Origin of the sequence: Streptomyces sp. NPDC087215, assembly GCF_044744885.1 — a bacterium.
Lineage (GTDB): Bacteria > Actinomycetota > Actinomycetes > Streptomycetales > Streptomycetaceae > Streptomyces.
In genome coordinates, this window is sequence record NZ_JBIUZD010000007.1 from 173,015 (window position 1) to 288,357 (window position 115,343).

General features: G+C 72.7%; 96 protein-coding genes and 2 pseudogenes (2 of these 98 running past the window's edge). 70 read left to right on the plus strand and 28 right to left on the minus strand.

The genetic code is table 11. The annotated features are described in order from the left end of the window. From ACIO92_RS20270 to ACIO92_RS20280, 3 genes are all read left to right on the plus strand, one after another. Window positions 1–520, plus strand: partial view of an ATP-binding protein gene (locus ACIO92_RS20270; RefSeq protein WP_366445653.1) — the 3' portion only. The gene continues 722 nt to the left of window position 1, outside the view; the window shows 520 of its 1,242 coding nt (coding positions 723–1,242); the start codon falls outside the window, past its left edge; the stop codon is at window positions 518–520. A 395-nt stretch (window positions 521–915) separates the two neighbouring features. After that, window positions 916–1,212 carry a DUF4193 domain-containing protein gene (locus ACIO92_RS20275; RefSeq protein ID WP_003955561.1) on the plus strand — a complete coding sequence of 99 codons (297 nt, stop codon included), beginning with the start codon at window positions 916–918 and terminating at the stop codon, window positions 1,210–1,212. Between the two features lie 11 nt (window positions 1,213–1,223). Further along, entirely contained in the window at window positions 1,224–2,300 is a 1,077-nt protein-coding gene (locus ACIO92_RS20280; RefSeq protein WP_402282600.1) for a hypothetical protein, read from the plus strand. 204 nt (window positions 2,301–2,504) lie between these two features. Here ACIO92_RS20280 and ACIO92_RS20285 read toward each other — a convergent pair whose 3' ends face one another. After that, window positions 2,505–3,020 (minus strand): DUF3093 domain-containing protein, encoded by a 516-nt coding sequence (locus tag ACIO92_RS20285; protein ID WP_366445651.1) that lies wholly within the window; start codon window positions 3,018–3,020, stop codon window positions 2,505–2,507. 58 nt (window positions 3,021–3,078) lie between these two features. On the opposite strand from ACIO92_RS20285, the gene ACIO92_RS20290 reads away from it, so the two are divergent. From ACIO92_RS20290 to ACIO92_RS20325, 8 genes are all read left to right on the plus strand, one after another. Next, on the plus strand, window positions 3,079–3,663 hold the full coding sequence (locus ACIO92_RS20290) for a PaaI family thioesterase (RefSeq protein ID WP_366445650.1): 585 nt from the start codon (window positions 3,079–3,081) through the stop codon (window positions 3,661–3,663). Then, on the plus strand, window positions 3,663–4,175 hold the full coding sequence (dut, locus tag ACIO92_RS20295; RefSeq protein ID WP_351781190.1) for a dUTP diphosphatase: 513 nt from the start codon (window positions 3,663–3,665) through the stop codon (window positions 4,173–4,175). Before ACIO92_RS20290 ends, dut begins: the two co-directional genes overlap by 1 nt. A 1-nt stretch (window position 4,176) precedes the next feature. Continuing rightward, a complete protein-coding gene (locus ACIO92_RS20300) occupies window positions 4,177–4,941 on the plus strand; it encodes a DUF3710 domain-containing protein (protein ID WP_366445648.1) in 765 nt (254 codons plus the stop codon). 200 nt (window positions 4,942–5,141) lie between these two features. Next, entirely contained in the window at window positions 5,142–5,894 is a 753-nt protein-coding gene (locus ACIO92_RS20305) for an ABC transporter ATP-binding protein (protein WP_366445647.1), read from the plus strand. Window positions 5,895–6,037: 143 nt separating this feature from the next. Then, entirely contained in the window at window positions 6,038–8,584 is a 2,547-nt protein-coding gene (locus tag ACIO92_RS20310; protein ID WP_366445646.1) for a sensor histidine kinase KdpD, read from the plus strand. Between the two features lie 140 nt (window positions 8,585–8,724). Continuing rightward, the gene (locus ACIO92_RS20315) at window positions 8,725–9,411 is read left to right on the plus strand and encodes a response regulator (RefSeq protein WP_366445645.1); all 687 of its coding nucleotides are present in this window, start codon (window positions 8,725–8,727) and stop codon (window positions 9,409–9,411) included. Between the two features lie 68 nt (window positions 9,412–9,479). Next, a complete protein-coding gene (locus tag ACIO92_RS20320; protein WP_351781200.1) occupies window positions 9,480–9,878 on the plus strand; it encodes an OB-fold nucleic acid binding domain-containing protein in 399 nt (132 codons plus the stop codon). Between the two features lie 3 nt (window positions 9,879–9,881). After that, window positions 9,882–10,676, plus strand: coding sequence for a DUF3159 domain-containing protein (locus ACIO92_RS20325; protein WP_366445644.1), 795 nt, complete (start codon window positions 9,882–9,884; stop codon window positions 10,674–10,676). A 149-nt stretch (window positions 10,677–10,825) separates the two neighbouring features. Here ACIO92_RS20325 and ACIO92_RS20330 read toward each other — a convergent pair whose 3' ends face one another. Together ACIO92_RS20330 and ACIO92_RS20335 are read right to left on the minus strand one after the other, a co-directional pair. Beyond that, window positions 10,826–11,497, minus strand: coding sequence for a TrkA family potassium uptake protein (locus ACIO92_RS20330; RefSeq protein WP_366445643.1), 672 nt, complete (start codon window positions 11,495–11,497; stop codon window positions 10,826–10,828). Then, window positions 11,497–12,165: a TrkA family potassium uptake protein gene (locus tag ACIO92_RS20335; protein WP_189832557.1), complete on the minus strand. Its 669-nt coding sequence runs from the start codon at window positions 12,163–12,165 to the stop codon at window positions 11,497–11,499. The genes ACIO92_RS20330 and ACIO92_RS20335 overlap by 1 nt, the downstream gene beginning before the upstream one ends. A gap of 234 nt (window positions 12,166–12,399) precedes the next feature. Between ACIO92_RS20335 and ACIO92_RS20340 the strand changes: the two genes are divergently transcribed. From ACIO92_RS20340 to ACIO92_RS20350, 3 genes are all read left to right on the plus strand, one after another. Beyond that, window positions 12,400–14,451, plus strand: coding sequence for an APC family permease (locus ACIO92_RS20340; protein ID WP_366445642.1), 2,052 nt, complete (start codon window positions 12,400–12,402; stop codon window positions 14,449–14,451). 60 nt (window positions 14,452–14,511) lie between these two features. Continuing rightward, on the plus strand, window positions 14,512–15,840 hold the full coding sequence (locus tag ACIO92_RS20345; protein ID WP_402282595.1) for a class I SAM-dependent RNA methyltransferase: 1,329 nt from the start codon (window positions 14,512–14,514) through the stop codon (window positions 15,838–15,840). Between the two features lie 1,194 nt (window positions 15,841–17,034). Beyond that, window positions 17,035–20,061, plus strand: a complete 3,027-nt coding sequence (locus ACIO92_RS20350) for a BTAD domain-containing putative transcriptional regulator (RefSeq protein ID WP_366441202.1) — start codon at window positions 17,035–17,037, stop codon at window positions 20,059–20,061. Between the two features lie 41 nt (window positions 20,062–20,102). On the opposite strand, the gene ACIO92_RS20355 is transcribed toward ACIO92_RS20350, so the two are convergent. Continuing rightward, window positions 20,103–20,300 (minus strand): hypothetical protein, encoded by a 198-nt coding sequence (locus ACIO92_RS20355; protein ID WP_402058061.1) that lies wholly within the window; start codon window positions 20,298–20,300, stop codon window positions 20,103–20,105. A gap of 205 nt (window positions 20,301–20,505) precedes the next feature. Here ACIO92_RS20355 and ACIO92_RS20360 point away from each other — a divergent pair, with 205 nt between their 5' ends. The 21 genes and pseudogenes from ACIO92_RS20360 to ACIO92_RS20460 all read left to right on the plus strand — a co-directional run. Beyond that, window positions 20,506–21,516 carry a ParB/RepB/Spo0J family partition protein gene (locus ACIO92_RS20360; protein ID WP_402282593.1) on the plus strand — a complete coding sequence of 337 codons (1,011 nt, stop codon included), beginning with the start codon at window positions 20,506–20,508 and terminating at the stop codon, window positions 21,514–21,516. Window positions 21,517–21,614: 98 nt separating this feature from the next. After that, entirely contained in the window at window positions 21,615–22,235 is a 621-nt protein-coding gene (locus ACIO92_RS20365; RefSeq protein ID WP_402282591.1) for a hypothetical protein, read from the plus strand. 280 nt (window positions 22,236–22,515) lie between these two features. Further along, window positions 22,516–23,535, plus strand: coding sequence for a ketoacyl-ACP synthase III (locus tag ACIO92_RS20370; protein ID WP_366441206.1), 1,020 nt, complete (start codon window positions 22,516–22,518; stop codon window positions 23,533–23,535). Further along, window positions 23,532–23,771, plus strand: a complete 240-nt coding sequence (locus ACIO92_RS20375; RefSeq protein WP_402058057.1) for a hypothetical protein — start codon at window positions 23,532–23,534, stop codon at window positions 23,769–23,771. Before ACIO92_RS20370 ends, ACIO92_RS20375 begins: the two co-directional genes overlap by 4 nt. A gap of 9 nt (window positions 23,772–23,780) precedes the next feature. Continuing rightward, a complete protein-coding gene (locus ACIO92_RS20380) occupies window positions 23,781–24,410 on the plus strand; it encodes a GNAT family N-acetyltransferase (protein ID WP_402058055.1) in 630 nt (209 codons plus the stop codon). Continuing rightward, entirely contained in the window at window positions 24,410–25,168 is a 759-nt protein-coding gene (locus ACIO92_RS20385) for an SDR family oxidoreductase (RefSeq protein ID WP_366441209.1), read from the plus strand. The genes ACIO92_RS20380 and ACIO92_RS20385 overlap by 1 nt, the downstream gene beginning before the upstream one ends. A 38-nt stretch (window positions 25,169–25,206) precedes the next feature. Further along, window positions 25,207–26,076: a hypothetical protein gene (locus ACIO92_RS20390; protein WP_366441210.1), complete on the plus strand. Its 870-nt coding sequence runs from the start codon at window positions 25,207–25,209 to the stop codon at window positions 26,074–26,076. Continuing rightward, a complete protein-coding gene (locus ACIO92_RS20395) occupies window positions 26,066–27,004 on the plus strand; it encodes a hypothetical protein (RefSeq protein WP_402058051.1) in 939 nt (312 codons plus the stop codon). Before ACIO92_RS20390 ends, ACIO92_RS20395 begins: the two co-directional genes overlap by 11 nt. Then, window positions 26,988–28,133: a glycine amidinotransferase gene (locus tag ACIO92_RS20400; RefSeq protein ID WP_366441212.1), complete on the plus strand. Its 1,146-nt coding sequence runs from the start codon at window positions 26,988–26,990 to the stop codon at window positions 28,131–28,133. Before ACIO92_RS20395 ends, ACIO92_RS20400 begins: the two co-directional genes overlap by 17 nt. Before the next feature lie 50 nt (window positions 28,134–28,183). After that, on the plus strand, window positions 28,184–35,383 hold the full coding sequence (locus tag ACIO92_RS20405) for an amino acid adenylation domain-containing protein (protein ID WP_402282587.1): 7,200 nt from the start codon (window positions 28,184–28,186) through the stop codon (window positions 35,381–35,383). Beyond that, window positions 35,380–36,102, plus strand: a complete 723-nt coding sequence (locus ACIO92_RS20410) for a thioesterase domain-containing protein (protein WP_366441214.1) — start codon at window positions 35,380–35,382, stop codon at window positions 36,100–36,102. Before ACIO92_RS20405 ends, ACIO92_RS20410 begins: the two co-directional genes overlap by 4 nt. A gap of 66 nt (window positions 36,103–36,168) precedes the next feature. Beyond that, window positions 36,169–36,648: a hypothetical protein gene (locus ACIO92_RS20415; RefSeq protein ID WP_366441215.1), complete on the plus strand. Its 480-nt coding sequence runs from the start codon at window positions 36,169–36,171 to the stop codon at window positions 36,646–36,648. Between the two features lie 36 nt (window positions 36,649–36,684). Next, a complete protein-coding gene (locus ACIO92_RS20420) occupies window positions 36,685–37,338 on the plus strand; it encodes a flavoprotein (protein WP_366441420.1) in 654 nt (217 codons plus the stop codon). Between the two features lie 11 nt (window positions 37,339–37,349). Further along, complete coding sequence (lanKC, locus tag ACIO92_RS20425) at window positions 37,350–39,947, plus strand: class III lanthionine synthetase LanKC (RefSeq protein ID WP_366441216.1); 2,598 nt, start codon at window positions 37,350–37,352, stop codon at window positions 39,945–39,947. Then, window positions 39,947–40,654, plus strand: coding sequence for a GAP family protein (locus ACIO92_RS20430; RefSeq protein ID WP_402282584.1), 708 nt, complete (start codon window positions 39,947–39,949; stop codon window positions 40,652–40,654). Before lanKC ends, ACIO92_RS20430 begins: the two co-directional genes overlap by 1 nt. 124 nt (window positions 40,655–40,778) lie before the next feature. Beyond that, window positions 40,779–41,834, plus strand: coding sequence for a beta-ketoacyl-ACP synthase 3 (locus tag ACIO92_RS20435; RefSeq protein ID WP_366441218.1), 1,056 nt, complete (start codon window positions 40,779–40,781; stop codon window positions 41,832–41,834). Beyond that, window positions 41,831–42,076 carry an acyl carrier protein gene (locus ACIO92_RS20440; protein ID WP_366441219.1) on the plus strand — a complete coding sequence of 82 codons (246 nt, stop codon included), beginning with the start codon at window positions 41,831–41,833 and terminating at the stop codon, window positions 42,074–42,076. Before ACIO92_RS20435 ends, ACIO92_RS20440 begins: the two co-directional genes overlap by 4 nt. 17 nt (window positions 42,077–42,093) lie before the next feature. Next, window positions 42,094–43,089, plus strand: coding sequence for an ATP-binding cassette domain-containing protein (locus ACIO92_RS20445; RefSeq protein ID WP_366441220.1), 996 nt, complete (start codon window positions 42,094–42,096; stop codon window positions 43,087–43,089). Further along, window positions 43,086–43,880 (plus strand): ABC transporter permease, encoded by a 795-nt coding sequence (locus ACIO92_RS20450; protein ID WP_402058044.1) that lies wholly within the window; start codon window positions 43,086–43,088, stop codon window positions 43,878–43,880. Before ACIO92_RS20445 ends, ACIO92_RS20450 begins: the two co-directional genes overlap by 4 nt. A gap of 554 nt (window positions 43,881–44,434) precedes the next feature. Then, window positions 44,435–47,131 (plus strand): FAD/NAD(P)-binding protein, encoded by a 2,697-nt coding sequence (locus tag ACIO92_RS20455; RefSeq protein WP_402596755.1) that lies wholly within the window; start codon window positions 44,435–44,437, stop codon window positions 47,129–47,131. Between the two features lie 182 nt (window positions 47,132–47,313). Further along, a pseudogene (locus ACIO92_RS20460) lies at window positions 47,314–47,722 on the plus strand (IS5/IS1182 family transposase); the annotation flags it as partial. Window positions 47,723–47,775: 53 nt separating this feature from the next. Here ACIO92_RS20460 and ACIO92_RS20465 read toward each other — a convergent pair. Continuing rightward, window positions 47,776–48,711: an oxidoreductase gene (locus ACIO92_RS20465; RefSeq protein WP_366441222.1), complete on the minus strand. Its 936-nt coding sequence runs from the start codon at window positions 48,709–48,711 to the stop codon at window positions 47,776–47,778. Between the two features lie 104 nt (window positions 48,712–48,815). Between ACIO92_RS20465 and ACIO92_RS20470 the strand changes: the two genes are divergently transcribed. From ACIO92_RS20470 to ACIO92_RS20525, 12 genes are all read left to right on the plus strand, one after another. Continuing rightward, a complete protein-coding gene (locus ACIO92_RS20470) occupies window positions 48,816–49,400 on the plus strand; it encodes a TetR family transcriptional regulator (protein WP_366441422.1) in 585 nt (194 codons plus the stop codon). A 666-nt stretch (window positions 49,401–50,066) separates the two neighbouring features. Next, window positions 50,067–51,413, plus strand: coding sequence for a salicylate synthase (locus ACIO92_RS20475; RefSeq protein ID WP_366441223.1), 1,347 nt, complete (start codon window positions 50,067–50,069; stop codon window positions 51,411–51,413). Continuing rightward, complete coding sequence (locus tag ACIO92_RS20480) at window positions 51,410–52,480, plus strand: ketoacyl-ACP synthase III family protein (RefSeq protein WP_366441224.1); 1,071 nt, start codon at window positions 51,410–51,412, stop codon at window positions 52,478–52,480. The genes ACIO92_RS20475 and ACIO92_RS20480 overlap by 4 nt, the downstream gene beginning before the upstream one ends. Continuing rightward, window positions 52,480–54,426, plus strand: a complete 1,947-nt coding sequence (locus tag ACIO92_RS20485; protein WP_402282699.1) for an AMP-binding protein — start codon at window positions 52,480–52,482, stop codon at window positions 54,424–54,426. The genes ACIO92_RS20480 and ACIO92_RS20485 overlap by 1 nt, the downstream gene beginning before the upstream one ends. A gap of 6 nt (window positions 54,427–54,432) precedes the next feature. Continuing rightward, window positions 54,433–54,723, plus strand: a complete 291-nt coding sequence (locus ACIO92_RS20490) for a phosphopantetheine-binding protein (protein ID WP_366441226.1) — start codon at window positions 54,433–54,435, stop codon at window positions 54,721–54,723. Next, window positions 54,723–56,267, plus strand: a complete 1,545-nt coding sequence (locus ACIO92_RS20495) for an amidohydrolase family protein (protein WP_366441227.1) — start codon at window positions 54,723–54,725, stop codon at window positions 56,265–56,267. Before ACIO92_RS20490 ends, ACIO92_RS20495 begins: the two co-directional genes overlap by 1 nt. Continuing rightward, the gene (locus ACIO92_RS20500; protein WP_402282578.1) at window positions 56,264–57,034 is read left to right on the plus strand and encodes a 2,3-dihydro-2,3-dihydroxybenzoate dehydrogenase; all 771 of its coding nucleotides are present in this window, start codon (window positions 56,264–56,266) and stop codon (window positions 57,032–57,034) included. The genes ACIO92_RS20495 and ACIO92_RS20500 overlap by 4 nt, the downstream gene beginning before the upstream one ends. Window positions 57,035–57,135: 101 nt before the next feature. Next, a complete protein-coding gene (locus ACIO92_RS20505; protein WP_351781287.1) occupies window positions 57,136–57,798 on the plus strand; it encodes an isochorismatase family protein in 663 nt (220 codons plus the stop codon). Beyond that, entirely contained in the window at window positions 57,795–59,747 is a 1,953-nt protein-coding gene (locus ACIO92_RS20510) for an anthranilate synthase family protein (protein WP_401239092.1), read from the plus strand. Before ACIO92_RS20505 ends, ACIO92_RS20510 begins: the two co-directional genes overlap by 4 nt. Window positions 59,748–59,833: 86 nt before the next feature. After that, entirely contained in the window at window positions 59,834–60,856 is a 1,023-nt protein-coding gene (locus tag ACIO92_RS20515; protein ID WP_366441230.1) for a ketoacyl-ACP synthase III family protein, read from the plus strand. A gap of 571 nt (window positions 60,857–61,427) precedes the next feature. Further along, the gene (locus ACIO92_RS20520; RefSeq protein WP_366441231.1) at window positions 61,428–62,519 is read left to right on the plus strand and encodes a 3-deoxy-7-phosphoheptulonate synthase; all 1,092 of its coding nucleotides are present in this window, start codon (window positions 61,428–61,430) and stop codon (window positions 62,517–62,519) included. 93 nt (window positions 62,520–62,612) lie between these two features. Further along, complete coding sequence (locus ACIO92_RS20525; protein ID WP_366441232.1) at window positions 62,613–64,967, plus strand: amino acid adenylation domain-containing protein; 2,355 nt, start codon at window positions 62,613–62,615, stop codon at window positions 64,965–64,967. Window positions 64,968–65,034: 67 nt separating this feature from the next. On the opposite strand, the gene ACIO92_RS20530 is transcribed toward ACIO92_RS20525, so the two are convergent. Continuing rightward, entirely contained in the window at window positions 65,035–65,445 is a 411-nt protein-coding gene (locus ACIO92_RS20530) for a VOC family protein (protein WP_366441233.1), read from the minus strand. Window positions 65,446–65,538: 93 nt separating this feature from the next. Here ACIO92_RS20530 and ACIO92_RS20535 point away from each other — a divergent pair, with 93 nt between their 5' ends. Further along, window positions 65,539–66,492, plus strand: a complete 954-nt coding sequence (locus tag ACIO92_RS20535) for a WYL domain-containing protein (protein WP_366441234.1) — start codon at window positions 65,539–65,541, stop codon at window positions 66,490–66,492. A gap of 113 nt (window positions 66,493–66,605) precedes the next feature. Here the strand turns inward: ACIO92_RS20535 and ACIO92_RS20540 are convergent, their stop codons facing one another. Further along, the gene (locus ACIO92_RS20540) at window positions 66,606–67,817 is read right to left on the minus strand and encodes an FAD-dependent monooxygenase (RefSeq protein WP_366441235.1); all 1,212 of its coding nucleotides are present in this window, start codon (window positions 67,815–67,817) and stop codon (window positions 66,606–66,608) included. A 191-nt stretch (window positions 67,818–68,008) separates the two neighbouring features. Next, window positions 68,009–69,457, minus strand: coding sequence for an MFS transporter (locus tag ACIO92_RS20545; protein ID WP_402058032.1), 1,449 nt, complete (start codon window positions 69,455–69,457; stop codon window positions 68,009–68,011). 74 nt (window positions 69,458–69,531) lie between these two features. Between ACIO92_RS20545 and ACIO92_RS20550 the strand changes: the two genes are divergently transcribed. Continuing rightward, window positions 69,532–70,122 (plus strand): CGNR zinc finger domain-containing protein, encoded by a 591-nt coding sequence (locus tag ACIO92_RS20550; protein WP_366441237.1) that lies wholly within the window; start codon window positions 69,532–69,534, stop codon window positions 70,120–70,122. A gap of 92 nt (window positions 70,123–70,214) precedes the next feature. On the opposite strand, the gene ACIO92_RS20555 is transcribed toward ACIO92_RS20550, so the two are convergent. The 8 genes from ACIO92_RS20555 to ACIO92_RS20590 form a co-directional block, all read right to left on the minus strand. Beyond that, on the minus strand, window positions 70,215–71,360 hold the full coding sequence (locus tag ACIO92_RS20555; protein ID WP_401239103.1) for an acyl-CoA dehydrogenase family protein: 1,146 nt from the start codon (window positions 71,358–71,360) through the stop codon (window positions 70,215–70,217). Next, complete coding sequence (locus tag ACIO92_RS20560; protein ID WP_366441239.1) at window positions 71,357–72,991, minus strand: AMP-binding protein; 1,635 nt, start codon at window positions 72,989–72,991, stop codon at window positions 71,357–71,359. Before ACIO92_RS20560 ends, ACIO92_RS20555 begins: the two co-directional genes overlap by 4 nt. Then, complete coding sequence (locus tag ACIO92_RS20565) at window positions 72,988–73,956, minus strand: transketolase C-terminal domain-containing protein (RefSeq protein WP_351781310.1); 969 nt, start codon at window positions 73,954–73,956, stop codon at window positions 72,988–72,990. Before ACIO92_RS20565 ends, ACIO92_RS20560 begins: the two co-directional genes overlap by 4 nt. Next, a complete protein-coding gene (locus ACIO92_RS20570; RefSeq protein WP_366441240.1) occupies window positions 73,953–74,888 on the minus strand; it encodes a transketolase in 936 nt (311 codons plus the stop codon). Before ACIO92_RS20570 ends, ACIO92_RS20565 begins: the two co-directional genes overlap by 4 nt. Before the next feature lie 42 nt (window positions 74,889–74,930). Continuing rightward, on the minus strand, window positions 74,931–75,956 hold the full coding sequence (gene argC, locus ACIO92_RS20575; RefSeq protein ID WP_401239109.1) for an N-acetyl-gamma-glutamyl-phosphate reductase: 1,026 nt from the start codon (window positions 75,954–75,956) through the stop codon (window positions 74,931–74,933). Then, window positions 75,953–76,816: a RimK family alpha-L-glutamate ligase gene (locus tag ACIO92_RS20580; protein WP_366441242.1), complete on the minus strand. Its 864-nt coding sequence runs from the start codon at window positions 76,814–76,816 to the stop codon at window positions 75,953–75,955. The genes argC and ACIO92_RS20580 overlap by 4 nt, the downstream gene beginning before the upstream one ends. Before the next feature lie 38 nt (window positions 76,817–76,854). Further along, entirely contained in the window at window positions 76,855–77,037 is a 183-nt protein-coding gene (lysW, locus tag ACIO92_RS20585; RefSeq protein ID WP_351781317.1) for a lysine biosynthesis protein LysW, read from the minus strand. A 189-nt stretch (window positions 77,038–77,226) separates the two neighbouring features. Next, on the minus strand, window positions 77,227–78,243 hold the full coding sequence (locus tag ACIO92_RS20590; protein ID WP_402058027.1) for a LysR family transcriptional regulator: 1,017 nt from the start codon (window positions 78,241–78,243) through the stop codon (window positions 77,227–77,229). Between the two features lie 302 nt (window positions 78,244–78,545). Between ACIO92_RS20590 and ACIO92_RS20595 the strand changes: the two genes are divergently transcribed. The 12 genes and pseudogenes from ACIO92_RS20595 to ACIO92_RS20650 all read left to right on the plus strand — a co-directional run. Further along, the gene (locus ACIO92_RS20595; RefSeq protein ID WP_366441244.1) at window positions 78,546–79,439 is read left to right on the plus strand and encodes a family 3 encapsulin nanocompartment shell protein; all 894 of its coding nucleotides are present in this window, start codon (window positions 78,546–78,548) and stop codon (window positions 79,437–79,439) included. A 90-nt stretch (window positions 79,440–79,529) separates the two neighbouring features. Next, window positions 79,530–80,489 (plus strand): sulfotransferase, encoded by a 960-nt coding sequence (locus ACIO92_RS20600; RefSeq protein WP_366441245.1) that lies wholly within the window; start codon window positions 79,530–79,532, stop codon window positions 80,487–80,489. A gap of 5 nt (window positions 80,490–80,494) precedes the next feature. Beyond that, window positions 80,495–81,265 carry an SDR family oxidoreductase gene (locus ACIO92_RS20605; protein ID WP_366441246.1) on the plus strand — a complete coding sequence of 257 codons (771 nt, stop codon included), beginning with the start codon at window positions 80,495–80,497 and terminating at the stop codon, window positions 81,263–81,265. A gap of 397 nt (window positions 81,266–81,662) precedes the next feature. Beyond that, on the plus strand, window positions 81,663–83,522 hold the full coding sequence (locus ACIO92_RS20610; RefSeq protein WP_366441247.1) for a M20/M25/M40 family metallo-hydrolase: 1,860 nt from the start codon (window positions 81,663–81,665) through the stop codon (window positions 83,520–83,522). Beyond that, window positions 83,519–84,118 carry an adenylyl-sulfate kinase gene (gene cysC, locus ACIO92_RS20615; protein WP_366441248.1) on the plus strand — a complete coding sequence of 200 codons (600 nt, stop codon included), beginning with the start codon at window positions 83,519–83,521 and terminating at the stop codon, window positions 84,116–84,118. The genes ACIO92_RS20610 and cysC overlap by 4 nt, the downstream gene beginning before the upstream one ends. Continuing rightward, complete coding sequence (cysD, locus tag ACIO92_RS20620) at window positions 84,115–85,080, plus strand: sulfate adenylyltransferase subunit CysD (RefSeq protein ID WP_366441249.1); 966 nt, start codon at window positions 84,115–84,117, stop codon at window positions 85,078–85,080. The genes cysC and cysD overlap by 4 nt, the downstream gene beginning before the upstream one ends. A gap of 20 nt (window positions 85,081–85,100) precedes the next feature. After that, window positions 85,101–86,414, plus strand: a complete 1,314-nt coding sequence (locus tag ACIO92_RS20625; RefSeq protein ID WP_401239306.1) for a sulfate adenylyltransferase subunit 1 — start codon at window positions 85,101–85,103, stop codon at window positions 86,412–86,414. Window positions 86,415–86,537: 123 nt separating this feature from the next. Further along, the gene (locus ACIO92_RS20630) at window positions 86,538–86,675 is read left to right on the plus strand and encodes a hypothetical protein (protein WP_366441250.1); all 138 of its coding nucleotides are present in this window, start codon (window positions 86,538–86,540) and stop codon (window positions 86,673–86,675) included. Window positions 86,676–86,866: 191 nt separating this feature from the next. Continuing rightward, window positions 86,867–89,140: a TOMM precursor leader peptide-binding protein gene (locus ACIO92_RS20635; protein WP_366441251.1), complete on the plus strand. Its 2,274-nt coding sequence runs from the start codon at window positions 86,867–86,869 to the stop codon at window positions 89,138–89,140. Window positions 89,141–89,173: 33 nt separating this feature from the next. Further along, entirely contained in the window at window positions 89,174–90,655 is a 1,482-nt protein-coding gene (locus ACIO92_RS20640) for a SagB family peptide dehydrogenase (RefSeq protein WP_366441252.1), read from the plus strand. 81 nt (window positions 90,656–90,736) lie between these two features. After that, on the plus strand, window positions 90,737–91,954 hold the full coding sequence (locus ACIO92_RS20645) for a histidine kinase (protein ID WP_401239120.1): 1,218 nt from the start codon (window positions 90,737–90,739) through the stop codon (window positions 91,952–91,954). Between the two features lie 146 nt (window positions 91,955–92,100). Further along, window positions 92,101–92,649, plus strand: a pseudogene (locus ACIO92_RS20650) (MerR family transcriptional regulator); the annotation flags it as partial. A 9-nt stretch (window positions 92,650–92,658) separates the two neighbouring features. Here the strand turns inward: ACIO92_RS20650 and ACIO92_RS20655 are convergent. The 9 genes from ACIO92_RS20655 to ACIO92_RS20695 all read right to left on the minus strand — a co-directional run bounded on the left by ACIO92_RS20655 (window position 92,659) and on the right by ACIO92_RS20695 (window position 103,135). Next, window positions 92,659–93,264, minus strand: a complete 606-nt coding sequence (locus ACIO92_RS20655) for a response regulator transcription factor (protein ID WP_366441254.1) — start codon at window positions 93,262–93,264, stop codon at window positions 92,659–92,661. Between the two features lie 51 nt (window positions 93,265–93,315). Beyond that, a complete protein-coding gene (locus ACIO92_RS20660) occupies window positions 93,316–94,062 on the minus strand; it encodes a 4'-phosphopantetheinyl transferase family protein (protein WP_401239124.1) in 747 nt (248 codons plus the stop codon). Beyond that, window positions 94,059–94,667 carry a YdeI family protein gene (locus ACIO92_RS20665; protein WP_401239126.1) on the minus strand — a complete coding sequence of 203 codons (609 nt, stop codon included), beginning with the start codon at window positions 94,665–94,667 and terminating at the stop codon, window positions 94,059–94,061. The genes ACIO92_RS20660 and ACIO92_RS20665 overlap by 4 nt, the downstream gene beginning before the upstream one ends. Further along, the gene (locus ACIO92_RS20670; protein ID WP_366441257.1) at window positions 94,664–96,571 is read right to left on the minus strand and encodes an NAD(P)-binding domain-containing protein; all 1,908 of its coding nucleotides are present in this window, start codon (window positions 96,569–96,571) and stop codon (window positions 94,664–94,666) included. Before ACIO92_RS20670 ends, ACIO92_RS20665 begins: the two co-directional genes overlap by 4 nt. Before the next feature lie 25 nt (window positions 96,572–96,596). Beyond that, window positions 96,597–97,082 carry a type II toxin-antitoxin system RatA family toxin gene (locus ACIO92_RS20675; protein WP_401239130.1) on the minus strand — a complete coding sequence of 162 codons (486 nt, stop codon included), beginning with the start codon at window positions 97,080–97,082 and terminating at the stop codon, window positions 96,597–96,599. Beyond that, complete coding sequence (locus ACIO92_RS20680; RefSeq protein ID WP_366441259.1) at window positions 97,079–98,668, minus strand: aldehyde dehydrogenase; 1,590 nt, start codon at window positions 98,666–98,668, stop codon at window positions 97,079–97,081. Before ACIO92_RS20680 ends, ACIO92_RS20675 begins: the two co-directional genes overlap by 4 nt. Window positions 98,669–99,416: 748 nt before the next feature. Beyond that, window positions 99,417–101,432, minus strand: coding sequence for a hypothetical protein (locus ACIO92_RS20685; protein ID WP_402058019.1), 2,016 nt, complete (start codon window positions 101,430–101,432; stop codon window positions 99,417–99,419). A 93-nt stretch (window positions 101,433–101,525) separates the two neighbouring features. Continuing rightward, window positions 101,526–102,188: a response regulator transcription factor gene (locus tag ACIO92_RS20690; RefSeq protein ID WP_366441261.1), complete on the minus strand. Its 663-nt coding sequence runs from the start codon at window positions 102,186–102,188 to the stop codon at window positions 101,526–101,528. Then, window positions 102,185–103,135: a HAMP domain-containing sensor histidine kinase gene (locus tag ACIO92_RS20695; protein ID WP_401239137.1), complete on the minus strand. Its 951-nt coding sequence runs from the start codon at window positions 103,133–103,135 to the stop codon at window positions 102,185–102,187. The genes ACIO92_RS20690 and ACIO92_RS20695 overlap by 4 nt, the downstream gene beginning before the upstream one ends. A gap of 222 nt (window positions 103,136–103,357) precedes the next feature. Between ACIO92_RS20695 and ACIO92_RS20700 the strand changes: the two genes are divergently transcribed. Then, window positions 103,358–103,828 carry a TrkA C-terminal domain-containing protein gene (locus ACIO92_RS20700; RefSeq protein WP_366441263.1) on the plus strand — a complete coding sequence of 157 codons (471 nt, stop codon included), beginning with the start codon at window positions 103,358–103,360 and terminating at the stop codon, window positions 103,826–103,828. Window positions 103,829–103,835: 7 nt separating this feature from the next. Continuing rightward, window positions 103,836–105,266, plus strand: coding sequence for a cation:proton antiporter (locus ACIO92_RS20705; protein ID WP_366441264.1), 1,431 nt, complete (start codon window positions 103,836–103,838; stop codon window positions 105,264–105,266). Window positions 105,267–105,695: 429 nt separating this feature from the next. Here the strand turns inward: ACIO92_RS20705 and ACIO92_RS20710 are convergent, their stop codons facing one another. After that, window positions 105,696–107,126 carry an SPFH domain-containing protein gene (locus tag ACIO92_RS20710; RefSeq protein ID WP_366441265.1) on the minus strand — a complete coding sequence of 477 codons (1,431 nt, stop codon included), beginning with the start codon at window positions 107,124–107,126 and terminating at the stop codon, window positions 105,696–105,698. A gap of 142 nt (window positions 107,127–107,268) precedes the next feature. Continuing rightward, window positions 107,269–107,763, minus strand: a complete 495-nt coding sequence (locus ACIO92_RS20715) for a hypothetical protein (RefSeq protein WP_402282564.1) — start codon at window positions 107,761–107,763, stop codon at window positions 107,269–107,271. Between the two features lie 180 nt (window positions 107,764–107,943). Between ACIO92_RS20715 and ACIO92_RS20720 the strand changes: the two genes are divergently transcribed. After that, window positions 107,944–108,348: a BlaI/MecI/CopY family transcriptional regulator gene (locus tag ACIO92_RS20720; RefSeq protein ID WP_366441267.1), complete on the plus strand. Its 405-nt coding sequence runs from the start codon at window positions 107,944–107,946 to the stop codon at window positions 108,346–108,348. Window positions 108,349–108,353: 5 nt separating this feature from the next. After that, window positions 108,354–109,286 (plus strand): M56 family metallopeptidase, encoded by a 933-nt coding sequence (locus ACIO92_RS20725; RefSeq protein WP_366441268.1) that lies wholly within the window; start codon window positions 108,354–108,356, stop codon window positions 109,284–109,286. A 128-nt stretch (window positions 109,287–109,414) separates the two neighbouring features. Here the strand turns inward: ACIO92_RS20725 and ACIO92_RS20730 are convergent, their stop codons facing one another. Continuing rightward, window positions 109,415–110,662 carry an SLC13 family permease gene (locus ACIO92_RS20730; RefSeq protein ID WP_402282562.1) on the minus strand — a complete coding sequence of 416 codons (1,248 nt, stop codon included), beginning with the start codon at window positions 110,660–110,662 and terminating at the stop codon, window positions 109,415–109,417. A gap of 240 nt (window positions 110,663–110,902) precedes the next feature. Between ACIO92_RS20730 and ACIO92_RS20735 the strand changes: the two genes are divergently transcribed. The 5 genes from ACIO92_RS20735 to ACIO92_RS20755 all read left to right on the plus strand — a co-directional run. After that, entirely contained in the window at window positions 110,903–111,712 is an 810-nt protein-coding gene (locus tag ACIO92_RS20735) for a GntR family transcriptional regulator (RefSeq protein WP_366441270.1), read from the plus strand. Between the two features lie 337 nt (window positions 111,713–112,049). Beyond that, on the plus strand, window positions 112,050–113,276 hold the full coding sequence (locus tag ACIO92_RS20740) for a PLP-dependent aminotransferase family protein (RefSeq protein ID WP_402282559.1): 1,227 nt from the start codon (window positions 112,050–112,052) through the stop codon (window positions 113,274–113,276). 48 nt (window positions 113,277–113,324) lie between these two features. Continuing rightward, window positions 113,325–113,888: a DUF1707 domain-containing protein gene (locus ACIO92_RS20745; protein WP_401239156.1), complete on the plus strand. Its 564-nt coding sequence runs from the start codon at window positions 113,325–113,327 to the stop codon at window positions 113,886–113,888. 177 nt (window positions 113,889–114,065) lie between these two features. Beyond that, the gene (locus ACIO92_RS20750; RefSeq protein ID WP_366441273.1) at window positions 114,066–114,497 is read left to right on the plus strand and encodes a cell division protein SepF; all 432 of its coding nucleotides are present in this window, start codon (window positions 114,066–114,068) and stop codon (window positions 114,495–114,497) included. A 55-nt stretch (window positions 114,498–114,552) separates the two neighbouring features. Further along, a protein-coding gene (locus ACIO92_RS20755) for an ATP-binding protein (protein ID WP_402282557.1) crosses the window boundary here: on the plus strand, window positions 114,553–115,343 show its 5' portion. 589 nt of this gene lie beyond the right edge of the window; 791 of the gene's 1,380 nt are visible here — the first part of the coding sequence; its start codon is at window positions 114,553–114,555; its stop codon lies beyond the right edge, outside the window.

Here is a 115,343-nt window from a genome sequence, read left to right on the forward strand (position 1 = left end):
CGAGCGCAGCGAACAGCTCGTCGAGGGCCTGCTGCTGCTGGCCCGCAGCGACAACCAGATCGTCGAACGCAAACCCGTCGACCTCGCCGAGGTCGCCGAGCGCGCGGTGGACCAGGTGCACGCCGAGGCGGAGACCAAGGGCGTCGAGATCCGGGGCGTGCGCGCCCCGGCGGTCGTCCAGGGCAACGGCGTCCTCCTCGAACGGATCGCCCTGAACCTGCTGCAGAACGCCGTCCGGTACAACGTGCCGGAGGGCGGCTGGGTGGAGGTCACCACCGAGACCCGGCCCGGCCGGGCGGTCCTGGTCGTCTCGAACACGGGACCCGTGGTCCCGGCGTACGAGATCGACAACCTCTTCGAACCGTTCCGGCGGCTCCGGCAGGAGCGCACCGGGAGCGACAAGGGCGTCGGACTCGGCCTGTCGATCGCCAGATCCGTGGCCCGCGCCCACGGCGGCCGTATCATCGCGGAGCCCCGCGAGGGCGGCGGTCTCGTGATGCGTGTCACTCTGCCGATCTGACACACTGCACAGGCCGACCGGTTCCGTTCGCTTTGGGCGGAATTCCGGAGCCCTGATCCTGAGACGCTCATGTGTGATCGATCACAGGGGAGGGGGCCCGGCCCCCCACTCTCCGTGACCGGGAAATCCCTCGGAAAACCTGGAAAAGTCCGGGTTTCCGGGGCCTGTGATGACGGGAAGTACACGGGGTGGTGTGCGTGAGGCGCACTCCGCGGACCGTGTACGGTCCGGTTCGCCACCCCAAGCCCGCCTCTCGTGAGAGGGCGGGACGGGTGTCGATTGAGTAACAGACCTTGATGTGAGGCAAAATCTCCGCCTCAGGTCGGGCACAAGTCCGACCTCTCACGCGTTACGTGCGCTGAGACACCCGCAACGACCCAGAGGGGGAGAGCGACATGGCAACGGATTACGACACCCCACGCAAGACCGACGACGACGTCGACTCGGACAGCCTTGAAGAACTGAAGGCCCGCCGGAACGACAAGTCCACCTCGACCGTCGATGTCGACGAGTTCGAGGCCGCCGAGGGCCTGGAGCTGCCCGGCGCCGACCTCTCGAACGAGGAGCTGGCCGTCCGGGTCCTGCCCAAGCAGGCCGACGAGTTCACCTGCATGAGCTGCTTCCTCGTGCACCACCGCAGCCAGCTGGCCAGGGAGAAGAACGGCCAGCCGATCTGCCGCGACTGCGACTGAGGTCGTCGGCCGTGACAGGCGACACACCGCCCCGGAAGCGACGTCTACGGCTCCCCGGGAGCCCCAAGGCGAACAAGGGCGGCTCGGGCCCGGCGGAGGGCGCCCACGGGGCTCCCGAGGCCGAGCAGAGCGCCGCCCCGTCCTCCCGCGGCGCACGTGACGACGAGCGGGGCCACCCGGCCTCGCTCGCGGTGGCCGCCGAGCCGGACCCGGCCCGCCTCCCGGCGGAGCGGGGCACCGGACGGAGCGACGCGCTCGACACGACGGACCCCGACCGGTCCCCGCGCGAGGAGGCAGGGCGGGACGGACGCTTCGGCGCCGTCAAGCGCCTCGCCAACCCCGCGCGCGCCCAGCTCGACAAGATCAAGATCGACTCCGGCCGGATCGACACCGTCCGGCGCGGCGTCGCGCAGGGCGTCCGCCAGGGCGTGAAGCGCGGCGGCGACAGCGCCAGGGCGGGCATCGCCCACCTGGCCGACCGGCTGATCGACCTCGCCCCGCGGATCCCGGTCCGCGATCTGGCGACCCTGCGCGGACAGTTTCCCGGGCTCGGCCCGGAGGAACTCGCCGACAAGCTCGTCGCGGGCGCGGCGAACGCGAGCTCGACCGTGGGCGCGAGCGTCGGCGCCGCCGCCATGCTCCCGGTGCCCCCGGCCATGCCCGCGGAACTCGCCGCCGAGATCACCGGCGTCGCCGCCGTGGAGCTCAAGCTCATCGCCGAGCTGCACGAGGTCTACGGGCTGCGCCCCCCGGGCAAGCTCACCCAGCGGTCGGCCGCCTACCTGGCCTCCTGGGCCGAGGAGCGGGGCATCGACCCCACCAGACCCACTACGGTCAACGCGGCCCTCGGCGGGCAGCTCAAGCGCGAACTGCGCCAGCAGATCATGAAGCGCATGGTCCGCAACCTGCCGAACCTCATGCCCTTCATGGTCGGCGCGGCCGTCGGCGCGGTCATGAACCGCCGCGACACCAAGAAGCTCGCGGCGCACATCCGCAAGGACCTGCGCGAGCGCCGCGTCCCCTGGGATTCCCTCCGGGAGCTGCCCCCGCTGGAACAGCCGGAGAACCCCGAGGAACTGGGCCTCTAGCCGGGCGGACGCGGTTGTACGAGCCCGTGCCCCGGAAACCCCGGGACGGACGGGCTCGTCCGGCCCGCGAGCGGCGACACCCCGGACGGGCCCATCGGGCCCGGGGACCCGCTGCCGGCGGCCGGAGTCCCGGCCGCCGCTCCCACGGGGACCGGCACACCGCCCGTCTCCAGGGCCCTGGACGGCCCCGTACGTCCGTACGGGTCAGCTCCCGGCATCCGTACGGGCCCCGGCACGCTCGGCGTCCAGCGCCGCCACCAGGGCCTCCGGCTCACGGCTGGAGAGGTACGCGTACGGGGTCGGGTCCGCCGGATCCGTGATCTCGACCCGCACCGCGCACGGCACGTAGCTGCGCATCAGCAGGAAGGCGCGCGGATCGGCCTTGTACGTACGCCAGGCGCGCGCCTCCTCGGGGTCCAGCACCTCGGCCGTCCCCAGGGCCGTCACCGGGATGCGCGCGTCGCCCGCCACGAGCGACCCCGCCACCACGCGCACGCGCGCGGAGCCGTACGAGGAGACCGCCGCACCGGCCAGCACCGTGGCCACGATCAGACCGCCCAGCATCGGGACCGTACCCAGCGGGAACATGACCAGACCGCCGGACAGGCCGAGCAGCCCGACGATCACCCACCACGAGCGGGGCGCCGTCAGCCGCTCGTCGAAGCGCGGCACGGCGGACGGCGTGGACGAGGAGGCCGGAGACGGTGCGGAAGGCTGCATGGGCCCAAGCTTGGCACGGCGCGACCCGCGCCCACCCGCGCGGGTAAGGTCTGCGCCTGTGACTGCAACATCTGCCGCCCTCACCCCGCCGCCCGACGCCATACCGCCGGTGCGCCACCCCGACGCGCCGGCCCCCGGCGAGCTGCTCGGTTCGCACTACGAGTACTGCTTCGGGTGCGGCGAGGGGCAGCCCCACGGCCTCCACCTGGCGGCGCGCGCGGGCGAGGGCGTGACCGTCACCGCCGAGTTCACCGTGACCTCCGACCACCAGGGCGCCCCCGGTCTCGCGCACGGCGGCGTCCTCGCCACCGCGCTCGACGAGACCCTCGGCTCCCTGAACTGGCTCCTCCGGGTCATCGCCGTGACCGGCAGGCTGGAGACCGACTTCGTGCGGCCCGTCCCGGTGGGCACCGTGCTCCACCTCCGGGCCGAGGTCACCGCCGTGGACGGCCGCAAGATCTTCTCGACCGGGGTCGGCCGGATCGGCGGACCCGAGGGCCCCGTCGCCGTCCGCGCCGACGCCCTCTTCGTCGAGGTCAAGGTCGACCACTTCATCGACAACGGCCGGCCGGAGGAGATCCAGGCCGCCATGTCCGATCCCGACCAGGTCAGGCGCGCCCGCGCCTTCGAGGTGAACCCCTGATGCGCAACCCCGTCGACGTACTCATCCGGCGTCTGGACCCGGACGTGCCGATCCCCTCCTACGGGCACCCCGGTGACGCCGGGGCCGACCTCGTGACCACCGAGGCCGCCGAGCTGGCACCCGGGGAGCGCGCCGTGCTGCCCACCGGGGTCTCGATCGCGCTGCCCGACGGGTACGCGGCCTTCGTCCACCCCCGCTCGGGACTCGCGGCCCGCTGTGGAGTGGCGCTCGTGAATGCCCCGGGGACGGTGGATGCCGGGTACCGTGGAGAGATCAAGGTGATCGTGGTCAATCTCGACCCGCGCGAGACCGTGCGGTTCGAACGGTTCGACAGGATTGCCCAGATTGTCGTCCAGCAGGTCGAGAAGGTGCGCTTCCACGAGGTGGCGGAGCTTCCCGGTTCGGCGCGGGCCGAGGGGGGCTTCGGTTCCACCGGCGGTCATGCCGCCGTGGACGGCACAACGGGTGGGAATCGATACGCTTCGGTCGTATCCGACCGGGAAGGACAGTGACGTGTTCGGACGTCGCAAGAAGAGCGGTGCCGCCGAGGACGCGGCGGGCGAGGCCGAGCAGGTCGTCGACGCGGTGGACGGCGAGGACGCGGACGCCGCGCCCCGACGCCGGGTGAACCTTCCGCCGGCGCCCAGGCCCGACGGACCCTGGGACATCTCCGAGGTCGCCAAGCCCGAGGAGGGCCGCGTGGACCTCGGCGGGGTCTTCGTGCCCGGGGTCGAGGGCATGGAACTGCGGGTGGAGGTGGCGGGCGACGCGATCGTCGCGGCCACCGTCGTCCTGCGGGACAGCGCCGTGCAGCTCCAGGCTTTCGCCGCCCCCAAGAACGAGGGCATCTGGGGCGAGGTCCGCGACGAGATCGCGACCGGCATCGTCCAGCAGGGCGGTGTCATCGACGAGGTCGAGGGCCCCCTCGGCTGGGAGCTGCGGGCCCAGGTGCCGGTGCAGCTGCCGGACGGCAACCGCGGTGTGCAGCTGGTCCGCTTCGTGGGCGTCGACGGACCCCGCTGGTTCCTGCGCGGAGTGATCTCCGGGCAGGGCGCGGTCCAGCCCGAGGCCGCGGGGCTGCTGGAGCAGATCGTCCGGGACAGCGTGGTCGTCCGCGGCGAGGGCCCGATGGCCCCGCGCGACCCGATCGTCCTCAAGCTGCCGAACGACGCGCAGATGGTGCCGGACGGCGTGCAGCAGGAGGAGCAGGAGAACTCCCGCTTCTCCGGCGGCATGGGCCAGCTCCAGCGCGGTCCGGAGATCTCCGAGATCCGCTGAGCCGCCTCTCCCCAGGGCCTTCCCCGGAGAGCCTCCGGGTCCTGCCCGGGGGGAGTCTCCGGGCTCAGCCGAGCGGGTGAACCTTCTGGTGGGCCGCTTCCCGTACATCGGTACGGGAAGCGGCCCACCGGCCGTTTTCCACAGGTTTCTCCCTGCGGCTCTGGCCCTCGGGCCCGGCGGCGGACCATACTGGCGGGCACATGTTCGAGGAGGGGGAGCACAGCGTGAGTGAGAGCAGCACGAGGTCCGCGACGGCCGTCGCCGAGGATCCGGCGGGCCCGCCGATGGTCCGGGTGGAGAACCTGCGCCGTTCGTACGGCACCGGAGAGGCCGCCGTCCACGCGCTGCGGGGGGTCTCCTTCGACATCCCGCGCGGTGAGCTGGTCGCGCTCAAGGGACGCTCCGGCTCCGGCAAGACGACGCTGCTGAACCTGATCGGCGGCCTCGACAGCGCCGACGGCGGCTCCATCGTCATCGACGGCATCGACCTCTCCACGCTCGGCGAGAGCGGGCTCCTGGAACTGCGCCGGGACCGGATCGGCTTCATCTTCCAGTCCTTCGGCCTGCTCCCCATCCTCTCCGCCGCCGAGAACGTGGGCGTGCCCATGCGACTGCGGAAGACGGACCCGAAGGAGCGCGAGGAGCGGGTCTCCCTCCTCCTCGGTCTGGTCGGCCTCGCGGACCACGCCGCGCAGCGGCCCGGTGAGCTCTCCGGCGGCCAGCAGCAGCGGGTGGCCATAGCGCGGGCGCTGGCCAACAAGCCCGCCCTGCTCATCGCCGACGAGCCGACCGGGCAGCTGGACCAGGAGACCGGGCTCGCCGTCATGCAGCTGCTGCGCGCGGTGGTGCGCAGCGAGGGCTGTACGGCCCTGGTCGCCACCCACGACCCGCAGCTCCTCGGCCTGGCCGACCGGGTCCTGGAACTGAGCGACGGCGAGATCACCGAGCACTGAGGACGGCTTCCCCGGGGGCTCCCGCCACAGGGCCCCCGGGCCGGGCCCGGGGGCGTGTTCCCGACATCAGAATCACGTCAAGACCACACCGGCCCCTTCCCCCACGTGCGGAATGTCCGATTGGCTGGACGTATGGTCGTCCCATGGGACGCGGCAAGCTTCGGATCTACCTCGGCGCTGCGCCGGGCGTCGGCAAGACCTACGCGATGCTCTCCGAGGGGCACCGGCGCGTGGAGCGCGGCACGGACTGCGTGGTCGCGTTCGTCGAGCACCACGGACGGCCGCGCACGGAGGTCATGCTGCACGGCCTGGAGCAGGTGCCGCGCCGCACCCTGGAGTACCGGGGCGCCACCTTCACCGAGATGGACATCGACGCGGTCCTGGCCCGCCGCCCGGCCGTCGCCCTCGTCGACGAGCTGGCCCACACCAACGTCCCCGGCTCCCGCAACCCCAAGCGGTGGCAGGACGTCGCCGAACTGCTCGCGGCGGGCATCGACGTCGTCTCGACCGTCAACATCCAGCACCTGGAGTCGCTCGGCGACGTGGTCGAGGCGATCACCGGCGTACGGCAGCGGGAGACCGTTCCCGACGAGGTGGTGCGCCGGGCCGACCAGATAGAGCTGGTCGACATGTCCCCGGAGGCGCTGCGCCGCCGGATGGCCCACGGCAACATCTACACCTCGGACAAGGTCGACGCGGCCCTCTCCAACTACTTCCGCCCCGGCAACCTCACCGCCCTGCGCGAGCTGGCCCTGCTGTGGACCGCCGACCGGGTCGACGAGTACCTCCAGCGCTACCGGGGCGAGCACAACATCCGCTCGACGTGGCAGGCCCGTGAGCGGATCGTCGTCGGACTGACCGGCGGACCCGAGGGCCGCACCCTCATACGCAGGGCCACCCGGCTCGCGGAGAAGGGCGCGGGCGGCGAGGTCCTCGCCGTCTACATCGCCCGCAGCGACGGGCTCACCGCCGCCTCGCCCAAGGAGCTGGCCGTCCAGCGCACCCTCGTCGAGGACCTGGGCGGAACGTTCCATCACGTCATCGGCGACGACGTCCCCATGGCGCTCCTGGAGTTCGCCCGGGGGGTCAACGCCACCCAGATCGTCCTGGGCTCCAGCCGCCGCCGCTCCTGGCAGTACATCCTCGGCCCCGGCGTCGGCCAGACCGTGGCCCGCGACTCCGGGCCCGACCTCGACGTGCACATCGTCACCCACGGCGAGGTCGCCAAGGGGCGCGGCCTGCCCGTCACCCGGGGGGCCAGGCTCGGCCGCTCGCGGATCATGGCCGGCTGGCTGGTCGGCGTCGCGGGACCGGTCGCCCTCGCCCTGCTCCTCACCCATGTCGACGCCGACCTCGGCCTCGCCAACGACATGCTGCTCTTCCTGGCCCTCACGGTCGCCTCCGCGCTGCTCGGCGGCTTCCTGCCCGCGCTGGGCTCGGCCGCCGCCGGTTCCCTCCTGCTCAACTGGTTCTTCACCCCGCCCGTACACCGGCTCACCGTCTCCGACCCGAAGAACATCGTGGCCATCGCGGTCTTCTTCGGGGTCGCCATGGCCGTCGCCTCCGTGGTGGACCTGGCCGCCCGCCGCACCCACCAGGCGGCCCGGCTGCGCGCCGAGTCCGAGGTGCTCTCCTACCTCGCGGGCAGTGTGCTGCGCGGCGACACCAGTCTCGAAGCGCTTCTCGAACGGGTCCGGGAGACCTTCTCCATGGAGTCCGTCGCCCTCCTGGAACGGGTGGACGAGGTCGAGCCGTGGACCCGCGCGGGCAGCGTGGGCCCCGCGCCGGCCGCCCGGCCCGAGGAGGCCGACGTGGACATGCCCGTCGGCGACCACCTCGCGCTGGCCCTGACCGGCCGGGTCCTGCCCGCCGAGGACCGCCGGGTGCTGGGTGCCTTCGCCGCCCAGGCGGTCGTCGTCCTCGACCGGCAGCGGCTCGTCGACGAGGCCGGGGAGGCCCGTAAGCTCGCCGAGGGCAACAAGATCCGCACGTCCCTGCTGGCCGCCGTCAGCCACGACCTGCGCACCCCGCTCGCGGGCATCAAGGCGTCGGTGACCTCGCTCCGCTCCGACGACGTCGAGTGGTCCGAGGAGGACCGGGCCGAACTCCTGGAGGGCATCGAGGCGGGCGCCGACCGCCTCGACCACCTCGTCGGCAACCTCCTCGACATGTCCCGGCTCCAGACCGGCACCGTCACCCCCCTCATCCGGGTGGTCGACCTCGACGAGGTCGTCCCCATGGCCCTCGGGGGAGTGCCCGACGGCAGCGCGGAGCTCGACATACCCGAGACGCTGCCGATGGTCGAGGTCGACAAGGGCCTGCTCGAACGGGCCGTCGCCAACATCGTCGAGAACGCCGTCAAGTACAGCCCTGAGGGGATGCCCGTCGCCGTCGCCGCCAGCACGCTCGGCGAACGCGTCGAGCTGAGGGTCGTGGACCGGGGCCCCGGCGTGCCCGACGAGGCCAAGGACGGCATCTTCGAGCCCTTCCAGCGCTTCGGCGACGCCCCGCGCGGCTCCGGGGTCGGCCTGGGCCTCGCGGTCGCCCGGGGCTTCGTGGAGGCCATGGGCGGCACCCTCGGCGCGGAGGACACCCCCGGCGGCGGCCTGACGATGGTGCTCACGCTCCGTGCCGCGCGGGGCGGGCCCCCGGTCCCCGCCGCCGACCTCCCGGCCCACGCGGTGACCTGACCCCGGGGCCCGGCGCCGCGAGACCCGGCCCCGTCCCTCCCGTACCCTCTTGCTCCTCCGCCCCCGCCCCACGCCCCCATCCCCTGCCCCGCCCCATGCCTCCGCCCCTACGGGCGACCGAAGAAAGAAGGTCCCCCGACATGACCCGGGTCCTCGTGGTCGATGACGAGCCGCAGATCGTCCGCGCCCTGGTGATCAACCTCAAGGCGCGGAAGTACGAGGTCGATGCCGCGCCCGACGGTGCCACCGCCCTCCGGCTCGCCGCCGAACGCCACCCCGACGTCGTCGTCCTCGACCTCGGACTGCCCGACATGGACGGTGTCGAGGTGATTAAGGGCCTGCGCGGCTGGACCCGGGTGCCGATCCTCGTCCTGTCCGCCCGGCAGACCTCCGACGAGAAGGTCGAGGCGCTCGACGCGGGCGCCGACGACTACGTCACCAAGCCCTTCGGGATGGACGAGCTGCTCGCCCGGCTGCGCGCCGCCGTCCGCCGTGCCGAGCCGGTCGGCGGCGCCGAGGACGGGGTCGTGGTCGTCGAGACCGAGGGCTTCACCGTCGACCTCGCCGCGAAGAAGGTCCACCGCGACGGCAAGGACGTCCGGCTCACCCCCACGGAGTGGCACCTCCTGGAGGTCCTGGTCCGCAACAGCGGCCGTCTGGTCAGCCAGAAGCAACTGCTCCAGGAGGTCTGGGGACCCTCGTACGGCACCGAGACCAACTACCTGCGGGTCTACATGGCGCAACTGCGCCGCAAGCTGGAGGGCGATCCCTCGCACCCCCGCCACTTCGTCACCGAACCGGGCATGGGGTACCGCTTCGAACGCTGAAGCCAAGGCCGTACGGAGGGGATCCCCGACCAGCCCTCGGCGCGAGGAGCGGCCGGTACGCTTTCCGTATGAGCGCTGCACCACGAACAGAGAAGCCGGCCGGTAGGTTCCGCCGGATGCTCGACCGGCTCTCCTCCTCCGCCGAGGACCTGGAGTCGGAAGAGCTCCAGGAGGACGCCGAGGCATCGGGGTGCACACGCATCTGCGACTGCTCCGACCGCCAGATAGTCAAGGTGACTGGTACCTTGCGCACGGTCACGCTGCGTCCCCGGGCCGGTGTGCCCGCGCTGGAGGCCGAACTGTTCGACGGCACGGCACCGCTCGACGTCGTGTGGCTCGGCAGGCGCTCCATCGTGGGCATCGAACCGGGCCGCAGGCTGATCGCCTCCGGCAGGATCTCCATGAGCCAGGGCCGGCGGGTCCTCTTCAACCCCAAATACGAGCTCCGACCGCTCGGACAGGAGTAGCCGGTGACGTCCCTCGACAAGCCGACCCCCACGGACGCCCAGGCCGATCAGGACGCCCAGGCCTCGAAGGAGGTCACCGAGGCCGCGCTGTTCGAGGCCTTCGGCGGCCTGCGGGGCATGATCGAGACGGTCGTGCCCGGTCTGCTGTTCGTCACGATCTTCACGGTCAACAAGAACCTCCAGGTCTCGGCGATCGCCGCGCTGGCGGTCTCCCTGGTGCTCGTCGCCGTCCGGCTGATCCGCCGCGACACCGTCAAGCACGCCTTCAGCGGGGTCTTCGGCGTCGCCTTCGGCGTGGTCTTCGCGATGATGACCGGCAACGCCAAGGACTTCTACCTGCCGGGGATGCTCTACACGCTGGGCCTCGCCCTCGCGTACATCATCACCGCCCTCGCGGGCGTACCGCTGATCGGTCTGATCCTCGGCCCGGTCTTCAAGGAGAACCTCTCCTGGCGGACCCGCAACCCCGGCCGCAAGAAGGCCTACACCAAGGCCAGCTGGGCCTGGGGCCTGATCCTGCTCGGCAAGTGCGCGATCCTCTTCCCGATGTACTGGTGGGCCGACACGACCAAGTTCGGCTGGGTGCTCGTCGCGCTCAAGATCCCGCCGTTCCTGCTCGCGGTCTACCTCACCTGGGTCTTCCTCGCGAAGGCCCCGGCCCCGATCGACGTCTTCGCCGAGATGGAGGCCGAGGAGCGCGCCGAGAAGGAGCGGGCCGGGAAGGACCGTACGGACGAGGACCGCACCGACGAGGAGCGCGAGGCGGCCGCCGCCGCGCGGACCCACCCCGAGACCTGAGCCCCGGGGACGGAGACACGCGGAGGGGCCCGGACCTGTGACAGGTCCGGGCCCCTCCGCGTACGACGACCGCGGGAACGTCCGCGCGGGATCAGGAATCCGGCGAGGTCAGCCCCCCCGAGGTCACGACCGTCATGACCGCACCGGGATCAGGACTCCACGCGGCGGACCTGGAGCAGGTCCTCCAGCTGCTCCTCGCGGGCCTGCGCGGCCACGAACAGCAGCTCGTCACCGGCCTCCAGGGTCTCCTCGGGGTTCGGCGTCAGCACCCGCGAACCACGGATGATCGTCACCAGCGAGGTGTCCTGCGGCCAGTCCACGTCCCCGACCGAGGTACCGGCGACCGCCGACTCCGGCGGGAGCGTCAGCTCGACCAGGTTCGCGTCGCCGTGGCTGAAGCGGAGCAACCGCACCAGATCGCCGACGCTCACCGCCTCCTCCACGAGCGCCGACATCAGCCGCGGCGTCGAGACGGCCACGTCCACGCCCCACGACTCGTTGAACAGCCACTCGTTCTTCGGGTTGTTCACCCGGGCGACGACCCGGGGCACGCCGTACTCGGTCTTGGCGAGCAGCGAGACGACCAGGTTCACCTTGTCGTCACCGGTCGCCGCGATCACCACGTTGCAGCGCTGGAGCGCCGCCTCGTCGAGCGAGGTGATCTCACAGGCGTCGGCGAGCAGCCACTCCGCCTGCGGCACCCGCTCCACCGAGATGGCGGTCGGCGCCTTGTCGACGAGCAGGACCTCGTGCCCGTTCTCCAGGAGCTCGGCGGCGATGGAACGGCCCACCGCGCCCGCGCCCGCAATAGCGACACGCATCAGTGACCGCCCTCCTCGGGACCCTCGGCGAAGGCCTCCTCGACCTTCGCGATCTCGTCCGTACGCATCATCACGTGCACCAGATCCCCCTCCTGGAGCACCGTCTGCGAGGTCGGCAGAATCGCTTCGCCCAGTCGGGTGAGGAAGGCGACGCGGACCCCGGTCTCCTCCTGGAGACGGCTCACCTTGTGGCCGATCCACGCCGGGGTGGTGTGCACCTCCGCGAGCTGCACCCCACCGCTCGGGTCCCGCCACAGCGGCTCCGCGCCGGACGGCAGCAGCCGCCGCAGCATCTGGTCGGCGGTCCACCGGACCGTGGCGACCGTCGGGATGCCGAGGCGCTGGTAGACCTCGGCCCGGCGCGGGTCGTAGATCCGCGCCGCCACGTTCTCGATGCCGAACATCTCGCGCGCGACCCGCGCCGCGATGATGTTGGAGTTGTCGCCGCTGCTCACCGCGGCGAAGGCGCCGGCGTCCTCGATGCCCGCCTCGCGGAGCGTGTCCTGGTCGAAGCCCACGCCCGTGACGCGCCGACCGCCGAAACCGGAGCCCAGACGGCGGAAAGCCGTCGGGTCCTGGTCCACCACCGCGACGGTGTGCCCCTGCTGCTCCAAGGTCTGCGCGAGAGCGGCTCCCACTCGCCCGCAGCCCATGATGACGATGTGCACGTCCCCTTACCCCGCACTCCTGATCGCCTTGCTGACCTGCGAAAACACCCTGCTCACAACTTTCCTCACCCGAAGGGCCCGGGTCGCGGCGGGCGATGCCCCACCGGCTCACCCGATCCGAGCTTATGCGGCAACGCTGGCCGGGACCGCATCCGAGGTGGTACTGAGGAAGATTCGGTGCCGATCGGGGGTGCCGGTGAGCATGGCTCTTTTCGAACGCTTACGATCCTCTCCGTGTCCAAACTGACCGACGTGCCCAAACGGATCCTGATCGGGCGGGCCCTGCGCAGCGACAAGCTCGGCGAGACCCTTCTCCCCAAGCGGATCGCCCTCCCCGTCTTCGCCTCCGACCCGCTGTCCTCGGTGGCGTACGCACCCGGCGAGGTGCTGCTCGTCCTCTCCGTAGCCGGCCTGTCGGCCTACCACTTCAGCCCGTGGATCGCCCTCGCGGTCGTCGTCCTGATGTTCACGGTCGTCGCCTCCTACCGGCAGAACGTCCACGCGTACCCCAGCGGTGGCGGCGACTACGAGGTCGCCACCACCAACCTCGGGCCCAAGGCCGGACTCACCGTCGCGAGTGCCCTGCTCGTCGACTACGTCCTCACCGTCGCCGTGTCGATCTCCTCGGGCATCGAGAACCTCGGCTCGGCCGTCCCCTTCGTCGTCGAGCACAAGGTCGCCGCGGCCGTCGCCGTCATCGTGCTGCTCACGCTGATGAACCTGCGCGGAGTCAAGGAGTCGGGCAAGCTCTTCGCGATCCCGACGTACGTCTTCGTCGTGGGCGTCTTCCTCATGATCGTCTGGGGAGCCTACCGGGGCATCGTCCTCGACGAGACCATGAGGGCGCCCACCGCCGACCTGGAGATCAAGCCCGAGCACCAGGGCCTCGCGGGCTTCGCCCTGGTCTTCCTGCTGCTCCGCGCCTTCTCCTCCGGCTGCGCCGCCCTCACCGGCGTCGAGGCCATCTCCAACGGCGTCCCCGCCTTCCGCAAGCCCAAGTCGAAGAACGCCGCCAGCACGCTCGCCCTCATGGGCGGCCTGGCCGTCACCATGTTCTGCGGCATCATCTTCCTCGCCATGGCCACCGACGTGCGGATGGCCGAGAAACCCGCCCACGACCTGCTGCGCGACGGCGTCCCGGTCGGCGACGGCTACGTCCAGGACCCGGTCATCTCCCAGGTCGCGGCGGCCGTCTTCGGCGACGGAACGTTCTTCTTCATCGTCCTCGCCGCCGCCACCGCGCTCGTCCTCTTCCTGGCCGCGAACACCGCGTACAACGGCTTCCCGCTCCTCGGCTCGATCCTCGCCCAGGACCGCTACCTGCCGCGCCAGCTCCACACCCGCGGCGACCGCCTCGCCTTCTCCAACGGCATCGTGCTCCTCGCGGGCGCCGCCGCCCTCCTGGTGGTGATCTACGGAGCCGACTCCACCCGGCTGATCCAGCTCTACATCGTCGGCGTCTTCGTCTCCTTCACGCTCAGCCAGATCGGCATGGTCCGGCACTGGAACCGGCACCTGCGCACGGAGCGCGACCCCGCCAAGCGCCGCCACATGTTCCGCTCCCGCGCGATCAACACCTTCGGCGCCTTCTTCACCGGTCTCGTCCTCGTCGTCGTCCTCGCCACCAAGTTCACCCACGGCGCCTGGGTCGCCCTGCTCGGCATGGTGATCTTCTACGGCACGATGACCGCGATCCGCAGGCACTACGACTCCGTCGCCGCCGAGATCGCCACCGCCGAGGAACGCCCCGACGAGTACGTGCGCCCCTCCCGGGTGCGCTCCATCGTCCTCGTCTCCAAGCTCCACAAGCCCACGCTCCGCGCCCTCGCGTACGCCAAGCTCATGCACGCGAACGAGCTGGAGGCGCTGACCGTCAACGTCGACCCGGCCGAGACGAAGGCGCTCAAGGAGGAGTGGGAGCGGCGCGGCATCAACGTCCCGCTCAAGATCCTCGACTCGCCGTACCGCGAGGTCACCCGACCGGTGATCGAGCACGTGAAGAACCTTCGCCGGGAGAGCCCGCGCGACGCCGTCGCCGTCTACATCCCCGAGTACGTCGTCGGCCACTGGTACGAGCACCTGCTGCACAACCAGAGCGCCCTGCGGCTCAAGGGGCGGCTGCTCTTCACCCCGGGCGTCATGGTGACCTCGGTCCCGTACCAGCTCCGGTCCTCCGAAGCCGCGAAGAAGCGGGCCCGCAAGCGCCAGGACTGGAACGCGCCGGGCGCGGTCCGCCGCGGACCGGTCGAGAAGGGCCAGAAGGAAACGGCCGGAAAGAACAACTAGACTGGTGGGCTGCCGTCCCTGCGGCAGCCCCTGAAATCTTCCCCTTGGAGACCCCCCACCATGCAGAACAGCCCTGTTTCGTCGTTGGTCGGGGAGGAATACGAGGTCGAGGTCGGTCCGGTGGCGCACGGCGGCCACTGCATCGCCCGCACCGAGGAGGGCCGCGTCCTCTTCGTCCGTCACGCGCTGCCCGGCGAGAAGATCGTCGCCCGGGTCACCGAGGGCGAGGAGACCTCCCGCTTCCTGCGGGCCGACGCCGTCACCGTCCTGGAGGCGTCGAAGGACCGGGTCGAGGCGCCCTGCCCGTTCGCCGGGCCCGGCAAGTGCGGCGGCTGCGACTGGCAGCACGCCAAGCCGGGCGCCCAGCGCCGCCTCAAGGGCGAGGTCGTCGCGGAGCAGCTCCTGCGGCTGGCCGGGCTCACCCCCGAGGAGGCGGGCTGGGACGGCACCGTCATGCCCGCCGAGGGCGACAAGCTCCCCCCGGGCGAGGTGCCGAAGTGGCGCACCCGCGTCCAGTACACGATCGACGACGAGGGCCGCGCGGGCCTGCGCAGGCACCGCTCGCACGAGGTCGAGGTCGTCGACCACTGCATGATCGCCGCCGAGGGCGTCTCGGAGCTGGGCATCGAGAAGCGCGTCTGGGAGGGCATGGCCTCGGTCGAGGCCATCGCCGCCTCGGGCTCGAACGACCGCCAGGTCATCCTCACCCCCCGGCCGGGCGCCCGCCTCCCGCTGGTGGAGCTGGACAAGCCGGTCTCCGTGATGCGCGTCGACGAGAAGGACGGCGGAGTCCACCGCGTCCACGGGCGCCCCTTCGTGCGCGAGCGCGCCGACGAGCGCACCTACCGGGTCGGCAGCGGCGGCTTCTGGCAGGTCCACCCGAGGGCCGCGCAGACCCTGATGCTCGCCGTCATGCAGGGCCTGACGCCCCGCAAGGGCGAGACGGCCCTGGACCTCTACTGCGGCGTCGGCCTCTTCGCGGGCGCGCTCGCGGACCGGGTCGGCGACCAGGGCGCGGTCCTGGGCGTCGAGTCCGGCAAGCGCGCGGTGGAGGACGCCCGCCACAACCTGGCCGACTTCCCGCGCGTCCGCATCGAACAGGGCAAGGTCGAGCAGGTCCTCCCGCGCACGGGCATCACCGATGTCGACCTGATCGTCCTGGACCCCCCGCGCGCGGGCGCGGGCAAGCAGACGGTCCACCACCTCACCACCCTCGGCGCCCGCCGCATCGCCTACGTGGCCTGCGACCCGGCAGCCCTGGCCCGAGACCTCGCCTACTTCAAGGAGCGCGGCTACCGGGTCCGCACCCTGCGAGTCTTCGACCTGTTCCCGATGACGCACCACGTGGAGTGCGTGGCGATTCTGGAGCCGGTGAAGAAGGAGGCCTGAGCCAGCCGCCAGCCTGTCCCGCCGGTGCGTGTGCGGGGGAACGCCCCGTACACGCAGGCTCGTCTCCCGCTCACCGGCCGCCCGCGGGTCCCGGTGGGCGACCACCGACCGCTCTTTGAGTACGGTCTCGTCCAGCCGGTCACCGGAGTCGGCGACCGGCGAGTGCCTGGCGTGCGGGCGGGCGTCAGGTCCGGGCGTGGCGACGGCCCAATGCCGCGAGGGCGGGTCCGGCCTCGGTGCGGTTCACGACCAAGGCGGTCCGGAGCCGTCCGGTGCCTCGCGTGCCCGCCCCTCCGTCGTCCACCGGCCCGTCCGGCCGCCCCGCGCCGTCCGACCGGACGGCCTCGGCCGCGGTTTCGGAGGTTCAGCCCTGCTCCACCGCCTCACCGGCCGACGTGCTCCGGCTCATCGCGCGGGTGTCCCCGGGGCGGAGGGTCGGCCCCGATCCGAATCCGCCGAGCCGGACCCGCGAACGTGACGGGGGACGTTCACGCGTACGCGGCCGGGGAGCTCCGTCGTACGGCGCGGTGGCTCCCCGCGGAGAAGGCCGGTGGTTGCCGCCGGGCAGCAGCCCGCCGGGTCATGAACGCCGTCGGTGCGGGCGCTTCGTGGTGTCCGCACCGTGGCCCCGCGGTCGTTCGAGAGCGGGCGGGACCACCCACTGGAACGACTTCACCTCTCCTCCCACGTCACCCGCTTGATCGTGTCACCGCGCCACGCGGACCACTCGGCCCGCTCGATGAGAAGCCTTCCCCGTTACTTCATGGGGGAAAATGCGGTGCCGCCCTGGCGTGGTGTGGGTGAGGATGGTGAGGTGTGTGGGATCAGGCGGTGGTGTGAGCGACCGTCTGACCAAGGGGTTCGGGCCGAGAGTGCGTTTGCGAAGGGGCATCGCCGTGCAACATGGGGGGACCATGCGGAAGGTCGTTCGGCGGGCTTGGGGGCCGATGTGGTGGCGGGTGACCGGCGAGGGACGCGCCGCGGTCATGGCCGGTCCGGCGTGCCCCGTACCGGGTGACTTCGGAGCTCTGATGCCCGCCCGGGTCTGACAGGGCCCGATGACGTCGCCGCCGGGCCGGTTCGCCGGTTCCGGAAGTCACGGCGTCATCGAGCGTTTTCCCGAGACCGGTCGCCGCGCGGATCCGCGCGGCTCCGCGCCCGAGAGTCCTGTCTACCCTGGCAGAGGATTGATCCTTGCGAACTTTGTCGTTCAAGCTGTTGGGGCCGCTCACGGTCGAAGTGGACGGCGATCCCCTTCCACTCGGTGGCCCCCGGCAGCGCACCGTCCTCGCGACCTTGCTGCTGTTCGCGGGAGCACCCGTGCCCGTGGACGTCCTGATCGACACCGTCTGGGGTGGCAGGCGGCCTGTCACCGCCCGCAACCAGATCGCGGTGTGCATCAACGCGCTGCGCCGCATCTTCCGTGACGAAGCCGGTGACGAACGGCTCATCGTGACCGGCCACCGGAGCTACGCCCTCGTGCTCGGGAGGCACGGCGTCGACCTCGACGCGCTCGGCCGACTGGTCTCCCGGGCGCGGAAGTTCGTCGCCGATGAGGAGTACGGCGAGGGGGCGGAGTGCTTCCGGCAGGCCCTGGCCCTGTGGAACGGTACGGCCTTCGAGGGGCTGTCGGGCGGTGTGCTGGAAATCGAGCGGGCCCGGCTCACGGACCTGTGGCTCGATGTGAGCGAGGAGAACGCCGATCTCCTGCTCCGCCTGGGTCAGCACCGGTCGGTGGCATCCCAGATGGCGCCCCTGGTGGAGGAGTGGCCGCTCAGGGAGCAGGCGCGACTCCACTTGATGACGGCCCTGCGCAGATCCGGTCGCAGAGCGAGCGCGCTGGAGATCTACCGCGCCGGACGAAAGGTCTTCATCGAGGAGATCGGTGCCGAGCCCGGCCCCGCGCTGCAGGAACTGCACCAGTCCATACTGGCCGAACTGGCCGCGGCCGAGCAGCCCCGGAGCGGTGCCCCCGCGGCCCCGCCCGCCCCGCCCGCCCAACTTCCTGCGCCCGCAGCAGCCTTCACCGGTCGAGACGAGGAGATGGCGGCGCTCGACCGACTGCTCGACGCGGCCCGGGGTGACGTGCCCCTGGCCGTAGCGGCCATCTCCGGCACCAGCGGTGTGGGCAAGACGGCGCTGGCGGTCTTCTGGGGCAACCGGGTGGCCAGGTACTTCCCCGACGGACAGCTCTTCGTCGACATGCGCGGGCACGACGGGCACGAGTCCCCGGTCACGCCGATGCGGGCCCTTGACCGGTGCCTGCGGGCCCTGGGCGTCCGCAGCGAGGACATCCCCGACGACCTGGACGGGCGTTCGGCGCTGTACCGCAGCGTGCTCGACGGGAAGAGAATGCTGGTGCTGCTGGACGACGTCCGGTCCGTGGCACAGGCCCTTCCGCTCATTCCGGGCGAGGGCCGGTCCTGTGTCGTGCTGACCGGCCGCGATTCCTTCGAGCTCCTCGCGGGCGACTACGCAGCGATGAAGCTCGCCCTGCAGCCGCTCGGCGCCGAACAGTCCGGCCGGATGCTGGCCGCGGTCGCGGGACAGGTCTACACCGAGGCTTCGCCCGAACAAGCCGTGAAACTGGTGGAGTTGTGCGGTGGGCTGCCGTTGGCGCTGCGCATCGTCGGGGCTTCGCTGATCGCCAGACCGTACGGCTCCGTCGAGAGGGTGGTCAGCAGGCTGGAGGACAGGCGCCGCCGGCTGGACGTGCTCAGCCCGCACGAGGGCGGGGTGCGCGGCGGCATGTGGAACAGCTACCGGGAACTCTCCCCGGAGACGGCACGGTTGTTCCGGCTGCTGGGTCTGCTGCCCGTGGAGGACTTCGCGGTGTGGGCGGGCGCCGCCCTCCTGGACGTCTGCACGGAGCACGCCGAGGACCTGCTGGAGCGGCTTGTCGAGGCGCAACTGCTGGATGTGAGACCGGGCGAGCCCGGGACGCCGCCGCGCTTCGCCCTGCACAGCCTGCTGCGTCTGTTCGCCTGGGAACGCAGTGCGGCCGAGGAGGGACCGGAGGACCGACGGGCCGCGCTGGGAAGGGCGTTCAGGGCGTGGCTCGTTCTGGCGGACCGGGCGCACGAGCAGCTGCGCGGCCGGGGACATGCCGCGGCCCTCCGGGAGGAGCCGAGGTACCGCTCGCCCCGGTGGCTGCCGGTCCAGGAGCCCTGGTCCGATCCGATGGCGTGGCTGGAGTCGGAGCGACAGGCCGTGACGGACCTGATCGGGCACTGGCGGGAAGTGGGCCACGAGGGGCGGCCCTGGGAATTGGTGGTGAGGCTGGTCCCGTTGTTCGAGACGCACAGCCACCTCGACGCGTGGCGTGGCGTCGCGGGCACCGCCTTGGCGGCTGCGCGGGCGAGCGGCGACAACGAGGGCGTGGGGGCGATGCTCAGTTCCCTCGGCACGGTGGAGATCTACCAGCGGAATTTTCCGCAGGCGCGGGCGCTTCTGCTGGAGGCGGTGTTCGTGCTGGAGTCGGGGGGCGACGCCCGTACGCAGGCCACCGTTCTGCGGAATCTCGCACTGTGCGCCCGCTTCTCCGGCGATCTCGACGAGGCCGGGGTGCTGTGCCGGCAGGCGGTCGACTGTTTCAAGCAGGCCGAGGACGACACGGGGCGGTCCCACGCGCTCGGCCTGCTGGCACAGATCGAACTGGAGCGCGGAGAGAACCGGCTGGGGATCGCACTCATCAGGGAGGCCATCGCGGCGGGCGAGAGCAGCAGCTCGCCGCGCGTGGAGGCCCAGAACCTCTACCGGCTGGCGGAGGCACTGCTGGGCGAGGGCGAGGCGCAGGAGGCCGGTCAGCTCGGCCACGAGGTCGTCCTGCTGTCCCGGGCGGAGGCCGACCGGCTGGGGGAGGCCCATGGGCTGCGCGTGTGCGGGGAAGCGCAGTGGCGGCAGCGGCGACCGGGTGAGGCCGTCATGTCGTTGGAGCAGGCCCTGGAGGCGGCGACCGAGGTGGGTGACGCGTTCGTGCAGGCCCGTATCCGGCTGGACCTGGCCTGCGCGGCGGCGGTGCGGGGGGCTCGGGGGGAGGCGCGGGTGAACGCCGAGTCGGCGCTCCTCCTGCTGCGGGGCCTGTCCGGTCCGCACTGGGAGGAGCGGGCCGAGCGGCTGTACCGCTTCCTCGCGTGGATGAAACCCGGCGTGCCCGTCCTGCCGGCCGAGCTGGTACGGCTGCTCGACCGACGCGTCCTGCCCGACGGGGCCGTGGAGTAGCGGCACGGCACACCGGGCGGGGGGCGATGGGGGGAGGACGGTCACCTGGTCCAGGGCAGGTCGCCGAGGTCGGGGTGGTCGTCGGCCACCACGCCGAGCCCCCAGGAGGCGGCCGTCGGGGCCGGGGAGGCCAGGGTGGTCGGGGCCCCGGGCGCGTGCGGGGTGACGTATCCCCAGCCCACCGCGAGAGCCGCGCCGGTGACAAGGAATCTGACGGTCAGTCCTACGGGCATCCGCACGTAACTCTCCTCAGGTATTCGCACAACTGACTCCGATACTAGGTGGAGTGCGGTGTATCCGAGGTTCTGGAGTTGTTTCGGTGCCGTATCCGGCGAAAAAAGGAGCGAGAAGCGCCGGTCGTTACTCTGCCCGCAGATAGCCGTCCAGGACGTCTGCCGACTGATCCGCCTCGGGCGGCAGACGTCTCTGTCACCTGGGGGAGCCGTGCAGGACGACCTGACCGTGCTGGAGCAGAGACTTGAAAAGTGTCCGATAGAAGACGTTCCCATCGACGCTCTGAAGCTCGTCGATTCACCGCGAGTCGTCGGTGAGGTCGAGGTTCATATTCAGGCGCTCGCCGAATCGGGCGAGGAGTTCCCGCCGATCGTCGTGGACGCGGCCACGATGCGGGTGATAGACGGGGCACACCGGGTGCGCGCCGCCGCCCTGCGCGGACTGCGGGAGATCCGCGCCCGCCTCTACGAGGCCGCCGGCGAGGAGGCCTTCGTCCTGGCCGTGCTGCTGAACTCGCGGCACGGGCTGCCCCTCACGGCCGCCGACCGCAGGGCGGCGGCGAAAAGGATCATGACTGGCTCTCCCGGCTGGTCCGACCGGCGGATCGCCCGCCTCGCCGGACTGTCCCCCACCACCGTCGCGGCTCTCCGCCGCCGTTCGACCGTCCGGAATGAACAGTCGGACACCCGGGTCGGCGCCGATGGCCGGGCCCGGCCCGTCAGCGGCGTCGAGGGGCGGCTCCAAGCGCGTGAACTGCTGATCGGAAGGCCGGACCTGTCTTTGCGTGAGGTCGCGCGGGTGGCAGGCATTTCGCCGTCGACCGCGGCCGACGTGAAGGCCCGGCTCAAGGCGGGCGACGATCCGCTGCCGCCCCGCCAGCGGAGCGCCGCGCCCCGCGAGACCTCCGGCGTCCGCGCCGCCGCCCCCGCTTCCGCGGGGCATCCGCCGCCGCATGAGCGGGCGGTGCTGCTGCAGCGGCTGCGCAACGACCCCTCGCTCCGGTCCAACGAGAGCGGGCGCAGCCTGCTGCGCTGGCTCAGCCAGCATCCCGACCAGTCCGCCGACCCGGGCGGGATCGCCGAGCGCGTCCCCGCGCACTGCGCTTCGGTGGTGGCGGCGCTGATCCGGGCGAACCTCACCATGTGGTCCGAGTGCGCGGAGGTCCTTCAGCGGCGGGCGGATTCGGTCAGCGATTCCCCGGGTGCGCTGCGTGCGAGCTGAGTTCGCCGGACGTTGACTGCCCATCCGAACTGGCATACGTTCATGACGAATTCGAGAGCAGCGCAGAAAAAGCGCCGGAAGAAACGTCTGGAGGCGAAGTGAGTAACCAGCAGGAAAATGAATCGGAGTTCATTCCGGTGCTCACGGAAAGGGATGAGCGACTTCTTGACGAAGCGCTTTCCCAGGTGTTCTCCTACGTTTCGACGGACGGTCCTGTGTGGCGTACGGTGACAAAACGTCAGCGTATTGTCGGGGACGAGCGGAAATCGCATCTCGTGGTCCGCCGTTCCGGCCGTACGGTGGGCGCGGTGAGCTGGTGGCCCGGTCAGACCCCCGGTTTCTTCCAGCTGAGCATCTCCTCCGCCGACGACCGGGCCTGGACGGCCCGGCTGGTGGAGGAGGTCCTGCGGGAGGCGGTCGCCCTGCTGACCCGTTCGTCCGAGGTGAACCGTGTCGAACTGCTGGTGCCGACCTACAGCGACGTGCTGCTCGAATACCTCACGGAACACGATTTCTTCGAAGTCGAAGGTGTTCTAAGGAATCGTTTCTTCATCGATGGCGAGTACTGGCCGGCAGCGATCTGCTGTGCGAACCTCGCGGCGTTTCCCGCCTCGGACCGGAGGCACCCGGGCGACCGTGCGGAACTGCTCGCCGCGCTGCGGAAGAAGACGCTCAAGGACCTGACGACCGCCCATGACGGCACGTCGTGGAGTGCGTGAACCACGGTCCTCGCGTCACCCCTGAGCCCACCGCCGGTAACGGCGGTGTTCCCACCCGAGCCTCACCTCGAGAGGAGGAAAAACCATGGACCTCACCAACGTGATCGACCTGCAGGGCACCGAGATCGTCGCCGACGGCGTCGAGATGCCCGTCAGCACCAACAGCGACGGTTGCTGAATCGGTAGTGCGGGTCGGTTGCCCCGGATCTCCTCCTGGGCAGCCGGCCCGCCGGCCTCTTGCCTCATTTCCATCGGTCAGCCAACCTGAGAGGGGACCACTGTGCCCACGTGGGATCTCGCCCCGGTCAGCCTGCGGAGCTGCGGTCTCGCCCTGCCGGACAGGGTGGTCACCAACGCCGAGCTCTGCGAGACGCTGGACACCACTCCGGAGTGGATCGAGGAGAAGACCGGAATCCGCGAGCGCCGTTTCCTCGGCGCCGACGAGACCGTGACCGACCTCGCCGTCCAGGCCGCGGAGCGGGCGGTGCGGAGCGCCGGCATCGAAGCGCACGACGTCGACGTCCTCATCGTCACGAGCAGCTCCCCGGAATGGATCGTGCCGTCCCTGGGCGTCATCGTCGCGGAGCGGCTCGGTATCACGACACCCCGCATCCTGGACCTCGCCCAGCACGCCTGCGCCTCTGTCGTCTACGCCCTGCACACCGCCTCCTGCATGTTGCAGGAGCCGGGGATGCGCAACGCCCTGGTGGTGTGCGCGGAGGGCGCCTCCCGGCTCCCCGACCCGGACGACCGCACCGTACGCATCTTCTTCGGCGACGCGGCAGGCGCCACCGTGCTGTCCAGGACCGAGGGTCCGGGCGGTCTCCTCGCCTACGACCTGGGCAACGCCTACTCGCCCGCCGTCGCGCTGGCCGGACCGAGCATGTTGAACCACGCGCGGAACACACCCGGCCGGGCACCGGTGAACCCCCATCTGACGATGGACGGCCGCGTGGTGTGGCAGGAGGCCACCACCCGCGTCCCCAAGTCCGTCGCCGAGACGCTGTCGGCCGCAGGCGTCGAGGCGTCCGAGGTCGACGGGTTCGCCTTCCACCAGGCCAACGTCCGCCTGCTGCGCTACATCGCCCGCACCATGGGCGTCGACGCCGCGAAGGTGCCCGTCACGGCTGACGTCCTCGGCAACACCGGTGCGGCATCGGCGTTGACCGCGCTGTGGCGCCTCGCCGCGGACGGCAAGGCCAAGGCCGGGGACCTGATCGTCCTCGGAGCCATCGGAGCCGGATTCATGTGGGGCTCGATGTGCTTCCGGCTGCCGCACGACATCAGTACGGAGGAATGACCGTGGAAGAACTGCGCAAAGTATTCATGGACCTGTTCGCGGACCGGTTCGGCGGCGAAGCACCGGGCGACGAGGACGTCGTCTTCGGCTCGGGCAACACCTACGGACTGGAATCGCTGGACACCATGCGGTTCGCCTCGGCCCTCCTGCAGACCTTCGGGGACAAGGTGTACGACCTCAAGATCGAGAACTTCACCACGCTGCGCGGCATCCACGAGCAGCTGCGGAACGGATAGCGGCCTCCCGTGAAAGGCCTGATGTGCCACATCCTGCCCGTCTCGGAGGAAGCCCTCGGGGACGTCGCGCAATGGCTGAGCGCGACCGAGTGCGAAGCCCTGCTGCGCGGCACGTCGAGCCGGCTGGTCCGTGAGTCCCAGTACGCCTCGCTGGAGAACGACCACAACCGCGCGGCCCTGATCGCGGACAACCACGGCAAGGTCATCGGCCTGGCTCACTTCTGGCGACTGGGCGAGCGGGTCTACGAGGTCGGGGGCGCCGTCGGCGACGCGAAGCTGTGGCGCACCGGCATCGGTCTGGAGGCGGCGATGCTCCTGATCGACTACCTCTTCGAAGTGCGCGACTGCCAGCGGGTCCAGCTCACGACGGGGGTCCACAACGAGGCCACCGTCAGACTGGGGCTGGCGGACGACATGTCCTTCGAAGCGGTGTGCCGCGATTACCTCCAGACCCCCGAAGGCACCGTCCCGGCGCTCATGTCGTCGATCACCCGGGCCGAGTTCTACCGGCCCTATCCCCATTACCAGCCCCGCGTGGGGCGGCGCGCCGACCGGGAACGGCTGGCGGTGCTCCACAAGAACCTGGCCCGGCGCATCGACACGCGTGCGATCACGGATCGCCTGGGCGGAGAGCAGTGATGAGCGGAACCCACACGAAGACCTACCGGAACGTCCTGGTCATCGGCGGCACCGGCGGCCTGGGCCGGGCGGTGGCGGCCGAGTTCGCCCCCCACGCGAAAACGGTGCACCTGACCTACCACGGCCGTAGGGCCGCGGCGGAGGAGACGGCCGCGACGGTCGCCGAACGAGGTGGGACGGCCGAGATCCACCAGCTCACCCTGCCCGACCCCGACCCCAGGGGGCCGACGATCCGTGCGCTGCTCGCTCAGGTCGCGCCGTGCGACGTCGTGGTGAACTGCGCCGTGACCGGTGACCCGGCCGTGGCGACCGTGTCCAACGCCCTCGCGTTCAGATCGGTCATCGACGCCAATGTCTTCGGGGCCTACCAGGTCAACGCGATCAGCGCGCAGGCCATGGCGGGCACCGGTGGCGGCAGCGTCGTGAACGTGTCCTCGGTCATCACCCGGCGCTACATCGTCGGCGCGGTCGGATACGTGGCGGGCAAAGCGGCCGTCGAGGCCATGACCCGCGGCTTCGCCCGCGAATGGGGCGCGGTGGGAGTGCGCTTCAACACCGTCTCGCCCGGTCCGATCCGGGACACGCAGCTGCTGAGCATGGTGCCCGCGCAGGTGATGGACGGCATGACGGCACCGGGCTCCGAGGATCCCGCGGTGCCGGCGCAGAAGGTGGCCTCGGTGATCCGGCTCGTCACCGGTGCCGGATTCGAGGCCGTGAACGGTGAAGTGGTCGTGGTCGACGGAGGTTTCTCGCTGTGAGCAGGACCGGCGCATACATCTTCCCCTCCCAGGTGCACGTGGACGACGAGATTCGGCGGCGCGGTCTGTCGAAGCAGATGGACGTCCTCCTGGACCTGGCGAGCGACACCCTGGCGATGGACTTCAGAGCCATCCTGAAGAACGGCACCGAGGAGGAGGCCAACGACCCCCGCTTCCGGCGCCCGCTGATCAACATCATGGGCATCGCCGGCTGGCAGCAGGACCTGCGCGTCCGGGACGTCCAGCCGGTCGTGGTGGCCGGCATGAGCCTGGGCTACCTCACGGCCGCCGCTGCCGTCGGCTGGGTCTCGCTGGAGGACATGGTGCGCATGTCGCACACGATGGCGACCATCGAGACCGAGGTCTTCGCCGGGACCGACTACGTCAGCGTCTTCTTCTACAACTGCGACTCCGACAAGGTCTTCGACGAACTGCGCGCCCGAGGACTGGACCCGCTGCTGCACCTGGCCGCCACGGTGTCGAGCAACCAGTTCCTGGGTGCCTGCCGGCTGTCGGACCTGGAAGCCATGAAGCCCGCGCTGATGAAGGCCGGTGCCCTCTACCGGCCGATCCCCCACAGCTTCCCCGGGCACTGCGGCCTGATGGAGACCGTGCGTCGGCGCTACGCCGAGGAATGGGAGTTCCACGCCCCTCACGGCAACACCTCACTGCCCCTGATCAGCATCAACGACGGCCGCCCACACACCAGCGGTGAGATCGTCCGGCAGCACATGATCGACCAGTTCACCACCGTCCTCGACTGGCGCGGGATCATCCGCTACCTGGAGGACCTCCGGCTGGACACCTATGTCGTCCTGGAGCCTTCGGCCTTCGTGGTCAAGTCGATGGCCCTCGACCCGGAGTGCGGACTCGCTCCCGTCACGGGCGGCGTCACCGGTGACCTCTGACCGGGCCCTCGTCGTCCCCGGACTGCTCCCGCTGGCCGAGGACGAGCTGGCGGCGATCGTCCGGGTGCCGGACGAGCACCTCCGGCGCGCCGCGCGGATCTGCCGTTTCGACCCGGCCGAGGTCGACCCGGCAAAGGGCAGCGACGGACTCTCCTCCACGGTGCACGAGGCACTGCTGGCCGTCGCCCTCATCAGGCGGCTGGCCGAGGAACCCACCGGATGGAAGGCGTTCGGCGGTCTCAGCGCCGGCTGTCTGACGGCCCTGCTCTTCGCCGGTGCGATCAGCGAGGAGACCTGCTTCACCCTGATCCGGGAGACCAACACCCGGCAGATCGAGGCCAACGCGGCCCGCCGCAGCGGTACCTTCCTCGCCGTCCTGCCCTCGTCGGAGGGGGACGCCTACCGGCTCGTCGACGCGCTGCGCGCCCACGACCCGCAACCCTGGCTCTCCGTCGACCTGGGAGCCGGCGTGATCGCCATCAGCATCACCGGCACCGACACCGAGGCGATCAGGCGCGTCCTGACCAGGCTCGGCGTCTCCGTCCTTGACGTGCTCGAACGGGCCGAGCACTGCCCGTACGCGGCCCCCGGCCGGGCCGCCTTCGCGGAACTGCTGGCCGGGGTGGAGTTCCTGCCGACGACCGCGGCCGTCATCTCCCCGTCCACCGGCGAACGCGTGGACGACACCCCCGAGGCGTACCGGGAGATGGTGACGGAGCAGTGGTTCGACACGGCGAACCTGCCGCTGCTGATCGACGGCCTGCGTTCCGTCCCCGGGGTCACCGCCGTGGATCTGGTCGGCCCCGCCAGATCGTTCGTGGTGACCCGTGTGCGCGACCTGGTGGCCGGCCGCGTCGGCCACCGGCACCTGGCCGCCCCGAACCCCGTGGACAGAAACGGAAGGAACCTTCATGCGGACTCTCGCTGACACCCCCGTGGTGAACGCCTGGAACGAGTGGGACCCACTGCGCGAGATGGTCGTGGGCACCGCGGCAGGCGCCGCCTTCGAACCGACCGAGCCCGGTAACCGTCCGCAGGTCCGCGGCGGGGCCGGAGCACCCTTCCCGACCGGACCCAAGTCGGCCGAGGCGGTGGCACGCGCCGAGGAGGAGCTCGAAGGACTGGCCGCCCTCCTGCGGAGCCAGGGGGTGAAGGTCCGCCGCCCGGCCGTGCACGACTACTCCCGGCCGGTACGCACCCCCCATTTCGAGGTCGCCAACCAGTACTGCGCGGTCTGCCCGCGTGACGTGATGATCACGATCGGGAACGAGATCGTCGAGGCCACCATGTCCCGCCGGGCCCGCTACTTCGAGTACGAGCCGTACCGCAAGCTCGTGTACGAGTACTGGGAGGCCGACCCCAGGGTGTCGTGGACCGTCGCCCCCAAGCCGACCATGGCCGACAGCATGTACCGGCAGGACTTCTGGGAGTGGCCGATCGAGGAACGGCACGCCCGGATGCACGCCTCGGAGTTCTGCATCACCCAGGACGAGATCGTCTTCGACGCCGCCGACATGAGCCGGCTGGGGCGGGACATCCTGGTCCAGGAGTCCATGACCACCAACCGTGCCGGGATCCGCTGGCTGAAGCGGACCCTGGAACCCAAGGGCTTCCGGGTCCACCCCGTCCACTTCCCCCTGGACTACTTCCCCTCCCACATCGACTGCACCTTCGTCCCGCTGCGGCCCGGCCTGATCCTCACCAACCCGGACCGGCCCCTGCGCCACGACGAGCTGCCGATGTTCACCGAGAACGGCTGGAAGCTGATCGAGGCGCCCGAGCCCGTGCTGTCCAACGACGAGATGCCCGACTACTGCCAGTCGTCCAAGTGGCTCTCCATGAACGTGCTGAGCCTCTCCCCGGACAAGGTCATCTGCGAGGAGCAGGAGAAGCCCCTGCAGGACCTGCTCAGCGACCTGGGCTTCGAGGTCCTCACACTCCCCTTCCGCAACGTCTTCGAGTACGGCGGGTCCCTGCACTGCGCCACCTGGGACATCCACCGGGACGGAACCAGGGAGGACTACTTCCCCTCCGTCCCGTACCAGCCGCTGGGCTGAGGAGGGCGGCGGCAAGGGGCCAGGACGCGAGACGAGAGCGAAGAGGAACGATGCCGAACCACCTTCCCGAGGAACCGGTGACCGGAGTGCACCAGCTGGTCGCACGGCGCGGCCGGGGACCGCGGGCCGACGAGGCCGCCCTGGTCCACGGCACCCGCGAGGTCAGCTACCGCCTGCTCGACGCGATGACGGGGCACGTGGCCGCCGCGGTGCGCCGCGCCGGTGTGCGGCGGGGCGACTTCGTCGGTGTGCGCATGGCCCGGGGTCCCGGGACCGTGGCGGCGATGCTGGGCATCATGCGGGCGGGCGCGGCCTACGTTCCGATCGATCCGGCCGACCCCGCGGGGCGGGTCCGGCAAGTGGTGGAGACGGCCGGCATCACCCTGCTCGTCACCGACGGCACACCCCCGCCGCCCGGACTGCCGGTCGGCGTCCTCGTCCTCGACGACGACTACGGGCCGCTCCCCGACACCGACGGGCCGCTCCCGGACACCGACAGGGCCGCCGAGACGCCCCGGGACGAGGCGGACGACGTCGAGGCCGCCGCGTACGCCGTCTTCACCTCCGGCTCGACCGGTGTGCCCAAGGGCGCCGTGATGACCCACGCGGCCCTGCTCAACCTCCTGCACTGGCACCACCGCGCCCGGCCGGACAGCTGCAGCCGACGTACCGCCCAACTCTGCTCCCTGAGCTTCGACTTCGCCTTCCACGAGATCTTCTCCACCCTCTGCTTCGGCGGCACGCTCGTCGTCGCCGACGACGAGGTGCGGCGCAACCCGTACGCACTCGTCGACTTCCTCCGCGAGGAGCGCGTCGAGCGCCTCTTCCTGCCGGTCACGCTCCTGGAACACCTGGCGCGTGCGGCGGAGCAGACGGACTGGCCGCATCTGCGCGAGGTCGTCACGACCGGCGAACAACTGCGGATCGGCCCCCACATCCGGGGATTCTTCTCCCGCACGGGCGCGCGCCTGCACAACCACTACGGCGCGACCGAGTTCCAGGACGCCACCTCCCACACCCTGGACGGCGATCCCGGAGACTGGCCCGCGATCGCCCCGATCGGGCGGCCCATCGACGGAGTGCAGGTCCACATCCTCGACCAGGACCTCCGGAAGGTGCCCGACGGCGCGGAGGGAGAACTCTGCGTCGCCGGAGCGGGGGTCTCGCCGGGCTATCTCGGCCGGCCGGACCTCAACGCCCGCAAGTTCGTGGGCGATCCGTACGGCGGCGGCAGGCTCTACCGGACCGGTGACCTCGGCCGTCGCCTGCCGGACGGCACCGTCGAGCACCTCGGCCGGATCGACACCCAGCTCAAGGTCCACGGCGTACGCGTCGAGGCGGGTGAGATCGAGACGCTGCTCCTCGGGCATCCCGGCGTCGAGGAGGTGGTGGTCGCCGCCCACGAGATCGACGGCCACCGCCGTCTCGTCGCCCACGTGGTGCCCGGCTCGTCGCTCGACCCCGCCACCGCGGCCCGTGAGCTGCATGTCTTCCTGGTCCCCGAACTGTCCCCGCTCATGCTCCCGGAGGCGTACGTCCTGCTGCCGGAACTGCCCCTCACCACGAGCGGCAAGACCGACAGGGCCCTGCTGCAGCCGCCGGCCGTCTTCGAGCGGCTGGCTTCCGGGGCCTCCGTCAAGGCCCGTACCGGGACCGAGCGGCTCCTCGTCGACGTGTGGCGTACCGTGCTGCGGCTCGACGACGTGTCCGTCGGCGACCGGTTCTTCGACCTCGGCGGTACGTCCCTGATGCTCGTCGAGGTGCGGGCGGCCCTCGTGCGCGCCCTGGGCCGGGACGTGTCGATGACGGATCTGCTGCGCCACCCGACGATCAACGCCTTCGCGGCCCACCTCGACCGGAACGGCGACGACGCACCGGGCCCGGTGACGCCCCCCGCTACCCGGCGAGGCCGCCCGCACGGCGCCACCGGAGACATCGCGATCATCGGGATGTCCGGACGCTTTCCCGGCGCCCCCGATGTCGAGACCTTCTGGAACAACCTCCTCCGGGGCGTGGAGTCCGTGGGCGGGCCGCCCACGGCGGGCGAGGGGCAGCGTGACCCGGACATCGCCGGCCACCCCGACTTCGTGGCGGCCGGTGCGGTCCTGCCGGACATCGAGCGGTTCGACGCGTCCTTCTTCGGCATCGGGGCCCGGGAGGCCGAACTCCTCGACCCGCAGCAGCGGCTGTTCCTGGAGTGCGCCTGGGAGTCGCTGGAGGACGCAGGGCACGCCCCGGGCGACGCCCGGGACGGACAGGTCGGGGTCTTCGCCGGTGGCGGCATGAGCACGTACCTGCTCAACAACCTGCTGCCGCACTTCGGTTACGGGCGTTCCAAGGCGCTGACCGAGTCGGACATGGAGCAGTTCCAGCTCCAACTGGGCAACGACGGCGGATACCTCGCCACCAGGGTGTCGTACGCACTGGACCTGCGCGGCCCGAGCCTGGGCGTGCAGACGGCGTGCTCGACATCGCTGGTCGCCGTTCACCTGGCCTGCCGGAGCCTCCTGGAGGGGGAGAGCGACCTCGCCCTCGCCGGAGGCGTGCACATCGTCGTGCCGCAGGGTGCCGGACACCTCCACGAAGAGGGCATGATCCTGTCCCCCGACGGCCGCACGAGGACCTTCGACGCCGGTGCCGCGGGGACCCTGTTCGGCGACGGCTGCGGGGTCGTCGTCCTGAAGCGGCTCGACGAGGCGGTCGAGGACAACGACCGGATCATCGCCGTCGTCAAGGGCTCCGCCGTCAACAACGACGGCGCGGCTAAGGCCGGCTTCACCGCCCCGAGCCCGGCGCGGCAGGCCGATGTCGTCCGTGAGGCACTGGCCGTCGCCGGGGTCGCCCCCCGGGACGTCGGCTACGTCGAAGCGCACGGCACCGGCACGGCCCTGGGCGACCCGATCGAACTGGCCGCCCTCACCGAGGTGTTCGGGACCGGGCCCGAGGCGGGCGACCGTGTCATCGGCTCGGTGAAGACCAACATAGGACACCTGGACGAGGCGGCCGGAATCGCCGGGCTCATCAAGGCGGCACTCTGCGTCGAGCGCGGCACGCTCGTACCCAGCCTGCACTTCTCCGCTCCCAACCCGGAGATCGACTTCGGCCGTTCCTCCTTCCGCGTCGGCACCCGCACCGCGCCGTGGACCACCGGCGGACGTCCGCGTACCGCCGGAGTCACCTCGCTCGGCGTGGGCGGGACCAACGCCCACGTGGTGCTCCAGGAAGCTCCCCGACGGGCGGCGCCCACCCCCCGGCCGGTCACCGGGACCTCCGAGCCCCGGGTCCTCGCGCTCAGCGCCCGCGACGGACGGGCCCTGGACGAGCTGATCCGTCGCTACGCCGACGTCCTCGGCACGATCGAGGACCCGGCCCGCTTCGCCGATGCCTGCTTCACGGCCGGTACCGGCCGACGGCACTTCCCGTACCGGCGCGCGGTGGTCGCCGCGAGCGCGCGGGAGGCCCGGGAGGAACTCCTGGCGGCGCGGCACGACACGACGGCCGGCGGCGGGCCCGCCCTGCCCGGCGGAGTGGCGTTCCTCTTCGCCGGGCAGGGCTCGCAGTACGCGGGCATGGGCCGGGAGCTGTACCGGCGGCAGCCCGTGTTCAGGGATGCCGTGGACCGGTGTGCCGAACTGCTCGGTGACCGTTCGGGCACGCCGCTGCTGTCCGTGCTCTTCCCGGAGCCGGGCGAGCCGTCCCCCATCGACGAGACCAGCCAGGCCCAGCCCGCGCTGTTCGCCTTCGAGTACGCCCTGGCGAAGCTCTGGGAGTCGTGGGGCGTGCGCCCCGACGTCATGGTCGGACACAGCCTCGGTGAGTACGTCGCGGCCTGCCTCGCCGGGGTGTTCTCCCTGGAGGACGCGCTGACGCTGGTGTGCACCCGCAGCCGCCTCATGCGGGACCGCACCGAACCGGGGACGATGGTCACGGTGGCCGCCGACGAGGCGACCGTCCGCCCGCTGCTCCGCCCGGACACCTCCGTGGCCGCCGCCAACAGCCCCACCTCCACGGTGATCTCGGGCCGCACCGGCGAGATCGAGAAGATCTGCGCTCGGCTGACCGCCATGGGCGTCCGGCACCGGAGGCTCGAGATCTCCGTCGCCTGCCACTCGCCCCTGATGCGACCGACCCTGGCCGAGTTCGAGGCCGTCGCCCGGACCGTCACCTACCACCCGCCCCGCACACCGGTCGTCTCCTCGGTGACGGGCAAGGACATCGGAGCCGAACTCGCCGACTGGCGCTACTGGGTCGAGCAGACGATCCTGCCCGTCCGGTTCCACGACGCGGCCACGTCCCTGCGCGGGCTCGGTGTCCGCACCCTGCTGGAGATCGCCCCCCGCCCGACCCTGCTGCAACTCGTCGAGGAGCTCTTCGACGAACCGGGTACGGCGCTCGTCCCCAGCATCCGGCCGGACCGGCCGTGGAGCCGGCTCCTGGACGCGGTCGGCCGGGTGTACGAGAACGGCGTCGACCTCGACTGGCACGCGGTCACCGGGGGACCGGACCGGCACCGCGTCCCGCTTCCCACCTATCCGTGGCAGCGGGAACGCCACTGGATCGACGCCCCCGGCACCGAGGAACCGGTCGCCGACCCGCGCACGGCCCCCCTCCTGGGCCGCCGCCTCGACCTCGCGGACGCCGAAGGGGGCGTGCGCTTCGACGCGGTCGCCGGTGTGAAGACCCTGCCGTGGCTGAGCGACCACCGGGTCTTCGGCTCGCTGGTCCTCCCCGGTGTCGCCTACCTGGAGATGGCGTTCGCCGCAGCCCGCGAGGTCTTCGGACCGGTGCCCGCGGAGCTGCGGGACTTCCACATCCACCACGCGATGGCCTTCCCCGACGGGGACGCCCCGCGCCAGACCCAGATCGCCCTCACACCGGAGGAGGACGGCAGCCACACCTTCGAGGTCCACTCCCGTCCCCTGGCCACCGGCGACCGGACCCGGCGCCCCGGAGGCTGGACCCTGCACGCCTCCGGCAACCTCGCCGCCGCCGCGGGCGACGCCCCGCCGTACACCCCCGCACGGCTGGAGACGGAGCGGAAGGCACTGGAGGGCCACGAGCTGCGGCCGGACGAGATCTACCAGCGTGAGCGCGAACGGCAGATCGACCTGGGGCCGCTGTTCCAAGTCACCGAACGGCTCTGGCAGCACGGCCCGAACGCCTTGTCGAAGGTGCGCCTCGGTCCCGAGCTGCGCGCCGGTGCCTCTCTCCACCGGGCCCACCCGGTTCTCATCGAGGCGTGTTTCCTCGCGCTGACGGTGACCTACCCGGAGAAACTGGGCCGACGGACGTACGTGCCGCTGGGCGCCGACCGGGTGCGCGTCGAGAGCGCCTCCGCGGGGACCGAGGCGTGGTGCCACGCCCGGCTGCGCCCCACCCACGAGGAGGACCCGGAGGTCCTGCGCGCCGACATCGACCTGATCGCGTCCGACGGCACCCTCGTCCTGGCCCTGGAAGGCGTCCTGCTCAAGCGGGCCGCGCGGGAGACGATGATCCCGGCACGGCGTGAGACCTGGCGGGAGTGGCTCTACACGACGCTGTGGAACCCGGTCGCGCCGCCGCAGCCGTCCGCCGTGCCCGAGCAGCGGTGGCTGGTGACCGGCGACGCCGGGCTGGGCCGGGAGGTCGCCGCCTTCGCCCGGACCCACGGGGTCGGCTGTGACGTCCTCGACGGCTGGGCGGAGGACGCGGACCTCGGTCCGTACGACCTGGTCGCCGTCTGCCGCGGTGACCGGGACGGCACCGGCGACGCGGGCGCCGACGCCGTGGCGGACGGCGGTCGTATGCTGCGGCTCACCCAACGGCTCGCCGTGCTCGACGCGGCCGCGCCCCGTCTGTGCCTGGTGACCGCCGGTGCCCAGGCCGTGGCCGGCCGCCCCGTCACCCGCCCCGCCGACGCGGCGCTGTGGGGCCTCGGACGGGTCACCGCGGCGGAACTCCCCGAGCTCCGCATCACCCAGATCGACCTCGACCCCCGCACCGACCTCCGCAGCCGCGCCGCCCTGCTGTACGCCGAGCTCGCCCTGCTGAGCGTCACGACGGAGCAGCCCGAGCGGCACCGGGTCGGTTACGACGGCCACCGCAGGCACCTGGAGGTCCTCCTCCGAGGGGAACAGGCCGGTCCGCCGGGGACCGGGCCGTGGGCCGGTGCGGGGCCGCGGCCCGACGCCACCTACCTGGTCACCGGTGGGCTCGGCGGGCTCGGTCTGGAGGCGGCGCGGATGCTGTGCGACGCCGGAGCGCGCCACCTCGTGCTGCTCGGCCGTACCCCGCCGGGGGAGGCCGCGCGCGAGCGGATCGAGCGACTGCGCGCCGATGGTGCCACGGTGGTGACGTACGCCGTGGACGTCGCGGACCGCGAGGCGCTGGCGGACGTGCTCGGCCGGATCGACGCCGACCCGGCCCTTCCCGCGCTCGCCGGGGTGCTGCACCTGGCCGGCGTCCTGGACGACGGGGTGCTGCTGCTGCAGTCGCCCGAACGCCTGGCCGGGGTCATGGCCCCCAAGGCGCGGGGGGCGTGGAACCTGCACCGGCTGACGGCAGGCCGGCCGCTGGACTTCTTCGTCATGTTCTCCTCCGCCTCGTCGCTGCTCGGCACCCCGGGCCAGGCTCCGTACGCGGCGGCCAACGCGTTCCTCGACGGGCTGGCGTCCCACCGGCGCGGCCTGGGACTGCCCGGACTCGCCATTCAGTGGGGTTCATGGGGCGAGACGGGCATGAGCGCACGGGCGGGGCTCAACACCGTCCTCGTGGGCAAGGGCGAACACGTCATTCCGACGGCCGACGGTCTGGCCGTCCTGGAGCGTCTGCTGTCCGCGGAGGGCCCCGATCCCGTCGTCGCCGTGCTGCCGGCCGACTGGACCCGGTTCGAGGACCGCGACGATCCCGCTCTGCGCGGCCTCCTGGCCGACATGCCGGGAGGCAGACGCGCCGAGGCGCGTCGGGAGGGCGTACGGGCCGCGCTCGACGGGGCCGGGCCGGAAGCCCGCCGGGAGCTGCTGGTCGACCACGTACGGGAACTGGTGCGGCGGGTGCTCGGGGAGGGCGCCCGGGGCGGCGGCGCCCTGACGGACGACCAGGACCTCTTCGCCCACGGTCTCGATTCGCTCCGGGCCATCGAGCTGAGAAGCCATCTGCAGCGCGGTCTGGAGTGCAAGGTGCCGCCCTCGATGATTTTCGACCATCCGACCGTCACCGCCCTGTCTGAACGACTGTTCGACATGATGGGCAGTGGGGGAGGAGCGCGGTGACGAAGCTGGTGTGCCTCCATCACGCGGGCGGCAACGCCTCCGTGTTCCGCCCCTGGGCCCAGTACGCCCCGGCCGGGCTCGAAGTGGTGCCGGTGGGCATTCCGGTCCGGCCGGATTCGGGACGCAGGACCCACCGCACCACCGATGGCCTGGTACCGGCACTCGCCGCCGAACTCGAACCGCACATGGACGACGACTACGTGCTGTTCGGAAAGAGCATGGGCGGCCTCCTCGCCTATCTGCTCACCCGGCATGTGCGACGGCATGGCGGGCGGCTCCCCAAAGCCCTGGCGGTCGCCGCGTTCGGAGCGCCGCACCTGTCGTGGGGCACCTTCACGGCGGAGGACGACGAGGACGCGCTGCTCGCCCGGCTGCGGGCCATCGGAGGCATCCCCGACTGGCTGGTCGCCCATCCCGCCTGGGTCCGGCCCTTCCTGGGCCTGCTGCAGGACGACACGCGCCTGTGCGCCACGTACGAGCACCGGCCGCAGGAAAGCCCGCTGTCCGTGCCCGTCAGGATCTTCGCCGGTGACGGGGACCCGCTGGTGCCGAGGGAGGCGTTCGAAGGCTGGAAGGAACTCGGCGACGACGTGGAAGTGTCTTTTCTTCCGGGCGGGCATTACCTGGTGTCGCAAGATTTTGGCCTGCTTCGGCAGGCGGTTTTCAGCCTTGCTCTGCATGATCCATCTTCGGCATGTAAAGTTTCGGCCGTCAACTGACAGGATGCGCAACGCGGTTGAACTCGGCTGATGGGTTGCGACGGGCAGAGGAAGGTGCGAAAGATCGTGTCGACAAATCTGAAAAGGGTTCTCGGGATCGCCTTGGCTGTGGCGGGTGTGGTGCTCATCGCCGCTTTCCCGGACACGAAATTCATCTGGTTCGAAGGAAGGCCGTTCGGTATTGCGCTTGTCCTCTTCGGAGGGCTTGAATTCGCGGAGAGTTATCGACGCGGAAAGCCTCGGCGGTTCGTCGATGAATTGCGTGGAGACTTCGGCCTGAAGTCCTCGGAGGAGCGTCGGCGTGACGACGACCACCGCCGAAGGGACGACTACCGGCGTGACGACGACCACCGGCGGCGCGACGACTACCGACGCGACGACGAGGACCGGCGGCGCGACGACTACCGACGCGACGACGAGGACCGGCGAAGGGACGGCCGTCGGCGTGACGACGAGGACCGGCGGCGCGAGGACGACCGCCGACGCGAGGACGACCGGCGGTGGGACGAGGACGCCAAACGGCGCTGGGACTCGCCCGACGACTGACCACAGCAACGCAGCAAGGGAGCAAACGTGACATCGATGTCCCGGCTCGACCAGGGCGCCGCGGCGAAGGCCCGGCAGGCCCATCTGTTCCTGGTCGCCACCGGCACCCTCTCCACCGCGCACCTGCCGTTCTGGCTGAACTGGCTGTCGGTGAACCGCCCCCACTACAAGGTGACGGTGGGGCTGACCGACTCGGCGGAGCACTTCGTCAGTGCGTCGGCCCTCACCGCGATGACCGGGACACCCGTCGTCCGCAACACCTGGGACACCGCGGACGGCCGGCGGGAGCCGGTGCACACCCGGATCGCGGCCGACTACGACGGCATCCTGGTCTACCCCGCCAGCGTCGCCTTCTTGTCGGGCCTGGCATCGGGCGCCGGGACCTCTCCCTTCTTCCTCGCCGCGCTCGGCACCAGCGCTCCCGTCGTCATCGCCCCGACCTTCCCGCCGGGGGTCGCACGGAATCCGATCATCATCGACGTGCTGGACCGCCTCGACGCCGTCCCCCACTACCACCTCGTCGAACCCCGCAAGGGCACCAGCCGTTCCACCGGCGCCGAGACCGATGTGACCGCCCCCCTCTGGGACGCGATAGCCGCCTTCGAGGCGGCCACCACCGAGCCGTCCGCCACCGGGGCGCCGGACACCGAGACCGCGCAGACCGCCGCGGCCGTACCTGTCGACGCCTGAGGAGGCCGGGCATGGAGCACTTCTTCTACACCTTCGCCGATCCCGACTCCTACGACGACATCGCCCGCTGGAAGGCCGACCCCGCCGACGCCAGGTTCCGCTCGACGCGGCGAGGGCTGGTGCCGGTCGTCCACACCGAGGGCTGGCAGTACTCCCAGCACGGCATCTGGACCGTCTGCCGACCCGGCGGCGAACCCGTCACCGGCCAGGGCTGGAAGATCCACATCGCGGTCACGCCCGACTCCTTCGAGGCACTGCGGGAGAAGGTCTCGGCCTTCTGCACGGCACGTGGCGTCCCCTTCAAGTTCCTGGCCCGGTACGAGTACGCGTGGCTGATCAACGCCAAGTACGCGCCCCGACAGGTCTCCGGCAAGGGCTTCGTCCTCTACCCGGCCGACGAGGAGCGGTCCCTCCTCCTCGCCGGTGAACTGGTCGGCCTGCTCGCCGACGCGGAGGGCCCCCGCATCCTGTCCGACCTCCAGGTCGACCGGAGCGTCGTCCACGTCCGGTACGGCGCCTACACCCGCCAGTACTGCCGCAGCGACGCGGGCAAGCCGGTCCTCGCCCTGGAGGACCCCGACGGGCGCCGCGTCCCCGACCGCAGGTCCGTGCCGTTCAAGGCCCCCTCGTTCGTACGGATCCCGGACGCGTTCAGACCCGCGCCGCCCGTCGCCGACGGCCCGGTCCCGCCGTACCGCATCGACAAGACGCTGCACTTCTCCAACGGCGGTGGTGTCTACCTCGCCACCGACCTCGGCACCGGTCGGCAGCTGGTGCTCAAGGAGGCCCGGCCGTTCGCCGGCTACGACCTGGTGGGAGGCGACTCGGTCGTCCGGGCCGCCAAGGAGTACCAGGCGATGCGGACCCTCGCCGGACTGCCCGGGATCCCCGAGGCGTACGACCAGTTCAGCTGGCAGTCGCACCTCTTCACCGCGATGGAGTACGTCGACGGGACCACCCTCCAGGAATGGTGCGCCGCCCGGGTCCCCTTCCTCGTCCGTCCCGAGCCCTTCGAGCCGCCGACGCCCGAGGACATCGGCGCCTACCACCGCGACGTCGAGGAGATCCTGACGAAGGTCCGCCGCGCGATGGAGGCGATCTGGGACCGCGGCCATGTCTTCGGGGACCTGCACTCCGGCAACGTGATGGTCACGCCCGGCCTCGACGTCAAGCTCATCGACCTGGAGACGTGCCTGCCGGAGGACGCCCCCCGGCCCTTCCCCGGCGCCCCCGGCTTCACCGACCCGGCCAGGACCGGGCGAGCCGCGGACGAATACGCCCTGGCGATGCTGGAACTCTCCTGCTACATGCCCCTCACCCACCTGATCCGCATGGACGGCACCAAGCTGCGCCAGCTGCTGGAGACCTGCCGGACCTGGTACGGCCTGCCGCGGGCGTGGGCCGACCGGCTGCTGCGTGCCGCACGCCGCCCGGACACCGTCACCGACGGCCCGCTGACGGTCGCCTCCAGCCATCTCGACGACGCGCTCGGCTTCGAGACCTGGGCGTCGCAGATCGTGACCGGCCTCCGGGCCACCAGTAGCCACGACCGCACCGACCGCCTCTTCCGCAGCGACTTCACGGGGTTCTCCCTCTCCCCGGTCTCCCTCGCCACCGGTGCCGCCGGAGTGCTGTGGTCGCTCCTCGGAACCCGCGGCCTCGACGTGCCCGACCTCATCGACGAGGTGGCCGACTGGACCGCCGCTCGGGGCAGGGCGTCGGCGACCCGACTCGAATGCGGCCTGTACGACAGCGAACTGGGCGCCGGTTACGCCCTGTGGAAGGCCGGACAGCACGACCACGCCCGCTCCCTGGTGGACTCCGCCCTGGCGAAGGACCGTGACGGCATCGGACTGAGCGTCTTCAGCGGCCTCGCCGGAATCCACCTGGCCGCCTCCGAGATGGCGTCGGGCGTCGATCCGCTGGTGCCCGAAGGCCTCGCGGAAGAGCTCGGCGCCGAACTCACCGAGCGTGCGAAGACCTACCTCGACCGCCTTGCCGGCACCGACGAGCCCGACGTGTCGCACTACGGCCTGATGCACGGTGTCGCCGGCATCGCCCTCGCCGTCCACCGCCACGGCCTGCGCGCCGGGGACACCGCCGCCGTCGACCTCGCGCGGGACCTACTGGAGTTCGAGCTCTCCGGATACGTGCGGTGCGCGGACGGCTCCCTGCAGTTCAACGAGGCCGGGCGCCGTAGCCTCGGGTATCTGGAGGTCGGCTCCTGCGGTGCCGCTCTCGTCCTCTCCGAGCTCACCCGCCACGGGGGATGGGTCTCCGCACGGGCCTCGATCGAGGACCTGGTCCGGGCGACCGGGCCCGAACTCATGGTGCAGAGCGGCCTGTTCCGCGGCCGTGCCGGTTTCGTCGCGGCCCTGGCCACGCTCGCCCGGGACGGGGTCGCCGAAGAGCGCGCCCGCGCGCTCGTCCACCGGCACACCCAGCAGCTGGGCGTGCACGAGATCCGGCCGCGCGAAGGCGAGCTGCACTTCCCCGGATCGCGCAACTTCAAGCTGTCGAGCGACCTGCGGACGGGCAGCGCGGGCGTCCTCACCGGCATCGCGTTCGCCTCCGGCCGCCGGGACAACTGGCTTCCCGGGGTCTTCTAGTGGATGTACTCGGCCGTATCGTTCCGCTGGCCCTGATGGACACCCTGAGCGTGTCCACCCTGGCCATCCCGGTCTGGTTCCTGCTCACTCCCCGTGGGCTGCGGATGGCGAACGTCTTCGGCTACCTGCTGAGCGTCGCCGCCGGCTATCTGCTGCTGGGTCTGGCGATGCTGAGCGCGCTCTCCGCCGTACGCGAGCCCCTGCGGTCAGCGCTCGACTCACCCGCCGGGGACATGGCGACGGCGGCTTGCGGGGTGGTGCTGATCCTCATCGGCGCCTGGTACGGCCTGTTGCGCCGGGAGAAGGAGGGACAGGGGCGCCTCACGGCCTGGAGGGAGGCGGCGGTCGGCTCCTCGGCCACGTCCCGCGGCCTGATCGTCGTGGCGCTGACGGCCATCGCGCTGGAAGTCGTCACGATGTTCCCGTACCTGGCGGCGATCGACGCTCTCGGAGGGTCCGGTCTCCCCTGGGCCGTCCAGGCCGCGATGCTCGCGCTGTACTGCCTGGTCATGATCGCCCCTGCGGTGCTGATGGCGATCGGCCGGGCCGTCTCCCGCAGGGCGGTGCAGCCCACCCTGCGCAGGATCGATCACTGGCTCAGGGTCAACGCCCGGGAGAACACCGCCTGGCTGTTCGCGCTGGTGGGCTTTCTGCTCCTGTCGGGCACCAGCGCCTACGAGAAGGCCATGGACCTCCTCACCGGGTAGACCCGTCCCGCCCCCATTCTCCGAACACGTGACCGGGTGCTTCCGTACGCAACGACCACCCCGGTACCAGGGAAGGAAGAGCGACCTTGCGCAAGCCGCGACACACCATCAGCCGGGGGCCGTCATGAGCCGCTCCGCCGTCCTGGTCGGCCTCGGTGCCGCCGTGCCCCCGCGCGCGGTGGACAACGCCGAGCTGGAGCGGCAGCTCGGCCTCGACGACCACTGGATCCGCTCCCGGACGGGAATCAACCGGCGGCACTGGGCCGACCCCGGCACCGCCACGGGCGATCTCGCGGTGGCCGCGGCCCGGAGGGCCCTGGACTCCGCCGGAGGCGGCGGCGCCGACATGCTCGTCCTCGCCACCAGCACCCCCGACCACCCGATGCCGGCCACGGCCCCGTACGTCGCCGCGCGCCTCGGCCTCGGGCCCGTCGCCGCCTTCGACGTGTCGGTCGCCTGTGCCGGTTTCGTCTACGGCCTCGCCTCGGCCGCCGGTGCCATCGCGGCGGGCATCGCCGAGCGTGTCCTGGTCGTCGGTGCCGACATCTGGTCCACCCGGCTCGACCTCAAGGACCGCAGCACCGCGATCATCTTCGGCGACGGAGCGGGCGCGGCCGTCCTGCGGGCCGGTGACCCCTCCGAACCCGGTGCGCTCGTCGGCTTCGACCTCGGCGGCGACGGTGCGCTCAAGGACCTGGCACTGGTCCCCGGCGGAGGTTCCCGGCAACGGTCCGCCCCGGAGGGCACCAGCGAGGCGGACGACCACCTGACCATGCGAGGCAAGGAGACCTTCACCCACGCGGTGCACCGCATGGGGGAGTCCTCGGCCCAGTTGCTGGAGAAGATCGGCTGGTCCGCCGCCGAGGTCGACCGGGTCGCGGGGCACCAGGCCAACATCCGGATCCTCCACACCGTCGCCGACGTCCTCGGGGTGGACCGGGACCGGGTGCTCATCCATCTCGACCGGGTGGGCAACACCTCCGCCGCCTCCATCCCCCTCGCCCTCACCGACGCGACGGTCCACGGCCGCCTCGCCCCGGGGCACCGCGTCCTCATGACGTCCTTCGGCGGCGGCCTCAGCTGGGGCTCCGCCGCCCTGACCTGGCCCTCTCTCCAGGTGTCCGAGGTCCTCCATGCCGAACCCGCCGCGCACTCCGACGAGAAGGGCACCACAGCATGACCGCCGACGCACTCACGGAACAGCTTGTCACCCTCTTCACCGACCGGCTCGACGTCAAGGGGGACGTCACCGCCCAGACCCCGTTCACGGAGCTCGAACTGGACTCCCTCGTGATGCTCGAGTTCTCGGTGATCCTCGAACAGCACTGTGGTGTCGACATACCCGAGGGGGACCTCCTCGACGCCGGGGACATCGCCGGTGTCGCCACCCTGATCCTCGCGCGGCAGGGTTCCGGCAACTGAGAATCGGAGGCGCCGCCATGGAGACGGCCATTTCCGCGGAGGGTCTCCGCAAGCGCTACGGCGACCACCAGGCGCTGAGCCGGGTCGACCTCGCCGTGCCCACGGGCACCGTGTTCGCCGTGCTCGGCCCCAACGGCGCGGGCAAGACCACCACCGTGCGGATCCTCAGCACCCTGCTGGAGCCGGACGGCGGACGCGCCACCGTGGCGGGTCACGACCTGGCCACCCAGGCCCGCGAAGTGCGCCGCAGCATCGGCCTGGCCGGTCAGTACGCGTCCGTCGACGAACGGCTCACCGGACGCGAGAACCTCCGGCTGATCGGGGTGCTGCTGCACCTCGGGCGGCGCGGGGCGAAGGCCAGAGCCGACGAACTGCTGGAGCGGTTCGGGCTGGTGGAGGCCGCCGACCGGCCGGCGCGGACGTACTCGGGCGGGATGCGCCGCCGTCTCGACCTCGCCGCGAGTCTGGTCGGGCGGCCGTCGGTGCTCTTTCTCGACGAGCCGACGACCGGTCTCGACCTCAGCGGACGGCGGACGCTCTGGCAGATGGTCCGGGACCAGGTGGCCGAGGGGGTGACCGTCCTGCTGACCACCCAGTACCTGGAGGAGGCCGATCAACTGGCCGACCGCGTCGCGGTCATCGACCGGGGCACCGTCATCGCCGAGGGAAGCCCGGACCAGCTCAAGCGGGAGGTCGGCGGTGAGCGCCTCGAAGTCTCGGTGACCTCCCTCGCCGACCTCGCGCCCGTGGCCCGCACGCTGGCCGGCCTCGTCCCCGGGAAGCCCGTGACGGACCCCGTGAACCGGACCGTGTCCGTACCGCTGACCGGCGGTGTGAGGACGATCGCCGCGGCCGCGAGCGGTCTCGAAGCGCTCGGGATCGAACCGCGGGACTTCGCCGTACGCAGGTCCACGCTCGACGACGTGTTCCTCGCCCTGACCGGACGGCAGGACGAACCCGAGGGGGAGCGGGTGGCGGCGGTCACCGTTCCCGGAGGAAGGCAGCCGGCATGATCGGGGCAGTCAGCGAATCGTTCGCCCTCGTCGGACGCAGGGTCCGGCACATCCGCCGGATGCCGGAACACCTCCTCGGCGTCACCGTGATGCCGGTGGCGTCCGTCCTCGTCCTCGGCTGTCTCTTCGGCAGCGCGATGCGGGCACCCGGCCAGGGCGGCTACCAGGAATACATCATGGTCGGCATCTTCGCGCAGGTGATGCTCACCAACATCACCACGACCGGCGTCGGCATCGTCAGCGACCTCGACAACGGTCTGGTGGACCGGTTCCGTGTCCTCCCCATCTCCGGCTCCTCCGTCCTGGTGGGACGGACCGTCGCGGACGGGCTGCTGGTCGCCTGGAGCTGTACGGTGATGACCCTTGTCGGATACGCCATCGGCTGGCGCGCCCACAACGGCCCGCTCCGGACACTGGCCGGATTCGGACTGCTGCTCCTGCTCGGCTTCGCGATGTCCTGGCTCGGCGCACTGCTGGGACTCGTGCTGCGCAACGTGGAGACGGTCAGCGCGGTGTCCGGTGTCGTCATGATGCCCCTCGTGTTCCTGTCCAACGCGTTCGTGCCGTTGGACGGGCTGCCGGGCTGGGTGCGGGTCCTCGCCGAGTGGAACCCGGTCAGCGCGATCGTCTCGGCCAGCCGGGACCTGTTCGGGAACGACCGCGGCCCGACCAGCGGGGCGTTCCCCGCCGAGCACCCCCTTCCCACGGCCCTGCTGGTCCTGGTGCTCCTGCTGGCCGTGGTCGTTCCGCTGGCCCGACGCGCGTACCGGAAGGCGGCCGCACAGCGCTGAGGAGCTTCCCCGCCGTCCGCCGGAAGCCCCCGGGACGCCCCGGTGCCGGACGCGCGGCCGACCCACCCGCCCACCGGCGGGAAGGGGGTCCAGCACGTCGAGAGGATCAGCGGGCCCGGCGTCCCAGGTGCCGCCTGCCCCGCTGTGGGGCAACCACAAGTGGAACTCCGGAGGCTCCCCGGCCGTGGTCACGAACAAGGCCGTCGACCCGAACCCGCCGTACGTCAAGGAGGCCCGGCGGCTGCTCAGTCGTATCGGCGCCGAGCCGCCCGCCCGTGCGTGCCGGACAGCGGCCTGCCGGGCCGCCTCTGGTGAAGCGGTGCCGGACGGGGGAGACCGACACCGACCGCGGACCACCGGGCGTCCGGCGCGACGAGACCACCTGAAAGAACCCCTGCTCGGCGGTCGAACTGCGGGGAACGCCTGGAAAAGCGGCCGTACTCCGAAAGGATGGGGGCGGCCGGTCCGGGTGGTGGGCGGCCGGGGTCGACAGGGGGTGCGGTGTCGTGGTGCAGCGGTCTTCGGCGGGGCGTCGGGCAGTCGCGGTGGTGGGGGTGGGGGCGGCCGGGGCCATGGTCGCGGTGCAGCTCTGTGAGGCCGCGGCGCGGCGGGGGAGCGCGCTGGAGCTGCTGCTGATCGACCCGGGGCCCGAGGCCGGGCGGGGGGCGGCGTACGCGACGGGGGACCCCCGGCACCGGCTGAACGTGCCCGCAGGGAACATGAGCTGCTACCCCGACGACCCCGGGCACTTCGTCCGGTGGCTGTGCCGTCACGGTTCGCCCGAGGTCTCGGCCTCGGACTTCGTCGAACGTCAGCGGTACGGGGCGTACCTCGCCGACACGCTCGGCCGGGCCGTCATCGCCGCGCACGGCACCGTCGCCGTCCGCAGGCTCAGGACCCGGGCCACCGGCTGCCGGTGGCAGGGCCGTACCGCGCGGATCGAACTGGCCGACGGCGGTGCGGTGGACGCGGACTGCGTGGTGCTGGCCACCGGGCCCGGCCCGGTCGCCGCCCCGCACTGGGCACCGGCCGGACTGCGCCGCAGCGGCCGGTTCGTCACCGACCCCTGGGCGCCCGGGGCGCTGGACGCGGTCCTCGCCGAGGGCGGCACGCGGGACGTGCTCCTGGTCGGCACCGGACTGACCTCGGTGGACATCGCCCTCTCCCTGGACCGCCCCGGCCGTACCGTGCACGCCGTCTCGCGCGGCGGACGGCTGCCGCAGTCGCACGCCCTGACCCCGCTGCCCGCCACGGCCTGCGAGGACCATCTGGACGGACTCCCGCTGGTGGGACTGAGGGCCGCGATCCGGCGGCACGTCGGCCGGGTCCTCGCCGCCCAGGGGGACTGGCGCCCCGCGGTGGACGGGCTGCGTCCGCTCACCGCGCGCCTGTGGGGAGCCCTGTCGGAGGAGGACCGGGCCGCGTTCGTGGAGCAGGACAGCGCGCTGTGGAACGTGCACCGGCACCGGATGCCCCCGGCGACGGCGGAGGCCGTGTCGCGGATGCGCCGGACCCGGCGGCTGCGGCCCCGCGCCGGAAGGGTCCTCGACGCCCGCCCCGGCCCGGACGGGTCGCTGACCGTCGTCCTCGCCCCGCCCGAGGGCCGGGAGACCCGGGAGCTGACGGTCGGCTGGGTCGTCAACTGCACGGGTGCGTACGCGCCGGTCAAGGACACCGCCGATCCGCTGTGGCGCGGGCTGCTCGACGACGGCGGGGCCGTGCCCGGCCCGCTCGGCATGGGCGTGGGCACCGACCGGGGGCGGTTGCGGGGCGCGGACGGACGGGCCGGGCGGCCGGTGTGGACGCTCGGCGCGCCGCGCCGCGGCGAGCTGTGGGAGACCACCGCCGTCCCGGAGATCCGCGGACAGGCGGCGGCCGTCGCCGACGCGGTCCTCGGCCACCTCGCCGGACCCGCCCCGGCGGCGGCGCCCGTACGCCGACCGCCCCGCGACACCTCGGGGTTCCCGCTCAGCACCCATGACGCCGCCGCCGCGGTCTACCGCTCGGGGACGGAGCGGCTGCTGACGCCCCGGGCCGGGGCGGTGCACGCGTTCCGCCGGGCCGCGGTGCTCGACCCCGGATTCGCCCTCGCCCATGCCGCGCTCGCCCTGACCGGCCACGAGGCCGGGGCCGGGGCCGGTGTGGACGTCGCCCGCGCCCTCGCCGACGCCCGGCGGGCGGTGGCGGAACGGGGGAGCGCGCACGAGCGGTCCTGGGTCGAGGCGGTCGCGCACCATGTCCGGGGCACCGGCGCCGACCAGGCCCTGGTGCGCCATCTGGACGCCCACCCCGGGGACCTGACGGCGCTCGCCACCGCCGTGCCCGGCGTCACCTCCTCCGGCCTGTCCGGTCTCGACGGCACGACCGCCCGCCGACTGGCGGAGCAGGCGTACGCGGCCCGTCCGGGGCACTGGTTCCCGGCCTCGGTACTGGCCCTCGTACGGCAGGAGGAGGGCAGGTACGAGGAGGCGGAGGCGCTGGCCGGGAAGGCCCTGGCGGCGGAGCCCGCGTCGGGGCACGCCGTCCACGCGCTCGCCCACGTCGACTACGAGCGCGGCCGTCACCGGGCGGGCCTGGAGCGGCTCGACCGGTGGCTGGCCGACCGTCAGGGGCCCGCCGACGCCCATCGCGCCCACCTCGCCTGGCACGCGGCCCTGCACGAACTGGCCCTCGGCGACGGGGCCTCGGCCCGGCGCCGGTGGGAGGCGGAGCTGTCGCCCGCCGAGGTGCGGGGGCCCCGGGCCCTGGTGGACTCCTGCACGCTGCTGTGGCGGGTCAGGCTCACCGGTGGCCGGTACGGCGGTACGGAGGTCCACGAGGTCCTGGACGTGATCGACCGGAACCTGCTGGAGCGCCCGGACACCGCCTTCACCGCGATGCACGCCGCGTTCGCCCTCGCCGCAGCCGTCGATCCGCCGGGGCTGCGGCGGCTGCGGGCCCACGCGCTGCGCGCGGGCCGGGTGCCGCGGGAGGTGGTGGCCCCGCTGTGCGAGGCCCTGGAGCACTTCGCCGAGGAGCGGTGGGGCGAGGCGGCGACCGGTCTCGGCCGGGTCCTTCCCTCGCTGGGCCGGGCCGGTGGCAGTGCGGCCCAGCGGGAGGTGGCCGAGGAGGCCCTGTTGTACGCGCTGGTCGCGGCGGGCCGCCCCGAGGAGGCCAGGACCCGTCTGGAGGAGCGCCTGAGCCGGAGGCCCTCCCCGCACGACCGCACCCGCGCGAACGCGCTGCCGCGCGGGGAGCGGGGGAATCCCTGACGCGGCCACCCTTCCCGTACGTCCGCCCTTCCCGTACGGCCGCCCCTCCCGTACGGCTGTCGCTGTCGCCGGTGCCTCGGCCGCCGCAGGCTGCCCGGTGGCCCGGTGGCCCGGTGGCCCGGTGGCCCGGTGGCCCGGTGGCCCGGTGGCCCGGTGGCCCGGTGGCCCGGTGGCTCCGGGCCCGTCTCGGCGTCTTCGCACGGCTCATGCAGGTCGCGCTGGAGTCCCGCGACCGGACCGGCGGCCTCGTCCTTGACCGGATCGCCGTCGAACGGCCCGATCGCCGAGGCGCCCGGCGGCGGGAGGCGGCCGTGCGTTCCCCGGCCGACCGAGGCGAACAGGGCCTGGAAAGCGCGCACATGACGGACGGTCATGTGCGCTGGGCCGCGTCCCGGCCGGGCCGACCGACACGGCTTCCTGCCGCTGGCGTCGGCCCCGGACCGTCTGGACGGCCTTGGGTCGCTGCCCGGCGACATCACCGTCCGCCTGCGCACCGGCTACGACTCCGGCAGGACTCGCGCCCCGCTCGACGAGCGCGGCCTGCGGGGCCGGATCGCGCACAGGGGTGAGAAGGCGCCCGTCCGGGCAAGCCGATTCCCTCCCTCGCCCGCCATGACCCCACCCCCGTCCGCACGACTCCTTCGTCAGCGAGGGGCCGGAAGGGCGAACCGCACGTCGGTGAGTCGTTCCGACAGTTCCCACAGACGGCGGCCGGTCCGGGAGTCGGCTGCCGCGGTGGACGACCGCACGCGCGTCGGGCCGCCTCGCAGCTCGCCGAAGCCGTCCGGCCCGATGAACTCGCCGCCCTTCACGTCCGGGGCGGTGGCCGCGTACAGCTGGGGCAGCGCGCCCTGTTCCGGGGACTGGGCGAGCGGGACGAGGACGCGGCCGAACAGCACCTTCACCATGCCGACCGGCGCGCTCGTCTGGAGGTTGGTGGAGGCGTAGCCGGGGTGGGCGAGCAGGCTGCGCACCGGGCTGTCGGCCGCGGTCAGCCTCCGGTGGAGTTCCTGTCCGAAGACGGCATTGGCGAACTTCGACCGGTTGTAGAACTTCATGGGCGCGTACGTGCGCTCGCCGGACAGGTCGTCGAAGTGGAGGTGTCCCTGCCGGTGGTTGGTCGAACTCACCGTGACCACGCGGGGGTCGTCGCCGTGGGTCAGCGGGTCGAGCAGCAGACCGGTGAGCGCGAAGTGGCCCAGGTGGTTGCAGGCGAACTGCAGTTCGTGGCCCTGGGCGCTCAGTGAGCGGGGCGGCGCCATCACACCGGCGTTGTTGACGAGCACGTCCAGCCGCGGATGATCCGCGCGCAGCCGATCGGCGAAAGCCCGGACGGAATCGAGATCGGCCAGGTCGAGGCGCCGCACCTCAAGGGCGGCGCCGGGCTGTTCGGCGGTGATCCCTGCGGCGGCCAGGTGGCCCTTCGCCTCGTCGCGTACCGCCATGATCACGTGCCCGCCCCTGCGGGCGAGTGCCCGGGCGGTCGCCAGGCCGAGGCCGCTGTTGGCTCCGGTGACGACACACACCCGGTCGGTCTGGTCCGGGAGGTGATCGGCGGTCCAGCGTCGCTTCTTCGTCATGCGGCACACGTTGCCGCTCATGGCACTCGGTGTCAAGAAGTTACCGAGTGCCATGGATGGCATCGCGATAGGATCGCCCGGTGAGCCCCCGTCCCGAAGTCACCATGGCCCAGCGCAAACGCCAGCTCGTCTCCGACGAGCTGAGCGAAGCGGCGCTGCAACTACTGGCGCTGAAGGGGTTCGACGCGGTCACCATCGACGAGATCGCGGCCACCGCCGGTGTGTCCAAGCGGACGTTCTTCCGGTACTTCGCCTCCAAGGAGGACGTGGTCGTCCAGTTCCTGGTCGACATGGGCACCGGTATGCGCGCGGCGCTGGCGTCCCGCCCCGGCGGGGAGCGGCCTTCCGTGGCCCTGCGGCACGCCGTCTGGGTCTCCATGGCCGCCTGCGCCGACCATTCCGACAGGGCGCTGCGCGTGGTGCGGCTGATTCTGCGCACCCCGGCTCTGCGCGCACGCTTCCTGGAGCGCCAGGACCAGTGGCGCGACGACCTGGCGGCGGAGTTGGCGCAGCGCCTGGGGCTCGACCCCGACACCGACCTGTACCCCCGGCTGGCCGCCGGGACGGCGCTCACCGCCTTCGACGCCGTCCTGCGTCGGTGGAGCGGCAGCGACGGTACGGAGGACCCCGCCGAACTGACCCGCAGGGCCTTCGCCACGATCGCCCCGGCGCTGGACTCCGTCGGGTGAGCTGTCTCGCACCCGGCGCCATGCCGCCGGGTGTCAGGAGTCCGGCCCCGTCCGGCCTCCGGCGGCACCCGCGTCGGTGATGCCGGAACCCCGACGCTCCGGGGCGGCGCCCTCGGAGCCCCCGTGTGCCGGTACGTCCGCCGCCGTGACGGGTCCGTCCGCTCGACGTCCTCCCTCCTGACCGGTGGGCCCTCGCGGGCGCCGGGCATCGAGCCCTCCCGGGCCCCGGGAAGCCCCGGCGTCGCCGGGCGGTCCGGCCCCTCCGGGGCGAGACCTCCGGCACCGCGATCCCCCTGAGGCCGGGGCCCCGGCGCCGGACTTCCCGGTCGCGGGGCCCGGTGACCGGGAAGTCCGACGCCTCGGGATCGCCCCGCGCCCGCGCCCCCCTCGGCGCCGTAGCCGCCCTCCAGTGGCGTAGGCCACCGCCCTCCCCGGAGTCGGCGTGCCCGCCAACCCCTCACTCCGCCCCCGGTGGCACCCCCCTCCGTTCCCCCCTCCGTTCCCCCCTCCGTTCCCCCCTCCGTTCCCCCCCTCGAAGTCCCTCCCCGCCCGGCCCTTCGGCTTGTTCGCACTCCGATCAGGAGTGCTAATCAAGGGCCCCTGGGGCAACGGCAGTTACCTACGTATCGTTTTTGAAGGTAACCGCTACGGAGGAGGAAACCCCAGATGAGCCCCATCGCCCCGCGCCACTACTTCGAGACCCAGCTCCAGCTCACCGAGGACCCGCTGCTGGTCGCGGCCCGTCTCGCGGACTCCGGGCTGCACGAGTCCTACGTCGTCTACGAGAACGGCGGCAGCTGGTCCTACGCGGGCGGCGTGCGCGCCGAACTGACGCTCGACCGCACCGGTGCCCGGCTGACCCAGGAGGACGGCACGGACGCCTTCCGCCCCTGGGACGGGCAGCCCCTGCGCCTGGTCTCCGACCTCCTCGGCACCGTCGCCGTGCCGTACTGGCGGGCCTACGGCTGGGCGACCTTCGAACTGTCCTACGCCAAGAGCGGTGACCTCGACCGGATCGGCGACGGCCGCCTCATGCACCTCATCGTGCCGCGCGCCGAGGTCCGCTTCGAGGCCGGGCACGCCCTGCTGCGCGCCGCCGACCAGGCCACCCTCGACGCCCTCCTCACCACCGTCGCCAGCACCGCGCCGACCGCCGCAGGGCAGCCCCGCCCGCTGGACGTGCACGCCACCGGCGGCAACCAGTACCGCGAGGCGGTACGTCAGGCCGTCGCGGAGATCAACGCGGGCGAACTGCACAAGGTCATCCTGTCCCGGGTCGTCGAGGTCGACGACGAGGTCGATCTGACCGGCACCTACGTCGCCGGGCGCCGGGGCAACAACCCGGCCCGCTCCTTCATGCTCAACCTGGGCGGCACCGAGGCCATCGGCTTCAGCCCGGAGATCGTCGTCCAGGTCTCCGAGGACGGCCGGGTCGTCAGCCAGCCGCTGGCCGGCACCCGCGCCCTCACCGGCGACCTGCTCACCGACGAGGGCCTGCGCGCCGACCTGTTCGGCTCCCCCAAGGAGGTCTACGAGCACGCGATCTCCGTCAAGGTCGGAGCGGACGAACTGGTCGACGTCTGCGTCGAGGGATCGGTCGAGGTCCCCGAGTTCATGGCGATCCGCGAGCGCGGCAGCGTGCAGCACCTCGCCTCCCGGGTGGCCGGACGGCTCGCCCCTGGCCGCGAGGCGTGGGACGCCTTCGGCGCGGTCTTCCCCGCCGTCACCGCCTCCGGAGTGCCGAAGTCGGCGGCGTACGACTCCATACTCCGCCACGAGCCCGAGTCCCGCGGCCTCTACAGCGGCGCGGTCCTCACCGTCGACCACGTCGGCTCCATGGACGCGGCCCTGGTCCTGCGCAGCGCCTACCGCAAGGACGGCCGCACCTGGCTGCGGGCCGGTGCCGGCATCGTCGGACACTCCACTCCCGAGCGCGAGTTCGAGGAGACCTGCGAGAAGCTCGACAGCGTCGCCCGGTTCCTCGTGCCCGCGGGCGCGGGCGGCACCCGATGAGGGTCACCGGCGAGGTGCACCTCGCCGGGCTCGGCAGCTGGCTGCCCGACGAGGTCACCACCGCCGACGCCGTCGCCGACGGCCGGTACGGGGAGGCGGACCGGAAGGCCTCCGGGATGCTGGCGGTCCGGGTGGCCGAGGACCTCCCCGCCCCCGACATGGCGGTACGGGCCGCCCGCACCGCGCTGAGACGGGCCGCCCGCACCGGGCTCACCGCCGACGACTTCGGGGCGCTGCTGCACTGCGCCACCTACCACCAGGGACCCGACGGCTGGTCCGCGCCCCACTACGTCCTGCACCGCACCCTGGACCGGCCCATCGGGGCGGCCCAGGTGGGACCGGGCTGCCTGGGGATGCTGACGGCCCTGGAGATGGCCGCCCACCGGCTCGCCGCCGACGACGGCAAGGACGCCGTCCTGCTCACCGCGGCGGACAACTTCTCCCCCTCCCTGGTGGACCGCTGGAACTCCTCCCGGCTGTTCCTCCTCGCCGACGGCGGTGCCGCCGCCGTGGTCTCCCGGCGGGGCGGCTTCGCCCGGCTGCTGTCGGTCGGATCGGTCTCCGCCCCCGTGATGGAGGAGCTCCACCGGGGCGGGGAGGAACTCTTCCCGCCCGGCATCACCGTCGGCCGGTCGCTCAACTTCGAGGAGCGCAGCGACTACTGGCGAAGCCGGTGGGCCCAGGGCGCGGCGCCGCCGAAGGTGCACCTGGGCGACGTGGTCGCCGACGCCGTCGACCGGGTCCTGGCGGAGGCGGACACCGGCCTGGAGAAGGTGGCCCGGATCTGCCACACCGGCTACTCCGAAGGCGCCCTCCACACCATCTACCTCGACCCGCTGGACGTCGACGCGGCCGACGGGACCTGGGAGTTCACCCGGAGCATCGGGCACATCGGAGCCGCCGACCCGTTCATCGGGCTCGAACGGCTCTGGACCCGGGGCGAGGTCGGACCCGGGGACCGCGTGCTGCTGCTCGCGGCGGGCCCCGGCATGGAGGTCGCCTGCGCCGTCGTGGAGATCACCGAGCCCTATCTGCCCGCCACCGCACGACCGGAGGAAGACCTGTGATGCTCGAAGGATGCACCCCCTGGCCGGCCGCGACGGCCGAGCGCTACCGCCGGGAGGGACTGTGGGACGGCACCGACCTGGGCTCGCTGCCGCGCGTCTGGGCCGGGCGGTACGGCGACGCCACCGCGCTCGTGGCGGGCGAGGAGCGCGTCTCCTACGCCGAGTTCGCCGACCGGGTGGACCGCAGGGCCGCCGGGTTCGTCCGGCAGGGAGTGCTGCCGGGGGACCGGCTCGTCCTCCAGCTGCCCAACGTCCCCGAGTTCGTGGAGGTGGCGTTCGCCCTCTTCCGGGCCGGAGCGAAGCCGGTGTTCTCGCTGACCTCGCACCGGGCGAACGAGATCCGGCACCTGTGCGCGCTGTCGGGCGCCTCCGGCTATGTCGTCCCCGGTGTCTTCCGGGGCTTCGACCACACCGCCCTGGCCCTGGAGACGGCCGCCGGACTGCCCGCCCTGCGCAGGATATTCGCCCAGGGCGAGACCGGCTCGCCCGCCGTGGTCCCGCTGGAGGCCGTCGACGCGGAACCGCTGGAACTGCCCGCCAACGACCCCTCCGACGTGGCCTTCTTCCTGCTCTCCGGCGGCACGACCGCACTGCCCAAACTCATCCCGCGCACCCACGACGACTACGCCTACCAGACCCGTACGGTCGCCGCGCTCGCCGGACTGACCACCGATGACGTCTATCTGGCCGCGCTGCCGGTGGAGTTCAACTTCACCTGGGGCTGCCCCGGAGTGGTCGGCACGCTCTCCGCCGGAGGGACCGTCGTCCTCGCCCCGGACCCCACCGCCGACGACTGCTTCCGGCTGATCGAGCGGGAACGCGTCACCCTGACCTCGGTGGTGCCCACCGTGGCACGGCTCTGGCTCGACGAACGGGAGTGGTCCGACGCCGACCTGTCCAGCCTCAAGGTGCTCCAGATCGGCGGGGCACGGCTCGAACCGGAACTCGCGGCCCGCGTCGGCCCCGAACTGGGCTGCCGCCTCCAGCAGGTGTTCGGCATGGCCGAGGGGCTCCTCACGATGTCCCGCCCCGACGACGAACCGGACAGCGTCCTGCACACCCAGGGGTGGCCGGTCTCGCCCGCCGACGAGCTGAAGATCGTCGACGAGCGCGGCGCGGAGGTCCCGCCCGGGGTCACCGGAGAACTGCTCACCCGGGGGCCGTACACCCTGCGCGGCTACTACCGGGCCCCCGAGCACAACGCCAGGGCCTTCACCGAGGACGGCTTCTACCGCACCGGCGACCTGGCCAGTCTCACCGAGGACGGCAGGCTCGTGGTCCGGGGGCGGCTCAAGGACGTCGTCATCCGGGGCGGCGACAAGATCGCGGCCGGTGAGGTGGAGGCCCATCTGCTCACCGTCCCGGGCATCGCGGCGGCGGCGGTGGTACCGGTGCCGGACGAGTTCCTCGGCGAGCGGATCTACGCCTTCCTGGTCGCCCGCGCGGACCGCGAGGAGACCGGAGCGGGCGCGGAACGGCCCTCCCTGCCGGAACTCAAGGCCGCGCTGCACGCCCGTGGCCTCGCCGACTACAAACTGCCGGACCGCGCCGAGTTCGTACCGGACCTGCCGCTGACCCCGCTCGGGAAGATCGACAAGAAGGTGCTCGCGGCGGCGGCGGCGGACCCCGCGCTGCCGCGCGGCTGGAAGTCCGCCGAGCCGCCCGCCGGACAGCCCACCGGGGCCCCCGCCGGACAGCCCACCGGGGCCGCCGCCGGTCCGTCGGCCGAACCGTCCGCCGGGTCGCCGCAGGCCGCGCTGTCCGGTGCCGCACCCGATCCCGTCCCCGTCCCTTCCGTCCCCGTCCCTTCCGTCCCCGTCCCTTCCGCCTCCGCCTCCGCCTCCGCCTCCGCCTCCGCCTCCGTCCCGTCCACCCCCTTCCCTTCCCCCTCCGTCCCGTCCACCCCTCTCCCTCCCGTCTCCGTCCCGTCCTCACCGAAGAGGTGAACCACCATGGCCGCCACACGTGCCGCCCGTACCGCACCGCGCACCGCGCCGCTCTCCACTGCCGAACTCCGCCAGGAGGTCGCCACCGTGCTCGGCGCCGACCCCCGCGCCCTCACCGGTGACGCCCATCTCGTCCACCTGGGCCTGGGTTCCCTGGAGATGATGCGCCTGGTCACCCGCTGGCGTCGGCAGGGCCTGCCCGCCGAGTTCGCCGAACTCGCCGCCGCCCCCACCCTCGACGACTGGCACCACCACCTCACCGCCGCCTGGAACGCCCGCACCGAGGAGGTGGCCTGATGGACGCCCTGCTGGTCAAGGGCGGCTGCCTCTACCCCGCCGACGCCACCGACCGGGTCGTCCCCGACGGCGCCGTCCTCATCCAGGACGGCGTGGTGACGGCCATCGGCCCGACCGGCGAGGTCGAGGCCGGAATCGCACCGGGACAGCACGAGTCCCTGCGGACGATCGACGCCCGCGGCCGGATGATCCTGCCCGGCTTCGTCAACCCGCACTGGCACGAGATGTTCGCGATGCGCTTCCCCTTCAAGGGCGCGCTGCGCGAGGCCTCGGACCGCGACGACAAGCCGGTGTTCATGGCGCTCGGCGGCGACGTCCCGCAGATCTCCGTGATCTTCGACTCCTTCCACGGCCAGGTCGACCGGCTCACCCCCGACGAGGCCCTCGCCATCGCCCGCTACTCGATGTGGACCCAACTGCGCTCGGGCGTCACCGCGCTCGGCGACGTCGGCTCCCTCAACAAACCGGAGGCCCTCGCCCGCGCCGCCCGCGACCTCGGGATGCGCCTCACCGTGAGCACCTGGGCCTCGGACGCCGTGTGCGCCCCCGGGGACACCCGCTTCCGCCGCACCCGCGACGCGGACGACGAACTCCAGCGGATCGAGAAGCTGCTGATCGACTGCGCGGCCGACCCCCAGGGTCTGGTCCGGGCCTGGCCGACCGCCGTGTACGGAACCAACATGACCGACGAACTCGGCTACGGATTCGCCGAGTTGGTGGCCCGCTTCGACGTCCCGTTCGCCGCGCACGTCGGTGCGCTGCGCAACGAGGCCGAGGTGATGCTCGCCTACCACGGATCGACCCCGGTCCGCCGGTTCGCCGACCTCGGTCTGCTGTCCGATCGGTTCATGGCCGTGCACTGCGCCTTCGCCGACGCGGGCGAACGGGCCCTGCTGATCGGCGCGGGCGCGCACATCAGCCACTCGCCGGCCAAGTACGGACCGGCCGGGGAGGCGTCGCTGACGGAGACCCGGCTCTTCCCGGAGTTCCGGCGCGCCGGACTCGACGTGTCGCTCTCCACCGACGGCGCCGCCATGCCGATCGGCGGGATGGCCGAGGCGATGCGCTCGGTGTGGCAGGTCTACAACGAGATGTACGCCGACCCGACCGAGGTGCTGCCCACCGACGCGCTGGCGATGGCCACCCGCATCCCGGCCCGGGGGCTCGACCAGGGCGACCGGATCGGCAGCCTGGAGCCGGGCAAGCAGGGCGATCTGCTCCTTGTCAGGGCCGACGACTGGCGCTACCTCCTCAACCCGCGCCCGCTGGAGGGCTTCCTCTCCCTGGGCGGCTCCATGGACGTGGACACCGTGGTCGTCGCGGGCCGGGTCCTGATCGACGAGGGCCGGTCCACCCGGCTGGACGAAGAGGCCCTGGAGGCCGAGTACCTGGAGGCCCTCGGCTCCTTCACCGTCCGCTGCCTCGGTGTGGACGCCGACGCGGTGGCCGCGCGGCTGCGGCTGCGCACCGAGACGCTCGCGGACCGCAGGCTGGCCCGAGCCCGTACGGCATCCCTCTCCACCGACCGGAAGGAACGGCGATGAGCGTGAAGACGGCCCTGGTCACCGGCGCGGCGGGCGGGATCGGGGCGGCGGTCGCACGGGCCCTGGCCGCCGAGGGCGCCCGGGTCGCGCTGCTCGACGCCGACCCGATCGCCCTGGAACCGCTGGTGAAGGAGCTGCGGACGGCGGGCGCGGTGGTCCTCGCCCTGGGCGTGGACGTGCGCTCCAGCGGGGAGGTGGACGCCGCGGTCGACCGCACGGAACGCGAACTGGGGCCGCTCGACCACCTGGTGAACGCCGCCGGGGTCCTGCGCACCGGCGAGGTCGCGGGCTTCAGCGACGAGGACTGGGACTTCACCTTCGCGGTCAACGCCACCGGGGTCTTCCACGTCAGCCGGGCGGTCGCCAACCGGATGGTGCCGCGCCGGTCCGGGGCGATCGTCACGGTCGCCTCGAACGCGGCGGGCATCCCGCGCTGGAACATGGCGGCCTACGCGGCCTCCAAGGCCGCCGCCACCAGCTTCACCAAGACGCTGGGGCTCGAACTGGCCAGGTTCGGCATCCGCTGCAACGTGGTCGCGCCCGGCTCCACCGAGACGCCGATGCTCACCTCGATGTACGGGGACGGCGACGCGGCCCGGCCGTCCGTGGAGGGCTCGCCCGGCACGTACCGGCTGGGCATCCCGCTCGGCCGGCTGGCCCAGCCCGAGGACATCGCGCACGCGGTCCTCTTCCTGCTCTCCGACCGGGCCGCGCACATCACCCTGCACGGTCTGACGGTGGACGGGGGCGCCGCGCTCGGCGTCTGAACAGCGCCCCTTGTCCACCACCCCCACCCTCCCCGCATACGCACACAGGCACCCGCCCCCCACTCCTGTCCCTTCCCCTCTCCTGCCCACTGGAGCCCGCGATGGCGATCCCGCTGATCGATTCCTATCCCATGCCGGCCGAGGACGAGCTGCCGCGCAACACGGCGCCCTGGACCGTCGACCCCGACCGGGCGGTCCTGCTCGTCCACGACCTCCAGAACTACTTCCTGAGCCCCTTCGGTCACGGCGGCCCGGACACCGGCCGTCAGCCGCTGACCGATCTGATGGACCACACCGAGGCGCTGCGCTCCGCCTTCGCCGAGGTGGGCGCGCCGGTCGTCTACACCGCCCAGCCCGGCGGCATGACGGACGAACAGCGGGGCCTGCTCAAGGACTTCTGGGGCGCCGGGATGAGCGCCGACCCGGACCACCGGGCCATCCCCGAGCGGATCGCCCCGGCCCCCGGCGACGAGGTGTTCACCAAGTGGCGGCCCAGCGCCTTCTGCCGCACCGACCTGCTCGGCCTGCTGCGCCGCACCGGCCGCGACCAGCTGGTGATCTGCGGGGTGTACGCCCACGTCGGCATCCTGATGACCGCCCACGAGGGCTTCTCCCACGACATCCAGACCTTCGTGGTCGGGGACGCGGTCGCCGACTTCTCCGCCGAACGGCACCGCGAGACCCTGGAGTACGTCTCCACCCGCTGCTCCGTCACCGTCTCCACCCGTGCGGTCCTCGCGGCACTGGACGGAGGCGCGCGATGAACGGGACGAGCCCCCACCCGCTGCTGGGCCGGGTGCTCGGCGCCGATCCGCCGCCGTTCGCCCTGCTGCACCGGCCCGGGGCCACCGGGCCCGACCGGATCGACCTGGTCGTCGGCGCCACCGCCGCGCGCGAGCTGATCGCCGACATCCCGCTGCCGCCGTACGACGGCGGCGGCGCCCGGCACGAGGTCCTCGCCCTCCTGCCCTACCGGCAGATCCGCGAACGCGGTTACGCCTGCCCCGACGACGGGGCGCCGCTGCTCACCATGGCCGTCGAGGACCAGGCCGTGCTGCCGCTCGACGAGGTGCTGGCCGCCCTGCCCGACCTGCCGATCCACATGGACGAGGGATGCTTCGACGCCGACGACGAGGAGTACGCGGCCCGGGTGCGCCGGGTGCTCACCGAGGAGATAGGCCGGGGCGCCGGGGCCAACTTCGTCATCAAGCGCTCCTTCACCGCGCGGATCGACGACTGGTCCGCGGCCACAGCCCTGTCCTTCTTCCGCCGTCTCGCGGGCCGTGACCCCGGCGGCTACTGGACCTTCGTCGTCCACACCGGTGACCGCACCTTCGTCGGGGCCTCCCCGGAGCGGCACATCAGCCTGGACGCCGGTCAGGTCGTGATGAACCCGATCAGCGGCACGTACCGCTATCCGGCCGACGGCCCCGACCTGGCCGGGGTGCTCGCCTTCCTCGCCGACCCCAAGGAGGCCAACGAGCTGTACATGGTGCTCGACGAGGAGCTCAAGATGATGGGCCGGGTCTGCGACCTGGGCGGCCGGGTCACCGGCCCCGCCCTCAAGCAGATGGCCCGGCTCGCCCACACCGAGTACCACATCGAGGGCCGGAGCTCCCTGGACGTACGGGACATCCTCCGGGAGACCCTGTTCGCGCCCACCGTCACCGGCGGCCCGCTGGAGAGCGCGTGCGAGGTGATCAGCCGTCATGAACCGGAGGGCCGGGGCTACTACGCCGGTGTCGCCGCGCTGATCGGCCGGGACGGGTCCGGCGCCCGCCGGATGGACTCGGCCATCCTCATCCGTACGGCCGAGATCGACCCGGCCGGGCGGGTCCGCATCCCGGTCGGCGCCACCCTCGTGCGGGACTCCGACCCGGCGGGCGAGGCCGCCGAGACCCGCGCCAAGGCGGCCGGCCTGATCGAGGCGCTGCGCTCTCCGGCGGGCTCTCCGGCGGGCCCCGCTCCCGTGGCGTCCCTCGCGGCCCGCCCGGAGGTGCTGAGGGCGCTGGCGGCCCGCAACGAGCCGCTGGCCGACTTCTGGTTCCGGCCGCCCGAGGACCGGGACCGCGCGGTGCCGGGCCTGGCCGGACGGCGGGTCCTGGTGATCGACGCCGAGGACACGTTCACGGCGATGGCCCGCCATCTGCTGGAGGCGCAGGGGCTGCGGATCGTGGTGAGACGGTTCGACGAGGAGTTCCGCCCGGAGGCGCACGACCTGGTGATCGTCGGCCCCGGGCCGGGGGACCCCCGGGACGTGCACGACCCCAAGATCGCCCGGATGCGGCAGGTGACCGCCGAACTGCTGCGCGAGGGGATCCCGTTCCTCTCCGTCTGCCTCGGCCACCAGGTCCTGAGCACGCTCCTCGGGCTCCCGATCCTCCGGCACCCCCTGCCCACCCAGGGCCTCCAGCGGCACATCGACTGCTTCGGCCGCAGGGAACCGGTCGGCTTCTACAACACCTTCGCCGCCCGCTCCGAGCGGGACCTGATCGACAGCCGGGGCAGGCCGGGGCACGTCCGGGTGTTCCGCGAGGAGACCGGTGAGGTGCACGCGCTGCGCGGCCCCGGCTTCGCCTCGGTGCAGTTCCACCCGGCCTCGGTGCTGACCCTGCGCGGCGGCGAACTCCTCGCCCACCTCGTGTCCGAGCTGCTCGGAGAGGTAACGGAGCTTTATCGGGAGCCCGTTGCCGCGACCCCGATACCTGCATAGCTTAATAACCGGTAACGGAAGTCCGGACCCGCACCACCGGCCACCCCGCCCCTCCCACCGCGCCCACCCTGGAAAGGACCTGTCCGATGCGCTTCGACAACATATGGATCGCCGGCACCGGAGGCACCCTCGGTGAACTCGTGCCGGTGACCGAGGCGGTGGCCGAAGGCTCCTACTCGGCCGATGCCGCCGCGAGCACCGGCATGATCAGCTACTCCCGCTCGGCCGCCGCACCGCCGGAGATGGCCGTCACCGTCGGCAGGCAGGCCGTCAAGGAGGCCGCGGAGAAGGGCGCGCGGGTCGACACCGACTCCCTGGTCCTGCACAGCCACGGCCACTTCCAGGGCATCGACATGTGGCCCGCGGCCTGCTGGATCGCCCGGGAGCTCCTCGGCCCCACCCTCAACAGTATGCCGATGACGGTCGCCGCCTGGTCCAACGGCTCGCTCGCCTCCGTCGACGTGGCCGCCTCCACCCTGATGGCCCGCCCCGACGTGCCCTCCGCCCTGATCACCCTGGCGGACCGCTTCGCCCCGCCCAGCGACCGCTGGTACACCTCGCCCGGCATGGTCTTCGGCGACGGCGCCGCCGCCGCCGTGGTCACCCGCGACACCGGGCGGCTGCGGCTGCGCTCCCTGGTGAGCGAGACCGACACCGTCCTGGAGGGGCTGTCCCGGGGCGCCGAGCCCTTCCGCACCGCCCCCGGCGAGCGCCCCGACATGCGGCGCAGGACCCGCGAGTTCCTCGCCACCGGGGAGATCTCCCTGCGCGAGGTGCAGACCAGGTCGGTCGAGCGCACCCGCAGCGTGGTCGGCCGCGCCCTCGAAGAGGCTGAGGTGGCCCCGGACGGCATCGACTGGCTGGTGACCCCCTTCGTGGGACGCACCCTGCACCGGGAGAGCTTCGTCCGGCACCTGGACATCGCCCCCCGCGCCTCCCTGCACGAACTGGGCCTGACGATCGGTCACCTCGGCCCCTGCGACCAGCTGTTCGGGATCGACCACCTGCTCAGGAACGACCTGCTGAACCCCGGAGACCGCATCCTGGTGATCGGTACGGGCATGGGCTTCACCTTCTCCGCCGCGGTCCTCACCGCCGACGGCGTCTGACCACCGGACCTCCCGAGCGGAAGGCGTACGAGCCCCGGCGGACCCGTGTCCACGACGGCCCGCGCCCCGCACGACGGCTCACGAGAGCCGAGTCCGCCCACCAGCACCGACCCCGCCCACCAGCACCCAGCGGCACATCAGCCACCCGCACGACGGCCCACCAGCACCCGCACGGCGCTCGCGCGCACCCGCTCGACGGCTCGCGCACCCGCGAAGCCCCCGCGATTCCCGCGCTCCAGCGACGGCTCCGGCCCTCCGCGTCGGCCTCCGCGCACCCGCACCGGCGCGGCCCTCCGCTCCCTCCCACCGGCGGGACCGTCCGGCCCGGCCGCGCTCCCGCACCGCCGAGGACACCCGAGGCCGTGCCCGTACCGCCGAAGGCCTCGGGTCCGCCGCGCACCCCCACGCCCGACGGCACCGGGCGACCCGCTCCCCGCCACGAAAGCCGACCGGCACCACCGAAACCCGAAACCCGGAAACCACCACCCGAGTGTCCGACCGCCGCCTCCCTCGCACCCGCACTCCGGCACCACTCCACCCACCCGTCACCCGTCCATGAAGGGACACCCAGATGAGCCTCATCAGCATCCCCGTCAGCTCCCCCCTCGCCACCTTCTCCGGCGCACGGGCCGCCGCCCGGCTGCCCACGCCCGCCGAACTCCGCGAGGAGATCCCGCTCCCGCCGCTCGCCCGCAAGACCGCCCAGAGGGGCCGCCGCGAGATCTCCCGGGTGCTCGACGGACTCGACGACCGCCTGGTGGTCATCGCCGGTCCCTGCTCCGTGCACGACCCGGACGCGGCCCTCACCTACGCCGAGCGGCTCTCCGCGCTCGCCGCCGAGCACCGCGACCGGCTCCTGGTGGTCATGCGGGTCTACGTCGAGAAGCCCCGCACCCGGACCGGCTGGAAGGGCCTGCTCAGCGACCCGCGGCTGGACGGCTCCCAGGACCTGCCCAGCGGACTGCGGCTGGCCCGCGGCCTGATGGCCCAGATCGCCGGGAGCGGGCTGCCCGTCGCCTGCGAGTTCCTCGACCCGATGGTCCCGCACTACCTCGCCGACGCGGTCTCCTGGGGCGCGATCGGCGCCCGTACCGTGCAGAGCCAGGTGCACCGGCAGGTCACCAGCGGCCTCGGGATGCCGATCGGCTTCAAGAACGCCACCGGCGGCGGAGTCGAGGACGCGGTCGACGCCATCGTCTCGGCCTCGCACCCGCACGTGTACCCCGGCATCGGGGACGACGGCCGGGCCGCCGTGGTCAGCACCGAGGGCAACCCCGACGGGCACGTGGTCCTGCGCGGCGGCAGCAGCGGCCCCAACTACGAGGCGGGTCCGGTCGCCGAGGCCCTCGCGCAGCTCGCCGCCGCAGGACTCCCGCGCCAGCTGGTCGTCGACGCCAGCCACGGCAACAGCAACAAGGACCACGAGCGGCAGTCGCTCGTCATCGACGACATCGCCCGGCGGATCGCCGCCGGTGAGGAGGGCGTCGCCGGAGTCATGATCGAGAGCTTCCTGACCGCCGGCCGGCAGGACCTCAAGATCGGCCGCACGGACCTGCTCACCTACGGACAGAGCGTCACCGACGCCTGCGTGGACTGGCAGGAGACCGCCCGCATGATCGAGGTGCTGGCCGCCGCCGTGGACGCCCGCCGCGCCCGCCCGTAGGCCCCGGCCCCGCCGCCGTCCCGGCCCCGGCCTCCGGATCCCCGGCCGGATCCCCCATCGACTCAGAGCACACATCCGAGAGGAATGAACACCGTGGCAGTCAACACGAGTTCCACCCTGCCCCTGGCCCGGGTCCTCGACGGCGCGCGGACCGCCGCGCCGCACCGTCACACCCTGATCGCCCCCGCGTCGGCCGCCTCCCGCCCCGAGGAGTACGCCACCGCCGCCCTCGCCGCCCTCGTCCACCGCTACACGGGCGAGACCGAACTGCTGGTCGGACGGCTCCGGCCCACGGCCCCGGCCGAGACGATCGGCATACGCGTCGCCGGGGACACCACCGCCGAGCAGCTCCTGGAAGCCGTCGCCCACGCCGAGCCCGCCCACCCCTCCGCAGCCTCGGGCCGCCCGCCGCACGCCGCCGTGACCACCGGGGGCCACCCCGACCAGCCCCCGGTCGCCCTGACCCTGTCCTTCTCACCCGGCGAAGGCACCTACGAACTCCTCATGGACAGCGAGGAGTTCGACGCGCAGGCCGCCGTCCAGTACGCCCGCCACCTGGAGCGGGTCCTCGGCGCCCTGGCCGCCGCGCCCGGCGGCACCGTACGGGACATCGCCCTGCTCACCGACGAGGAGACCCACCGCACCCTGGTGGAATGGAACGACACCGAGGGGCCGGTCCCGGAGCCCTTCTTCCACGAGCGGGTCGCCGAGCACGCCCGGCGCACCCCCGACGCCCTCGCCGTCATCCTGCCCGGCGTCCGGCTGACGTACCGCGAGCTGGACGAGCGGGCCAACCAGCTCGCCCACCGGCTGGCCGCCCGCGAGGTGCGTCCCGGGGACCGGGTCGGCGTCTGCTTCCCGCGCGGCGCCGAGAGCCTGATCGCCCAGCTCGCCTGCTTCAAGCTGGCGTGTGCCGCGATCCTGCTCGACAGCGATTTTCCGGAGGAGCGCGTCCGCTTCATGATCGAGGACGCCTCGGCGGCGATCGTCCTGACCCTGGAGGCCCATGTCCCGAAGGTCGAGGGCCTGGCCCCGGTCCTCGCCCTGGACACCGACGACTGGCGCGCCGAGCCGGTCACCGCCGTCAGCGAGCCCGTCGGACCCGACGACCTGATCCACATCTGCTACACCTCCGGCTCCACCGGCGCGCCCAAGGCCGTCATGGTCCGCTTCGGCGCGGCCCGCAACCTGATCCACAGCATGAGCGAGCTGTGCGGCATGGACAGCACCTCCCAGGGCACCTGGCTGGCCGCCCCCGGCTACGGGATGATCGAGGTGGAGTGCTTCCCGGTGCTCGCCGTCGGCGGCACCGTGCACATCCCGGACGTCTCCGTCGTCGCCTCCGAGTACCGCCTCCAGGAGTGGTTCCTGCGCGAGGGCATCACCACCACGCTGCTGATGAAGCCGATGGCCGAGCGGCTGTGGCGGCTGGAGTGGCCGGAGGGCACACCGCTGGAGAACATCCGGGTCTGCGGCGAACGCATCCAGTCCTGGCCGCCCGCCGGACTGCCCTTCCGGCTGATCAACCTGTACGGCTCCGCCGAGGCGACCGTGGTCGCCGCCTGCGACATCACCGACCTGGGGGAGCGGCTCGGCGCGGAGGGACGGGAGCGCAGGCTGCCGCCGATCGGCCGGCCCACCACCAACGTCACCATCTACGTCCTCGACGAGGACTTCCGCCCGCTGCCGCCGGGGCTCGTCGGCGAGCTGTGCATCGCCGGTGTCAGCCTCTCGGCCGGATACCTGGGCCGCCCGGAGGCCACCGCCGAGAAGTGGATCACCAATCCGATCGACCCGGCCCGGCACCCGGTCATGTACCGCACGGGCGACCTCGCCCGGTACTGGCCGGACGGCAGCATCGAGATCGTCGGCCGCACCGACAACCAGGTCAAGGTGCGCGGCAACCGGGTCCACCTCGGTGAGATCGAGGTCGTGCTCACCACCCTGCCGGGCGTCCAGCAGGCCGCGGTGCTGGCCCGCCAGGACGGCCAGGGCGACGTCCAGCTGACCGCCTACATCGAGCCCGACGCCGGTGCCTCGCCCTCGGTACGGGACATCCGGCGCGGTCTCGGCCGACGGCTCCCGGCCTTCATGGTCCCGGCCGCCTATGTCGTCGGCGGCCTGCCGACCACCACCAACGGCAAGATCGACCGCACCGCGCTGCCCGAGCCGCCCAGGTCGCGCCCGGAGGTCGACACCGCCTACCAGGCCCCCGCGGGGCCCCTGGAGGAGTCGCTGCACGGACTGTGGACGAAGACCCTGGAACTGGACGGCGTCGGAGTGCTCGACAACTTCTTCGACCTGGGCGGCGACTCGCTGCGGGCCGCCCGGCTCACCGAACTGGTCCGCGAGCGGCACGGGGTGGAGCTGGAACTGGTCGACCTCTTCGACGAGCCCACCGTCCAGAAGATGGCCGAACTCGTCGCCCGTACGGTCGCCGCGGGCTGAACCGCCCGCCCCGACGGGCCGTGACCGGCAGTGGCCCCCACAGGAGTGGGGGCCACTGCCGTGCGGGTCAGCGGTCGCCCAGCATCTCCAGATAGTGCTCGTTGTACATGATGCCCAGGACGTTGCCGAAGGGGTCGGTCACCGAGGCGGTGACGAAGCCGGGACCGTACTCGGTCAGCGGCGTGTACGGCTCCGCCCCCATGGCGAGCAGCTGGTCGAGGGTGCCCCGCACGTCGTCGACGTGCCAGTGGCCGATCGCCCCGCCCGGCGAGGCGGGCAGGCCCGGGGGAGCGTACCGGCGGTCGATCAGCCCCAGTTCGGTCTGGTGGTCACCGACCCGGAACTCGTAGTAGGCGGCGGAGCCTTCCTCGCCGGGGCTCTCGAAGTACGGCTCCACGCCGAGCAGTTGCGCGTACCAGTCCTTCGCCGCTTCCACATCGTCCGCGTAGAAGTTGACGGTGGCGAGTCCTCGCAGCATGGGGTGGTTCCTCTCGTGCGTTCCATGAACACAATCCATCTTCCGCTTCAAACCGCTCACCCATTGAGCACTTTCCGGGAGAAGACTGGAAACATGCGTGCTGACCGACTCGTTGCCGCCCTCATGCTGCTCCAGACCCGCGGCCGGATGACCGCCGCCGAACTGGCCGGGGAGCTGGAGGTGTCCGTGGCCACCGCCCGCCGTGACCTGGAGGCGATGTCCGCCGCGGGCATCCCGGTGTACCCGCAGCCCGGCCGCGGCGGCGGCTGGGCGCTGGTCGGCGGAGCCCGTACCGACCTCAGCGGGCTTTCGGCCACCGAGGCGCAGGCGCTCTTCCTGCTCGTCGGTCCGGCCGCGGCGGTCTCCGGACAGGCCAGGGCCGCGCTGCGCAAACTGCTGCGGGCGCTGCCGCAGACCTTCCGCGCGGACGCCGAGGCCGCCGCGGGAGCCACGGTGGTCGACCCCACCCCGTGGGGCGAACGGGAGCGGCACCGGCCCGAGATGGTCGACCGGCTCCAGGCGGCGGTGGTCCGCCGCCGCCGGGTCCGGCTGACGTACACCGACGGCGCCCGGGAGCGGACCGAACGGCTCGTCGACCCCTGGGGCCTGGTCGACAAGGACGACGCCTGGTACCTGATCGCCGGGACCGAGCGCGGCCGGCGGACCTTCCGCGTCGACCGGATCGGCGAGGCCGAGGAGAGCGGCGAGAGCGCCGGACGCCCGGACGGCTTCACCCTGGCCGAGGCCTGGCGGGAGGTCGTCGGCGACGTCGAGCGGCGCCGCTCGCGGACCTGGGCGACGGTGCTGGTCGAGACCAGGCACCTGGCCGTCCTGTGCGACCGGTTCGGACGGCACTGCCACCCCGAGGGCACGGCGGACGACGGCCGGGCCCGGGTGCGCCTCGCCGCGCCCACCCCGCTGGACCTGGCCCGGAACCTGGCGGGCTGGGGCGGCCTGGTCGAGGTCCTCGAACCCGCCTCGGTCCAGGCCGAACTGGGCCGCATCGGGGCCGAACTCGCCGAGCGCTACGCCGCCGCGCGGACATGAGGACGACCCCGCCCCCCGCCTCGCGGGGGTGACGGGGCCGCCTCGTGAGCCCTGTGCGGCTCGTGGGCCTCGTGGGCCTCGTGATCGGAGTGCGGGGTGCGCGGGGGAGCGGGTCACCCGGCCTCGGCCGCCGCGAGCGCGGGCTCCCGGGCCCCGGTGAACGACGTGCAGCCGTGCAGCCACGCCACCGCGTCCCGCAGCCCGGCGGGGGAGAGCCCGGCGAGGAGCGCGTTGCGGGCGGACACGTCCGCCCCGGCCGCGTGGTAGAGCCGCTCGCCCATCTCCCGGGCCGTCAGCGTGGTCCGGGCCGTCCGGTCCCGCCGCAGGGCGTTGTACTCCGCCAGACGGCCCGGGACGTCCCACGGCTCGTCCGTCAGCAGCCCGCCCAGCACCACCGCGTCCTCCAGGGCCATGCAGGCGCCCTGGGCGGCGTACTGGAGCATCGGGTGCGCGGCGTCACCGAGCAGCGCCACCCGGCCGTCCACCCAGCCCTCGACCGGATCGCGGTCGCAGAGCACCCAGATCCGCCAGTCCCGCCCCAGTTCGAGGAGCCGCCGGGCCTCGGCGCACAGCCCGGGGAACTCGCCGAGCACCCGGGAGCGGCTCGCCGCCGCCCCGGTGATCTCCTCGCGCGCCCCGTCGTCGCGGGTGGCCGCGAGGTTGAGGAAGGCCCCGCCGCCGATCGGGTAGTGCACGAAGTGCCAGCCGGGACCCGCCCACAGGGCGACGGCCTTCTCCCGCAGCTCCGGCGGCACCTCCGCCATCGGGATCACCGAGCGGTAGATGGTGTGCCCCGAGATGCGCGGGCCGCCGTCACCGACGAGCTGGGCCCGTACCGCCGACCGCAGGCCGTCCGCGCCGACGAGGACGTCCGCGGAGAACCGCCCGCCCCCGGCGGTGAGCGCCGTCGCCCGGTCCCCGGTCTGCCGGTAGCCGGTCACCCGGTGTCCCGCGAGCAGTTCCACGCCCGCCTCGCGGCAGCCCTCCAGGAGCGCCCGGTGCAGATCGCCGCGGTGGACCACGGCGTAGGGGCCGCCGAACCTGGTCCGGTAGGCGCCGGTCAGCTCCATCGTGGCGACCCGCCGCCCCGACGCGCCGTCCAGGAAGCGCAGTTCGTCGATGAAGTCGGCCTGCCGCGCCACCCGGTCGCGCACGCCGAGCGCGTCCAGCGCGCGGAAGGCGTTGGGCGCGAGCTGGATGCCCGCGCCTATCTCGGAGAACTCCGGCCGGCCCTCCAGGACCGTCGCCCGGTGTCCGGCACGCGCCTGGGCCAGAGCGGTGGCGAGTCCGCCGATGCCGCCGCCCGCGACGAGTACGTGTGTCATCGCCTGCTCCTTGTCTGGTGGTCCTGGGTCGTCATGGGTCGTCCTGCGGGTCCTGCGTCGTCTCGTGTCCCCGTCGTCCCGCGCGGTCCGCATGGGTCCGCATGGGTCCGCGAGGGTCGGTCAGGAGGGGGGAAGCGCTGCGGCGGCCGGCCCCGTGGCGCGGGGCCGGCCGCCGGAATCCGAGCCGGTGCCTACTTCGCGGCGGGAACCGCCGTCGGAGCGGCGGCGGGAGCCTTCCGCTCACCGGCGGCCGAGGCCACGGCGGTGCGCCGCAGACCGAGGACCGACACGACGACGATGGCCGCGGAGATGGCCGTGGTGAACCAGAAGGCGGCCTGGAAGCCGTCGACCGGGATGCGGGCGGCGGTGCCGTGCACCACACCGGCCAGGGCCACGCCCAGCGCCAGGCAGAGACCGACACCGAGCTGACGGCTGGAGTTGAACAGGCCCGAGGCCAGGCCCATCTGCGGTCCGGTGACACCGCTGGTGCCCGCGATGGCGGTGGCGATCATCATGACCGTCACACCGAGGCCGAGGAGCACACCGCCGGGCAGCACCCCGAGCAGGTAGGAGCTGTCCGCCGTCACCTGTGCCAGCAGACCCGAACCGATCGTCAGCAGCACGCCACCGGCGATCAGCACGTTCCGGGCGCCGAGCTTGTGGGTCAGCTTGACCACCGGCAGGCTGAACAGGAAGACCACGAACGCCTGCGGGAAGAAGCCCATGCTCGCCTTGAGCGCGGAGTACCCGAGGATCTGCTGCATGTACATGGTGATGAAGAAGGTCGAGACCGACATCACCCCACCGGACAGGAACGCGATGCCGTTGCCCGCCGACAGCGCGCGGTTGCGGAAGATGGAGAGCGGGACGAGCGGCTGGGAGACCTTGGTCTGCACGACCAGGAAGGTGATCAGCAGGATGGCGCCCGCGGCCAGCGAAGCGAGCACCGGGGTGGCGTCCCAGCCCTTGTCGGAAGCCGCGGTCAGCCCGTAGGTGAGGGCGCACATCGCCGAGGTGACCAGGATCGCGCCGGGCAGGTCGAGGCGGGAGGAGCGGGTGGTGTGGTGGTCGGCGAGCAGCCGCTTGGCGGCCAGCGCCACGAGCACGATGCCGACCGGGACGTTGACGAGCATGACGGCGCGCCAGGTGAGGTACTCGGTGAGCACGCCACCGGCCACGACACCGCCGGTGAAACCGGCCGAGGAGACCGCGCCGAAGACACCCATGGCCTTCACGCGCTCCGAACCCTCCGGGAAGCCACCGGCGATCATCGCCAGGACCGCGGGGGAGACCGCCGCCGCCGACAGGCCCTGGACCGCGCGGGCCAGCACGAGCACCCACGAGTCGGTGGCGATGCCGCCGACGAGCGAGGCGAGGGTGAAGACGGCCAGACCGGCCACGAACATCCGCTTGCGGCCGAAGACGTCACCGGCACGGCCGCCCAGGAGCAGGAAGCCGCCGTAGAAGAGGGCGTACGCGCCGACGACCCACTGCAGCCCACTGGCGGAGAAGTCGAGGTCACGCTGCATGGCGCCCAGGGCGACGTTCACGATGGCGAAGTCGAGGACGAGCATGAACTGTGCGGCGCACAGCAGGAGGAGCGGCGGCCGGGCGCCGGCCGCGGCGTTGGTGCTGGTCATGATTTTCCTTTCACGGGGAGGGGGACAGGAGCGGGGGATACCGGCGAATCCGCTTGGCCGGTAGGGTCTGGGAGATGACCGAACCCAAGCGCGTGCGTCAGCCGGGTGACCGTGAGGTGGCCCCCGGCCGGCTCGCACTGGTGCAGTCCTTCGTGAACAGCGTCAATGTCGAGTTCGGACCGGACGAGTTCGCGTCCGGGACGGGTCTCGTCCGGTGGATGGAGGGGAACGGCTTCCCCGCGGGCACCGCGGCCCCCTCCGAGTCCGACCGCCTGGAAGCGGTCGCGGTACGGGAGGCGCTCCGCGCCCTGATGCGGGAGAACAACGGCGCCGGAGCCGACCCGGCGGCCCGCGCCCTGATCGAACGCGTCGCCGCGCACTGCCCGTTGGTCCTGGCCTTCGACGGGACCGGAGCTCCCGGACTGCGCCCCGGCGGCACCGGTACCCGCGGCATGATCGCCCAGATCCTGGCGATCGTCGTCGAGTCCACCGTCGAAGGCGCCTGGCACCGTCTGAAGGCCTGTCACGAGCACCGCTGCGAATGGGCCTTCTACGACCGGGCCCGCAACCGCAGCGGACGCTGGTGCTCGATGGCCGTGTGCGGGACGCGTTCCAAGATGCAGGTCTACCGGCAGGGGCTGCGCACCGCGACCGCAGGCCGCTGACAGCAGGACGGCCACGGACCGTACGGCGTCCGCCGACCGTAAGGCACCCGCCGGGTCCTCGATGACCGGGGCGACCGGAGCGGCCGGGGCGCTCACGGCGCGAACTCCTTCCCGAGCAGCAGCCGGGCCACCGTCAGCTTGGTGGCCGCCGCGGTGCCGTCCGCGAGCTGGAGGCCGATGACGTCCCGCAGCCGCTGGGCCACCGGTCCGTCCTCGCTCCATCCCTGGTGACCCATGGTCAGCAGGGACTGGTGCACCGCCTCCACCGCCGCCTTGGGGGCCCACCACTTGGCCATGTTCGACGGGATGCGGGGGTCCTCGCCCCGGTCCGCCCGCCACAGCGCCTCGTGACACACCAGCCGGGCCGCGTGCAGCAGCGTGGTGTGCTCCACCAGGGGGAACACCACCGACTGGAAGCGGCTGATGGGCTGCCCGAAGGCGGTCCGACCCGACGCGTGCGCGTACGCCTCCGCGAGGGCGGCGTCACCGACACCGATCGCCATCAGCGCGATCAGCGCCCGCGACACCCCGAAGCCGCGCATCACCGCGGTGAACCCGCCGCCGGGCATCCCGACCAGGTCCTCGGGCCCGACCCGCAGCCCGTCGAAGAGCAGCCGGCCGCGACCGCCGGAGCGGCAGCCCAGATCGGTCAGCCGCTCCTTGCGGACCCCCTCGCCGTCGATCCGGGCGTAGAAGGCGCTGATGCCGTGCGCGCCCTCGCCGCCGGTCCGGGCGAACACCAGCGCGTGGGTGGCGTACGCGGTCACCATGATCGAGGTCTTCTCGCCGGACAGCAGCCAGCCGTCACCGTCGGGCTCGGCACGCATCCCGATGCCCGCGGCGTCCGTGCCGTGACCCGGCTCGGTCAGTGCCAGCGCCACCAGCGCCTCGCCCCGCGCGATCGGCGGCAGCCAGCGCTCCAGCTGCTCCGGGGTGCCGCTGGAGGCCAGGACCCCGCCGATCAGCGCCGCGTTGAGGACCGGGAAGCACACCGACAGATCCGCGGCGGCCAGCTTCTCCAGCGCGATGCCCGAGCTGACGGCGTCCAGACCGAGCCCGCCGTACTCCTCGGGGATCCGCAGCGCGAACAGTCCCGCCTCCGCCAGGGCCTCGATCAGCCCCGGGTGGTAGGCGCCGCGCCGGTCGTTCTCCTGTCGGTGCGGAGCCACCCGCTCCTCGGCGAACGCGGCGACGCGCTTGCCCAGTTCCTCCTGCTCCGCGGTGAAGCCGAAGTTCATGAGACCGTCTCTCCTTCCCGGGCCCGGAGCCGGTCCCGCAGCGCGAATTTCTGGATCTTTCCGGACGGGGTCCTCGGCAGCGCGGGCACCAGTTCCAGCCGCTCGGGCCAGTACGTACGGGCCATGCCGAGCCCCGCCAGATGGGTGCGCACGTCCTCCAGACCGGGCGCGTCGCCCGAGGTGACCAGGAACGCGCAGGCGCGCTCCCCGAGCCGCCGGTCCGGGTACCCGACCACGGCCACGTCCTTGACCGCGCGGTGCCGCAGCAGCGCCGCCTCGATCTCCAGGACCGGGATGTTCTCGGCGCCCCGCATGATCACGTCCTTGACCCGCCCGGTGATCCGTATCCCGCCGTGACCGTCCGCACGGGCCAGGTCGCCGGTGTCGAACCAGCCGTCGGCGGTCACCGAGGCGTCGTAGACCTCCTGGCGCCGGAAGTAGCCCAGGCACTGGGCGGAACCGCGCACCTGCAGCAGCCCGGGAGCCCCCGGTGCCACCGCGGCGCCGTCCTCGCCGACGATCCGGACCTCCATGCCCGGCACCGGGGTGCCGTCGCTCCCGGCGGCGCGCAGCGCGGGCTGTTCGGGTCGGGTGACGGTGACGCAGCCGTTCTCCGTCATGCCCCACAGCGCGTACAGACGGCAGCCGAGCACCTCGCGGGCGTCCTCCACGAGCAGCGGCGCTATCGGCGCGCTGCCGGTGGCGAAGGTGCGCAGCGCCGACAGGTCGTGGGGGGTCTCGCGCTGTCCGTCGATCAGGTCGGAGAGGAAGGTCGGGGCCCCCATGAAGAAGGTCACCCGCTGCTCCTGGAGCGTGCGCAGCATCTGCCGGGGCTCCCAGCGGTCCACCTGCACGGCGGTCGCGCCGAGCAGCAGCGGCATCACGAAGTTCCAGGTGAAGCCCGCCTGGTGGGTCGTGGGGGAGCCCATCGCGGTCACGTCGGAGCCGGTCACGCCGAGGACGTCGGCCTGGGCCCGGTTCATCGAGTACAGGGTGTTGTGGCTGTGCAGCACGCCCTTGGGCTCACCGGTGGTGCCGGAGGTGAACATGATCTGGGCGGCGTCGTCCGGTCCCGCCTCCAGCGCGTCCAGGGAGGCGAGCAGCTCCGGGTCGGGCTCCGGCCCGTAGAGGTCCCGTACGAAGTCCAGCGCGCCGTCCTGGTCCGTGCCGCCGCCGAGGAGCACCCGGTGGCGCAGGGTCGGTACGGCCGAGGCGACCTCGGCGCTCATCTCCGCGTAGGAGAAGCCCCGGAACTCGGCGGCGGCGATGTAGACCGGGCTCTCGGTGAGCCGGGTCATGAACTCCACTTCGCGGCGGCGCATCACCGGGACCACCGGTCCCGCGACCGCGCCGATCCGGGCGGCGGCCAGGCAGAGCGCCACGAGCACCCAGGAGTTGGGCAGTTGCAGGGTCACGACGTCGCCCCGGCGGACCCCGAGGCGGAGCAGGCCGACCGCCAGCCGGTCGACCCGGCGGGCGAGTTCGGCGTAGCCGACGGTCTCGTACGCGTCCCCCTGGTAGCAGACCAGGGCGGGCTTGTCCGGCTGCTCGCGGGCCCAGCGGCGCAGGTCGTGCAGCACGGTCTCGTCGCGCCACCAGCCCGCGGCGCGGTAGGTGTCGGTGGTGGTCAACTCGGGCCTCCCCGGCCGGTCTCGACTGCTGTCCGGGCGCGCTCGGCGATCTGCCGGGCGCTGACCCCGCCCCGTTCGAGCAGATAGCGCTGGCTGCCGGCGACCGGGACGAACTCGTCCGGCAGGGCCATCCGGTGCACCCGCACCGGGCGTACGGCGCTGAGCGCCTCGGTGACGGCGGAGCCGAAGCCGCCGGACCGCCAGTGCTCCTCCACGGTGATGACGGTGTCCCGTACGCCGAGCGAGCTCAGCAGGGCCGGGGTGTCCAGCGGCTTGACGGTGTGCAGGTTGAGCACGTTCGCCGTGATGCCCTCGCACTCCAGGAGGTCGGCCGCCTCCAGGGCGGCGAGGACCGGGTAGGGTCCGCAGGCCGCCAGGGTGATGTCCGAGCCGTGCCGCAGCTGCTGGGCCTTGCCGAGCCGCAGCGGCGGACCTGCGGGCAGGTCGGGGGTGGCGCCCCGGCCGAGCCGGAAGTACACGGGCCCGCCCAGGGTGAGCGCCTGGCGCAGGAGCTCCTCGGTGCCAGCGGCGTCGCCCGGGACGACCACGGTCATGTGGGGCAGGGCCCGCATGACCGCGATGTCCTCCAGGGCGTGGTGGGTCGGTCCGAGGTGGCCGGCCGAGACCCCGCAGTGGGTGGCGGCGATCAGCACCGGCAGGTTGCCCATCGCGATGTCGATCTTCACGGCCTCCACGGCACGGGAGGAGGCGAACGCCCCCATCGTGTTGACCAGTGGGATGCGGCCCTCCCGGGCCAGTCCGGCCGCCGCGCCCATCAGGGTGTGCTCGGCGATGCCCAGGTTGAGGTAGCGGTCGGCGGCGGAACCGAAGTCCACCCCGCCGAACAGTCCGGTGTCGCTGTCCAGGACGACGAGCCGGGGCTCGCCGGGCAGCAGCTCGGCCACGGTGTCGCGGTACACCTCGCGGGCGGACCGGTCCGGGGCGGGGGCGAGGGCGGTGCTCATCGGGGGTCACCGCCCGCCGAGGCGCGGACCGCGTTGAGCGCCCGCAGGTGCTGGCGTCCGCTCAGCCGGGCGTAGTGGCTGCGGGCCTGGCCCTCGATGAAGGGCACTCCCTTGCCCTTGACGGTGTGGGCGATGACCACGGTGGGGCGCCGGGGGTCGGCGGGCCGGGTCAGGGCCTCGGTGAGCGCCTCGGCGTCGTGGCCGTCGGTCTCCAGGACCCGCCAGCCGAAGGCCTGCCAGCGGTCGGCCAGCGGTTCCAGGGAGTTGACGGTCTCGGTCCCGCCGGTGATCTGGAGGCCGTTGCGGTCCACGATCGCGGTGAGTCCGGCGAGGCGGTGCGCGGACGCCACCGAGGCGGCCTCCCACACGGAGCCCTCCTGGAGCTCTCCGTCGCCCATCACCACGAAGCAGCGCCGGTCGGAGCCGTCGAGCCGGTTGGCCAGGGCGTAGCCGACGCCGAGCGCCAGACCGTGGCCGAGGGAGCCGGAGGCGATCTCCACACCGGGGATCTCGGGGTGCGGGTGTGCCATGAAGTGGCTGCCGGGCCTGGCGTACTCCTCCAGGGACTCCGCGGGGAAGTAGCCTGCCTCGCACAGCGCGGCGAAGAGGGCGATGCCGCCGTGGCCCTTGCTGAGCAGCAGGACGTCCCGCTCGGGCAGTCCGGGGAAGCGGGGGTCGTGCCGCATCACCCGGAAGTAGAGGACGGACAGGATCTCGACGAGCGACATCGACCCGCCCAGGTGGCCGCCCTCGGGTCCGGCGCACATGGCGACGACGTGTTCCCTGATCCGCCCGGCGATCACCGCGAGCTCCGCGGCGCCGGGGCCGTGCGGGTCGGGACCGGTGATGCCGGCGGCGGTGGTGTCCGTGCGGGCGTTGTCGGTGGTGTCGGTGCGGGCGGGGGCGCCCCGCAGCAGAGGCGGGCTGCTCATGCCAGGTCCTTTCGCTGGGTCCGTGGGGTGGGTGGGGGCGGTCTAGTTGGGGTGGAGGCCGGTGAATTCGAGACCGCGTCCCTCGGGCTCCCCGAACCGCACGTTCATGCACTGCACGGCGTTGCCCGCGCCGCCCTTGACGAGGTTGTCGAGCGCCGCGATCACGGTGACCGTGGAGGCGCCCCGGTCCAGGGCGAAACCGATGTCGCAGAAGTTGGAACCGGAGAGGATCTTGGCGTCGGGGAAGCGGTGCAGCCCGCGCCGGGCGGCCACGATCCGTACGAAGGGCTCACCCGCGTAGCGGCTCCGGTAGGCGGACCGGATCGCCCGCTCGTCGACGCCCTCGGCCAGGCTCGCGCGGCTCAGCAGCTGGACGCCCCTGACCGCCTCCACCCCGGTCGCCGACATCCGTACGGTGTGCCCGGTGGCCTGGGATATCTCCGCCTCGTGGCGGTGCCGGGTGGGGGCGAACACCCGGAGCGCACCGCTCCGTTCGGCGTGCAGGTTCTCCGCGCCCGCCTTCGCCCCGGAGCCGCTGGAGCCGGTCCTGGCGTCCACCGTGATGTCGCCCGCTATCAGTCCGGCCTCGGCGAGCGGCACCAGGGACAGGATCCCGGCGGCGGCCATGCAGCCGGGCACGGAGATCCGGTCCGCGGAGCGCAGCCGCTCGCGGTGGAACTCGGGGAGTCCCTGGACGAAGGTGTCGATCAGCCCGACGGCCTCGTGGGAGGCGCCGTAGTAGTCCTCGTACACCCCGGGGTCGTTCAGCCGGAAGTCGCCGGACAGATCGATGACCACCCCGGCCTTCTCCAGGAACTCCGGCATCCGCTGCATCGTCTCGCGGTGCGGGGTCGCCAGGAACAGCACGTCGCAGCGGGTGAGCTGGTCCTCCGCCGAGAACGTCAGCTTCGTGCGGTGCCGCAGATTGGGGTGGACGCCGTCGACCTGGCGTCCCTGGAGGGTGCGGGAGGTGGCGGCCACCACCTGGACCTGGGGGTGGCCGACGAGCAGCCTGAGCAGCTCCCCGCCGATGTACCCGGCGGCCCCCACCACTGCTGCGCGGATCATGACTCTGCCTTTGCTGTCAGGAGGGCGGCGATCGTGTCCGCCACATCGAGGTCGGTTCCGTACGTCGACTGCAGGCCCCGGAACTCGACCCGGTCGTTGACCTCCAGGACGGTGAGCAGGCCGCCCGGCTCCTCCAGGAGGTCCACCCCGGCGAGCGTGGCGCCGACGGTGTCCGCCGCCCGGACCGCGAGGGCGGTGAGGTCGTCGGTCAGCGGGCAGCGTTCGCTGACCGCGCCGCGCGCCACGTTGGTGCGCCAGTCCTCGCTCCTGCGGTACGTCGCCCCGACCGCCCGGCCGTCCACCACGAGGACCCGGATGTCCCGGTCCGCCTTGGCGACCTCGCGCTGGACGTAGACGACGTGCGACTGGGGGGAGGGCAGGGCGGCGACGTGTTCGAGCACCGCCTCGGCCATCGCCCGGCCGGTGACCCGGGTCACCAGCCGGCCCCAGGAGCCGACCAGGGGCTTGATGACCGCCGGATAGCCCAGTTCGTCCAGGGCCTTGAGGGCGGCCTCGGGGGTGAGGGCCAGGATGGTGTCGGGGGTGGGCACGCCCCCGGCGACCAGGGCCGCCGAGGTCTGCCACTTGTCCCCGCAGACGGCCGTGGCGGCGGCGCTGTTGACCACCGTCACGCCCGCCGACTCCAGTGCGGCAGCCGCGTACAGGGCCCGGTAGTGGCCCACTTCGCGGTTGAGCACGGTCCGCGGACCGTCCCAGGGTTCACCGGCCCGGACCGAAAGGGCACGGGGGTCGATGTGTTCGCATACGGCGCCGCGCCTCTCCAGCGCGGTCAGGATGTTCTTCTCCTCGAACCTGACCCGGGAGGCGAGGACACCGAGTCGCGCTGCCGCAGGGCTCATCAGGGTGATCTCCTTCTCGATGGTGGTGGCCGGTCCGTCTACTCGCCCCAGTCCTCCTCGACCTCGGGGGCCAGCAGCAGCCGCGGCGGCTCGACCGACTCGATCTCCAGCTCCAGCCGGCAGTCGGGGCACTCGACTATTTCGCTGACCCGGGCGTCCTGGCCCAGCGAAACCTCGGCGTCGCACTCGGGGCACGCGGGGGCGATCAAAGTGTCCTGCATGACGATTTCCTCAATTCTTCCGAAGGACGGTAAATCCGGGATACGGTCGACCTGGAATTACATTAGTGCTGCATTTCGGTCCGCCCGGTCCATTCCAATGAATGCTCTGGATCGGAACCGAGGCGAATACTTATGGGGCGGGAGCGAAGGGGGAGCCGGACGGGGCCGGGGGCCCAGGGCCACGGGCCGTCAGGCAGCGGCGCCCGCGAGCACCTGGGCCGCCCTGTCCGCGGTCCCGTCCGCCGGTCCCGTCCCGGGTCCGTGCGCCGGTCCGGCCTCCGCTCCGGGCCCCGCCTCCACCGGAAGGGCCTGCGGGGCGGTGTCGTCCGGGGGCGTGACCAGCGGGTAGGACCGCAGGGCCTGACGGAGCGCCTTCTCCGCGATGTCCGTGAAGCCCTCCGGTACGGCCCCGGTGGCCACCGCCAGCGTGACCGGCAGCGGCTCCGGCGGCGCCGGGAGCCCGGGGCGCACCGACGGGGCCAGGCCCCACAGTTCGTCCCCGTTGGCGACCAGGCACGTCATGCCGAGGCCCGCCTTGGCGGCCGACCGCAGCCCGATCAGCTCCTCGCTCTCGTACGAGACCCGCCAGGCGATGCCCGCGGCGTCGAGGGCGTCGCGGACCCGTCCGCGCAGGGTGCACGGCTCGGGGAAGAGCGCCAGCGGCACCGCCTCCCGCTCGCCGTGGGCAGGCCGGCCGAACCAGGCCAGCCGCATCCTGCCCAGTTCGACGCTGTCCGTGCCGGGCCCGGTCGGCTCGGCCTGGAGCAGCAGCGCCGCGTCGAGCTGGCCGCCGGTGAGCTGCGCCGCCAACTCCTCGCTCGAACCGGTCCGTACGCTCAGCTGGACCTGGGGCATCCCCCGGTTCAGCACCCGGAGGAACTCCGGCAGCACCTCCCCGAGCTGGCTCGACACGCCCACCGAGAGCATGACGTGGCCCGCCTGCGGGATGAACCGGTCGACCGCCTCGTCGTTCAGCGCCACCATCCGGCGGGCGTACCTGAGGAGTTCCTCGCCCCGTGGACTGAGCCGCAGGTTGCGTCCCGTGGAGGCGAACACGGGACTTCTGATGAGACCGCTCAGCTGTCGTATCTGCTGGCTGACCGCGGGCTGAGTGATGTGCAGGGACTCCGCCGCCCGCCGGAAACCACCGAGTTCGACCACGGCGACCAGCGTCCTCAGCCTGTTGATCTGCAAGTCGTGATGCATACTCCCACCTACATCGTCGGGGACGTTCCGTCTTCCGCGATCCGGTGTCGCGTGTTCCTTGCCGAGTGTTCCGCGAGGTCTTGGATGAAGCGTAGATCCGGGGGTTTCGCCGCCGCCACGGATGGGCTCACGGACCGCATGTGACATCGTCATGCCGTCGGTATGCGCTGTTCAAGAACGGGGAATCAGCCCGCCTTATTCGATTCATAAACACGCGCCATCGAATTTCCTCCCCGCAATTCTCCCGGCTGTCTAATGTGAATGACCGAAGAGCGATTTCACGGAACCCGAGGAGAGACGTCATGCTCGCAGCCACCGCCGGTCCCGCAGTGCAGCAGGGAGTCCAGATACAGTTCGCCGACCCGGCGCTCACCACCCGCAGCCCCGGCGAGGAGTTCGCCTGGTCGGTCCGCGCCGCCGACGCGGACCAGGACCACACGGTGCCCTTCCAGGCCCATCTCCCGGCCGTCTTCCCGCTGTTCGCGACCCGGCCGCGCTACGCCGTACGCCACCTGCTCAAGACCGCCTCGGTGGCCGACGCGCCGGTGACCTTCGTGCACGAGCCGCCCGCCGCGAAGCTGGCCGCCGCCGGAACCTCCTACCAGGCCACCCCCGAGGGCGCGTTCGCCCCGCGCCTTGAGCGGGCCGAGCTCACCGACCTGACCGTGCGCGTGCCGCTGCCCGACGGCCTCCTGGACCAGCCCGCGCTGCTCGCCTCCTTCATCGACTACCGGGTCCTGGTCCGCCTCTCCGTCGTCGAGAACGAGACCCTGCTGCACGGCAGCGCCGACAAGGCGATCAGCGGCCTCCTGAACCTCCCGCAGATCCGCCGGGGACAGCTCGGCGAGGACGTCTACGCCTCCATCACCGAGGCCGCGGCCGAGGTCGAGGAGACCGGCGGCTCCTGCGACGGGATCGTCGTCCACCCCTTCACCTACTGGGAGCTGGTCAGGACCGGAGTGCTCGGCCAGCTGGGCGCCGCCGGCATCACCGTCTCGCGCACCCGCATGATCCCGCGCGGCCAGGTCCTGCTCGGCGACTTCCGGGCCGCCGTCACCCTGCTCGTCCCGGGCGTGGCCTCGCTGACCCTGCGCCGGGGCGCGGGCCCCGGCGGCTCCGACGCCGTCGAGGCGAGCAGCCGCATCGGCCTCGCCGTCCACCTGCCCCAGCACTTCCTGCTGCTGACCAGCGGCTGACGCGCGACCGACCCGCCACCCGGCGCGGCCGACCGCGCCGACGGCACCGGCGGCCGACCGCGCCGACGGCACCACGAAGGGACCCCCACCATGACCGGCCCCTCTCCGACGGACCGCCCGCCGCGCGTCCTCTACATCACCGGATGGATGCGCAGCGGCAGCACCCTGCTCGGCAACGTCCTCAACGAGATCCCCGGCGTCCGGCACGTCGGCGAACTCCACTACCTCTGGCGCAACGGCGTCCTGGGCGCCGGCACCAACACCAGCTGCGGCTGCGGCGAGCCGGTCCGCTCCTGCCCGCTCTGGTCCGAGGTCCTCGCGGAGCTGCCCGAGGGCTCCGTCGAGGCCGTCGCGCACCGCACGACCACCCTCCAGCACGCCCTGCTGCGCACCCGCCACACCCCGGCCCGGCTCGCCGAGGCCCGCGGCGAACGGCCCGCGCCCCCCGGCGTGGACGAACTCCTCGACCGGTCGGCCGCCGTCTACCGGAGGGTGGCCGCCCTCGGCGCCGACCGGCTGATCGTGGACGGCTCGAAGTACCCGGCGGAGGCGGCGGCCCTCCTCGGCCGCCGCGACCTGGACGTCCGGGTGCTGCACATCGTGCGGGACCCCCGGGCCACGGCCCTGTCCTACCGCAGCGCCAAGGAGTACATCGACCCCATGTCCCCGGCCCGCAGCAGCGGTTACTGGACCGCCTTCAACCTCGCCTCCGAACTCGTCGGCCGCACGGCGGGCGGACGCTACCTCCGGGTCCGCCACGAGGACCTGTCCCGCGATCCGCGCGAGGTCACGGCCCGGGTGCTCCGCTTCGCCGGGCTCGACGACGAGTCCCCGGTGGACGCCCTGGGACGCGTACCGCTCGGCGCCAACCACACCGTCACCGGCAACCCCGACCGGCTGCGCCGGGGCGTCACCCACATCCGGCCCGACGAGCGGTGGCGCACGGCGCTGCCGGGCACCGCCATCGCGGCGGCCACGGCGGCGGCGGCCCCCCTGCTCTCCCGCTACGGCTACCCGCTGGCCCCCGTCCGCACCGCCCTCGCGGGGTGAGGGCGGTGGACCTGGGACTCACCGGACGGGCCGCGCTCGTCGCGGCCTCCAGCAGCGGGATCGGCCTCGCGGTGGCCCGCGTCCTGGCCTCGGAGGGCGCCGACGTGTCGCTCTGCGGCCGGGACCCCGAGCGGCTGGCCCGCGCCCACCGGGAGGTGGACGGATCCGGGCCCGGCCGGGTGCTGAGCACCGTGGTGGACCTGCGCGACGAGGACGCCGCCGCGGCCTGGGTGCGGCGCACCGCCGAGGAGTTCGGGGCCCTGCACGTGGTGGTCACCAACTCCGGCGGGGTGCCCTTCGGCCCCGTGGAGGACTTCGCGGTCGCCGAGTACCGGGCGGCGGTCAACGAGAACCTGCTGCCCCACGTGTCGCTGTCGCTGGCCGCCGCCCCGTACCTGCGGGAGGCCGGCTGGGGCCGGATCGTGATGCTCACCTCGGAGTCGGTGCGCCAGCCCCATCCGGGCAGCGGACTGTCCTCGGTGGCCCGGCTCGGCGTCCTCGGTTTCGCCAAGGGGCTCGTCCACGCCTTCGGCCCGGCCGGAGTGACCGTGAACGTGCTCGCGCCGGGCTTCCACCGCACCCCGATCCTCGACGTGCAGTACGGGGAGAAGGTGGAGGAGCGGCTGGCCGAGGTGGCCGCCGGGATCCCGCTCGGCCGGATCGGCCGCGCCGAGGACCTGGGCGCCCTGGTCGCCTTCCTCGCCAGCGAACAGGCCGGGTACGTCACCGGCGGGGTGCTGGTCGCGGACGGCGGCAACACCCGGGGCATCGGCTGACCCGGCCCCCCGCCCGACACCTGCCGCCCGTACCGCCCGCCCCACCGGCTGCCGCACCAGGCCTGCCGCGCCCCATACCGCCCGCCCCACACCCGTCACCCCGCACCCGGCTGCCGCACCGGCCGCCCCCGAGCCGTCCCGTACGGGAATCCCCCGCCCGTACGGGACACCCCTCCCGTACGCCCCGGTCCGTACGCGTCCCCACCGCGCCCGGCCCCCACCCGTACGCACCCGGGACCCGCCCCTCAGGGCGCCGCGGTCCCGGAGCCCCGGCCCCACCCGCACGCCCCCGCCCGTGGCGAATCGGCTCAGCCCGTACGCCCCCGCCCGCCGGGCCCCGTGACCACCGCACCACCGGTCCGCCCGCCCACCGCCCACATCCGAAGGAGTCCCGTTCATGCAAGTCCTCGGGGAAGTCGCCAGTTCACGCGAGGCCGCGCTCTACGTGGTCAAGCTGGGCAGCGCCACTCTGCTCCACAGCAAGGTCTTCGACGAGCTGCTCGAACTCAGCCGACGCGGCGCCCGGCTGCTCGTCATCGCCGGGGGAGCGGCCGGGATCGCCGAGCACTACCGGCGCACCGGCCGCGAGATCCGCACCCTGGTGTCCCGCACCGGCGACGAGATCCGCTACTGCCCGCCGGAGGAGATGCGGCACATCGTCGCCGCGTACGAGGAGGTCACCCTCCCCCTGGTGGAGGAGGAGCTGACCAGCCGCGGACTGTCCGTCTTCGCCGCCGTCGCACGCACCGGCGCCCTGGTCAAGGCCACCGCCAACGGCCCGCTGCGCATCCAGGAGGAAGGAAGGACCCGACTGGTCCGCGACCACCGCGCGGGCACCGTCAGCTCCGTGGACGTGCCCCGGCTCAGCGGCCTCCTGGCCACCTTCGACGTGGTCTGCCTCTCCCCGCCGGTCGCCGACGCCGACGGCGGCACCCCGCTCAACGTGGACGCCGACGTGCTCGCCGCCGAGGCGGCCCTGGCCCTGGACGCCGACCACCTGCGCCTGGTCACCGGCACCGCGGGACTGCTCACGGACCCCGCCGACCCCACCAGCAGCCTGCGCCACCTCACCGAGGGCGAGGGACGGCGCTACGCCAAGGGCAGGATGCGGCAGAAGGTCAGAGCGGCCGAGATCGCCCTGAAGGGCACCTCCGACACCGCCATCACCGGCCCGCACACCCTGTCCGCCGCGGGAGCCACCTGGTTCTGGCGGGCCCCCGCCCCCGCCGCCGACCTCGAACTGCTCGCCCGTACCGTCGAGTTGTCCTCGGTCTCCCGCGACGAACGCGAGATCGCGGAGTTCCTCGCCGGGTGGTGCGAGGAGAACGGCATCAAGGCCGAGATCGACGCCGCGAACAACCTGGTCGCCACCAAGGGGGCGGGCCCCCGGCGGCTGCTGATGCTCGGACACCTGGACACCGTCCCGCACCGCTGGCCGGCCCGCTGGGACGGCGAAGTGCTCTCCGGACGCGGCTCGGTGGACGCCAAGGGCAGCCTGGTCGCCTTCCTCCAGACCCTGGCCGCGTTCGACCCGCCCGAGGGCGTCGAGGTCCGTGTCGTCGGCGCGGTCGAGGAGGAGATCACCGGCGCCGGAGCCTTCCACGTCCGCGACGCCCAGCCCGTCGCCGACGCGGTGATCGTGGGCGAACCCAGCGGCGCCGAAGCCCTCACCCTCGGCTACTACGGCCTCGTCAAGATCCGCTACAGCGTGCGGGAACCCACCGGACACACCGCGGGCGAAGGCGTCCGCACCGCCGGGGACCGCATGGTGGAGGTGCTCGCCGGACTGCCCGCGGCGGTGGCCGGACTGCACCCGGACGCGCTGACCGCCGTCCTCGGCGTCCGGGCGCTCAACCAGGGCGACACCCAGGCGGGCGAGGCCGTGGTGGACGTCCGCGTCCCCCCTGGCCTGGACGTCACCGAGACGGTGGAGGCCCTGCGGGCACTCGCCGCCGACCCGGTGCGCTTCGAGGTCCTGCGGGCCACCCCCGGAGTGAGCACCGGCCGCACCAGCCCCCTGGTCAAGGCCTTCCAACGGGCCTTCAGGGCCGGAGGAGTCACCCCCCGGTACCTGATGAAGAAGGGCAGCAGCGACATGAACACCCTCGCCACCACCTGGCACGGCGTCCCCATGGTCGCCTACGGGCCCGGCGACGCGAAGCTCGACCACACCCCAGACGAACACCTGCACGCGGACGAATTCCGGCGGGCCCAGCGCCTGCTGGCGGCCGCGGTCCGAGAATGGAGCTTGATGTGACCGTCCTGACGGCCGCCGCCCCCGGGCAGGATCTCGCGGCCCCCTTCGTCCACTGCGCCTGCTACCCGGGATCGACGGTCTGGCTGACCGGCCTGCCCAGCGCGGGCAAGACCACCGTCGCGTACGCCGCCGCCGAGATCCTGCGCTCACGCGGCCGCCGCGTGGAGGTCCTCGACGGCGACGAACTGCGCCAGACGTTCTCCTCCGGCCTCGGCTACTCCCGCGGCGACCGGCGCAGCAACGTCGAACGCATCGGCCGGGTCGCCCAGGTGCTCGCCCGCAACGGCGTCACCGTCCTCGTCCCCGTCATCGCCCCCTACGCCGACGCCCGCGACCTGGTGCGCTCCTGGCACCGGGGCAGCGGCACCGACTTCCTGGAGGTCCATGTGGCCGCCCCCCTCTCGGTCTGCGCCCGCCGCGACGTCAAGGGCCTCTACGCCCGCCAGGCGGCCGGCGAGATCAGCGGCCTGACCGGCGTCGACGACCCCTACGAGGAGCCGCTCGCACCCGACCTGCGGATCGCCTCGCACACCCAGACCGTCACCGAGTCCGCGCAGGAGCTGCTCGCCCTGCTGGCCGAAAGGGGGCTGGCATGACCGCCACGACCGTCACCGGGACGGCCGCGCCCGCCGCACCGCCGTCCGCCGTCCGCCCCCGGGACGCCTACGGCCTCTCCCACCTCGACGCCGTCGAGTCCGAGGCCGTGCACATCTTCCGCGAGGTGGCGGGGGAGTTCGAGCGGCCGGTGATCCTCTTCTCCGGCGGCAAGGACTCCATCGTCATGCTGCACCTGGCGCTGAAGGCCTTCCGGCCCGCGCCGCTGCCCTTCGCCCTGCTGCACGTGGACACCGGGCACAACTTCCCCGAGGTCCTCGCCTACCGCGACCGGGTGGTCGCCGAGCACGGGCTGCGGCTGCACGTCGCCCGGGTGCAGGACTTCATCGACGACGGCCGACTGCGCGAACGCCCCGACGGCACCCGCAACCCGCTCCAGACCGTCCCCCTGCTCGACGCCATCACCACCGGCCGCTACGACGCCGTCTTCGGCGGCGGGCGGCGCGACGAGGAGAAGGCCCGCGCCAAGGAGCGGGTGTTCTCGCTGCGCGACGAGTTCGGCGCCTGGGACCCGCGCCGCCAGCGCCCCGAGCTGTGGTCGCTCTACAACGGCCGCCACGCCCCCGGCGAGCACGTCCGGGTCTTCCCGCTCTCCAACTGGACCGAACTGGACGTCTGGCAGTACATCCAGCGCGAGGCGATCGACCTCCCGGAGATCTACTACGCCCACCACCGCGAGGTCTTCGCCCGCGACGGCATGTGGCTGGCACCCGGAGAGTGGGGCGGCCCGCGCGCCGCCGAACGGCTGGAGACCCGCCTGGTCCGCTACCGCACGGTCGGCGACATGTCCTGCACCGGAGCGGTGGAGTCCGCCGCCACCACCGTGGAGGCCGTGATCACCGAGATCGCCGCCTCACGGCTCACCGAACGCGGCGCCACCCGCGCCGACGACAAGCTCTCGGAAGCCGCCATGGAAGACCGCAAACGCGAAGGGTACTTCTAGCCGTGAACATCACCGATGCGCTGAACTCCGCGCCGCCCCACGCGCCGTACGGTCCGGGCACCGCGGTGGACACCCTGCGGTTCGCCACCGCCGGTTCCGTCGACGACGGCAAGTCCACCCTGGTCGGACGGCTCCTCCACGACTCCAAGTCCGTCCTCGCCGACCAGCTGGAGGCCGTCGAGCACGCCTCCAGGAAACGCGGCCAGGAGGCACCCGACCTGGCACTGCTCACCGACGGCCTGCGGGCCGAACGCGAGCAGGGCATCACCATCGACGTCGCCTACCGCTACTTCGCCACCGCCCGCCGCCGCTTCATCCTCGCCGACACCCCCGGCCATGTGCAGTACACCCGCAACATGGTCACCGGCGCCTCCACCGCCGACCTCGCGCTCGTCCTCGTCGACGCCCGCAACGGAGTCGTCGAGCAGACCCGCAGACACCTCGCCGTCGCCGCCCTCCTGCGCATCCGCCATGTGACCCTGGTGGTCAACAAGATGGACCTGGTGGACTGCTCGGAGGAGGTCTTCGCCCGGACCGCCGCCTCGTTCGCCGAGTGCGCCGCCGCCCTCGGCGTCGACCGGGTGACCGCCATCCCGATCTCGGCCCTCGCCGGGGACAACGTGGTGCGCCCCTCCGAGCGCATGGACTGGTACGCGGGACCCACGGTCCTCGAACACCTGGAGTCGGTCCCGGTGGGCGCCGACCCGCGCACCGAGTCGGCCCGCCTGCCCGTCCAGTACGTCATCCGGCCGGGCACCGCCGCCCACCCCGACTACCGGGGCTACGCGGGCCAGATCACCTCCGGGGTGCTCCGGGTCGGCGAGCGGGTCACGGCCCTGCCGTCCGGTGCGGTCAGCACCGTCGTGGGCATCGACACCCTCGACGGGACCGGCACCGACACCGCCTGGGCACCCCAGTCGGTGACCGTGCGCCTGGCCGACGACCTCGACATCGCCCGGGGCGACCTGCTGGCCCCGGCGGCCACCGCGCCGCACCCCGTCCGCCGGTTCACGGCCACCGTCTGCCACCTCGGCGAGCAGCCGCTCCACGTCGGCCGGCAGGTGCTGCTGCGGCACGCCACCCGTACCGTCCGGGCGGTGGTCGCGGAGATCTCCTCGCGGCTCGACATGCAGGACCTCTCCGAGCGTCCGGGACCCGACCGCCTCGGCGTCAACGACATCGGACGGATCACGGTCCGCACCGCCGCACCGGTCGCCCTGGACGGTTACGAGGACTTCCGGCGCACCGGCTCGTTCCTGCTGATCGACCCCCTCGACGGCAGCACCCTCACCGCCGGGATGGCGGACTCCCCGGCTCCGTCGGAAGGGGGGTGACGCCCTCGGAAGATGACCATGAGAACTTCATGTCGGCCCGGTGACACAGGCACTGTCGGCCCTTCCCCCGGCACAGCAGACTCTTTCTCGTCAGCAAGCCGAAACCCATCGGGAAGGGCCGACATGAACCTCGACATCGCCACCGCCGTCACCGCCATAGCCGAGGACCTGGTCATCGAGGACTTCTCCGGGGCGGGCACCGAGCCGTACCAGCCCGGCACCTGCATCTGCTGGACCCCGGCCGACCCGCTCGCCGAGTAGTCCACCCCGTACGACCCGCACAGCACGTACGGCACACAGCACGCACGGCACACGCACCTCTTCGCGCCACGCACGGCACGACAGGGCACACGCACCCCCGCACACCCCAGCGCACGGCACGGACACCGCACGGACACCGCACGACACGCACCCGAGCAAGGTCCACAGGCCGCACACCAGAGGAGGAATCGGTGGCACAGCGCCAGGGCACCACGCACGGACTCGGATTCAAGGCGCATCTGAAGGCCGAAGTCGTCCCGGGAGAAGGCGTGTTCCTCATCTCCGAACGCGGAGTCACCGCGCTGCGCGGATCCTGCGTCACCACCCTGGCCCCCCTGCTCGACGGCACCCGCACCCTCGACCGGCTCGTCGCCGACGCCGGTACCCTCCCCGCCGACCAGGTCAGACAGGTCGTCACCCGGCTGCTGGGCTCCGGACTCCTCACCCACCGCGCCCCCGGCGCCCCCGCCGCGAGCACCGCGGGCGAGGCCTTCTGGGAACTCGCCGGAGTGGACGGCGACGAGGCCGCCCGCCGCACCGGCAGCGGAACCGTCGCCGCCACCGGACGCGGCAGCGAAGCGGGCGCCGGCGCCGAGGAACTCCTCGCCGCGCTGGGCTCCGCCGGACTGCGGGTCCACCGGCCCGGCCAGGGGAGCGGGACGCCCGGCCTGGCGCTCGTCCTGTGCGACACCTACCTCGACCCCGCGCTGGCCGAACTGGACGCCGCGTACCGCGCCACGGGCACCCCCTGGCTGCCCGTCCGCCTGAGCGGTGAACAGCCCTGGATCGGACCGGTGTTCCAGCCCGGCGACGGCCCCTGCTGGCACTGCCTGGCCGAACCGCTGCGCCGCAACCGCCCCGCGGAGGCGTACCTCGGCCGGGCCCTCGGCCGCCCCGTCAGCGTCCCGCCCTCCAGCCTGGCGGCGGGCCGCGCCGTCGGACTCCACCTCGCCTGCCTCGAAGCCGTCAAATGGATGGCGGGCCACCGCCACCCGGGCCAGAACGCCCTGTGGACCATGGACACCCTGACCCTCGCGGGCCGCCACCACCCCGTGCGCCCCCGCCCCCAGTGCCCGTCCTGCGGCGACCCCGGCGTGACGGCCCGCCGCATCTGGGCGCCCGTCCGCCCGACCAGCCGCCCCAAGTCCGCCACCGGCACCGGCGAACGCTCACTGACCCCCGAGGAGATGCTGGAACGGTACGGACACCTCGTCGACGAACTGACCGGCGTGGTCAAGGAGGTCCGCCGCGACCGGCGCGACCCCGGCTTCCTCAACTGCTACCACTCCGGGCACAACCCGGCCTCCTCGGCGACCGGACTCGCCGCGGTGCGCGCCGGGCTGCGCAGCCACAGCTCCGGCAAGGGCACCACCCCCCTCCAGGCCCGGGTCAGCGCCCTGTGCGAGGCCGTCGAACGGCACAGCGGCTACCGCCAGGGCGACGAACCCACCCTGAGAGCCACCTACCGCGAGGTCGCCGACCGCGCCGTCCACCCCGACACCGTCCAGCTCTTCCACCCGCGCCAGTTCGTCGGCCGGGAGGTCTGGAACGCCGAACACGCCCCGGCCCACCGGATCTGCACGCCCTTCGAGGAGGACACCCCGGTCGACTGGACCCCCGTGTGGTCCCTGACCGCGGGCCGCCACCGGCTGCTGCCCACGTCCATGCTCTACTACGACGCCCCCTGCCCCACGGGCTCCTTCTCGGCCCACTCCAACGGCACGGCCGCGGGCAGCTCCCGCGAGGACGCCATCGTCCAGGGCTTCCTGGAACTCGTCGAACGCGACGCCGTCGCCCTGTGGTGGTACAACCGCACCCGTCAGCCCGGCGTCGACCTCGCCTCCTTCGACGACCCCTGGATCGAGGAGATACGCAGGGCCCACCTCGGCCTCGACCGCGAACTGTGGGTCCTCGACCTGACCAGCGACCTCGGCATCCCCGTGTTCGCCGCGCTCTCCCGGCGCACCGACAAACCGGCCCAGGACATCACCCTCGGCTTCGGCGCCCACTTCGACCCCCGGGTGGCGCTGCGGCGGGCCGTGGCCGAGGTCAACCAGATGCTGCCGCCGGTCGTCGCCGCCACCGCCGACGGCGACGGCTACACCTGCGACGAACCCGTCCCGCTGTACTGGTGGCAGACCGCCACCACCGACAACCAGCCCTATCTGGTCCCCGGCGGCCCGCCCCGCACCGCCGCCGACTTCCCGTACACCCCCCGCGCCGACCTCGCGGCCGACGTGGCGGCGGCCGAGGAACTGGCCCGCGGCCTCGGCAGCGAACTGCTGGTCCTCGACCAGACCAGAGCGGACGTGGGACTGCCCGTCGTCAAGGTGATCGTGCCCGGACTGCGCACCTTCTGGGCCCGCTTCGCCCCCGGCCGCCTCTACGACGTCCCGGTACGCCTGGGCCGCCTGGCCGCCCCCACCCGATACGAGGACCTCAACCCGGTCCCCCTCTTCCTGTGACACCGTCGCCGTAGCATCCGTGAGGTCCCCGCCATGAAGTCTTCCGCCCCGCCCGCGCCGCGGGACACCCGCCTGATCGAGCTCTGGTCGCTCCGCGAGGACACCAAGGTGCGGACGGCGGCGGACGAAGCCGGGACCGGCCTGGTCAGCACCCTCTGGGAGGACATCCGGCTGCCGATGTCCGACCCGGTCGTCCACCGGGCGCTCGAACGCATGACGTACGGCCCGGTGTCGCTGGACAACGTCCTGCCCGGCTTCAGCGCGACCGGCACCGTCTCCCGCGATCCGCGCCGAGCCGCCCTGCGCTCCACTCTCGACGCGGTCCGCCAGGCCGTGATCCGCACCCTCGCCCTGACCGACGGCACCGAGCAGCTCTCGGTGGTCCCGATCGTGCGCGAGGCCCGCTTCACCCCCCGTATGCCCGCCCCGGAGACCACGCACCGGCTGTCCCGGTTCGCCACCCTGCGCGCCGGCACCGGGGACATGGTCCTCGAATCCCCGCTCAGCACCCACCGGGTGGTGCTGCACACCCCCCAGGCCATGTGGCTGGTCAGCTGCTACGTCCGGCCCGCCTCCGTCCGTGACACGGCCCGGCTCCTCGACATCCCGCTGGAGGTGGTGCGCAAGGCGGTCGGCTATCTGGAGGCGTCCGGGATGCTGGTCCCCGGCGCCGAAGGCCCCGACGAGGGCCACTCCTTCGCCGAGGACCGGGACCCCGCACTGGAGCACTGGTCGCCGCGCGAACTGATGCTGCACAACCGCAGCAGGCCCGGACTCCACGACGAACCGCTCGGCCTGGCCCGCAGGTCCGCCGAGGAACCGGGCGACCCGGGGGAGCGCCGCCGGGACGGCGGCGGCACACCGCTGCCGGTGCCCGACCTCGACCGGGTCCTCGCCACCGACCCCCGTCTGACCACCGCGCTCGAAGCCCGCCGCTCGGTCCGCGCGGACGACGGACTGCCCCTCTCCCTGGCCCAGTTGGGCGAGCTGCTGTACCGCGCGGCCCGCGCCCGCCCGGCCGGCGGACGGCCCTACCCGAGCGTCGGCTCCGTCTACCCGCTGGAGCTGTACGTCACCGTGGTCGGCTCCGCCGAACTCCCGCGCGGCTCCTACCACTACGACCCGGCGGCCCACGCCCTCCACCCGCTGGGCGCCCGGCCCGCCCTGGTGGACGCCCTGCTCGGCGAGGCGGGCGCCACCGCGGGCCTGAGCGCGGAACCCCCCGTCCTGATCAGCATGACGGCCCGCTTCCGGCGGATCAGCGCCGCCTACCCGGGCATCGCCTACAGCGCGCTGCTCAAGGAGGTCGGCGCCCTCCAGCAGACGCTCTATCTGGTCTCCACGGCCATGGGCATCGGACCGTGCGCGCTGGCCTTCGGCGACACCGCGACCTCCGCCCGAGCCTTCGGCCTCGACTGGCGCGCGGAGTCGGGCGTGGGGGAGTTCGTGCTGGCCGCACTGCCCGGCGGGGCACCTTCCGCCGATCACGGCCGAACCGGTACGAGATACCCCTGAACGAAAAATACCGAACACCCCCGGCTCCGTCTATGCTGCACTCCACTTCCGTGCGGCACCGAAGTCGAGTAGGGGGCTCCTGTGGGATGGTCTCGGCCCGCCGGTCCAGACATTGTTCGCACTCACCGTCCCGTCGAGGGAGGTGATCTGGCGCCGAAGGTCGCCGGTACGATCACGCTCGTCGTCATCCTCTGCTTCTTCGCGGTGGGCCTGACCTACGCGGTCGGCGCGGGGATGGGGGCGGGTCAACTGGCCCTCTGCGGCGCTCTGATGCTCACCCTGCTGTTCATCCAGCTGAACCATTCGTTCCCCTTGTGGATACCCAGAGCGGCCCGCCACCGCGCCCTGACCCTGGCGCTCCAGGCGGTGCTCACCTTCGCCCCCTTCACCCTGTTCGGGGCCGCCTGGCTCGGGATGCCGGGCTTCCTCGCCGCCTCCGCCCTGCTCGTCCTGCGGTCGGCCTGGGGATGGACGGTCTTCGCCGGGGTCGTCGTCGCCACCGGCTTCGTCCAGTTCGCCGTGGGCTACGGAATGGGCCACCTCGCCTACAACAGCCTGGCCACCGTCCTGACCGGACTGGTCGTGTACGGCCTCAGCCGCCTCTCCGGACTGGTCCGCGAAGTACAGATGGCCCGCGAGGAACTGGTCCGGCTCGCCGTGACGCAGGAACGTCTCCGCTTCGCCCGCGACCTGCACGACCTGCTCGGCTTCAGCCTCTCCACCATCACCCTGAAGTGCGAACTCGCCCACCGGCTCATCCGGGTCCAGCCGGAGCGCGCCGAGATGGAACTCACCGAGATCGTCCAGACCGCCCGGCAGGCGCTCACCGACGTCCGGTCCGTGGCCAGCAGCTACGTCCAGATGGCCCTGAACCGGGAGGTGGCGTCCGCCGCCTCGCTGCTGCGCGCGGTGGGCATCCGCACCGACATCCAGGTCACCGAGACCCCGCTGCACGCCACCGTGGACACCGTCCTCGCCACCGTGCTGCGCGAGGGCGTCACCAACCTGCTGCGCCACAGCAAGGCGCAGAACTGCACGATCACGGCCTACGCGGACGAGAGCACCGTCCGGTTCTCCATCGCCAACGACGGTCTGAGCGAGACGGACACCGCCCACTACGACAGCGACCGCTCGGGCGCCACGGGTGGTGTCGGCCTGCGCAGCCTGACCATCCGCGCCGAGGCGCTCGACGGACGGCTCGGCTGGAGCGTACGCCAGGACGGCTGGTTCGAACTCGTCGCCGAACTCCCGCTCCGCCCGGCCACCGACACCCCCCGGAACCCCGGCCCCACCGCCTGACGGCGTTCTGCCGGGCGGGGGCGTGGGGCTGCCACGGGACGGTCCGCCGACAGATGCCGCAGGTTCCGGCCTAGGCGGTGACGAGGGATGTCCCTCCTGGCGCGGGTGCCCGGGGGAGCGGCTCGGGTTGCACCTTCCGTAGCGGTATGTGGTCCGGTGGACTCACGTCCCGCCCCACCGAGGAAGGCACCCGCCCATGCACTCGCCCCTTCGTCCCGCCGCGCCAGGTCAAGATCGGTGACGCGGCGGCCTTCGCCGGCACCACCCCGCGGGCGATCCGTCACTACCACGGGATCGGCCTGCTCCCCGAGCCCGTGCGGGGCGCCGACGGCCGCCGCCGCTACGGCTACGAGGACATGATCCGGCTGCTGTGGATCCGCAGGACGGCCGACGCCGGGATCGCCCTGGACGACATCCGTGACGCCTTCGCCGACACGGCCCCCACCGGCGCCGACAGCGACGACGGCATCGCGGACGTCCTGCGAGGGCTGGAAGAGACCCTCGTCGCCCAGGAGGCGGAACTGCGGCGGCGCCGGACCGCCGTGCGGCACGTGCGTACCGAGGGCAGCAGGGCGGGTCTGCTCTCCGACCTCGTCACCAGCCGCCTCAAGAGCCTGCCCGAGGGCTCCCTGCGCCGGGCGGACCTGGACGGCCTGCTGGTCACCGAGCGGATCTTCGGCCCGCTCGGCCCGGCCGGTCCGGTCTCACAGCCAGCCGGCGTCCCGCGCGATCCGTACGGCGTCCATGCGGTTGCGGGCGTTGAGCTTGGTCACCACCGTGGTCAGGTAGTTGCGGACGGTCCCCGCGGACAGGAACAGCTTCGTGGCGATCTCCGGAGCGTCCATGCCCCGGGCCGCCAGCCGCAGCACCTCGTTCTCCCGGGCGCTCAGCGGACTGCTCCCCGCCTGGAGCGTGGCCAGCGCCAACTGCGGGTCCACGACCTGTTCCCCCGCGACCACCTGACGGATCGCGGCGGCCAGCCGGGTGGGGTCGGTGTCCTTCAGCAGGAACCCGGACACCCTGGCCTCCAGCGCCCGGCGCAGGTTCCCCGGCCTGCCCAGACTGGTCAGGATGATCGTCCGGCAGGCGGGAAGCTCCCGGCTGAGCAGTTCCGCGGCCCGGATGCCGTCGATGCCGGGCATGTCGATGTCCAGTACGGCGACGTCCGGCCGGGCCTCCAGGGCGACGGGCAGCACCTGGTCACCGTTCCCCGCCTCGCCCACCACCTCCAGGTCCTCCTCCAGTTCGAGGAGCGAGACCAAGGCCCGGCGGAGCATCACCATGTCGTCCGCGAGCAGCACTCTGATCACAACAGTCCCCCCTGACGTGCCCCCCCATAGGGCCCGTTTGTGAGGTGAATGCTACTGGGGGCAAGGAGAGTTGGCGGTTCTCCGGCGGTCGCGCACGGCCCCGGACGGGCCTCGGGACCGGTCCGGCGCGGTCGCCACTGCCGCGGCGTACCCCTCGGGAGCCGACACGTCCGCCAGCGCCCAGCCGTCCGGTCCCGCCGCCGGAACGGGCCCCGTCCCCAGGTAGTCCAGGGCCGCCGAGCGACCGAGGCCCGTCCCGATGCCCTTGAGGTACGCCTCCTTGCGCGTCCACGCGCGGGCGAAGGCCACCGGACGCGACGCCTCGTCCAGGGCGGCCAGTTCCGCCCCCTCCCGGGGGTGCAGCGCCGACGCCGTCTCCGCGACCGTCGCCGCGTCCGGCACCCGCTCCACGTCCACGCCGAGCGGCACGGGACCGATGCCCAGCAGCACCAGCGGGCCGGTGTGCGACAGGGAGAAGTGAGCGCCCCCGCCCAGGACCACCGGACGCCCGTGCGGCCCGCCGCAGCACGGGCACACGTCCCGTCCCAGGCGGACCGCCTCCGGCGCGAGCCCCAGCAGATCACCGAGGAGGGTCCGCAGCAGCACCCGGGCGACCAGATGGTTGCGCCGGTCCCCCGGGCGCCGCAGCTCCTGCGCGCGCCGCAGTTCCCCGGCGTCGAGCAGCCGGGGAGCGAGCCGCCCGGCCCAGTCGGCCAGGGTCTCCGCCTCGACCAGCCGCACCGTCACCGCCCGCGCCGCCGTCCCCGGCGCGCGCGGGCCGAGCAGCGCGGACGTCACGGACTCTTCCGGGGCCCGGTCGGCGGATCGCCCGCCGTCAGCCGCTCCACGTACCCGGCGATCCTGCGCGCCCGGGTCTCCGGCCGCACCGCCTTCGCCACGTCGAGCAGGATCTGGTACCTGTTGCTCCGGCTCAGCGCCTCGAACGCGGTCGCGGCGGCGGGCGAGGCGTCGAGCGCCACCCGCAGATCGGGCGGCACCTCCGCCGTGCTCTGCGGCGCGTACGCGGCGTCCCAGCGGCCGTCGGCCCTGGCCAGCTCGATCTGCGCGAGACCGGACGGCCGCATCCGGCCCGCCCCGATCAGCTTCTCGGCCTTGGCGCAGTTGATCCTCGACCAGGGGCTGCGTCGCTTGCGGGGCGAGAACCGCTGGGCCCACCAGCCCTCCGGCACGTTCCCGGAGTAGGCCTTGCCGTCGATCCAGCCGTAGCACAGGGCGACGTCCAGGGCCTCGTCCCGGCTGATCGACGGCACCGGCGTGCCCTTCTTCGGCAGGGCGATCCACACCTCGTCGGCGCCCTCGTGGTGCTCCTCCAGCCAGGCGGCGAACTCCGCCACGGAGACGCAGTGCAGATGGCCCTCCGCCAGTGTCACGACCACGCTCACGCGGCCGTCTCCACTTCCACCGGCTCGGCGGTCCGCACACCCGGACGGGCCGCCTCCGCGCCGCGCACCGGAACCGGCGCACCGCCGCCCAGCGCCTCGGCGGCGGCCTTGACGCGCTCCAGCGTGACGCGGATGCCGTCGCGCAGTTCCTCCGTGTGGTTCTCGAAGCCGCCGAGCACCGAGTTGGCGAAGGACGCGGTCCGCTTGCTCTGGCCCGCGTTCTGCCCGGAGACGTCCCACGTCTCGGTGAGCAGGGTGCCGCCCGCGCCGTCCGGCGCCAGCCGGTAGCCCCAGCGCACCCCGTTGGTGGTGGTGTGGAAGGCGAAGGACCTGCCCCGCTCCGACTGCTCCACCGTGTTGGAGGTGACCCACCAGACCCAGCCGCGCCGGTTGAACCCGATGAAGCGCGCACCGACCCCGCGCTCGCGCCCGCGCCAGCGGCAACTACGGCACTCCGGGCTCCACTCGCCGATCCGGGTCACATCGCTGACGAGGTCCCAGACCGTCTCGGGGGAGGCGTCGATCCGGATCGACAGCTCCTCCGGCGCGGCGGGCGTCGCCGCGACCGGCGTCCCGCCCCCCTTGCGCGCCAGCTTGGCGCCCGCGCGCCGGGCACCCCGCAGTTCGGCCAGGTACGGGTAGTGGTCCACCTGCATGGTGTGGCGCTTGGACGTCACGTACCGCTTGGCGAGCTTCTCCCTGTACCGGGTGATCTCCCGCAGCATCGTCTCCTTCGGGGGCAGCGCGGCCTTCCCCTGCAGCAGGTCGGCCACCCAGTGCGACTGGGCCTCGGCGAGGACCGTGGTCGCGCCCAGGGGCTGGAAGAGACCCACGAAGTACAGCCCGGGGTGGTGCGGATCGGCCACCCGGTGGAAGAGGGACACGTCGTTGTCGGTGGGGGCGATCACGGACTCGTCCAGGAACGGGAAGCTGACCTTGTAGCCCGTGCTGTAGATGACCGCGTCGATCTCCTCGCTGCTGCCGTCGGTGAAGTGCACCGTGCCGCCGTCGAAGCGGGAGATGTTCGGCTTGACCGCGAGCCCGCCGTGACCGAGGCGCGGCAGCAGGGTCTCCGAGACGGTCGGGTGGGAGCCGAACAGCTTGGCCTCCGGCTTCGGCAGACCGAAGTCGGTGACCTTCCCGATCGACATCCGCAACAGGGCGGCCATGACCCAGCGCTGGGTCGCGCGCGGCATCACCCGGGTGATGAACGGGCTGATCATGTCGTCGCCGGGCTTCCCGAACATGAACTTGGGAAACACGTACCCGCCGGTGCGCACGGACAGGAAGGTGCGCTCGGAGACGGCGGAGGTCTCCACCGCGATGTCCGACGCCGAGTTGCCGAAGCCGAGGACCAGGACCCGCTTGCCCGCGTACTCGTCGGGGACCCGGTAGTGGTGGGAGTGGATCTGCGTGCCGGTGAAGGTGTCGGCGCCGGGGAACGCGGGCTCGGGGTCCCGGGGGTTCCAGTGGTGGCCGTTGGCCACGATCACCGAGCCGTAGTGGCGGGTGGTCTCCTCACCGGTCCCGCGGTGGCGCACCGTCACGTTCCAGCCACCGCCCTGGGCGGGTTCCACATGGGAGACCAGGGTGCGGAAGGTGATCGACCCGCGGAAGCCGAAGTGGTCCACGTAGTCGTCGAGGTACTGGGCGATCCGCGCGTGGCCGGGGTAGTGCGGGTAGTCGGCCGGCATGGGGTAGGCGCGGTACTCGGACAGCTTCTTGGACGTGTTGATGTGCAGGGACTGGTAGCCCGAGGACATCCCGTTGTCGTTCTGGTAGCGCCAGTTGCCGCCGACCTCGGAACCGGCCTCGTAGCAGTCGAAGTCGATGCCGCGTTCGTGCAGGACCTGGCAGGAGGCGAGCCCCGACCAGCCCGCTCCGATGATGCAGACGTTCTCCATGGTGTCCTTCTCCTTGTGGGGGTGCTCAGGGCTGCCGGACGTACGCGGACGGGTCACCCAGCCAGTGGCCACCGGCGGTCACTCGGACCTCGCCGCCCGCGACGGCGGAGAGGACCCGATGGGCGGTGCGGACCAGGACGACGCCGACGGCGGAGTCGATCGCACCGGCGAGGTGGGGGACGCTCGTGCGGAAGTCGACCCGGAAGGCGATCTCGCTGCCGCCGGGGGCGTCGGTGACCGTCCAACTGCCCCCGAACTCCTGGAAGTCCCCGCTGACCTGCTCGAAAACGATGCGGTACGGGGCCTGCCCGTCGCCCGTCCGCTCGGTGCGCTGCACCCAGCGGGCGGAGCCGCCCCGGAAGGCCAGCTCCCACGCCTGGTGGCCGTCGCCGGTGTCGGACACCGACCGGACGTCCTCGGCGTGGGCGGGGAACGCGCCGCCGTCCGCGAGGCGTTCGACCACCTCGGCGGCCGGTGCCGGGACCGTGGCCTTCAGCACGCGGGTCGTCATGACGTGGGCTCCTTGTCGGTGGCCGGGCGGAGGATGCTGACGGCCTGGAGCCGTGTGGTGCGCAGCATGGGGTGGCTGGCCTCTCCGAAGGCGCCGCCGGTGAGCCCGGGGCCGCCCTGGTTGGGCAGGAAGGGCAGGAAGCCGCTGTGCGAGTCGTTGATCTTGAGGTTGCCCGCGTTGGTGACGCCTTCGAGGAACCGGTCGGCCGTCGGCGCGTCCTGGGTCCAGACGGAGTTGCGCAGCCCGTACGCGTTGGAGTTCACGAAGGCCAGCACCTCCTCCAGGAGGTCCTCGTCCGAGGCGCCCGCCTCGGGCACGATGATCGGCAGCAGCGGGAAGAAGGTCTCGTCGCGGACGACGGAGAACGACCGGGCGTCCCGGAGCCCTTCGACGCGGACGATGCTCGGCTCGACGAAGAACCCGGTCTCCGAGGGCGTGCCGTCCACTTCGAGCCGCCGCCCGCCGTGGACGAGCTTCGCGCCCCGGGCGAGCGCCTCGCCGAGGCAGCCGTAGAACCAGTCGATCCCGAGGACGGGGGTGAGGACCACCTCGGGGTCGTCGGGGTAGCCGGGCTTGATCTCCCGGGTGGCGACGACGAGCCGTTCGACGAGCTCGTCGGCGATGGCGGGGTGGGCGACGACCTGGTTGGGCACGTTGCAGATCTGGCCGGAGTTCAGGAAGAACTGGGTGATGGTCTCCACGGCGGCGTCGAGGTCGGCGTCGTGCCACACCACGCAGCAGTCGTTGCCCGCCAGTTCGAGGACGGGCTTCTTGCCCGCGGCGACGGCGTCGGCCTCGAACTCCAGGCCCTTCTTGCTGCCGCCGAAGTAGAGGACGTCGTCGACGTGCTCACTGGCCAGCCAGGTCTCCAGCGCGGGCGGTCCGCAGAACGCGTTGACCGTCCCGGCGGGCGCGCCCATCTCCTCCAGGACCGGGGCGACGACCTCCCGCATCGCGTACATGCAGCTCAGCGCGACCCCGCGGGGTGCCCGGACCACGACGGTGTTCCCGGCGAGCAGGGCGGTGAGCCCGTTCAGCGCGTTCACCGTGGCCGCGTTCTGCGGGGGATTGATGCAGACGACGCCGTCGGGGATCCGGCGCAGGATCATTTCCCGCTCGCCGTCCCGGCGCCGGAACTCCAGCTGCTCGGCACACCATTCGAGGGTCTCCCGGCTCCAGCTGGTGTACGGGATTCCCGTGAGCATCCCCTCGGCCGCGGACCGGGGTGTTCCCTCCGCGACCAGGATCTCGACGAGCGGCTCCCGGTGCTGGAGCAGCCGCTCCCCGATCCGCCGCCCGATCTCCAGGCGCCGGGCGAGGGGAACCCGCCGCCACTCGTCGGCGGCCCGCGCGGCCGACTCCAGGGCGAGCGCCGCCATCTCCTCGTCGGCGACGACACAGGCGCCGACCACGCTGTCCCCGGCGGTGTCGGGATCGACGAGACCCCGGTCGAGGTCCTGTTTGAGACGCAGACCGGTGAACGTGTCCTCGATGAGGGAACGCGCGGTGACGGTGTGCACGTACTGCGGATCGTCACCGACGATGTCCCGGCCGCCGATGTAGGCCGGATAAACCCCGAACTTCATTTCGCCCCCTTCGGTCAGTCCGATACGGCTGACGTGTGTCCTCACACGCTAGGGCGACGACTTCACCGACCCCATGAGTCCACGATCAAACCTGCTTATCGGACCGATGCGGGGCCGCGTCCGGGACGAGACGATCACAGGGGAAACGCCCTGGTCACTGAGCTGCTATAGCCCTGGGTCTGGACGGCTACCGGGATTTCCTCATGTCCGGTCCTCTGCTCCGGGAAAGCTCGACGGTCTGGCTTCCGCCGTCGAAAGAGACGGGGTCGAGAGTGAAATGCGCGGCCCGATCCACGGGGACGGAACAGGGATTCGGCCATTCACCGGACGGGCGCTTCCCTCGGTCGCCCGCTTCCGCATTCGACCCGCGATCGAATTCCTGTTCGTTGTTCTTTGTCTTCGGTCGCCGACCGGAAAGGGCCTGACGTCGGGCGGGTGATCCCGTGCCGGGCCCTCCGGGCCGAAGCGGTCCGTGATCGCGCGGACCTCGTTCTCCCGCAGGAGCAGGAGCAGGAGCAGGAGCAGGAGCAGGAGCAGGAGCAGGAGCAGGAGCAGGAGCAGGAGCAGGACGAGGCCTGGGGCTGGGGCTGGGTCGGGGCCGTCGGTCGGTCCGGGGTCTGTGGCCTGGAGCGATCAGGCCATCAGGAGTTCGGCGACCGGGCTCCGTGGGGCGTCCCCCGGCGGAGAGCGTCCATCGGTGCCGGTGCCGGTGCCGGTGCCGGTGCCGGTGCCGGTGCCGGTCGGCCGGTCAGTGTCCCGGGCCAGGGGGCTGGCCGGAGACCAGGCCCTCCAGGGGAGAGCCGTCGGGCAGTCGGCCCTCGACGCGGACCAGGACGGGCTTCGGGGACCTGACCGCCTGGGCGGGGCCCCTGGTCGTCGTGGTGGTGGAGCCCCGGGTCGTGATGCTCCCGACGTGCCGGCTCCCCGCGGACAGGAGGTAGCGCGTGCCCGAGGGCGAGACCCACGAGGTGGCGGCCAGGACGTGCTGGCCGAAACGGCTGCACAGCGCCGAGTCGCCGAGGGCCGCCACCCGCTGCGGCGGGCGGGCGCCCGGGGGTTCGAAGGCGATCGTCGTCCGGCCGGGCCCCTCCCAGGTGTCCGCCCGGGAGCAGACCCACACCGCCGTGCCCGCCCGCTCCGGCAGGGCCTGGACCGCGTACTCCCAGCGGTTGACCGCGCGCACGCCCGCGAGCCGCAGCGGTGCCAGCGAACAGGCGGACCGGGCCCAGGCAGCCAGCCCCCGGGGCCCCGCCGCCTCGCGGGGCGAACGGGCCCGCGCATCCGGGCCCGGCGCCGGGGTCCAGGTCAGATGTGCCGGGACCAGCTCACCGAGGTCCGCGAGCAGAAAGGCGTGGTCCTCGACGATCCGCGCCGACGAGGTCAGCTGAAGCGCCGGAACCCGGTCGCACCCGCCCTCGCTCCCGTACGGCACCGGGGCCGTGACCCCTTCGGCCGTCACGGCCAGGGGAACCGCCGCCGCGCCCGGCGCCCGCAGGTCCCGTACCTCCGCGCGGGCGATCCACGGGGCGAGGAGGAAACGGGCCCGCCCGTCGCCCCGGGTGAGGGCCACCGCCGCACCGGTCGTGACGTCGCTGTCGTCCGCGCGCGCCACCTGGAGGGAGGCTCCGGTCCGGCCGTCGGAGGCTTCGGCGTACCGGGCGAGCCGCCGCCCGTCGTACAGGAGCACCACCCCGGAGCCGTCCACCGTTCCCGCGAAGAGCAGAGCGGGCGGCTCTCCCGGTGGTGCCGTGGCCGTGCCGCGCGCCGCCGTCACCCGTACACCGGTGTCCGTACGCCCCGACCAGGAGTCCAGGGCACGCCGCAGGAGCGCCGTGTCACCGGTGCGGGCGCCGCGCGGGGGCCAGGCGGTGAGGTCGACGCGCGCGGTGTCCGCCCAGTGCTCGGCGGGGGCCCGTACCAGGGCGGTGGCGGTGAGGGCGGCCGCGGCCGCGACCGGCCCCGGGCGCGGTTCCGGTGCCGGACGGAGCCCGGCCGTGGCGACGACGGCGGCCCCGGCGAGCACCGCCGCCCCGGCGAGGACGGCCAGACGGCCGTGGCGACGGCGGCGCAGGAGGTCCGTGGGGCGGGTGTGGACGGTGCACGGGTCGAACTCGCCGCCGGAGAGCAGCGCGGCGACATCGGTTCCGGTCGCCGCGCCGAGCCGGTCGGCGGCGCGGACGGCGGCCTCCGGCTCGGGGACGCCCGCCGAGGCCAGCAGTTCGACGACCGCGTCGGCCGGGAGCCGTTCGAGGGCCCGCAGGGCGACCGCCGCCCGGACCTCCGCGCCGACTCCGGCCAGCGCGCGGTCGAGGGAGAGTTCGTCGGAGCCCCCGGCGCGGGGGAACAGCCGCAGTCCGAGGACGAGGGGGAGGAACGGGCCGGGGCGGCGCAACGGATGCCGGGGCCTGAGCGCCGTCCGGACGACCGTCGCCCGCAGCCAGGAAGCCACCGGACGTTCGCCGCTCCGCTGCCCGGGAAGCGGCGGACCGGAGCGGGGAGCCGGGGCGGACCTGCCGGAAGCCGCTGCCCCGGCGGGCTCGTTCCCCGGCCACGGGCCGGGGCGGCTCGTGGCGTCCGCCAGGGTCCGCTGGACCAGGGCGTGGGCGGTGAGGACGCGGCGGTGACGGCCGAGGGACGGCGGCAGGATCAGATAGGCGAGCCGGACGAGTCGCGGATAGTTCTCGACGAGGGCCGCCTCGGCGGCCTCACGGGCCGGGCGCCCGGCCGGTATCGAGGTGCCTGCGGTGACATGACGGGACAACATGACCGGCCAACGAGCCCCCGGGCGGTGCCGTCACCTCGGACCTGTGACCGTACGGTTCCCCGGGAGCGGGACCACACATCCGGACAAGAGCCGTTAAGGCTCGATCAGACCCACCCTGATCGCGTACCGCGTCAGCTCCAGACGGTCCCTCAGCCCCAGTTTCTGGAGGAGGTTCGCGCGGTGCCGCTCCACCGTCTTGGGGCTGATGACCAGCAGGTCGCCGATCTCCTTCGAGCTGTGGCCCTCCGCCACGAGCTTCAGGATCTCCTCCTCGCGTTCCGTGACCGCCTTGGCGGGCAGGGGTCTGCCCCGCTCCGCCCGGTCGAGGTAGGTACGGATCAGAGCCGTCTCCGCGCCCGGATAGATGAACGGCTCGTCGCGCACGGCGGCCCGGCACGCCTCCACCAGATCGCGGTCCGCCACCGACTTCGGCACGTAGCCGCTCGCGCCCGCCTTCAGCGCCTCGAAGAAGTACTGCTCGTTGTCGTACATCGTGAGCATCAGGATGCGCAGCTCGGGCCGCAGCCTGCTCAGTTCCCGGGCCGCCTGGAGGCCGGTCCTGCGGGGCATCGAGATGTCCAGGACGGCCAGGTCGATCCGCTCGGAACGCGCCAGGGCCACCGCCTCGGCCCCGTCCGCCGCCTCGGCCACCACCGTCAGGTCCGGTTCCGCGTCGAGGATCAGACGCACCCCTCCGCGCACCAGCGCGTGGTCGTCCGCCAGCAGGATGCGGGTGGGAGCCTTCGGTTCCGTCATGACCCTGTCCTCGTGCCCCGTGTGTCGAGGCGGACCCGTGTGCCGCCGCCGTCGCCTTCGCGGACGGTCAGCTCCGCGCCGATCAGCAGGGCCCGCTCCCGCATCCCGAGGAGCCCCGCTCCGTCCGGCGCCCCACCGAGCCCCCGCCCGTCGTCCTCGACCAGGAGTCCGACCCCGCCGTGCGGGAGGCGGCGCAACCGGATGTCGACCTGACCGGCGGACGCGTGCCGCGCCGTGTTCGTCACGCCCTCCTGCGCCACCCGGTACAGCACCAGCTCGGTGGCGTCGTCGAGCTTCGGCAGACCGGGCTCGATGTGCGCCCGTACGGTCAGGGAGCGCGTGGAGAACTCGGAGGCCAGCGACCGGAGCGCACTGTGCAGCCCCAGCTCCTCCAGGACTCCGGGGCGCAGACGGCGGGCGATGCGGCGGATCTCCTCGAGCCCCGCCCGTGTCGTCTCCTGCGCCTGGTGGAGCTCGGTCCGCAGCCCGGCGGGCGCGTGGTCCGCCGCGTGCTTCAGCTGCAGCAGTACGGCCGTCAGGGTCTGCCCGACCTCGTCGTGGAGCTCCCGCGCGATCCGCCGCCGCTCCTCCTCCTGCGCCGACAGGGCCCGTGCGGTGCTCGTGGCCCGCTCGGCCTCCAGCCGGTCCAGCATCGTGTTGAACGTACGGGTCAGCTCGGCGATCTCACCCTGCCCCGACACCTCCGGACGCCGTCCCGGCCGCAGCAGGTCCGCCGTCCGCATCGCCCGGGTGAGGCGCTGGAGCGGCGTCAGCGCGACCCGCAGGAGGAATCCGTTGGCGAGGAGCATCGCCGTCAGACCCGCCATCAGCACGATCGCCTCGCCGAAGAGCACGGGTGAGGAGACGGTCACCGGGCCGAACAGCAACAGCACGGCCGTGACCAGGACGGACGCGTTGAGAAGGAAGATGCGCCAGTACAGCGACACTGCTCCTGCTCTCCCGTCGAATCGTGCACCAGGGTCCCGACGGACCCCTGACCTGCGAAAGGACCTGGGTCCCCGCCCCATCCTGACCAGCTTCGAGGGGTCTTGTCCATCCGTGCCGACACCCATGTCCGCCTCCTTCCGCCGGATGGCACGATGGCCCGCGCACCACGACCATCCACCCCACCACCCCAAGGAAGGGACGGGCCCGTGCCTGCTCCGCGGATGAGAACGACGCCCTTGCCCGGCATCGGAGTCCAGTACGACTTCACGACCCGGGAGCACCGGCAGCTGTCGGTCATCGCACACCGCGACGGGACCCGGACCGTGAACGTGTACCGGGGCGACGACCCCGACGCCTGCGCGCAGTCGCTGCACCTCACCGAGGCCGAGACGGCCTCCCTGATCGACGCGCTGCTGCCCGCGCACCACAGCCCGAACGTCCTGCACACCACCGACCTGGGCCTCGTCGCCGAACGCGTCGAGCTGTCCGCGCACTCGTACTGGAACGGGCGCGTGCTCGGCGACACCCGGATGCGCACCGAGGCGGGCGCCTCCGTCGTCGCCGTACTGCGCCGCTCCGGGGCGATACCGTCCCCGGCGCCCGACTTCCGGCTCGCGGGCGGTGACACGCTCATCGTCATCGGCACCCGCGAGGGCGTCGACGCCGCCGCCGCGATCCTCGGTCGGGAGTGAGGGCCCCGTGCACTCCGCGGTCTTCCTGATCGAATTCGGTGCGATCATCCTCGGGCTCGGCCTCCTCGGACGACTCGCCGGACGGTTCCAGTTCTCTCCCATACCCCTCTACCTCCTCGCGGGGCTCGCCTTCGGCAAGGGCGGCCTGCTGCCGTTCGACGCCAGTGACGAGTTCGTCGCCATCGGCGCCGAGATCGGCGTCATCCTGCTGCTCCTCATGCTGGGCCTCGAATACACGGCGAGCGATCTCGTCTCCAACCTCAAGACCCAGTACCCCGCCGGGCTCGTCGACTTCGCCCTGAACGCCCTGCCCGGCGCCGCCGCCGCGCTGCTGCTCGGCTGGGGCCCGGTCGCCGCCGTCGTCCTGGCCGGTGTCACCTGGATCTCCTCCTCGGGGGTCATCGCCAAGGTCCTCGGCGACCTCGGACGGCTCGGCAACCGCGAGACCCCGGTGATCCTCAGCATCCTGGTCCTCGAAGACCTCGCCATGGCCGTCTACCTGCCGATCATCACGGCCCTGCTCGCCGGGGTCGGCCTCGCGGCCGGCAGCGCCACCCTCGCCATCGCCCTCGGCGTGGCCGGTGCGGTGCTCTTCGTCGCCGTCCGCTACGGGCGGTTGATCTCCCGGTTTGTCTCCAGCGACGATCCGGAGAAGCTCCTCCTCGTGGTCCTCGGCCTGACCCTGCTGGTCGCCGGGATCGCCCAGCAGCTCCAGGTGTCCGCGGCCGTCGGCGCGTTCCTCGTGGGCATCGCCCTCTCCGGTGAGGTCGCCGAGGGCGCCCACACCCTGCTGAGTCCGCTGCGGGACCTGTTCGCCGCCGTGTTCTTCGTCTTCTTCGGACTGCACACCGACCCGAACAGCATCCCCCCGGTGATCCTCCCGGCGCTCGCGCTGGCCGTCGTCACCACCTTCACCAAGATCGCCACCGGTCACTGGGCCGCCCGCCGTGCCGGGATCGGGGTCAAGGGACGCTGGCGGGCGGGCGGCACCCTGGTGGCGCGCGGCGAGTTCTCCATCGTCATCGCCGGACTCGCCGTCACCGCCGGGGTCCAGCCCCAACTGGGCCCCTTCGCCACCGCCTATGTCCTCATCCTCGTGGTGATCGGGCCGCTCACCGCCCGCTACACCGAACCGGTCGCCGCCTACTTCATCGGGCGCCGGACCCCGATGGCGCCCGCCTCCCAGTCGGCCGCCGTCCTGGAATCCGTCTCCCTCCCGGTGTCGGCCGCCGTCCCGGTCGCCCTCCCGGAGCCCGAGCCGGTCCAGACGCCGGAACCGCCGAGGAAGCCGGAACCGCCGAAGGATCCCGGCCCCGCGAAGAGTCCGGAACCGGTGAAGGAACCGGCCTCGGCCACGGACCCGCTCGACGAGACCGTTCCCGTGCCGGAGACCCTTCCCGGCCCCGCCCGGGACCCGGAGTCCGCCGACCGCGTGTGAGCGAGCCGGATGCACGGGGCCGGTCGACGGTCCGGACGAACCGAGCCGGGCGAGCTGGACGAGACGGTCGGGCCAGCCGGGCCGGGCGGTGCGGGTGGGGCGGCGAGCGGGTGCCGGTGGACCGAGCGGGTCGGCGCAGGTGCCGGAGAGGGACCCTCGGTGACTGGTGACTGGTGACTGGTGCCGGTGACCGGCCCCGGAGAGCGTGCTTCGGTCGGCGAACACCGGGCGCCGAGCGCGGGGCGCCGAACGCGGGGCGGCGAACGCGGGGCCGGACTCGGGAGGGTGAGCGCGGGACGACGGGCGCGCGTCGGTGACACGGCCGACGAATCCATGTCGCCGACGCCCCCGGATCGAGCCCCCTCCCGGAGCGAGCCGTCCGAGCAGGCCGCCGATGAGCGGGCCGTCGGCGAGCGGGGGCCGCGCGGTTCAGTCCGCTATCTCTATCGCCTCCTGCTTGACCGGCTCCCCCTTCGCCGGTTCACGCCCGCCGTCCTTCCGGGTCATGCCCTGGAGGAGCGCCGCGAGGTCCACCCCGGTGGTGGAGGACAGCAGCTCCATGCCCTGGGCGACGTTGTCGGTGACCGTACGGGACAGCCGGCTCGCCCCGTCGGTGGAGATGACCGTCAGCTTGTCCACCGCGGACAGCGGCTCGGACGCCTTCGCCACCACCTGCGGCAGCACCTCGACCAGCATCTGCAGCACGGCCGCGTCGCCGTACCCGTCGAAGGCGTCGGCCTTCTTCCGCATCGCCTCGGCCTCGGCGGAGCCCTTCGCGGCGATCGCCGCGGCCTGGGCCTCGCCCTCGATCCGTACGGCGTCGGCGAGGGCCGCGCGGTGGGCCTTCTCGCCCTCACCGGTGAGCCTGGCCCGCTGCGCGTCCGCCTCCGCCTCCTTCACCAGGGCGATCCGGCGGGCCTCCGCCTCCTGCTCGGCCTGGTAGCGGGCCGCGTCGGCCGGCTTGCGGACCTGGGTGTCGAGCTGCCGGTCGGTGAGCTCGGCCTGCCGCGCGGCGACCTTCTCCTGCTCGGTCAGGATGTCCTGCTGCCGGGCGGCCTCGGCCAGCGGTCCCGCCGCGTTCGCCTGGGCGGCCGCCTCATCGGTCTGGGCCTTGATCTCGGCCTGCTTCAGGTACAGCGTCCGCTGCGCGACGGCGATCTCCTCCTCCGCCTTCAGCCGCGCCTGCTCGGCGGCGCGCCGGGCGACGGCCTCGGCGATGTCCGCCTCCTGCTTGGCGCGCGCGGCCTCGGGACGGCCCAGGTCCTCCAGGTAGGAGCCCTCGGTGGTGATGTCCTGGATCTGGAAGGCGTCCAGGACCAGGCCCTGCCCGGACAGGCTGGCCTCCGCCTCCTCGGCGACCTGCCCCGCGAAGACGGCACGGTCCCGGATGATGTCCTCGACCGACATACGGCCCACGATGGAACGCAGCGCACCGGACAGCACCTCCTGGGTGAACCCCACGATGCCGTTCTGCTGCATCAGGAACCGCTGCGCCGCCGCCCGTATCGAGTCCTCGGTACCGCCGACCTTGACGATCGCGACCCCCTCCAGGTTCGCCTTCACACCGCGCAGGGTGACCGCGCCGCGCACCGCCACCGGGATGTGACGGCTCGACAGGTCGAGGGTGAACTTCTGCTGGACGAACGGGACGACGAACACGCCCCCGCCCACCACGACCTTCTGGCCGCTGTTGTCGGTGAACACCCGGCCGGTCGCCGGATCGGTGGCCTTCTTGCCGCGCCGACCGGTGATGATGAACGCCTCGCTGGGACCGGCGACCTTGTAGCGCGTGACGACGACGAGGCCGAGCAGCACGACGAGGACGACGATTCCCACCACGGCGGTGAGGACAGGGCTCATGAAGAAATCCCCTTGAAAGAAATGAACGGAAGAAAAGACAAGGACGAGGAAGGGGACGAGAGAGGGCGGCGAACCGAATTCCACGCGGGGCCCGGTGCCGGATCGGCGCGCCCGGAAGAGACGCCCCGGAACGGCCGCGCCGTCAGTGGTCCACCGGACGGACGGTGACCGACGTCGGCGACAGGACGGAATCCACCCAGACCTCGGTGCCCCGCGCGACCGGCCCGGCCGACTTCGCCGCGTACTTCACCGGCTGGCCCGCCAGATACAGCAGCACCTCGCCGTACCCGCCGACGGGAATCGCCGTGACGACCGCCCCCGACGTACCCGCCAGGTCTTCTCCCCGGGGCGCCGGAGCCTCCCCGCCCCGTATCAGAGCGCGGCTGAACCACCAGGTCGACCAGCCCACGACGACACCCGCGACGACCCCGGCGAGGGCCGCGACGAGCGGCCCGGCACCAGCCGCTCCCCTCACGACGGCACCGGTGAAACCGAGGGCCGAGACGAATCCGGCGATCACCGGGAGCGAGAGGAATCCGTCGGGACCGCCGCCTATGCTTTCCAGGAGCCCGTCGAAGACGAGCGCGAGCGCCAGGACGACGAGTCCCGCGATACCGAATCCCAGAAACCATCCCATGCGAACCGGTCCCCCTCGTTCTTTCTCGTGCCCTCTCGATCCCCTTGATCCCTTTCCTTTTCCAAATTGTTCCACGTGGGAGTCCCGGGGGATATGGGTGTTACCACCCATTGACTCCCCTAGGGGATCGGCGGCCGTTCAGTACGATGAGTCGCTGATCCGAAGCGGAGGAGGGGCCACATGACGGACCTGAGCGAGGACGGGGCCGAGTTCCCCGCACGCAGACGCGGCCAGGGCGAACTGGAGACCCAGGTGCTCGCCGTGCTGCGCGAGGCATCGGAGCCCGTCCCGGTGGCCTGGGTGCGGGAACGGCTCGGCGGTGGCCTCGCGTACACCACCGTCATCACCATCCTCACGCGTCTCCGGGCGAAGGGTGCCGTCGAACGCGAACGCGCCGGACGTTCCTTCCGGTGGACGGCCGTCGCCGACGAGTCGGGGCTGGCCGCCCTGCGGATGCGGAAGGTCCTGGACGCGGAGGCCGACCGGCAGGCGGTCCTGGCCAGCTTCGTGACCGCACTCCCGCCGAACGAAGAGCGACTCCTTCGTGAACTCCTCGCCCAGAACGCCGAGGAGGAGGAAGGCTGACCGCCATGGGAGTCTTCGTCTTCCTTCCCCTGGTCCTTCCGCTCACCGCGTGGCCGGTCGCCCGCCTCGCCGCACAGCGGCTCCATCCGCGTACCGCCACCCGGCTGCTCTCCGCCGTCGCCGGGGTCTGCGCCGTGTGCAGCACGCTCTGCCTCGGCCTGCTCATGATCGTCGGCACCGCCCAGCTGCCGGGCAATCCCCTTCCCGACAGCTGGTCCGACCCCGATGTGCGCGCCGCCGTCCCCTATGACGAGATCGCGGGGCGTGCCGCCATCCCCGCGCTCCTCGCCGTCCTCGCCTCCTGCGGCGTGGCCGCCTGGCGCCAGCTCAGGGTGCGCCGCCGGGCCACGGGCGCGCTCGCCGGGCTGCCGCCGACGTCCGTCGCGGTGCTGCCGGACCGTACCCCCTACGCGTACGCGCTGCCCGGCGGGCGGGGCCGGGTCGTCGTCAGCACCGGAATGCTCGCCGGGCTGACCTCGGCCGAGCGCCGCGCCCTCTTCGCCCATGAGCGCGCCCATCTGGCCGGGCGTCACCACCGTCACCTCCTGACGGTCCACCTGGCGGCGCGGGCGAACCCGTTCCTCCGGCCGCTGCGCACCGCCGTGTCGTACACCGCCGAGCGCTGGGCCGACGAGGAGGCCGCCGCCGAGGTCGGCAGCCGCCGGGTGGTCGCCCGCGCCATCGGGAAGGCGGCGCTGCTCGCGCCCCGGGCTCCCGCGGCCACGCTGCCCGCGCTCGCGGCCGCCGGGCCCGTACCCCGCAGGGTCGCGGCCCTGATGCGCCCGGCCCCGGCCGGTCACGCCTGGCCGCCCGCCTGGACGGCCGTCGGCCTCGCCGCCTGGTGCGCCGCGTTCGGCGCGACCGTGTCGGCCCTGTCGTCCGCCAACTCGGCGGTCGCGCTGTTCCTCGTCCTGCGCGAGGTGGCCGCGCCCGTGTGAGGCGCGGTGCGGGAGGCGGTGCGGGTCCTGCCCCCGACCCGGTTCGTCCTCCCCACAGGTCGAATTCGTGCGGGGGAGGTCGAGGGGCGAAAGGGGCAGGAGCGAGAGAGGGGGGTGAGGGGGCCGTGTCAGAGCCCCGCGAGTCTGAGCGAGGCCCACAGCGCCACCGTCGAGGCCGTGAGGGCGGCCGGAACCGTCAGGAGGCCCAGCCTGGTGAACTCCCCGAGGGCCACCGGATGCTCGTGCTCCCGGGCGATCCGGCGCCAGAGGAGCGTCGCGAGGGACCCGGCGTACGTGAGGTTCGGTCCGATGTTCACCCCGAGCAGGACCGCGAGCACCGCCCCCGGGCCCGAGGCCGCCACCAGCGGGACCAGGGCGAGGGTCGCGGGCAGGTTGTTGATGAGGTTGGCGAGCACGGCGGCGACCGCGGCGATCCCGAGCAGCGCCGGGAGGGAGGTGCCGTCCGGCAGGACGTGGTCGAGGAGGGCCCCGAGGCCGTTGTCGACGACGGCCCGTACGACGACGCCGAGGGCCAGGACGAACGCCAGGAACGGCAACGCGGCCGAACGCACCAGCGCGCGCGGGGTCGTGTGCCCCCGCGTCAGGGCCCGTACGGCGAGGACGGCGGCGCCCGCCGCCGCTGCCCACGCGGGATCGATCCCGGTCGCCGACGCGACGGCGAAGCCGACCAGGGTCGCGGCCACGGTCAGCAGGGCGAACAGGGGGACGGGGGCGGGCGGCGGAGGCTCGACCGGAGCCGCGGGCGCGGCCAGATCGCGTGCGAAGAAACGCCGGAAGACCACGTACTCGACCGCGATCGCGGTCAGCCAGGGGAGCAGCATCAGCAGCGCGAACCGGGTGAAGCCGAGACCGCTGGCCGTGAACGCGAGCAGGTTCGTCAGGTTGGACACGGGCAGCAGCAGTGAGGCGGTGTTCGAGAGGTGGGCGCTCGCGTAGACGTGCGGCGCGGGACGGGCTCCCATCCTGGCGGCGGTCACGAACACCACCGGAGTGAGCAGGACGACCGTCGCGTCCAGGCTGAGGACGGCGGTGATCAGCGAGGCCAGGGCGAACACGGCGCCGAGCAGCCGCCGCGGGCGACGGTCGGCCCAGCGGGCCGTCCATGTGCCGCACGCCCGGAAGAGCCCTTCGTCGTCGCAGAGCTTGGCGAGAACGAGGATGGCGGCCAGGAAACCGATCACCGGACCGAGGCGTTCCGCCTCCTGGAGCGTCGCCTCGGGAGTGATCGCGCCCACGGCCAGGACGACGCCCGCGGCGGGCACGGCGAAGACCGCCTCGGGCAGCCGGAACGGACGGACGACGGCGCAGACCAGCACCACGGCGAGGGCGAGCGCGGACACGGACGTGACGAGCATGTGCCCGATCATCCGGGTCGCCCCGGGGCGGTGTGACGGCGGGTACGCCCACGGGGCGGGCCGGTCGGAGAACGTCCGGCGACGGAAGCGCGGCGACCTGCGGCGGGGTCCGCCCCGGCGGTGGAATCGAGGAATCCGGTAGGGGGGTGGTCGGTCCGATGGCCGGAGGACGACCACACCCCCACTTCTGCAACGTGACATTGTACAATGCGACCTCGGTAACTTCCCGGAGGGCGCACGATGGGTGACCTGAGACAGTACGGCCTGGTCAGGGCGCAGGAGCGGCTCCGCGACCAGGTCGGCCACGCCCTCCGTGCCGCACTCATCGCGGGCGAACTGCGCCCCGGCCAGATCTACTCCGCACCCGGACTCGCGGGAGACCTCGGCGTCTCGGCCACCCCGGTCCGCGAGGCCATGCTCGACCTGGCGCGGGAAGGGCTCGTCGAACCCGTCCGCAACAAGGGTTTCCGCATCACCGAGGTCAGCGAACGGGACCTCGACCAGTACACCGAACTGCGCACCCTCATCGAGGTCCCCACCGTCGGACGCGTCACGCGGACGGCGGACCGGGAGCGGCTGGAGGCGCTGCGGCCGGTCGCCGAGGAGATCGTCGCCCGCGCCCGGCAGCACGACCTCATCGGCTACCTGGAGGCGGACCGCCGCTTCCATCTGGCGGTCCTCGCCCTCTCCGGCAACAGCCGCCTGGTCGAGACCGTGGGCGAACTGCGCAAACGCTCCCGTCTCTACGGTCTGAACGGGCTCGACGAGGCGGGCAGGCTCGTCTCCTCCGCCGAAGAACACCTCGAACTCCTCGACCTGATGATCGCCGGGGACGCGGCGGGCGCCCAGGCGTGCATGATGCGTCACCTCGGCCACGTCCGTTCCCTGTGGGCCGTCGCCCGCGACGAACCGGCCACCGCGCGCGAACCGGGCCGGGCCGTCGTCCGTGAACCGGATCATGCCCTCGCGGAGACACCGGGTCGTGCCGCCGCGAGCGAACCCGGTCGGGCCGCCACCCGGGGCCTCGAACCGGCCGGGCGCCACGGCTGACGGAGCGGCGGGGAAACGCCCCGGGAACCCTGAGACATCCCGGACTCCGCAACGACACCGGGCCCCGGAAACCTCTCGGGACCCTGAGAGCGCCCCGGAAGCGCCCCGGACACGAACCCCGGAAGCGACCCGGATTCCAGGATCCCGGAGACCACCCGGAGACCACCCGGAGGCCACCCCGAGACGCCCCGGAGACCACCCCAGGGACACCCCCTGAGGGCCCCGGAACACCCGGGGAACCCGCCCCCTCCCGCACGCTCCGGAATCCCCAACTCGCCCGGGTCGGGCGGGAATCCCACCATCTGGACAGCATCTTGAAGCTCTATATGCTGACACCATGCTTTCTGCCGCCTCCGCGCCCGCGAACGCCGACCTCCCCTTCCCCGTCGCGCCCGTCCCGGCCACCGCCGCCCGGCTGGCCGCCGTCGGCTCGTCGCCGGTACGGGAGATCCTGGCACTCACCGCGCGGCCCGAGGTGATCTCCTTCGCGGGCGGCCTCCCGGCGCCGGAACTGTTCGACGTCGAGGGCATCCGGGCCGCGTACGACCGGGTCCTGACGGACAACCCGGAGTACGCGCTCCAGTACTCCACGACCGAGGGCGACCCGGAACTGCGCGCGACCGTCGCCGACCGGCTCACCGCCCGCAAACTGCCCACCGGGCCCGACGACCTGCTCGTCACCACCGGCTCGCAGCAGGCCCTCACCCTCCTCACCACCGCGCTCGTCGAACCCGGATCGATCGTCCTCGTCGAAGACCCCTGCTACCTCGCCGCCCTGCAGACCTTCGGCTTCGCCGGTGCCCGGGTCGTCCCCGTGCCCACCGACGACCAGGGCATCGTCCCGGCAGCCCTGGAGGAGATCGCCGCCCGCGAGAAGCCCACGCTCCTCTACCTCGTCCCCACCTTCCAGAACCCGACCGGCCGCACCCTGCCCGCCGAGCGCCGCCACGCCGTCGCCGAGGCCGCCGCACGGCACGGCTTCTGGATCGTCGAGGACGACCCGTACGGCGAACTGCGCTACGAGAGCGCGCCCGTCCCCTTCGTCGCCGCCGACCCCGCCGCAGCCGACCGCACCGTCCTGCTCGGCTCCTTCTCCAAGGTGATGGCACCGGGCCTGCGGCTCGGCTACCTGCGCGCGCCCGCCGGACTGCGGCGCGCCTGCGTGATCGCCAAGCAGGCCGCCGACCTGCACACCTCCACCGTCGACCAGGCGGCAGCCGCGCGCTACCTGAGGGACAGCGACCTCGACGCGCACGTCGAAGTGATCCGGGCCGCCTACCGGGAGCGCCGGGACGCGATGCTCGACGGACTGCCGGGAGCCCTGCCCGAGGGCAGCCGGTGGAACAGACCGGAGGGCGGCATGTTCATCTGGGCGACCCTGCCCGAAGGGCACGACGCGACGGCGCTGCTCACGACCGCGATCGGCCACGAGGTGGCGTACGTGCCGGGCGCGCCGTTCTTCTGCGGCGAGCCGGACCCGGGCGCGATGCGCCTCTCGTTCACCACGCACTCCGCGGACGAGATCAGGGAAGGCCTCCGGAGGCTGGCGAAGAGCTTCACGTAGGAAGTCCACCGCACCCGTCGACGCGAGGCCCGTGGAGGAGCGAACATCATGACCCGGTACGACCTGGACATCCTCGCCTCCGACCAGGAACGCTCCCAGGCGGAGGAACGGCTGCGGGCCGCCGTGGAGAGCGGCAGGCTCACCCTGGCCGAACTCTCCCCCCGGCTCGACGAGGTGCACGCCTCCCGCACCCGGGCAGACCTGGAGACCGCCTGCCGCGGCCTGCCCGCACCAGGGCCCCGCGACTCCCTCGTGGTCGACCGAGCCCCGGCCTCGCGGAGCTTCCTCGCCGGGATCTTCGGCGGCTTCCAGCGCAAGGGAGCGTGGGTCGTACCGCCCAGGATGACCCTCTGGTCCATGTGGGGCGGCGGCAGACTGGACCTGACGGAGGCACGCTTCAGCCATCAGGACACCGAGATCCTCGCCGTCGCCCTCTGGGGCGGCACCAGGATCGTGGTCCCCGAGGACATCGACGTCGAGGTGCGCGGACTCGGGCTGTTCGGCTTCTTCGACAGGCGCGCCGCCAGGAAGACCGGCACCCCGGGAGCTCCACGCCTCGTCATCAAGGGACTTGCCCTCTTCGGCGCGGTGGTGACCCGCACCGAGAAGTGACGGCCCAGCGGGGGAACACCGCATTCCGGACGCGGCTCCACCCGCCCTCCGCACGTACGGGCGAGCAGAGGCCGGCACCCCGGCCGACCGCCCCTCCGCGCCCGCCACGATGTCCTCCCCCGCCATCACCTCGTGTCGTTGTTGGGCCGAACGGGTGAGGAGCGGGAGGATGGGCCCATGAGTAGGTACGAGAGGTACGACGTCACCGACGAGCAGTGGGAGGGCCTCGCCCAGGTCGTGCCCCTGCGCGGTCGCGACGAATGGCCGTCCAGGGTCGACCACCGCACGATGCCCGAGCAGTACGAATCCGCCGAACAGCGCCGCATGGTCGTGCTCCGGGTGCAGGTGTTCGCCGACGCCCGCGAGGTCGCCGAGTACCTCACCGCGCAGATCCCGGTGCTCCTCGATCTCACCAGCGCCGACACCGAGGTCGCCAAGCGCATCCTCGACTTCAGCAGCGGCGTCGTCTTCGGGCTCGGCAGCGGAATGCACCGCGTCGACCGGAACGTCTTCCTCCTCGCCCCCGCCGGCACCGAGGTCGAGGGCGCCGAGGGCGAGGACGAGGAGGACGTCATGAGCGGCGGAACCGCCGGAGTCCCCCGAACGTAGGAAGGTCATCTAGACGTAACGGTTCGTCAGGGAATGGACTGCGTACGGTCCGGGCATGGATCTCACCGGCGGCCCCGCGCTCGCCCGCACGCCAGACGCCCCTTTCCCCGGCCCTGCCCCGGCCGCCCCCGCCCAGAACACGGCCGTCACCGCCCCGGCCACGGCCCCCGCCCCTCCGGCATCGGCCGCCACCGCCCCGGTCGTCGACGCGCCGGTCCAGGCCCAGGCCGGTCCGGCTCCACGAGTCCCGGCCCCCGCCGCTCCGGCCGCCGCCTCCGTCCCACCCGGACGGCGGGGCGGGAGCGGCGGGCGGCTCCACACCCGGCCCGCCGTCACCGAGCTGCGCCTGTCCGCGTTCGCCGGCCACCGCTCCGCCGTCCTCCCCCTGGGACCCGTCACGCTCTTCGCCGGACCCAGCGGCAGCGGCAAGTCCACCACCCTGAGGGCGTACGAGGCGCTCGCCCGGCTCGGCGCGGGCGACCCGCTCGAAGAGGTCTTCCCCGACGCCGCCGACCTCGTCCCCGAGTGGGCCAGGCCCGACGCCCAGGGCAGGCGCGGCTTCCGGATCGGATGCACCGTCGACGGTCCCGCGGGCCCCGTCCACCTCGATCTCGCGGTCCAGGCCGAACCCGCGCTCCGCATCGTCGGCGAACGGCTCACCGGCCGCGGCCGCACCCTGCTCTCCACCGCGCTGCGCGACCCCGGCCGCTCCAGCGTCCAGGCCGAATGGCACACCGCGGGCACCACCCCCGTCACCCGCGCCCCGCTCCCCGACGACCTCCTCGGTACGGCCCTGCTGCCGCTGCGGGTCGCGGGCAAGACCAAGGGACAACTGGAAGTCCTCGC

Excerpts from the sequence above, each read along its gene's own strand:
- ACIO92_RS20385 (WP_366441209.1), top strand. The coding sequence starts at position 24,410 with ATGAGCGGAACCCACACGAAGACCTACCGGAACGTCCTGGTCATCGGC.
- ACIO92_RS20670 (WP_366441257.1), bottom strand. The coding sequence starts at position 96,571 with ATGGAGAACGTCTGCATCATCGGAGCGGGCTGGTCGGGGCTCGCCTCC.
- ACIO92_RS20720 (WP_366441267.1), top strand. The coding sequence starts at position 107,944 with ATGACGGACCTGAGCGAGGACGGGGCCGAGTTCCCCGCACGCAGACGC.
- ACIO92_RS20315 (WP_366445645.1), top strand. The coding sequence starts at position 8,725 with ATGACCCGGGTCCTCGTGGTCGATGACGAGCCGCAGATCGTCCGCGCC.
- ACIO92_RS20535 (WP_366441234.1), top strand. The coding sequence starts at position 65,539 with ATGCGTGCTGACCGACTCGTTGCCGCCCTCATGCTGCTCCAGACCCGC.
- ACIO92_RS20725 (WP_366441268.1), top strand. The coding sequence starts at position 108,354 with ATGGGAGTCTTCGTCTTCCTTCCCCTGGTCCTTCCGCTCACCGCGTGG.
- ACIO92_RS20470 (WP_366441422.1), top strand. The coding sequence starts at position 48,816 with ATGGCCCAGCGCAAACGCCAGCTCGTCTCCGACGAGCTGAGCGAAGCG.
- ACIO92_RS20520 (WP_366441231.1), top strand. The coding sequence starts at position 61,428 with ATGAGCCTCATCAGCATCCCCGTCAGCTCCCCCCTCGCCACCTTCTCC.
- ACIO92_RS20400 (WP_366441212.1), top strand. The coding sequence starts at position 26,988 with ATGCGGACTCTCGCTGACACCCCCGTGGTGAACGCCTGGAACGAGTGG.
- ACIO92_RS20510 (WP_401239092.1), top strand. The coding sequence starts at position 57,795 with ATGAACGGGACGAGCCCCCACCCGCTGCTGGGCCGGGTGCTCGGCGCC.
- ACIO92_RS20500 (WP_402282578.1), top strand. The coding sequence starts at position 56,264 with ATGAGCGTGAAGACGGCCCTGGTCACCGGCGCGGCGGGCGGGATCGGG.
- ACIO92_RS20440 (WP_366441219.1), top strand. The coding sequence starts at position 41,831 with ATGACCGCCGACGCACTCACGGAACAGCTTGTCACCCTCTTCACCGAC.
- ACIO92_RS20750 (WP_366441273.1), top strand. The coding sequence starts at position 114,066 with ATGAGTAGGTACGAGAGGTACGACGTCACCGACGAGCAGTGGGAGGGC.
- ACIO92_RS20420 (WP_366441420.1), top strand. The coding sequence starts at position 36,685 with ATGTCCCGGCTCGACCAGGGCGCCGCGGCGAAGGCCCGGCAGGCCCAT.
- ACIO92_RS20345 (WP_402282595.1), top strand. The coding sequence starts at position 14,512 with ATGCAGAACAGCCCTGTTTCGTCGTTGGTCGGGGAGGAATACGAGGTC.
- ACIO92_RS20680 (WP_366441259.1), bottom strand. The coding sequence starts at position 98,668 with ATGAAGTTCGGGGTTTATCCGGCCTACATCGGCGGCCGGGACATCGTC.
- ACIO92_RS20590 (WP_402058027.1), bottom strand. The coding sequence starts at position 78,243 with ATGCATCACGACTTGCAGATCAACAGGCTGAGGACGCTGGTCGCCGTG.
- ACIO92_RS20700 (WP_366441263.1), top strand. The coding sequence starts at position 103,358 with ATGAGAACGACGCCCTTGCCCGGCATCGGAGTCCAGTACGACTTCACG.
- lanKC (WP_366441216.1), top strand. The coding sequence starts at position 37,350 with ATGGAGCACTTCTTCTACACCTTCGCCGATCCCGACTCCTACGACGAC.
- ACIO92_RS20550 (WP_366441237.1), top strand. The coding sequence starts at position 69,532 with ATGACCGAACCCAAGCGCGTGCGTCAGCCGGGTGACCGTGAGGTGGCC.
- ACIO92_RS20450 (WP_402058044.1), top strand. The coding sequence starts at position 43,086 with ATGATCGGGGCAGTCAGCGAATCGTTCGCCCTCGTCGGACGCAGGGTC.
- ACIO92_RS20555 (WP_401239103.1), bottom strand. The coding sequence starts at position 71,360 with ATGAACTTCGGCTTCACCGCGGAGCAGGAGGAACTGGGCAAGCGCGTC.
- dut (WP_351781190.1), top strand. The coding sequence starts at position 3,663 with ATGCGCAACCCCGTCGACGTACTCATCCGGCGTCTGGACCCGGACGTG.
- cysD (WP_366441249.1), top strand. The coding sequence starts at position 84,115 with ATGACCGCCACGACCGTCACCGGGACGGCCGCGCCCGCCGCACCGCCG.
- ACIO92_RS20310 (WP_366445646.1), top strand. The coding sequence starts at position 6,038 with ATGGGACGCGGCAAGCTTCGGATCTACCTCGGCGCTGCGCCGGGCGTC.
- ACIO92_RS20715 (WP_402282564.1), bottom strand. The coding sequence starts at position 107,763 with ATGGGATGGTTTCTGGGATTCGGTATCGCGGGACTCGTCGTCCTGGCG.
- argC (WP_401239109.1), bottom strand. The coding sequence starts at position 75,956 with ATGATCCGCGCAGCAGTGGTGGGGGCCGCCGGGTACATCGGCGGGGAG.
- ACIO92_RS20530 (WP_366441233.1), bottom strand. The coding sequence starts at position 65,445 with ATGCTGCGAGGACTCGCCACCGTCAACTTCTACGCGGACGATGTGGAA.
- lysW (WP_351781317.1), bottom strand. The coding sequence starts at position 77,037 with ATGCAGGACACTTTGATCGCCCCCGCGTGCCCCGAGTGCGACGCCGAG.
- ACIO92_RS20320 (WP_351781200.1), top strand. The coding sequence starts at position 9,480 with ATGAGCGCTGCACCACGAACAGAGAAGCCGGCCGGTAGGTTCCGCCGG.
- ACIO92_RS20490 (WP_366441226.1), top strand. The coding sequence starts at position 54,433 with ATGGCCGCCACACGTGCCGCCCGTACCGCACCGCGCACCGCGCCGCTC.
- ACIO92_RS20405 (WP_402282587.1), top strand. The coding sequence starts at position 28,184 with ATGCCGAACCACCTTCCCGAGGAACCGGTGACCGGAGTGCACCAGCTG.
- ACIO92_RS20465 (WP_366441222.1), bottom strand. The coding sequence starts at position 48,711 with ATGACGAAGAAGCGACGCTGGACCGCCGATCACCTCCCGGACCAGACC.
- ACIO92_RS20495 (WP_366441227.1), top strand. The coding sequence starts at position 54,723 with ATGGACGCCCTGCTGGTCAAGGGCGGCTGCCTCTACCCCGCCGACGCC.
- ACIO92_RS20735 (WP_366441270.1), top strand. The coding sequence starts at position 110,903 with ATGGGTGACCTGAGACAGTACGGCCTGGTCAGGGCGCAGGAGCGGCTC.
- ACIO92_RS20305 (WP_366445647.1), top strand. The coding sequence starts at position 5,142 with ATGTTCGAGGAGGGGGAGCACAGCGTGAGTGAGAGCAGCACGAGGTCC.
- ACIO92_RS20275 (WP_003955561.1), top strand. The coding sequence starts at position 916 with ATGGCAACGGATTACGACACCCCACGCAAGACCGACGACGACGTCGAC.
- ACIO92_RS20485 (WP_402282699.1), top strand. The coding sequence starts at position 52,480 with ATGCTCGAAGGATGCACCCCCTGGCCGGCCGCGACGGCCGAGCGCTAC.
- ACIO92_RS20595 (WP_366441244.1), top strand. The coding sequence starts at position 78,546 with ATGCTCGCAGCCACCGCCGGTCCCGCAGTGCAGCAGGGAGTCCAGATA.
- ACIO92_RS20475 (WP_366441223.1), top strand. The coding sequence starts at position 50,067 with ATGAGCCCCATCGCCCCGCGCCACTACTTCGAGACCCAGCTCCAGCTC.
- ACIO92_RS20630 (WP_366441250.1), top strand. The coding sequence starts at position 86,538 with ATGAACCTCGACATCGCCACCGCCGTCACCGCCATAGCCGAGGACCTG.
- ACIO92_RS20545 (WP_402058032.1), bottom strand. The coding sequence starts at position 69,457 with ATGACCAGCACCAACGCCGCGGCCGGCGCCCGGCCGCCGCTCCTCCTG.
- ACIO92_RS20640 (WP_366441252.1), top strand. The coding sequence starts at position 89,174 with ATGAAGTCTTCCGCCCCGCCCGCGCCGCGGGACACCCGCCTGATCGAG.
- ACIO92_RS20285 (WP_366445651.1), bottom strand. The coding sequence starts at position 3,020 with ATGCAGCCTTCCGCACCGTCTCCGGCCTCCTCGTCCACGCCGTCCGCC.
- ACIO92_RS20690 (WP_366441261.1), bottom strand. The coding sequence starts at position 102,188 with ATGACGGAACCGAAGGCTCCCACCCGCATCCTGCTGGCGGACGACCAC.
- ACIO92_RS20675 (WP_401239130.1), bottom strand. The coding sequence starts at position 97,082 with ATGACGACCCGCGTGCTGAAGGCCACGGTCCCGGCACCGGCCGCCGAG.
- ACIO92_RS20710 (WP_366441265.1), bottom strand. The coding sequence starts at position 107,126 with ATGAGCCCTGTCCTCACCGCCGTGGTGGGAATCGTCGTCCTCGTCGTG.
- ACIO92_RS20740 (WP_402282559.1), top strand. The coding sequence starts at position 112,050 with ATGCTTTCTGCCGCCTCCGCGCCCGCGAACGCCGACCTCCCCTTCCCC.
- ACIO92_RS20330 (WP_366445643.1), bottom strand. The coding sequence starts at position 11,497 with ATGCGTGTCGCTATTGCGGGCGCGGGCGCGGTGGGCCGTTCCATCGCC.
- ACIO92_RS20570 (WP_366441240.1), bottom strand. The coding sequence starts at position 74,888 with ATGAGCAGCCCGCCTCTGCTGCGGGGCGCCCCCGCCCGCACCGACACC.
- ACIO92_RS20580 (WP_366441242.1), bottom strand. The coding sequence starts at position 76,816 with ATGAGCCCTGCGGCAGCGCGACTCGGTGTCCTCGCCTCCCGGGTCAGG.
- ACIO92_RS20745 (WP_401239156.1), top strand. The coding sequence starts at position 113,325 with ATGACCCGGTACGACCTGGACATCCTCGCCTCCGACCAGGAACGCTCC.
- ACIO92_RS20515 (WP_366441230.1), top strand. The coding sequence starts at position 59,834 with ATGCGCTTCGACAACATATGGATCGCCGGCACCGGAGGCACCCTCGGT.
- ACIO92_RS20445 (WP_366441220.1), top strand. The coding sequence starts at position 42,094 with ATGGAGACGGCCATTTCCGCGGAGGGTCTCCGCAAGCGCTACGGCGAC.
- ACIO92_RS20505 (WP_351781287.1), top strand. The coding sequence starts at position 57,136 with ATGGCGATCCCGCTGATCGATTCCTATCCCATGCCGGCCGAGGACGAG.
- ACIO92_RS20435 (WP_366441218.1), top strand. The coding sequence starts at position 40,779 with ATGAGCCGCTCCGCCGTCCTGGTCGGCCTCGGTGCCGCCGTGCCCCCG.
- ACIO92_RS20480 (WP_366441224.1), top strand. The coding sequence starts at position 51,410 with ATGAGGGTCACCGGCGAGGTGCACCTCGCCGGGCTCGGCAGCTGGCTG.
- ACIO92_RS20685 (WP_402058019.1), bottom strand. The coding sequence starts at position 101,432 with ATGTTGTCCCGTCATGTCACCGCAGGCACCTCGATACCGGCCGGGCGC.
- ACIO92_RS20565 (WP_351781310.1), bottom strand. The coding sequence starts at position 73,956 with ATGAGCACCGCCCTCGCCCCCGCCCCGGACCGGTCCGCCCGCGAGGTG.
- ACIO92_RS20610 (WP_366441247.1), top strand. The coding sequence starts at position 81,663 with ATGCAAGTCCTCGGGGAAGTCGCCAGTTCACGCGAGGCCGCGCTCTAC.
- ACIO92_RS20540 (WP_366441235.1), bottom strand. The coding sequence starts at position 67,817 with ATGACACACGTACTCGTCGCGGGCGGCGGCATCGGCGGACTCGCCACC.
- ACIO92_RS20730 (WP_402282562.1), bottom strand. The coding sequence starts at position 110,662 with ATGCTCGTCACGTCCGTGTCCGCGCTCGCCCTCGCCGTGGTGCTGGTC.
- ACIO92_RS20600 (WP_366441245.1), top strand. The coding sequence starts at position 79,530 with ATGACCGGCCCCTCTCCGACGGACCGCCCGCCGCGCGTCCTCTACATC.
- ACIO92_RS20375 (WP_402058057.1), top strand. The coding sequence starts at position 23,532 with ATGACCGTGGAAGAACTGCGCAAAGTATTCATGGACCTGTTCGCGGAC.